Genomic DNA, 113,090 nt, shown 5'->3' on the forward strand with positions numbered 1-113,090 from the left:
TGCCCCGGGTTCCCGCCTGAGTGAGTGTCTCAGATGTCATGACACCCAAATGTCTCAGAAGTGAGGAGACAGCACAGAGGGGTAAGGGTACGACCTCGAGACCTACGGTACGACCTCGCGGAGGCCAACGCCGCAAGGTGTGACCTCGCGTAGGCCGGCACCGCCCTGGTCGCCCCAACCGCCCCGGGCCCTCCTCACCTCCGCTCCTTGAACACCAGCCGGCGCTGCGCCACATAGCTGGCCACGTAGATGGCCCCGTCGCCGAGAACCTTGGCGATCCCCAGCGGAATCCCGACCGCCGTGAGCGCCTTGAGCGCCAGGTAGCTGGCCGCCAGCAGGCTCACCGCCAGGACCGCGTAGCGCACCGCCGTGCGCACCACGGTCCCGCGCCGCGCCCGGAATACCCGGCGATTCATGAAGAAGTTCGCCGTCCCGGACACCAGCCGCGCCCCCACGACCGCCGCCAGCAGGCTGCCCGTCATCGCGAAGATGACCATGACACCCAGCCAGTCGATCCCGAAGCTCGCCAGCGACGCCCCCATGAACCGCAGCAGCGGAGCATAGATCCGCGCCGAGTCCTGCACCGGCCGGAAGTGGGAGGAGGTGTTGCCCGGCTCGTAGACCGTGGCGATCTCCACCTGCTCCACCGCCATCCCCAGCTCGTGAGCGCGCAGCAGCGCGGAGAGCTCGTACTCGTAGCGGTCCCCGGGAACCTCCTGCAGCCACGCCAGCTGCCCGGCCGGGTAGCCGCGCAGACCCGTCTGGGTGTCGCCCAGCCTCCAGCCGGTCGCACCCCGGAACAGCAGGGCAGTCACGTCGTTACCGATCCGGCTGCGCAGCGGAACCGGCCCGGTGAAGCGCCGCACCCCCAGGGTCATGTGCCCGGTCTCCCGCACCCGAGCGGCCACGGACTCAATGTCCGACGGCGTGTGCTGCCCGTCGGCGTCGGCGCACACCACGTCCGCCTCGGGCCAGGTGGCGGCCGCGTGAGCCAGGCCCGTGCGCAGCGCCTGACCCTTGCCCTGGTTGACCGGGGAACTGACGACCTCGGCGCCCCGGGCGCGGGCGGCGGAGAAGAAGGGCGCGTACTGCGGCCCCGAGCCGTCGTCGACGACCAGCACCGCGCAGTCCCGGCGCGCACCGCGCAGACGGGCCACGAGCACGGCCAGGCGCTCATCGGGCTTGTAGGCCGGGATGAGAACCACGAGCGCCACCGCCGTCCGGGGACGGCGCTCGCCCCCGGTCCGCGTCGTTGTCTCGTTGCCCACGAACCGGTTGCCCGCCGTCCGGTTGGCCGTGGTCCGGTTCGCGGGGACGATGACCCGCGGCAGGATGCGCGGTGAGGTCTGAAGGGCTGTGTCGGTGCCGTTCATCTCAGGCTCCGTTCGCGATGTAGAGGATGTCGGAGGTGTCGCGCTCGCCCCCGTTGGAGGGCTGGTTGATGATCGAGCCGTTGAAGTACATGGCTGACGAGCCGCCGCCGTCGATGTTGTAGGCGCAGGCGCACCCCAGGTCGGCCATGATCTGGGCGAGCTCGGTCATGGTCACGCCGCGCGAGTAGCCCTCGTTGCGGCCGTCGACGACGACGAGCTTGAGGTGGTTCGTTTCCACCCACCCCACGGCGGTACGCGGCTGCTTGCCCTGGATGGAGTGGTTGCCGACGTTGGTGTCCACCTCGACCTGGTCGATACCGGAGAGCACCTTGGAATCGTTGACCAGCGCCGGCCCGAAGGACAGCGTGTTCCACACGCCCTCGTCCAGGAGCGTCTGCGCCTTGGTGGTGGTCTCGTCGTAGACCTCCACGCGCCCGTCGCTGTAGAAGGCCATGCCGTCGCGCGTGCCGCTGTCGCGGTAGATGACGCCGTTGCGGATGAGGATGCCGTCGCTGCGGAAGCCGTAGTAGTCGCCGTTGATGGCCAGGACGGCGTCGTGCTCAGAGGCCATCGTGGTGGGCTTGGCGACGATGTTGGTGCCGTAGGAGTTATTGGCGAAGGCGCTGCGCAGGTCGGTGGCGTTGGTGAGCTTGACGTCGGCCACGTAGTAGGTGACGGTGTCGCTGCCCGAGCCGGTGGAGACCTGCTCAATCTGGATGCTCGTATTCGATGAGGAGTAGGAGTTGTCACCGACCGTCACGTTCGTGGCCGGGGTCGCCGAGGAGTTGGCCGCGTTCTGCGCCTTGGCCTCCAGCGCGGTGACGTCGCCGACCTCCACGTGTTCGATGACGAAGCGGTTGAGCGCCCAGGCGCTGGTGCCGGTGGCGGCCAGGCCCAGGACGGCGGCGCCGCCCAGGAGGAAGCGGCGGCGCGGGTGCTTGCTGGACTTCGTGGAGCGGTCGCGCCGGCCGGAGTCGTGGTTCTGGCCGGACTGGGGTGACTCGGGCGGGCTGAGGGTGTCGGAGTTGTGCATGACTCAACCGTGTCGGCCCCGTGTGTGCCAGGCGTAGGTTGACCTTGTGGGTCTTCTGTGAAGCCGCAGCGGGCGCAGGGGCCGCTTGAGCGCGGGGTTATCGCGATGGACACTCGAGCCGGTCCCGAGGCACAATGAGTGGGAGCCACCCGGCGGCTATCCGGGCGGCTCCCGAAGGGGCTCAGCCCCTCAGGAGCTGAATCAAGCTAATCAGGACTCCGACGGCGGTTGCGAGCGAGCCAACAATCTCGCACCACGTCGGGGTTCTGCGCTGTTCAGCATCCTTCCGTGCCGCATGCCGAAGACGGTCACGCATACCCCTTCACCTCCTTCCGGTGGATCGACACCCTGCTGAATCAAGCAGGAAGGTGCCAGGGCAGATCCGCCGTTGAAGGCCTCCCCACCATGCCACGGCCCTCCGACATCGAGCCGGCGGCTCAAGAACCGGTTTGAGCGGCGTCGGAGAATGGCGTCGCATCAGGTGCCAATACTTCAGGAGGGTGAGAGTCCTACGCGGAGACGGTCCCTGAAATCCTTCGACGGGGCCTGGCCTGGGCCTATGGTGAGGGTGGTCGCCGCTCCTGGCGTGACGTTCAACAGGGAGGTGTCAGTATGTTCTCTACCCGAAACATCAAAATTCTCCGGCTGATCGTGGGGGTGCTCGCGATCATCTCCGCGGTCATGAATTTCGCCCAGGGAAACCGGGCGGTCGCGATCATCTTCATCGGCATCGGAGTCATTTTTCTGGCCCAGGTGACGTCATCGTCATCTGATGGCGGTAGTCGCCGTCCTCCGTCGAACTCATGAGTGCCGTCGAGCTCGCGGCGTAGAGGGTGAGTGGCCGGCGTTGGCCCGCTCGGCCTGCGGCGACTCGTCGAGAGCGGTGCCCCTGTGCCAACCTCTACATACCTCCCGTAAGATTTGTATGACCTTACTAAAATTAGATGACGTCCCTTGGCAAATTAACTGAGGTGGCCCTAAGGTCCTAGGTGCTTCGTGTTCGCCCTCGCCTCACCGAAGGACTCTTATGCGCCGTCGTACCCTGCTCATGGCCCTCCCACTGACCGCCGTCCTCGCCAGCTGCGGAGTCGCCTCCCGCGCCGGCAAGGGCTCCAGCACCGGCGCCTCCGCGGGCGCCTCCGGCGGCGGCTTCGAGGTCACCGACGTCGTCGGCCGCAAGGTCACCTTCAGTGCCCAGCCCCAGAGGATCGTCCTGAGCGAGTCCCGCCACGTCTACTCCCTGGCCTTCCTCAACAAGACCAACCCCATCGACAAGGTGGTCGCCTGGGGCGAGGACCTCCAGAAGGCCGCCCCCGACTTCTACGAGAAGATCCTCTCCGTGGCCCCCAAGGCCGCCGACCTGCCGAAGATCGGCAACATCGCCAAGGACGGCCTGCCCATCGAGACCCTGGTGAGCCACAAGCCCGACGTCTTCATCATGACCCTGGACGCCTACAACTCCGCCAAGGAGAAGGGCTACCTCGAGAAGCTGGACGGCCAGAAGATCACCTACGTCGTCACCGACTTCCGCCGCGACCCGGTGAAGAACACCGTCCCCTCGGTCACCCTCATGGGCGCCGTCTTCGACAAGCGCAAGGAGGCCGAGACCTTCGTCAACTTCTACAAGAAGCAGGTCGATCCCATCGTGGCCAAGGCGAAGTCTCTGTCCTCCAAGCCCACCACCTTCCTGTGGCGCGGCCCGGGCGTCAACGACCCCGGCGCCACCTACTCCACCGCGAACCTCGGTGCGATCGTCACCGCCACCGGCGGCACCAACATCGCCGACAGCCTCCTGTCCGGGGAGGAGGGCGTGCTCACCCCCGAGCAGGTCATCGCCTCCAACCCCAAGAACATCATCGCCACCGGCGGCGAGTGGCAGCAGCAGAAGATCAAGGACACCGCCCAGACCAGCTACGTCCACCTCGGCTACAAGGCCGACGAGGCCTCCGCCAAGGCCAGCCTCGAGCAGCTGAAGAACCAGCCCGGCTACGACCAGATCCAGGCCTTCACCGACCGGCACGTCTACGGCATCTACCACCAGTTCTACGACGCCCCCTACAACTTCATCGCCTACCTCACCTTCGCCAAGTGGCAGAACCCCGAGGCCTTCTCCGACGTCGACCCCGCCAAGGTCTGGAAGGACTTCCACGAGCAGCACATGCCCTGGAAGGCCGAGGGCGTCTTCTTCGCCGCCATCTGATGGGAGCGCCCACGACCAAGGGACCTTCCGACGACGTCGCAGCGCACCAGTCCGATACCGGCCGGGTACCGGACGGTGCGGCGTTGACCACGAAGGCCGACGGGCCGGCCGATACACCCACGGACACGGCGGCGTCGGCCTACGCCTCCTACCGCCGTCGAACCGCGCGGCGAGTCGCGATGCTCACGGGGCTGGCCACCCTGCTCCTGGCCGTCTTCCTCGTGGCCCTCATGGTGGGGCCCCTGGGGTTCAGCCCGGCCCAGGTGCTCGGAGCCCTCTTCGACGCCGACTACGACCCCTGGGTCGCCAACATCGTCATCAACCTGCGCCTGCCGCCGGCGCTGCTCGCGGTCCTGGTCGGCGGGGCACTGTCCCTGGCCGGCGTCCAGATGCAGACGATCCTCGACAACCCGCTGGCCGAGCCCTTCACCCTGGGCATCTCGGCGGCCTCGGCCCTGGGGGCGGCGCTGGCCATCGTCACGGGTCTCGTGCTGCCGGTGGCCACCGGCGCCACCCTGCCGATCGTGGCGATGACGGCGGGACTGGCGGCCTCCCTCACCATTGCGATGGTCTCGAGGCTGCCGTCGGTGACCAAGGAGATGACGATCCTGCTGGGCATCGCCCTGGTCTTCAGTTGCCAGGCGCTCCTGGCGCTCGTGCAGTACCGGGCCTCCACCGAGAGCCTGCAGCAGATCGTCTTCTGGTCGATGGGTTCCCTCATGCGCGCCACCTGGCCGGCCGTGGCCACCGTCTCGGCGGCCCTGCTCGTGGCCACGCCCGTCTTCTGGGTCAACGGCTGGCGGTTGACCGCCATCACCCTGGGGGAGGCGCGCGCCGCAGCCATGGGCATCAACGTGGCGCGCCTGCGCGCGTGGACCCTGGTCGGCGTCTCGTTGCTGGCCGCCCTGTCCGTGGCCTTCGTGGGGATCATCGGATTCGTGGGACTCGTGGGGCCGCACATGGCCCGCGGCCTGGTGGGGGAGGACCAGCGCTTCCTCGTACCCGCCTCCATCCTGTGCGGCGCCACCCTGCTGACCGCGGCCCACACCGCCAGCCAGCTCATCGTGCCGGGTGTGGCCGTACCCGTCGGCATCCTGACCGCCCTGGTGGGTGTGCCGGTGTTCCTCACCATCATCTTCGGACGCCAGCGCTCGGCGGTCAGGAGCGGTTCATGAGCCTCATCCTGAACGACCTCACCTTCTCCTACGGCAGGCGGGCCGTCCTCCAGGGCGTCGACGCCACCTGGGAGACCGGCCAGACGGTCGGGCTGCTCGGCCCCAACGGCGCAGGCAAGTCCACTCTGGTCACCTGCGTGGCCCAGTTGCGCCGCCACCTGGGGGAGGTGAGCTTCGCCGGGCGCCGGGGCCACGACCTGCGCGGCACGATCGGCTACATGCCGCAGGGCCTGCCCGGCGACGCCGCCCTGACCGCCCTGGAGTCGGTGCTCACCGCCTCACGGCGCGGCATGACCTGGCACACGAGTCGGGCCGATATCGACCTGGCCTGGAGCGCCCTGGACGAGCTCGGGGTGGCCGAGCTGGCCGACCGCCCACTGGGCCAGCTCTCCGGCGGGCAGCGCCAGCTCGTCGCCCTGGCCCAGACGCTGGTGCGCGAGCCCGGACTCATCCTGCTCGACGAGCCCACCTCCGCACTCGACCTGCGCCGCCAGGTCTCGGTGCTCTCCCACGTGCGCCGGATCTGTCACCGGGACACCGGGCGCCTCGCCGTCGTCGCCCTGCACGACCTCAACCTGGCAGCCCGCTTCTGCGACCGCCTCGCCATCCTCGCCGGCGGGACGATCCGAGCCGAGGGGCCGCCCGCCGAGGTGCTCCAGCCCGACATCCTCGCCGAGGTCTACGGGCTGCGGGTGCGGATCGTGCCCGACGGCGACCACGTCATGGTCGCCCCCGAGGCCGAGCAGGGGGCTTGAGCGGGGGCCTGGCGCCGTCAGGCGCTCCGGCCTCGGATGAAGGGGATGATCCGGAGAACGATCCAGCCGAGCGCCAGCAAGGGCAACCAGTATTGGCGTCACTGTGCGGAACGATCCGGCCACGCCGTGCACCGCGTCACGCATGGGCGTACTGACGCCTCGGTCGGAACTCTCCGTACTCTCAGGGCATGACAGCTTCGCCGGCCGCTCCGTCCGACCACGGGCTGAGGATGACCTTCCCCGCCACGCTCCTCATCGCCCTGGCCGCGCTCGCGGCCGTCGCACCTCTGGCCACCGACGCCTACCTGCCGGCCTTCGCCCAGATGGCCGATGACCTGGGCGTCTCCGCCTCCAGCGTTCAGCTGACGATGACCACGTTCCTTGTGGGCATCGCGCTCGGCCAGCTGGGTATCGGGGTCCTGTCCGATCGCGTCGGCCGGCGTCCTCTGCTGCTGTGGGGCAGTGTGCTCGCCCTGGCCGCCAGCGTCGGCGCCGCCCTGGCCCCGAGCCTGCCCGTTCTCCTCATCGCCCGCTTCTTCCAGGGGCTCGGGGGCGCGGCCGGGATGGTCCTGGGCCGGGCAGTCATCTCCGACCGCTCCCGTGGGATCACCGCCGCCCGGGCCCTCAGCGTCGTCATGGCGATTCAGGGGATCGCCCCGGTGGTGGCGCCGATTCTCGGGGGCGTGCTCGTCGAGCCCATCGGGTGGCGCGGCATCCTGGGAGTCGTGGCCGCCTTCACCGGGCTGCTCGTGGTCATGGTCCTTCTCTGGGTGCCCGAGTCCCTGCCCGCCGAGCGGCGTCACAACGGCGGCCTGCGGATACTGCTCGACGGCACCCGTGAGCTGGCCCGCGACCATGTCCTCGTACGTCTGCTGTTCATTAATGCCCTGTCCTTCGGGCTGCTCATGGCCTACCTGTCCGCGGCTCCCTTCGTGCTTCGCAACGTGCTGGGCATGGGGACGGTTGCCTATACGGCGGTCTTCGGGCTGTGCGGGGCGACGGTGACGGTGACGATCGCGGTGGCGGCGTCGCTCGTGCGCCGCTTCTCCCAGGCCCGCCAGGTGCGGGTCGGGCTCATCGCGGGGCTGGTCGTCGACACGGTCTTCGCGGGGGTCTGCCTCACGTGGCTGCGCGAGCCGATGACCGGGCCGGAGCGGATGCCGCTGCTGGTGGCGGTCGTGGCCCTCTTCCTGGCACACGTGGCCTGCCTGGGACTGTCGATGGGCAACGCCCCGGCGCTCGCGCTCGACCGCACGGGTCGGTGGGCGGGAACCGGTTCCGCGCTGCTCGGTTTTCTGCAGTTCGTCGTCGGTGGGCTCGTCAGCCCGCTGGTGGGGCTGACCGGTGAGGCCAGCGGTGTGGCCTTCGGCGTCGTCATCGTGGCCGTCGGTGCCGTCGCCAACATCCTGGCGGTCTTCGGCCTGCGCGAGCGGGGCGAGAAGCAGCGCCTGGGCGCTCAGGTGACCGAGCGCCGACAGCAGCGCCTGGGCCAGTGACGGCTCCGGCCGGCAGCGCACTTAGGAGGCTGAGCGCAGCCGCGTCGTCGGAAGAGGTAGTTCGATGGCGCCGATGAGGTCCACGGACTTGGCGATGTTGGTGGCCGAGAGGTCCTCCATCGCCCTGGCGACGATGACGCGGTCCCGGTGAATCTCGCGGATCCTGACCCGGGTCCAGCTCGCCTCGCCCGTCTGCAGATCGTCCTCCTCAAGGAGCCAGTCCTCCGCCAGAAGCCGCAGGCCGATCGCATCCAGGACCGCCTCGGCCTCGTCGAGCTCCATGGCCTCGCCGCGCCGGACCCACAGCCGGTCATACGGGATGAACCGGCCGTCCGCACTCATCTCGATATAGCCCACATGCTCGCCGTCCTCGCGACGAAGGTGGTCGAAGACGTCCTCGGGATCGGGCAGGCCTTCCGGTGACGGGGCGCTCATGCATGCCAGGCTACCGGGCTGGTGAATGCCTCCCCATCAGCGCAGGCCTGTTGCTTCCGATGTGGCCTGATCTGCCTCAAGCCACGAGTGGCTGATAGCGCTGGCGGGCGGCTTCACCGGAGGTTCCGACCATATTTCCGATGGCTGCCCAGGACATCCCAGCGTCCCGAGCGCCTCTGATGGCATCAAGGACATGCCGTTCGGCCTGGGCCTGTTCAGCAACTGCGTCTCGCAAGGCCGCTAATGCGGCCACGTCGACCTCATCGGCTGCGACTGGCTCGTAGCTCTCGAATCGAGCTGCCAGCTCGTCGGCATGTGTCAGGATCTCGTCAACAGTACGGGGCATCGTCATCACCTCAGAAACTTCTCTCGGGCACGCATGGCGTGGACGATGACGATTGCTGTGATGCCTTGAATGTAGCCAATCTCGAGAACAAGGGCGGCCCGGTTGGCTCCCAGGAGCATGGTGAAACCATCTCCCATATCCCAGGCTCGGATGGGGTGGTGATAGGCGTGAAGGATGTCGGCCTCGCTCAGGCCGTGCTTCAGCGCCGATCTGGCAATGATCGGATCGTCCACAGATCCAAGGTAACTTGCGGCGCGCTGTTTGGTCGAGGGGTGTGGTCCCGGGGTGACGCTGGTGGATGCCGCAGATGCCTTGGCTGACATCGGCGTCGAGCGGGGCGCTCATACGTGCCAGGTTATCGGGCTGGTGAATGCTTCCCCATCGGTGCAGGCCTGTCGCTTCTGCGGACTGGTGTCACGATTGGCGACTATTCGGGGTGGTACGGCATCTGCCGGCAACCTCGCAGAGGTGACTTGGGGGCGTCTGTGCTGGTCAGGGCTGGTTGTGGAGAGGGGGAGTGTGGCGGGGCGAGGCTGGTGGGCTCTGAAAAGTCGCCAATCGTGACACGTCGGTGGTGCGTGGGGCTGGGTGGGCTGATCGAGAACGTACTGACGAGGACTGCGTTCTCCCACAGAACTCTCGGGTGGGGCCTCAGTCGTCTGTGGGAATGCGCAGTCCTCGGCGCGTATCGCAGTCCCCGTATGGGGCTGGGATGCGCCGCTCTGACGCGGCCGGAACCGTCCGTCACCCTGTCGCGGCCAGGGTGCTTCGCGAGGCAAGTGGCTCGCGCTGCGTCCGTGGCGGCAGTCCGTGTCGCAGGTCACTATCAGCCTCGGGAATGGACTGCGACCCACCAAGGTTGAGCCAGTCAGACTCAAGGTTGTATGCAGTCAAGTTGACAGAGCCTGACTCAATCACAATCCTGAGTGCATACGACTCAACCTGAAGGCGCCGGAACCTCCGGCCCTCACCTCGAACATCGACTGACAACACCTCAGCAACCACAAGGAGCACATCACATGGCACGCGCTGTCGGTATCGACCTGGGTACCACCAACTCTGCTATCGCCGTCCTCGAGGGTGGCGAGCCCACCATTATCCCGAACGCCGAGGGCGGTCGCACCACCCCCTCCGTCGTCGCCTTCTCCAAGTCCGGCGAGATCCTCGTCGGCGAGATCGCCAAGCGTCAGGCGGTCACCAACGTCGACCGCACCATCTCCTCGGTCAAGCGCCACATGGGCACCGACTGGTCCGTGGAGATCGACGACAAGAAGTACACCGCCCAGGAGATCAGCGCCCGCATCCTGGCCAAGCTCAAGGCCGACGCCGAGGCCTACCTGGGTGAGCCCGTCACCAACGCGGTCATCACCGTCCCGGCCTACTTCAACGACGCCGAGCGCCAGGCCACCAAGGAGGCCGGCACCATCGCGGGCCTGACCGTGGACCGTATCGTCAATGAGCCCACCGCCGCGGCCCTGGCCTACGGCCTGGACAAGGGCAAGGAGGACGAGCTCATCCTCGTCTTCGACCTCGGTGGCGGTACCTTCGACGTCTCCCTGCTCGAGGTCGGCAAGGACGACGACGGCTTCTCCACTATCCAGGTGCGCGCCACCAACGGTGACAACCGTCTGGGCGGTGACGACTGGGACGCCCGCATCGTCGACTGGCTGGTCAAGCAGGTCAAGAGCAAGGACGGCGTGGACCTGTCCAAGGACAAGATCGCCATGCAGCGTCTCAAGGACGCCGCCGAGCAGGCCAAGAAGGAGCTGTCCTCGGCGACCTCCACGAACATCAACCTGCAGTACCTCTCCATGAGCGAGTCCGGCCCCATTCACCTCGATGAGAAGCTCACCCGCTCCAACTTCCAGGAGATGACCGCGGACCTGCTCGAGCGCACCAAGATCCCCTTCCACAACGTCATCAAGGACGCCGGGGTCAAGGTCTCCGACATCGACCACGTGGTCCTCGTGGGCGGCTCCACCCGCATGCCCGCCGTCGCCGACGTGGTGCGCGAGCTGACCGGCAAGGACCCCAACAAGGGCGTCAACCCCGATGAGGTCGTCGCCGTCGGCGCGGCCCTCCAGGCCGGCGTCATCCAGGGCGACCGCAGCGACGTCCTGCTCATCGACGTCACGCCGCTGTCCCTGGGCATCGAGACCAAGGGCGGGGTCATGACCAAGCTCATCGAGCGCAACACGGCCATCCCGACCAAGCGCTCCGAGGTCTTCTCCACCGCCGAGGACAACCAGCCCTCCGTGCTCATCCAGGTCTACCAGGGCGAGCGCGAGTTCGCCCGGGACAACAAGCCGCTGGGCACCTTCGAGCTGACCGGAATCGCCCCGGCCCCCCGTGGCGTGCCCCAGATCGAGGTCTCCTTCGATATCGACGCCAACGGCATCGTCCACGTCTCAGCCAAGGACCGCGGCACCGGCAAGGAGCAGTCCATGACCATCTCCGGCGGCTCCGCCCTGCCCAAGGAGGACATCGACCGCATGGTCAAGGAGGCTGAGGCCCACGCCGAGGAGGACAAGAAGCGCCGCGAGGACGCCGAGACCCGCAACTCCGCCGAGCAGCAGGCCTACTCCATCGAGAAGCTCCTCAAGGACAACAAGGACAAGCTGCCCGAGGACGTCCACTCCGAGGTCTCCGAGGCCGTCGCCGACCTCAAGAAGGCCCTCGAGGGTGACGACATCGAGCCGGTCAAGACCGCTCAGGAGAAGCTGAACTCGGTGGCCCAGAAGGTCGGTGAGGCCCTCTACCAGGCCGACGCCGCCGCCCAGGCCGCGGGTGACGCCTCCGCCTCCTCGGCCGGCTCCACGTCCTCCGACGACGAGGACATCGTGGACGCCGAGATCGTCGACGACGAGGACTCCAAGTGACCTCGGCCGGCCCCACCCCCGAGAACGAGGGCGTCGACCCCGAGCTCCAGGCGGCCGTCGAGTCGGCCTTCGAGGAAGTGCCCGACGACGTCCGTGAAGGACTCGCCCAGGGCTCGCCCGAGGGCGCGGCCGGCCAGGCCGACGCCGCCTCCGATGAGGCGGCGGGGGAGGACCCCCTGGCCCAGGCGCAGGCCCAGGCCGCTCAGGCGGCCGACGACCTGGCCCGGGCCCGGGCGGACCTCTACAACCTCCAGCAGGAGTACCAGGGGTTCGTGCGCCGCTCCCGTGAGGGCGCGGCCTCCCACCGGGACGCTGGTGCCGCCGGCGTCGTTGAGGCCCTCATCCCGGTCCTCGACGAGATCGAGCTGGCCCGCCAGCACGGCGACCTGACCGGCACCTTCGAGACCACGGCCGGCAAGCTCGAGTCGATCCTGGCCGAGAAGTACTCCCTGGAGCGCTTCGGCGCCGTGGGTGAGGTCTTCGACCCCACGCTGCATGAGGCCCTCATGGCCACCGAGTCCAGCGAGGTCACCGAGCCCACCATCGCCGCGGTCCTCCAGCCCGGATACCGCCTGGGTGAGCGCGTCGTGCGCGCCGCCCGCGTCCAGGTCGCCAACCCGGCCTGATACCCACCGCACCACACACCCCGGCCCGACGGCGGACCCGAGCCAGCAGTTCTGGCGGGTCCGAGTCCGCCGTCGGGCCGGCTGGTGCACCAGGGCGCCCCAGGCCCAGGGCCGCGGAGCCGTCCACCCCCACAATCTTCAGCTTCAGTAAGGAAAACCCACGATCACCCGGATAAGGAGGCGGTGAGACGACCATGGCCAGTCAGGACTGGATGACGAAGGACTTCTATGCGGTCCTCGGCGTGAGTAAGGACGCCGACGCCGCCGCGATCAAGAAGGCCTATCGCACACTCGCAAAGAAGTACCACCCCGACCGCAACCCCGACGACGCCGCGGCGGCCGAGAAGTTCAAGGAGATCGGGGAGGCCTACGCGGTCCTGTCCGACGAGGCCGAGCGCAAGCAGTACGATGCGATCCGCTCGATGGCCGGAGGCGGCGCCCGCTTCCAGGCCGGTGGCCCGGGAGGGGCCGGTGGCGCCGGCTTCGAGGACATCTTCTCCTCCATGTTCGGCGGCCAGGGAGGCGGCGTCCGCTTCGAGACCGGCGGCGGCGCCGGCGAGCCCGACCTTGATGACCTGCTGCGCATGTTCGGCGGCACCCCTAGCCCCACCCGCTCCGGTGGCCGTTCCGGCCCCTTCGGATTCGGTGGCTTCGGTGGCTTCGGTTCCCAGCCCCAGCCGCAGAAGGGCTCTGACGTCCTGACCTCGGCGACGCTGGACCTGCGCGACGCCGTCGCCGGGACCACCGTGGAGCTGACCGCGGACGGGCGCACCATGAAGGTCCGCATCCCGGCCGGTGTGCGCGACGGCCAGAAGATCCGTCTGCGCGGCAAGGGCCGAGCCGGCCTGAACGGCGGCGAGAACGGCGACATGGTGGTGACCATCGCCATCAAGAAGCACCCCGTGTACTCGGTCGACCCGGTCGACGGAGCCAACCTGCGCATGGACCTGCCGGTCACGCTGCGCGAGGCCGCCCTGGGGGCCACGGTCGAGGTCCCGCTGCTCGACGGCGGCACCTCCAAGATCAAGATCAAGCCCGGCACCTCCTCGGGCACCGTCATGCGCCTGCGCGGCAAGGGCGCCACCACCCGGAAGAAGACCGGCGACCTGCTGGTGACCATCCAGGTGGCCGTGCCCAAGAAGCTCTCCAAGGCCGCCAAGCAGGCCCTCGAGGCCTTCGATGAGGCCATGGGTGACACCGACCCGCGGGCCACCCTCATGGAGGAGGCGGCGACATGAGCCGGCACCGGGCCGGGCAGGGCCTGGGGCACCTGGCCGACGACGCCGCCGAGCGCGCGGTCTACGTGGTCTCGGTGGCGGCCGAGCTCGCCGGGATGCACCCCCAGACCCTGCGCCAGTACGACCGGCTCGGACTGGTCAGCCCCGCCCGGACCCGCGGGCGGGGCCGGCGCTACTCCCACCGCGACGTCGAGCGCCTGCGTCGCATCCAGTCCCTGTCCCAGGAGGGCATCAACCTCGAGGGCATCCGCCGCATCCTCGCCCTGGAGGCCCGCGTGGAGGAGCTGGAGGCCGACAACGCCCGCATGCGCAGCCGCGAGGCCGTCGTCCAGCGGATCTTCGCGGCGGCGGCCGACGGCGAGGTCCAGGTCGTCGCCCCCGGGCGCCAGGGCCGTGGACCCGCCGCGCGCCACCCCGAGGCGGGGCGCGCACGCGCCGCCGGTACGGCGGGAGGCGCGAGCACTGCGCTCGTGCCCGTGCGTCGATGGTACTGACCGACACGGATTGGCACTGACTGGGACCGACGAGCGCCGGCGGGCAATGATGAGCGCCGGTGCGTCCTGGATGCAGACACTGAGACGCGGGCACTGATGCAGCACTGAGCCCATCGGCCGCTGCGGCGGAACAGGCGGCCGGCCCCCGCACCTCATTCTCCAGGCGGATGCCGCCGGTCTACAACCGCCCGTAAGGTTCCGCTCATGCGGATGACGACCTCCTTCACCGGATCACGGGGCGTGCGATACCCCGCCCCCGACGTGGCCCGTGGCTTCATGCTCCTGCTCATCGCGGTCGCCAATGTTCCGTCGTGGAACAAGATGCCGAACGGGGCCGAGCCTCCGGTCTCCTCCGTTGACGGCTGGTGGATGTTCGTCCGCACGCTGGTGGTGGACCACCGGGCCTACCCGCTGTTCGCGATGCTCTTCGGCTTCGGGCTCATGACCATGATTAACCGGCGCATCGCCTCCGGGACCCAGACCTACCTCGCCTCCCTTCCCGGTGCGCCGGAGGGCCGCGAGCCGATGCCGCACGAGGCGGCCTGGGCCCGCGAGATGGCCACCATTGACGCCTACCGCCTGGTACGTCGCCGCGGCTGGTGGATGCTGCTGATCGGATTCGTCCACGGCCTCGTCTTCCCCGGTGACATCATCGGCGCCTATGGGCTGGTCGCCGTCCTCCTGGCCAACCTGCTGGCCCGCAAGAACTACTCGGCGCTCTACCTCACCGGGGGCATCATCTCCGTGCTGGCCCTGGCGACGTATCTGGCCTCAGGGACCCTGTCGGGCGGCGACACCCTGACGGCCTCCGGGGAGCAGTCGGTCTCGCTGACAGTGGCGCTGCTCTGGGTCGTCACCAATGCCCTGCAGTGGGCCGTGGTGCTGGTCGTGCAGGTGCTCATCGCCCTCATCGTCCCGGCCGCGGTGATCGGTGCCCGCCTAGCTGACACCGACCTCCTCACCCATCCGGAGCGGTACCGGCGCCTGCTGATCTCCGTGGGCCTGGGCGGTTTGGTGCTGGGGGCGCTCGCGGCGTTCCACGGTGCGCTGACGCTCGCGACGACGGCGCAGCTCTGGCCGTGGGACTTCGCCATGACGGAGTTCTTCGGCCTGGCCGGCGCCTGCGGCTGGCTGGCGCTGCTGGCCCTGTATGCCGGTGGGCCCAGGCCGGATGGCCGGCTGACGGGCCTGCGCCGGCTGGCTTCCGCCGTCGGCCGCCGTTCCATGACCGTCTACCTGAGCCAGACGATCCTGTTCGGCATCATCTTCGGCGTCGTTCCACTCCTGGTGACGGGCAGGCGCCTGTGGATGGGGCAGGCCGCGGCCGCCCTCGTCGCCCTGGGCGTCTGGCTGGCGTGCGTGGTCCTGTGCGCCGTCCTGGAGCGCGGTGGTCATGCCGGACCCTTCGAGACCCTGCTGCGCACGGCCGTCGCCCGCAGCGAGCGCAGGAGGCCGACGCCGCCGCCCCCGCCCGCCGTCTGGCCCGGGATGCAGGCGGGACCGTGGCCGACGATGCAGATGGGGACCCACCCGGGAGCGCCGGTGCCGATGCAACCGGGCATGCCGCCAGTGGCTCAGCCGGGAGTCCAGCCGGAGGCACCGGTCCAACCGGGCATGCCGCCTGCGCCGCAGCCGGGACCGCAGCCGGCCCCCTGAGCCGGCCCGACCCGGGTCCGTCCGCCGGAAGAATGGCCGGGCGGCAGGCTCCACCTTTCGATGGACACGATCTCGGCGCTTAAGGCGGACGCCGCGGAACCCCTGGTTTTCATACGGTCGAGTCATGAACACGACGACTTCCTCCGCGACCTCATTCACTGGTTCCCGCGGCCTGCGCTACCCCGCCCCCGACGTCGCCCGCGGCTTCATGCTGCTGCTCATCGCCCTGGCCAATGTGGGGTTCTGGGTGGCGGGTCCCGAGGGCCGTGCGCCATCGACCGCCGACAGGACCTGGGCCTTCATACGTGCCCTGTTCATCGACCAGCGCGCCTACCCGCTGTTCGCACTGCTCTTCGGCTTCGGGCTGGCCACCATGGTCAACCGGCGCATGGCATCGGGCATCGACGCCTACTGCCAGCAGCTGACCGGCGGGCTCCGGGCGCCGTCGGCGGCTGAGCTCGACCAGGCCCGGGAGCAGGCCGCCATCGACGCCCGCCGCCTCGTGCGGCGCCGCGGCCTGTGGATGGTCCTGTTCGGGCTCATCCACGGCGCCTTCTTCCCCTCGGAGATCATCGGCACCTACGGCATCGTCGCCGTCGTCTTCGCCGGGTGGTTCGCCCACAAGCACCACAAGCGCCAGCTGGCGGTGTGCGCCCTCATTCTTCTGTTCCAGATCGTGACGGTGGTCCTGGCCATGCTCATGGGCCCCGGAGGTGAGGCGGCCGGTGTGGCGGGGCCCGCTGCCCCGGTGGCGGCACCCACCGGAGCAGGCGAGTCCGTGGCGTCAGCGCTGCCCTGGTTCGTGACCAACGTGAATGAGTGGTTCTTCACCGCCCTGGGAGCCGCCTTCACCACGATGATTCTTCCCGCCGCCTTCCTGGGGGCCCGCCTGGCCGACACCGACCTCATCTCCCACCCCGAGCGTCACCGCGGTCTGTTGACGGTGGCCGGGATCGGCGGCCTGGCCCTGGGGGCACTCGGCGCGCTTCATGAGCTCCTGGTCCCGCTCACCAGCGCTCAGTCCTGGGAGGCCGACTCCGCCCTGATCGCGGTCTTGGGCCTGGCCGGGGGCTGCGGCTGGCTCGCCGTTCTGGCCCTCTACGCCGGCGGGCCGACGTCGGACAACCGGTTGACCGGCCTCAGGTGGCTGCTGTCCAACGTGGGGCGCCGCTCCATGACCGCCTACCTGTCCCAGACAGTCATGTTCGCCGGCATCTTCGTCATCGCGCCGCGGCTGACCGGGAGGCCCCTGGAGCTGGGATTGGTGGCATCCGCCGCAGTGGCGGTGATGGTCTGGCTGACGACCGTGGTCCTGTGCGCGGTGCTTGAGCGGCTCGGCATGCCCGGTCCCTTCGAGGTCCTGCTGCGCACCGCCGTCGCCCGCAGCGAGCGCAGCCGCACGAACCCGTTCCCCCAGCAGATCCCCGCCCAGTGCGCGGCCCAGTTCCTCGGTCGGTCGACGAGCGCCCCGGTTACCGCGGGAGCCTGAGAGCGGGTCGGGTGCCCGATGCCATCGCAAGAGGGAAGAGCCCTGGTCCTCCGGGAGGAGGACCAGGGCTTGGTCCGCTCTCCGGGGAGGAGAGGATCAGCCCGTCATGATGGCTCCGCAGGGGGAGGTCGCTCTGGTGGCCGCCCCCTAGCGTGGAGGGCATGAAACTTACGACGTCATTCACCGGCACTCGGGGGGTGCGCTATCCGTCCCCGGATGTGGCCCGTGGCTTCATGCTCCTGCTCATCGCCCTGGCCAACATCCCCTTCTGGACCGATGTGACGCATGCTTCCGCCCCGTCTGATGCGGTCGACACGGCATGGCTGTGGGTGCGCTCCCTCCTGGTCGACTCGCGCGCCTACCCGCTGTTCGCGATGCTCTTCGGCTTCGGACTGGTCACCATAGTCAACCGGCGCATTGCCTCCGGTGCCGCGTCCTACCTCAGCTCCCTGCCCGGCGTGGAGGACGGCCGTGAGCCGACGTCACAGGAGGCGGCCTGGGCCCGTGAGCAGGCCACCGTCGATGCGCGTCGACTGGTGCGACGTCGGGGCCTGTGGATGATCCTCTTCGGCGCCGTGCACGCCGTGCTCTTCTCCGGTGACATCATCGGCCCCTACGGTCTGGTCGCCGTCATCTTCGCCGGCTGGATCGCCCGCAAGCACTGGAAACGGGCCGTGGCCTTCTGCACCATCGTCGTTGTTGCCGGCACCACCACCTTCCTCAACATGGGCAGCTTCCTGGCCTCCCAGGGCACGACCTCGGCGACTGACGCGCACCAGGGGGCCGGCGCCTCGACCGATACGGTCCTGTCCTACGTCTCCGACGGACTCCTGGCCTGGGGCGGAAGCCTGGTCTCGGCACTGTTCTTCTCCATGATCGTTCCGGCGATGTTCCTCGGTGCCCGGCTGGCCGACACCGATCTCATCACCCACCCCGAGCGCCACCGCCGGCTCCTGCTCGCCGTCGGCCTGGGCGGTCTGGGGCTCGGTGCCGCGGGCGGTATCGGGTTCGCCGTGTGGGCCGCGGGCGGCTCCCTGGTCGCCTGGACCATGCCCCTTCACGCGGCCACGGGCGTGGCCGGGGCCTGCGGCTGGTTGGCGCTGTTGGCCCTGTACGCCGGCGGGCCGAGGCCGGATGGCCGGTTGACGGGGCTGCGCCGGCTGGCCTCCAGTGTGGGGCGCCGCTCCATGACGGCCTACCTGAGCCAGACCTTCCTCTTCGCCATCATCTTCATGGTCCTGCCCGCCCTGACCGGGATCGAGCTCCACCTGGGCGAGGCCCGGGCCGCCGGGATCGCGCTGGCGGTCTGGCTGGTGACAGTCGGTCTGTGCGCAGCCCTGGAGCGCGGCGGTCACGCCGGCCCCTTCGAGACCCTGCTGCGCACCGCCGTGGCCCGCAGTGAGCGCCGACGCCGGTTGCCGGCCCCTCCTGCCCCTGCGACCCCGGCCTCACCGGTGGGCACCTCCAGCACCTACGACCTGGTGCGCTGAGACCCCGGAACACAGATAGGCGCCCAGGACGATGGGGAGGGCTTCCCCGCGGGCCGGCGGGTGCGTGCCAACACGGCCTTCAGGGATTCTGTATGGTGGGACGGCCCGATGACGGCCTTCAGGGCGCGTCATCGCACCATGCCCTGAGGACTGTGAGTCGCCTCGCAGAATGCGAGGGGTCACTTGAGCGTTTCACAGGGCATCGTTGACACGGTAGCCTGCCTGCGTCCCCAACTCTGAAGGAAGCGAACAGTCCTCATGACTCAGCCCCCCAACCCTGGTCAGCCCTTCTACCAGCAGCAGCCCTCGGCACCCTCGGCTCCGGCCCCGGGGCAGCCCTACCCGCCCCAGCAGCAGTTCCAGGGCGCTCCCGGCGCGCCTGCTGCTCCCGGCGCCCCCGGCCAGCCCTTCCCGCAGGCTCCGGCGGGGGACAGCTTCATGGGCAACCTCTTCGACACCGCCAAGCCCTTCGCCGAGAAGTTCGGCAAGGTGCTCTTCTACATCGCCGCCATCGCCCTGGTCGTGAGCTGGCTCTACTCGGCTTACAAGGCCGGCGACCTCACCGGTGGCCACGACATCCAGCTGGAGGGCGGGAACTTCAACTTCGGCAGGTTCCTGCTGAGCCTGCTCTTCGACGCCCCCTGGGTCGTCGCTGAGATCGGCCTCATCCGCCTCTTCATCGAGCTGGTCATCAACTCCGGCAAGAAGAACTAGTCGCCGCCCGGCGGGGTCTCGTCTCCGCCGCAGCCAGCTGCTCGACCCTGACGGTCGCCGGCCCGCGTGGCCGGCGACCGTCAGTCGTTGGGGTCGGCTGTGCTCGAGGCATCCTCGACCTGTCCCACCGGGAGCTCGAGGACGGCCGTCAGACCGCCGTCGGGGTTGGCGCTCAGGCGCAGCTCGCCGCCGTGCGCGGTGGCCACCGCCGTCACGATGGCCAGGCCCAGCCCGTGCCCGGAGCCCCGGGTCCGCCCCCGCCCCTCGCCGCGCACGAAGGGCTCGCGCAGGGACTCCACGCTCTCGGCCGCCACCACGGGGCCCTCGTTGCGGATCGTCAGGCGCACGCCGTCGTCCAGACGCGCCATGCCCACAGTGATGCGGCCACCCTCGACGTTGTAGCGGGCCGCGTTGCGCAGCAGGTTGGAGACGCTCTGACGCAGCAGCACCGGATCCCCGGGGACCCGGGCGGGCAGCAGATGGGTGGAGACGTGAAGCCCGCGTTCGGCGACCTCCGGAGCGATGAGGCCCAGGGCGTCACGGACCGTGGCCTCCATATCCACGTCCTCGTGGGCCAGCTTGCCGGACTGGGCGTCGGCCAGGTCCAGCAGGGCGTCGATCGTCTCCCGGTTGGCGCGGTTGGTCTCCAGGACCCTGGTCAGCACCCGGCGCAGGTCCTCGGCCGAGGCCTGCGGGTCGGACAGGGCGACGTCGATCATTGTCTGCGTGGTGGCCAGGGGAGTGCGCAGCTCGTGGGAGGCGTTGGCCGCGAACCGGCGGTGGACGGAGAAGGACCGCTCCAGGGAGGCCAGCATGTTGTCGAAGGTGTCCGCCAGGTCGTGGATCTCGTCGCGTGGGCCGGACAGGTCCAGTCGCTGGCTGAGGTCGCCCGAGGCGGCGCGCTTGGCGGCCGCATTCATTGAGGACAGCGGCTGCAGCATCCGCCCCGCCAGGATCCAGCCGACGGTCCCGGAGAGCACCACGAGCAGTGCCAGCGCACCGACGGCCGAGCGCATGATGGTGCTGAGCAGATCGAACAGGTTCGTGTCCACCTTGGCGGCCTCGCCGATCTGCGAGACCGGCACGGCGGCGGTCTCCCCGACCGGGTCGCCGATCTGGATGCTCAGCGTGACGTAGCGCGTGTAGAAGTAGACCAGGGCGATGAGGACCACGCCGGCGGCCGTTACCATCCCGGCGTAGGTCAGGGTCAGACGGGCCCGGATACTCAGGTGCCGGGCGCGACGCATGTGCTCCGTGCGGCCAGGCCGGGCGCCGTGGGGCCAGCTGTCGGCGCCGGGCCGCGCCGCGTCGTCGGCCCGGGTCCCCGCAGCCGCCTGCCCGCTCATGCGCTGAACCTGTAGCCCGCGCCGGGGACTGTCTGGATCACCCGTGGCTCACCGAGCTTGCGACGCAGGTGGGAGATCGTCACCCGCGTGGAGTTGGTGAAGGGGTCGGCGTTGGCGTCCCAGGCCTTCTCCAGGAGCGTCTCGGCGCTGAGGACCCCGCCCTCGGCCTCCATGAGGACCTGAAGGACCGCGAACTCCTTGGGGCTGAGGTGAATGAAGTGTCCGTCGCGGTAGACCTCCCGGCGGAAGGGATCCAGGCGCACCCCGTGGGCATCGAGGACCGGGGTGCGTGCCGGCTGGCTGCGTCGGCCCAGGGCCCGCAGCCGGGCCACCAGCTCGGGGAACTCGAAGGGCTTGGTGAGGTAGTCGTCGGCCCCCAGCTCGAAACCGCCCACGCGCGCATCCAGCGTCCGGGACGCAGTGAGCATGAGGACTCGCGTGCTGGGGTGGTCGCGCACCACCCGCCGGCAGACCTCGTCGCCGTGGACCACGGGCAGGTCCCGGTCCAGGACGATGATGTCGTAGTCGTTGACCGCCACCTGCTCCAGGGCGCTGGCCCCGTCGCCGACGACATCCACGGCCATCGCCTCACGCCGCAGCCCGGTGGCGATGGCCTCAGCCAGGTACTCCTCATCCTCCACGACGAGCACGCGCATCGCCCTGCCTCCTTCACTGTGGATTCTTTCGGCTGGTCCCTCAGCGAACCAGCCCCTGTGTTGCCACAACATAAGCGAATTTGTGAACCCCGTGGCAACACCGCTCCCGGTTGGCTGTTCCCCGAACGAACGGACGCCACCGCGCCCCGACCCACGTGAGCCGAAAGGACCCTCTCCCATGAAGCAGCCCCTCAACACCCGGATCCTCACCCGCGCCGCCACAGTGCTGACCTGCGCCGTGTGCGCCGTCGGCCTCATGACCGGATGCTCCCAGGGTTCGAAGGCGGACTCGGCCGCCTCCGCCTCCGCCACCAGCGGGGACGACTACCTGCTCAAGATGGCCAAGTGCATGCGCGACAAGGGCATCGATGTCTCCGACCCCGACGCCAACGGCAACGTGCAGTTCCCCGACAACGAGGCCGCCACCAAGGCAGCCCAGGAGTGCGAGCAGATCGTCGGCCCCGCCCCCGGCACCGAGGACCTCGCCAAGCCCGAGACGCAGCAGGACCTGGTCAAGGCCGCCGAGTGCCTGCGCAAGGAGGGCTACGACGTTCCCGACCCCGAGGCCGGCAAGGGCATCCAGATCAACGGCGACATCCCCCAGGACGTCATGAACAAGTGCTTCTCCCAGGTCGGGAGCAAGTGACACCGCGCCCTTGCCGGCGCCACCAGACCACAGGCTCGCGCGGCCAGGCCGCCGCGCAGACACACTCAGACAGGCAGACACATGGATCAGACCACCACCTCCACGCAGGCCGACGACGGCTCGACCGGCACCGCGGACAAGCCGGGCACGGCCCACCGCACCCGACGCCGGGCCTTCCTGGCCATGGGGGCCGCCGCGATCCTGGCGGCGGGCGCTGGTGCGGGCGCCTTCGCCTCCAGGTCGGGCCCCTTTGCGGCCAAGGCCAAGCCGACGACGTCGACCTTCAGCGGCGCCACCGACACCGTCACCAAGGGCGACCTCCAGGGACAGACCTCGGTGTCCGGGACCCTGCGCTACTCCGACTCGCGCAAGTTCAAGTCGGGCTTCGAGGGCGTTCTCATCCAGGTGCCGGCCTCCGGGGCCGTCCTGACCCAGGGCGACGTCCTCTACCGAACCGGCAACGAGACCGCCTACCTCATGCGCGGCAACCTGCCCGCCTGGCGCAGCTTCGAGGCCGGCATGGAGGACGGCGAGGACATCCGCCAGCTCGAGACGGCCCTGCGGGACCTGGGGTACTTCGACTACGAGCCCGACGACCACTTCAGCTGGGCCACCACCAGCGCCATCCTGAAGTGGCAGAAGGACCTCGACCTGCCCCGGACCGGGACCCTCCCACTGGGACGGATCGTCTTCACCCCCGGGGATCTGCGCGTGGGGACGGTCACCGCCCGCGTGGGGGACCGCGTCGCCGCCGACACCGAGCTCTTCGACGTCACCTCCACCACCCAGGTGGTCGATGCCAACATCAAGCTCTCCGACCAGAAGCTCGCCGTTGCCGGCACCGCCGTGACCATCAAGCTGCCCGACGCCAAGAAGACCGCTGGGAAGATCACCTCCGTGGGCACCCCCACCGAGAAGTCCTCCGGCTCCGGGTCCGGCGCCGGCTCCGGCTCGGGTGAGTCCAAGGAGCGGGTCATCCCCATCACCGTCACCCTCACCGACGCCTCGGCGACCACCAACTTCCAGGAGGTCTCCGTCACCGTCGACCTGCCCAGCGAGAAGCGCACGGGCGTCCTGTCGGTGCCGGTCGGGGCCCTGCTGGCCCTGAGCGCCGACCAGTACGGCGTCGAGATCGTCGAGGCCGGCGGCACCACCCGTAAGGTGCCGGTCACTATCGGGCTGTTCGCCGGTGGGCGCGTGGAGATCTCCGGCAAGGACATCTCCGAGGGACAGCGAGTGGTGGTGCCGCAGACATGAGTCGCATCCTTTCCCTGCGCGACGTGAAGCGCACCTACGGGGAGCCGCCCGTGGCCGCCTGCGCGGGCGTGAGCCTGGAGATCGACGACGGCGAGTTCGTCGCCATCGTCGGCCCCTCCGGCTCGGGCAAATCCACGCTCCTCAACCTCATCGGCACCCTGGACCGGCCCAGCTCCGGCACCGTCGAGATCGACGGCGTCGACGTCGGCTCCCTGTCCGACGCCAAGCTCTCGGCTTTGCGGGCCAGCCGCATCGGCTTCGTCTTCCAGCAGTTCCACCTGGCAGACGGCGTCAACGCGGTCGACAACGTCGCCGACGGCCTGCTCTACAGCGGGGTCCCCCGCTCCGAGCGGCGCCGGCGCGCCCGGGCCGCCCTGGAGCGCGTCGGCCTGGCCCACCGGCTCGACCACCGCCCCCACCAGATGAGCGGCGGCGAGCGCCAGCGGGTGGCCATCGCCCGGGCCGTCGTCGGCGAGCCCCCGCTGCTGCTGGCCGACGAGCCCACCGGGAACCTCGACTCCACCTCCGGGGCCTCGATCGTCGAGCTCCTTCACGAGCTCCACGCCCAAGGCACCACGATCATCGTCATCACCCACGACAACGAGCTGGCAGCCCAGCTCCCCAGGCAGATCGCCATCCGCGACGGCCGCATCGTGGGGGACTCAAGCCTGAAGGAGATCGTCCATGACGACGTCTACGCACCGGCGTGACCGGTCCGCGGCCGAGCGGGCCGGCCGCGCCCCGGCCCGGCGGATCCAGCGCTCGCGGCTGCGTCTGGCCGACGTGCTGCGCCTGGGAGGCACCGGCATCAAGGCCCGCCCCACCCGCGCCTTCCTGTCCGCACTGGGGATCGCCATCGGTATTGCCGCCATGATCTCGGTGGTGGGCATCTCGGCCTCCAGCCGCGCCCAGCTCTCCGCCCAGCTCGACTCGCTGGGGACCAACCTGCTGACGGCCACCGCCGGCCAGGACCTGTTCGGCAACTCCTCCTCTCTGCCGCAGGACAGCGTCGGCAAGGTCCGCCTCATCGACAACGTCCAGAGCGCCTCGAGCACTGGGCTGGTCAAGAACTCGCTGGTTTACCGCACTCCGCTCATCGACAAGAACGCCTCCGGCGGTATCACCACCCTGGCCGCGGACAAGTCGCTGCTCGACGTCGTGGCCGGACAGGTGGACAAGGGTGCCTGGCTCAATGAGGCCACCAGCAAGTATCCGGCCACGGTCCTGGGGCAGACGGCGGCCCAGCGCCTCGGCGTCGTCTCACCGGGAACCAAGGTGTGGATCGGCGGGAACTGGTTCACCGTGGTCGGCATCCTCAAGCCGGTGGTGCTGGCTCCCGAGCTCAACAATGCCGCCCTCATCGGTCAGGGCGTGGCCAGCGACCTGCTGGGGCACGATGCCAAGCCGACGACGGTCTACACGCGCAGCCAGGACGCCGCCGTCCCCACGGTGCGCAAGCTGCTGGCGCCGTCGATCTCGCCGCAGGCCCCCAATGAGGTCAAGGTCTCGCGCCCCTCGGACGCGCTGGAGGCCAAGAACGCGGCCGACAAGGCCTTCACCGGTCTGCTGCTGGGCGTGGGCTCGATCGCCCTGCTCGTCGGCGGCATCGGGGTGGCCAACACGATGATCATCTCGGTGCTCGAGCGCCGTCGGGAGATCGGACTGAGGCGGTCCCTGGGGGCGATGCGCGGACACATCCTCGTGCAGTTCATGACCGAGGCGCTGCTGCTGGCCTCCCTGGGCGGTGCCCTGGGGTGCATCATCGGGATCGGGGTGACCGCCGGGATGTCGGCCGCCAACGGCTGGCCCTTCTCCCTGCCGGTGATCGCCGTCGTCGGCGGTCTGGCAGTCACCATCGCCATCGGCGCCCTGGCCGGCGTGTACCCGGCCGTTCGGGCCTCCCGCACTCCTCCGACCGCCGCGCTCAACGCGCAGTAGGCGAGTGCCGCCGACCCGAGGGGAGGCGGATGAGACGTCCCGGTGGGAGACGGCTGGGCCCCGCGGTGGCGGCACCGGACTGTGGCGGCCGGTGCTTGAAAGAGATGGGGAGAGCCCAGCTGGCCGGGAACGCGTGAGGGCCCCGCACTGAACGGTGCGGGGCCCTCACTCCTGCGATCAGAAGACCGCGGTGCCTGTGGGTAGGCAGGCTCTCAGCCGGGTCACTCCGTGCCGAGCTTGCCGTCGACGGCGTCGCGGGCGGCGTCGATCTTGTCGTCGTACTTGCCGCCGGTCGCCTTCTTGGCAGCACCGGCTGCGGCGTCCAGCGCCTTGTCGCTGATCGCCTCGGCCTTGTCGGAGCTGAGAGTCTCACCGGCCTTCTTCGCCAGGTCATCAAGTCCCATCTGTGTCTCCTTCCGTCGGGTGGCCAGACGTCGGATGACGACGGCCTCGGCTGAATAGTGCCAGGTTTGCGCAGCCGCGTCATCTGAGGGCGGCTCGGCCCCTGGGTTGCGGCCGGGGACTCTTCCTTCCAGCCGGGGGCATTCGACGCCGTCGGGGACCGGAATCCTGTCACCGAACGCGCAGGACGCCCCCCTAGGGAAGTATCCGCACCCCTACGCGCGCAATGTCCCCGGCCGTTCTGCCAGGGCGTCAGCGGCGGCGGGCCTCACCACTGCCAGGTGGGGCGGACGGGGGAGCCTGCGGCGTCGGCCAGGAGGACGGCCTCGCGCACGCGGCGGGTCAGGAGGGACAGGACGAGCCGGTAGGAGTCCTCGACCATGGCGGTGGCCTCGTCCGCGCGGTAGTCCGAGCTGGTGAGGTCGATGCTCACCCAGTGCCGCTTGGACTGGTGGAAGCCCGGCTCCACCCACTCGAAGGCGGCCCGCACGGCGACGACGTCCTCGGGGTCGAGCTTGACGTTGGCCAGGAGGCGGCCGTCGGTGAGGGGGATGAGCAGCAGGAAGAGGCGGGGGCCCACGGAGGCGACAGGGATGTCCCACTCGGGCTTGTGCCCCGCCCAGGCGCCGGGCAGCGTGGCCGCCTTGGCCAGGAGCTCGTCGCGCCGGGCAGCCACGGTGGCCTCGTCGACGCGCGTGGAGGACCCGTCGGGGCGAGGGCTGCGGCGGAGCGGTGCGGTCATCGACGTCGAGCCTACGTCCTCCCCCGCGGCTGGGGACATCCTGCGCGGCGGGGTGCGGAAACTTCCGGCCGGGGACATCCTGCGCGTGCGGGGACGGGATTCCGGTCCCCGACGGCGTCCAATGCCCCCGGCTGGAAGGAAAAGTCCCCGGCCGCGTGGAGTGCCCCCTCCCGCGCAGCCCCCGGACATGAGAGAAAGTCCCCGGCTGCGTGGAGTGTCTCCGGCTGTAGGGAATGGTCCCCGACGGCGAGGACTGGCGGCGGGAGGGGCGCCGGGGACGCGTACTGGGCGGGTCAGTCCGACACGATCTCCAGGAGCTCTCCGACCGAGCACCCCAAGGCCTCGCAGATGGCGCAGAGTGTGGAGTAGCGAATGGCCTTGGCGCGGTCGTTCTTGAGCACGGAGAGGTTGACGGTGGTGACCCCGACCTTCTCGGAGAGCTCCACGAGCGTCATCCCTCGGGCGGCCAACAGCTCGTCGAGGTGGCAGACGACGTGACTCACACGAGCCCCTCGGTCTCTTCGCGCAGCACGGTGTTCTCCGCGGCCAGAGTGCGAGAGCGCTGGTAGACGCGGTGCAGGGCGAGCAGCAGGTGAATGGCGAGGATAAGAGCGACCAGTCCCTTCAGGGCCGAAAGGTCATCGCCGATGGGGATGAACCCGGTCAGCTCTCCGTCTGCTCGGGCACCGGTGAAGTACTCGTCCGAGACCGCCAGGCCTGAGATGTACAGCGCGACAGCGCTCAACTCCTGTCCCAGGAGGAGCCAGAACAGGTGACCGCCCCGGGTGAAGAGATCGTCGACGAATCCTGGTCGGTTCGGGCGGATCGCGGCGATGAACCGGATGAAGGCGATGGCGCAGGCCGTGATGAGGATGACGTGGATGGCGATGATCAGGCCGACGAGGAACCGTGCGCCGCCGGACATTCCGTGCACGGTCCCGTAGCTCACCGAGTAGCCGTTGGTCATCTCCACTGTCGTGTGCCCGAAGGACAGGTGCCGGTCCAGCGTGGGGTCACTGTCGGTGAACTCCATCCGCAGCCCGCGGCCGTCGATGAGGCCCCACAGGTTGGAGACGAGCGTGTGGATGGGGGAGAGGCAGAATAGGACCAGCAGGAACGAGGTGAAGGCCAGGCTGCCGGTGCCGACGCCGGCGTCGGCACCGGGGGCGGAGCCGGTGCTGTCCGGTGGGGTCTGGTCGGCAGCAGCCTCTCCATCGAGGTCGGTGTCGGGGGTGGTGTCCGAATCGGCTTCAGTGCTGGTCGTCATGATGACACTCCGTATCGATTATCGATGTATCGATAGTCGATATGGTGCGCTTGAGGTTCGCCCGTGTCAAGCATCCATCCGGGGTGAGGTTCTGTCATTCAGCCATTGCCGACGGCGTCAGGTGGAGGTTGTGCGTACCTCCGGGGAGGTGGTGTGCGGTGGGGGACATCGCACGCGATGGGAGACGTTGCGCGCGGTCGGGTGCGGAAACTTCCGGCCGGGGACATCCTGCGCGTGCGGGGACGGGATTGCTGTCCCCGACGGCGTCGAATGCCCCCGGCCGCAGGAGAGAGTCCCCGAACGCGCTCAGTGGATCGTGTCGAGGATCGTGTTGGTGATCTCCTTCGCGTCCTGCGAGTTGCTGGCCGACACGTTGATGGTCGCATAGGTGGTGCGGCCGCCCGTGGACGGGGAGGTCGGCACCATGATGATGCTCCCGGCGAAGACGCTGCCGCCCTGCTCCGTCAGATAGACCGCTGCTGCGGCCTCGCCATGGGGGGTCTGTTTCGTCGAGTACTCCTGGAGCCTCCCGCCTTGAGCGGTGAGCTGCGACTTGAGGTCGGATTCGGACGGCGGGGAATCCAAGGACTGCGTCTGCGAGAGCATGCCGACGTTGTTGTGGAACTGGAGGGCGTTCGCGTCCTTGGCCCGGTAGAAGAGGTCATATGTGCCCAGCGTGTGCTCGAAGTCGGCGCGGCTCATGTTCAGGCTCTGGGCGATCGCCTCCTTCTCCGCGGTGGAGAGTGTCTTGACGTCCACCCAGTCCTTCGGGACGGTGAAGGTGAGGCCGGTGCTGGCGCCGGTGACTTCCTGGCTGTCGCCGGGGGCGGGCTTCGCCGACGCGTCGTCCTGGCTGGATGGAGTGCTGCCGGCGGAGGTCTCCTTGTCCTCGTCGTCCTTCTCCTCGGTGTCGCTCGTCGCTGAGGCCGAGGTGCTGCCGGAGGCGGCCGAAGTGGAGGTGTCGGAACCTCGAGTGTCCTGAGAGCAGGCGGTCAGCACGGGGGCTGTGATCAGAGTGAGGACGGCCAGTGCGGTAGCAGCAGTGCGTAGGGGTTTCATGATGCTCCAGTGCCTGAGATCGGGTGTGGCAACCAGGACATCACGGTCCGGCGGGAATGCTCGATGGAGACGACTCCCCGTCGTGAGCCGGAGGGGCTTGCGGTGGCTGGCAGCGTGAGGCCCGTCGCTGCGTTCGCCGGTCAGTGGGCCGTCGTGAGGATGGTGGACACGATGGTGTCGACCTCCTCAGCGCTGCCGGCCGTCACGGCGATGCGCACGTAGGTGCCCGACGACGTCGGAACGGCGATGACCGCGCCGGCCGTCTGGGTGCCCTGAACCTGCGCGGTGGAGGTGTCGACGGCGGCCTGCCCGTAGGTGGACGGCTTGGTGGAGTAGCCCGTCGGAGTGCCTCCCTGTCGGGTGATGATCTCATCCAGGCTCGCCTGGGACGGGGGCGTGGAGGAGGTCTCGGTCTCCTTGGCGACCGCGACGCTGTTGAAGGACAGGCCGCCGCTCTGCGAGAACCGGCCGTAGAAGGCGTCGGTGCTGCTCAGGCGCTGGGTGAGGGTGGAGGGGTCCACCCCCTGGGCCCGGGCGAGCAGCGCCTTCTGGGCCTCGGGAAGAGCGTTGAGGTCCTCCCAGTCCTCGGGGATCGCGAAGGTGAGGCCGGATGTCGGTGCGGTGACCGCCTGGTGGCCCGCCGGGATGGAGGGGGTCGTGCTGCCGGAGGCGCTCGCGCCGCCCCCGCTCGACGACGTCGCCGAGGCCGCGGAGCCCGAGCTGGTCGCTGTTGCTGCGGCCGAGCCCGCCGACGAGGGGCTGGTCTGCGAGCAGCCCGCCAGAATGAGGATGGTGGCCAGGGCCAGGGTGGCGCGCGTGGTTCTCATGAGGTCTCCGGGGTGAGGACGGGGTCGTGATGTGACGATAGCGGCGTCGTGGAACAACGGTGTTTCAAGCGGTTGGTTGGCATGTTGCAGGTCGGCGCGATGACCGGCGGAATGTCTCCGGCAGAACCCCTAGGAGTTGCCCACGTCACTGCCGGTCTCAGAAGTTGAGTGGAATAGACTCAACTCTGCGAAGGTTGTGGTGACCAGAAGACGCAACACGTCACTACCTCGTGAAGGAGATCCGCATGGACACCAACTACACCACCAAGTCGCAGGAGGCGATCTCCGGGGCGATGCAGGCCGCCGCCGCGGCCGGCAACCCCCAGATCGAGCCCGCGCACCTGCTCGTAGAGCTCCTCTCCCAGCCCGACGGCGTCGCCGCCGGACTCCTGGCCGCGGTCTGCCCCGACGCGGCGGCCCGCCAGGCTGTCGGTGCCTCCGCGCGCCGCATCCTCACCCAGCTGCCCGCCTCCTCGGGCTCCTCCATGACCCAGCCTCAGCCCTCGCGCTCCCTGCTGGCCGCCCTCGAGGCCGCCTCGACGGTCGCCAAGGAGCTGTCTGACGAGTACATCTCCACCGAGCACCTGCTCATCGGCCTGGCCAAGGGCGACGCCTCCGGCTCCGCCCCCACCGTGGCCCGCATCCTGGCCGACGCCGGCGCCACCCCGGAGGCCCTCATCGAGGCCCTGCCCCAGGTCCGTGGCTCCTCCCGCGTCACTTCCGCCAATCCCGAGGGCACCTACAAGACCCTCGAGAAGTACGGCACCGACCTCACCGAGGCCGCCCGGGAGGGCCGCCTCGACCCGGTCATCGGCCGCGACGCCGAGATCCGCCGCGTCGTGCAGGTCCTGTCCCGGCGCACCAAGAACAACCCCGTCCTCATCGGGGAGCCGGGCGTGGGCAAGACCGCCGTCGTCGAGGGCCTGGCCCAGCGCATCGTCGCGGGCGACGTCCCCGAGTCCCTGCGCGGCAAGCGCCTCATCTCCCTGGACCTGTCCGGCATGGTGGCCGGCGCCAAGTACCGCGGTGAGTTCGAGGAGCGCCTCAAGGCCGTCCTCAAGGAGATCAAGGACTCCGACGGCGAGGTCATCACCTTCATCGACGAGCTGCACACCGTCGTCGGCGCCGGCGGCGGCTCCGAGGGCGCCATGGACGCCGGCAACATGCTCAAGCCCATGCTGGCCCGCGGCGAGCTGCGCATGGTGGGCGCCACCACCCTGGACGAGTACCGCGAGAACATCGAGAAGGACCCCGCCCTGGAGCGCCGCTTCCAGCAGGTCTTCGTCGGTGAGCCCAGCGTCGAGGACACCGTGGCCATCCTGCGCGGCATTGCCCCCAAGTACGAGGCCCACCACCAGGTGACCATCTCCGACGGCGCCCTCGTGGCGGCCGCGACCCTCTCCGACCGCTACATCACCGGTCGTCAGCTGCCCGACAAGGCCATCGACCTGGTCGATGAGGCCGCCTCCCGGCTGCGCATGGAGCTCGACTCCAGCCCCGTCGAGATCGACGAGCTGCGCCGTCGCGTGGACCGCATGCGCATGGAGGAGGCCTACCTGGATGAGTCCATCGAGGACGTCTCCAAGGCTGACCCGGCTGACGTCGACCGCCTCGAGCGCCTGCGCGCCGAGCTGGCTGACGCCTCCGAGGAGCTGGCCTCGCTCAACGCCCGCTGGGAGGCCGAGAAGGCCGGCCACAACAAGGTCGGTGAGCTGCGCGCCGCCCTGGACGAGATGCGCACCCGCGCCGACCTGGCCGAGCGTGAGGGCAACTTCGAGGAGGCCGGCCGCCTGCGCTACGGCGACATGCCCGCCCTGGAGCGCCAGATCCGCGAGGCCGAGGCCGCCGACGACGCCGCCGAGCAGACCGCCGGCGAGCCCATGATCGCCGAGAAGGTCGGCGCCCCCGAGATCGCCGAGGTCGTGGGCTCCTGGACCGGCATCCCCGTGGGCAAGCTCCTCCAGGGGGAGACCGAGAAGCTCCTGACCATGGAGGACGTCATCGGCGAGCGCCTCATCGGCCAGAAGGCCGCCGTGGCCGCCGTGGCCGACGCGGTGCGCCGCTCGCGGGCCGGCATCTCCGACCCCGACCGCCCCACCGGCTCCTTCCTCTTCCTGGGTCCCACGGGCGTGGGCAAGACCGAGCTGGCCAAGGCCCTGGCCGAGTTCCTCTTCGACGACGAGCGCGCCATTGTGCGCATCGACATGTCCGAGTACTCCGAGAAGCACTCCGTGGCGCGCCTCGTGGGCGCCCCTCCCGGGTACGTCGGCTACGAGGAGGGCGGCCAGCTCACCGAGGCCGTGCGGCGTCGGCCCTACTCCGTGGTCCTGCTCGACGAGGTCGAGAAGGCCCACCCCGAGGTCTTCGACATCCTCCTGCAGGTGCTCGACGACGGCCGCCTCACCGACGGCCAGGGGCGCACGGTCGACTTCCGCAACGTCATCCTCGTGCTCACCTCGAACCTGGGCAGCCAGTTCCTCACCGACCCACTCACCAGCCCCGAGGAGAAGCGCAACGGGGTCATGAGCGTGGTCCAGGCCTCCTTCAAGCCGGAGTTCCTCAACCGCCTCGACGACATCATCATCTTCGAGGCCCTCTCCAAGGAGGAGCTGGGTGAGATCGTCGAGATCCAGCTGGCGCGCATCGCCAAGCGCCTGACGGACCGGCGCCTGAGCCTGGAGGTCACCGACGCCGCCCGCAGCTGGCTGGCCGACGAGGGCTACGACCCCGCCTACGGGGCCCGGCCGCTGCGCCGCCTCGTGCAGCGCGAGATCGGCGACCGCCTGGCCCGCATGCTGCTGGCCGGGGAGGTCCTCGACGGGCAGACGGTCGTCGTCGACAAGGTTGACGGTTCCGAGGGGCTCGCGCTGCGGGCCGAGGGCGAGGCGCACCTGCCGTCGGCCTCCTCGGCGGCGTCGCCGGCCTGAACCCGGAACCCGACCGAGCCGGCTGCCTGAAGCGGAGGCTGTGACAGGCCAGTGCTGAGGGGGCGGGCCCACCTGAGTGGTGGGCCCGCCCCCTTCGTGCTGCCAGCGCATGCTGCCGGCGGCGTCGCGCGCCTCAGCCGGGCTGGTTGTCCTGGGTGGGCCAGGCGTTGTACACGCAGCCGCCGGCCAGGTCGTGGCTCTGCTGAGCCATGAGCGGGGCCTTGAGGCCGGCCCCGGCGCAGAACTCGTGCTCGTGGCCGAGGAAGTGGCCCACCTCGTGGTTGGTGACGTAGGTGCGGTAGGAGTCGACGTCGGGGTAGGTCACGGCGCCCCAGTTCCACCGGTCGGAGTTGATGACCACGTTGTCCCCGTTGCGGCAGCTCCACATGCCGCCGGTGTCCAGCGGTGAGCACAGGGCGTCGGCGCTGGGCGGCGTGGCGATGTTGAAGGTGAAGTCCGCGCTCGCGGGGTCGGCCACCGGCTGGAAGGAGGTGTTCTGCGCGGTGGGCCAGCCGCGCTCGTCATTGAGGATGCGCTCCACGATGGGGGCCGCCGTTGCGGCATCGACATGTGTGCCGCCCTCGACCCGCAGCACGTAGCGATAGACAGTGGCGGCCGCGGGCCGGGAGACGGGCACGGCCGGCGCGATGGTCCAGCTGCCGTTGCCGACGGCGCCGGAGTGCGCGAAGCCCTCAGAGTCCAGCTGCGGGGACGGCAGCGCCGAGGCCGACGGCGTCGATGAGGCGGAGGGGGTGGCCGAGGCTGACGGCGAGGCCGCGCGGCTGGCGGACGCCCGAGCGGAGGGCTGGGCGGCGGCCTTGGCCGGGGTTGAGGACTGCCTTGCGGAGGAGCTAAGCGGCAGGGCAAAACCGGGGTGGAGCCCCCAGACCCGCAGTCCGACGACGATCAGGGCCAGCGCCACGACGAAGGTCGTGCCGTACAGGAGCTGGTTGCGGGCGCGACGCCGACGTCGCTCCCGGCGGGCGATGGTGAGGGCTCGCCGGCTGGCGGGATCGGGCGCGTCCGACGAAGGGCGCTGCGGGGAGGGCCGGCCCTCAGGGCTGCGTCGATGACCGGCGGATGTTCGACGGCGTCCAGATGTCGACGACGAGGCGCGGCCGGGGCGGGAGGGGCGCCGCGGCGGCTGCGGGGTCGAGGGACGCATGCGACCATCGTAGGGGCGCCCGCCCAACCGACCCACCGGGAGGCACTCCTGCGCGCCCAAGGTCACATGCGGCGTCGGGGCAGGCTCAGACGATCTCGTAGCCGATGTCGGGGGCGAGCGTCTTCAGCAGGGCGTAGAGCGTGGCGTCGGCCAGCGGGGCGGTGTCCCGGGGCAGGGTCGGCAGGCTGTCGCGCGCGGGGGAGAACAGCACTGTCATCTCGCTCCCGGTCATCGTCGAGCGGGCGCGCAGACCGTCGATGTCGGGCAGCTGAATCCGGATGGCTCGCGCCCAGGCTCGGCACGTCGAGCGCAGGGCGCTGTCGAGGCTGACCGAGGCTCCGTTGCGCAGCGCCCAGGTGCTGGTGAGATCGAGCAGGCGCAGCGGACGAGTCGCCTCCCAGACCTGCAGAAGAGGCATATCGCTGCGCGTGTCGATGACGCGGGTATCGGCGAAGACCTCCGCGACGCATGTGAGCAGGTCGTCGGCGGTGTGCAGGACCCCGTGCTCCGGATGCTCCCCCGTCGGCAGCGGGTGCGGATCCCAGCGGCATCGCGGGTGCGGCCCCCAGGTCCGCAGCTCGCCCCACGGCAGGGGATGAGTGCTGTGTGCGAAGGCGACGCGGGCGAGCTCGGCGTGCTCCACCGTCACGATGTCCTCCGGGCGGGTGTGGAGCGTCGACGGCGGCTGCGGAGGATTCTTCGGTCGGGGACTCACCGGTGGTCCGCATCCGAGAGCTGCTGGACGACCGCCGCCGGGTCCCCGCCGGCGATCAGCCACTGCGAGGGTGTCGCCCCGTCGAGCAGCTCGGGATCCGACGTCGTCATCCGCGCCTCGATGGTGGCCGGCGTCAGCCCCTCGCGCAGGGCGGGCACCACCGTTGCCAGCCCCGGGATCGGGCGGCCCTCATGGAACTGCCACGTGGGGAACCTCAGCGACCGCCCCTCGCGGTAGGCGTAGAGGGTGCGTCCGGCCGCACGGGTGATCGTCGTCGTTGTCCGGCCGAGCAGGGTGGCGACCTGGCGGGTGCTCAGAGAGCGCGCCAGCGTGCAGGCCGCCTGGACGGCCTCATGCTGGGCGGTGAGCTGCTCGGCGTACGTGCGATCGGACAGGATGCGCTCCACTGTGCGGGCTGTGGACTTGCTGCGGCCGCGAGGGGTGGTTCGGGCCAGGAAGTCGGTCATGCCGGCGGACACCGGGCCGGCGCCGCCCTGCGACGTGCGGGCAGTGGCCTCGCGCATCGCGTCCGCGAGCTCCTCGTCGCTGAGGTCGAGCTGGTCGAGCAGGCCGGCAAGAACAGACATGGCACGAGTGTAATGCACTGAGTGTGCATGTGCATGCATAGACGATGCGCCTCGGTGGCCCCTGGTGGGGCTGGTGGTCTGTCGACAGGGAGGCTCGCGGCATGTATTTGAACCGGAAACAATAATCTCGCAAGTGTTATGCAACTGTGACCATCAGGGTACTGCGCCGCGAACCTGGATGAAATCACAAAAGAATCTGGGTGGCGACGGGAGGTTGCGGTGGCCAGCAATCCCAGCAGCCCCAACAGACCGCGCGGTCGGGGAACTCTGTGCTGGTAGGAGCCGGTTAATTGTGTGAAAACCGAGACCAAGTCGTCACTCACGTCACGGGGAGGGCACGTGGAGGTCACACTTGAGCGGATTATTCCGATGAGGGCCTTTCTGCCTTGCAATTCCCTTACTGGAAGGTGCCATGATGCCGCCATGAACACTGTCAGTACCCCGACTTCGCCCCAAGCTGCCCCGGCTAGGCGGCGCGGACCCGGGCGCCCCCGAGCGGGTAGCGAGGACAAGCGAGCACGCATCCTCAATGAAGCCGTGGTTCTCTTCGGAGAGCACGGGTATGCCGGCACCTCCCTGGCCGACATCGCCAACGCGGCAGACATTTCCAAGGCCGGACTCCTGCACCACTTCTCCTCCAAGGACGAGCTCTTCTGCAAGGTGCTGGAGCGCCGTGACCGCGAGGACGCCCTGAGCATTCTCGTGGAGTCCCCGGCCGTCGAGGGCGACGCCGCTGAGGCTCCCGTCGACACCATCGGCAACCTGGACACCCTCGACGTCGCGGGTGCCTCCGACCTGGACGGCAACCCCTGGGCCCTGCTGGAGCGCTACATCGAGCTGCTCGAGCGCAACGTCGCCCACCGGGACCTCACGGCGATCTACACCGCGACGGCGGTCTCGGTCCTCGATGCCGAGCACCCCGCGCACCGGTGGATGGCCAACCACCTCAACAGCGCCGTCGAGCGCTTCGAGTCCAGTTTCGAGGCCGGCAAGACCGCCGGGCTCGTGGACCCGAAGATGCCCTCGCGCCTCGTGGCGCGCAGCCTGGTCGCCCTCATCGATGGCCTCCAGCTGCAGTGGCTGTGCTCGACGACGCCCGGGACGGCCGCTGCGGAGTCACTGTCCACCGACCTGGTGGCGGAGATCCGCCTCTACGCCGACTGCCTGCGCAGCCAGTGGGAGGTCCAGGAGACCCCGGAGACCCCTCAGCGCCCCAAGGCCGCCTGACGGTCAGAGGCGCCGCGTCGCCCTGGGCTCGGCGCCTCCACGAATCCTCATCAGAATCCCTATCCATCCCATCCGGCTCGGGAACCTCGCGTTCCCGAGCCGGTCCTGTCCTCGGGCGCCGGTCGTGAGCGGGTGGCCCGCCTGATTCCGGACTGATTCAGCGGTCCGCCCACAGCAGCAGGTGCGGGGTGATCGAGGCCAGGTCCGGGACGACGACGAGGCCGGGGTCGGCCGGGAAGTGCTTGGTCGTCCCGATCTGCACGACGTGGATCCCGTTGCCCCGGGCCGAGGCCGCCCCCGTGGGGGAGTCCTCGACGACGACGCAGTCCTGGGGGCGCAGGTCGAGGCGCTCGACCGCCGTGGCGTAGGGCAGCGGATCGGGCTTGGCCCCGACGCCGTCGTCACCGGTGACCAGGACGGCGAAGACGTCGCCGAGCGCGGAGGCCACCTTCTCGACGATCCGGCGCGGTGAGGCCGAGACGATTCCCTGGGCCAGCCCCACCTCCGACAGCGCCGAGGTGATCCGCAGCGCCCCGGGCAGCAGGGGAGGGGCGGCGCTCACGGAGGCCTCGACGTCGTGCGCGATCGCTTCGAAGACCTCCTGCGTGGCCGGATCGTCCCAGGAGCGGGTGGCGCCGGTGGCGGCAATGAGCTCGCGGGCCTGACGGATCGAGGCCCCCGTCATCTGGGCGACGAGCTCTGGGCGCGGGTCGCCGCCCAGGGCCTGGCAGTGGTGGATGAATGCCTCGTCCCAGAAGGGCTGGGAGTCCATGAGGGTGCCGTCCATGTCCCACAGGACAGCGCGCACCGTGAAGTTGGGAGTGGGGGAGGTCGTCATGAGAAATAGCCTAACCGGAGGGTGGCGCGGCGCACAGGGGCCGGGCGCGCTGCCTCATGACCCGCCTGCCGGCGCTCAGGGTTATGCGCTGCGTCCTCGTCCTGGCAGACTGCCGTCAGGACGCCAGGTGGTGCACGTGCCGGAACCCAACGGGGTGTGCAGGTGGCGGCGCAGTCGGAGGGGCCGGGAGGAGAGCGGGTGGGCGACACCTACAGGACCACGATGGCGGACGTGGCCAAGGCGGCCGGCGTCTCGCGCACCACGGTGTCCTTCGTGCTCAACAACCGCGACGGGGCTCGTATCCCACCGCAGACCCGCGAGCGCGTCCAGCAGGTGGCTGCCGAGCTCGGCTACCGCCCGCACGGCGGGGCGCGGGCCCTGGCTTCGCGCCGGTCCTCCCTGATCGGCCTGGTCTCCGAGATCGTTACCAGTCCCTTTGCCGCCGCCACGATCCGCGGGATCCAGGACAGCGTCCGGGCCGCCGGCTACACCCTGTTCATCGTGCCGACCTCGACGGAGGCCACCGTGGATGGCGAGGCCTTCGAGACGCTGCTGAAGTCCCGGGTCGAGGGGATCATCTACGCCACCGGCTGGAACTGTCGGGTTCGCATGCCGGCGCAGGCCCGCGAGATCCCCACCGTCCTGGTCCACTGCATCGACCCGGTCTCCGGCCTTCCCTGCGTGCGCCCTGACGAGGAGCAGATGGGGCGCCTGGCCGCGCAGGCGCTCCTGGAGGGCCACCACCGCGACATCGGCGTCATCGAGCTCGACCCCAACGACGGTGAGGCCGCTCCGGGGCGGCGCGTCGGCTGCCGGACCTACCTGGAGCAGGCCGGCATTCCTTGGAGCACCGTGCACGTGGCTGTCGGCCACGGCACCGCCCGGGACGGGTATGCGGCTGCCTCCCGCCTCCTGACGGACCATCCCTGGCTGACCGGGCTGGTGTGCGGCAACGACTGCATGGCGATGGGGGCCTATGCCGCGATCCGTGAACAGGGGCTGAGGGTGCGTGAGGACGTGGCCGTCATCGGGATCGACGACCAAGAGCTCATCGCCGACCAGGTCCATCCGGCCCTGACGACGGTCGCGCTGCCCTTCGAGGAGATGGGACAGGTGGCCGTCTCCCACCTGCTGGCCCTCATGGAGGGCGAGGAGGTGCCCGCTGAGACGCTCCTGCCGGGCACGATCATCCGTCGCTCCTCGGCCTGACAGCGCATCGTGCCGTCTATGCGGCCGGGGACATTGTGCGCGTACGGGTGCGGAACCTTCCCGGCGGGGACATGCTGCGCCGTCGGGGACAGGATTCCGGTCCCCGACGGCGTCGAACGTCCCTGACCGCACCGAAATGTCCCCGACGGCGTCGAATGTCCCTGGTCGCAGGGGAAGGTCCCCGGCCGTGAGGGAGACGCTGCCGCTCAGGAGTGCCGACGGCGCAGGCGCAGCGTGTAGGCGCCGGTCGCGGCGGCGGCCGCCCCCAGGACGCCCAGGGTCAGGGAGGTGCCGGTGCGGGCCAGCGGGAAGCGGGCGGAGACGCTCTTACCGGCCGCAGCGGCGGTGGGGCTCGCCGATGCCGCAGCCGCCTTCGCCTGGCCGCGGGCCGGCCCTTGGACGGCGGGCTTGCCGGCCCCGGGGGAGTCGGGGCCCTCGGCCGGGGCGCCGGCGTCCTGGACGGAACCCAGGTGCCACAGGCTCAGGGAAGCCAGATGCGCCGTGCCGCCCTCGGCGTAGAGCGAGACCCCCGTGGCGTCCTGTTCGGGGTAGACGGTCTGGGTGATGACCGGAGTGCCGTCGGCCGCGAAGACCTCCACGGAGTGGGCGTCAACAATGATGCGCAGGTGGACCTGTCCCTTGCTGTCCGGTGACAACGGCGCGGTGGACCGGGCCGGGAACTTCGGGGAGAAGTCGGTGACCCCGGAGTGGGTGCGGTCCACGACGAGCTGCTTGGCCTTGGTGTCGTAGCCGATGAGCGTGTACTGCTCGCCGTTGTCGAGGACTTTGAGACCGGCGAAGGAGGAGGCGCCAGGGCTCAGGTCCACGCTGATGTCCAGGGAGGTGCCCTGAGCGGCCTGGCCGAGGGAGGTGTCGCCCGCCGGGATGTCGGTGTCCTTCCGGGTGAGCTCCTGGCCGGTGCGCAGGGACTCCAGGGCGGTGACGGGCTGAGCGGTCAGGCGCAGCTTGCCGTTCACCCGGGTCAGTCCCATCTCGCGCACCGTGGACATGGCGGTGCGCCAGGTGGTGGTGGGCAGGTCGCGCACGTAGGCCCAGTTGCTCATCCAGCCCACCTGGTAGCGCTTGCCGTTGGGGACGTTGTCCCAGGTGACGGCCGCGTAGTAGTCCTTGCCGTAGTCCAGGCGCGGGACGACGTCAGCCCCGGAGAAGGCCTTCGTGTCCGACTGGAGGATCTGGTCGACCATGAGGTGTCCCCAGTCCTCGGCGTTGCCGTTGTGGTCCTCGATGACGAGCCGGGCATTGCGGCCCTTGTAGGCCGTCACGTCCATGCTCGTCCACTCCAGGGTCCCGGAGTTGTTGCCGGTGGCGGAGGCGACGACCTTGCCGTCCACGACGAGGTTGACGGAGGTGTTGTCCGCGATGGGGGAGGCCTTCTTGTCCGAGGCGCGCACCTCGTCCAGGAGGATGTGTCCCCAGGGGCCGGTGGCCGTGTCGGTGACGACGATCTGGGCGGACTTACCCTTGAGATCGCTGACGTCCCAGCTCTGCCAGTTGAGCTCCTCCAGGTTGCGGCCAGTGGCCGAGCGCACCACCTTGCCGTCGACGACCAGCTCGACGACGCTCACCCCGGAGCCCCCGTCGGCGCCGCCCTCGGGGCGTGGGTTGTTGCCGCCGCCCATGAGGAGGTTGAGGTAGGGGGAGTCGATGGTGAAGGTCGGCGAGGTCGCGGTGCCGGTAGTGGCATCCGAGCCCTGCCCGGTGGCGGCGTCGAGATAGGTGTTGAGCAGCCCGGCGCTGGAGTGGTTGACCAGCGGCTGCTGGCCGGGGGTGGCGCCCTGAGGTGGCGTGGCCCCGAAGGCGTTGCCCTCCACGGTCCAGCCCTCCCAGGAGCCGTCGAAGCCGGCCAGGAGCCTGCCGCCGCCGTTGTCGCCGGTGGCCTGCGGGTTGTAGGGGTGCTTGCCGCCGGCGGTGCGCAGGTTGATGTAGGACGAGGAGACCGTGAACTCATCCGAGGTCAGCGTGCCGGTGTCGGCGTCGCCACTGCCGAAGGAGTCCACGTAGGCCTTGCCCTGGTGACCGGGCAGGTCCCCAGTGGCCGGGCCCGAGCCGAAGGCGGCGCCGTCGGCCTTCCAACCGGCGTAGCCGTTCTCGAAGTCGGCCAGGGTCGTGCCCTCATCGCCGGCGTAGTGGGGGATCTCGTCGGGGGTGAAGGTGGTGCCGTCCCAGCTGCCCACGAAGTACTGGGCGGAGTCGGCCACCGTGACCACAAGGACCCACTTGACCTCCTTGGAGCTGCCGTCGACCGGCAGCGGAAAGAAGTCCGGGCACTCCCACACCGCCGAGGTGATGCCCTCCCCACCGAAGCTGGACTGCTCGGTCCAGTGGATGAGGTCGGGGGAGGAGTAGAAGGAGACCCGGTGCTCGGTGGCGTGGGAGACCACCATGGTCCAGCGCCCGGAGGTCTGGTCCCAGAAGACCTTCGGGTCGCGGAACTCCTTGGAGCCGATGTCCAGGACCGGGTCCCCGTGGTTGTACAGGTTCCAGGTGCGGCCCTTGTCCGTGGAGTAGGCCAGGGACTGGGACTGGTTGCCGCCGACGTCGGCCCGCGTCCACACCGCGACCATGGCCGGGTTGTCCGGACTGCCCAGGCCGGAGGTGTTCTTGGTGTCGATGACCGCCGATCCGGAGAACACCCCGTACTGCGAGGTGTACGGGATCGCCACCCCCAGCTCCTGCCAGTGCACCAGGTCCTTGGAGACGGCATGGCCCCAGGACATGTTGCCCCAGTCCGAGCCCTCGGGGTTGTACTGGTAGAACATGTGGTACTCGCCGTCGTGGTAGACGAGTCCGTTGGGGTCGTTCATCCAGTTCTTCTGGGGGGTGTAGTGGCTCTGCGGGCGCCACCGCTCGCCGGACTGGTCGGCCTTCGGCGGCGCCGGTGCGGCTGGTGCGTTCGGTGCGGCGGAGGCCGGTCGGGCCTGGCCGGAGGCGGCTGCGGGCATGGAGGTCAGCGTAGAGGCGGCTGCCAGCAGGCAGAAGGCGGTCAGGGCGCTGAGTGCTCGGGTGGTCCGACTCATGTGTTGTCCTCCGGGAAGCAGGCTCGGCGTGAACGAGGGCGGGCGCCGTTGCGGGTCGGGGTGGTGCTCAGGGGCTGCCGCCCCGTTTCCCACGCCGATCCGATAACGCGCGTTAGCGCCGGTAATAAGTTACGCGGCCCCTCGACGTCGGGCAAGCACCCGGGGTCATTCCCGATCAGCATCGGGGACTTCTCAGGGTGCTCCCCGATAGTCGGTGGCGGGCCTCATCGTCCAGACTGTTGCCATGACGCAGCAGCAGTACCCCGGTCAGTTCAGCCAGTCCGCCCGCTCCGAGGGCGGGGGCTCCGCCTCCGGTCGGACGGGCGAGTTCTTCCGTTTCCGCGACTCCCTGCCCCGCCGTTCCCGCGAGCACCGCATTCTCGGTGGTGTCTGCGGGGGGCTGGCCGAGGCCTGGAACATGCCCGTGACCGCGGTGCGCGTCGGGGTGATCCTGGCCAGCTTCCTGCCCGGCCCCATGTTCCTGGTCTACGTCGGAGCCTGGTGCCTCATGCTCGACGAGCCCGCCCCCGCCCAGTACTGACTGTTCCCAGCCTGCCCGGGCGGGTCCGAGCCGACCGGCCCGGGCCGTGACAGTCCTCCGGAGACCTTGAGCGCTTCGGTAACACGACCCGTACCAGACTCACGACTACCGACATCGGCCGAGGACGTCGACGTCCTCGGCCTCGTAGAAAGAAAGGTGATGGCTGTCTCTTCGCTCTCCTCAATGCTTCTCTCCTGCCGTCTGTCCATCACTCGTTTTCTCCTGACGCATGCCCGTCCCTGCTGCCATCGGTTCCAGGCGGCGCCTCGGGTCCACGCGTGAGTGATGGGCTGCGCCCACCTCGCCGCCCCCGGTTCCACGGGTGACGTGGTGGGCGCAGTGCGTGGCGGCGCCCATCGGCCGGAGCCCGGAGCAGGCAGCGTTCCCGGCCGTGACACGGGGGCGGCGGCTTCGCGGGAAGGCGCCGTCGATGGGAGGATCGAGCCGTGACCGACACCGTGAATGACGCCGTAACCGACGCCGTGACTGCTCCAGCGACTGACATCGAGTTCCTCTCCGCCTACGACCAGGGCTTCGCCCGCGTCGCCGCCGTCACCCTGCCGGTGGTGCCCGTCGACCCGGCCGCCAACGCCGCCGCCATCATCGAGCAGGCCCGTACCCTGGCCGAGGACGGCGTCTGCCTGGCCGCCTTCCCCGAGCTGTGCCTGACGGGCTACGCCATTGACGACCTCCTGCTGTCCGACGTCCTGCTGTCCGACGTGCTCGCCGCCATCGAGACCCTGCGCGCCGCCAGCGCCGACCTCCTGACCGCTCTCGTCGTCGGCGCGCCCCTGCGCCTGGGCGACCGCCTCTACAACTGCGCCCTGGTCATCCAGGGCGGGCGGGTGCGCGGCGTCGCCCCCAAGTCCTACCTCCCCACCTACCGGGAGTTCTACGAGAAGCGGCACTTCGCCCCCGGCGACGCCCTGCCCGCCGGGGTGGAGAGCATCGAGCTGCCCGGTGTGCACGGCGGTTCCGGCAGCGGCGACGGCGTCGAGCCCTCAGCCCGGGTCCCCTTCGGGGCGAACCTCCTGTTCGAGGTCGAGGACGTCCCCGGCCTGACCTTCCACGTCGAGGTCTGCGAGGACATGTGGGTGCCCGTCCCGCCGTCGTCACTGGCGGCGCTGGCCGGGGCGACGGTCCTGGTCAACCTCTCCGGCTCGCCCATCACGGTGGGGCGGGCCGAGGACCGTGAGCTGCTGGCCCGCTCCTCCTCGGCCCGGGGACTGGCCGCCTACGTCTACGCCGCCGCCGGGCAGGGAGAGTCCTCCACGGACCTGGCCTGGGACGGCCAGACCCTCGTCTACGAGAACGGCGAGCTGCTCGGGACCACCGAGCGCTTCCCCGACGGTCCGCGCGCCACCGTCGTCGACGTCGACATCGAGGGCCTGCGCGCCGAGCGCCTGCGCCAGGGGACCTTCGCCGACAACGCCCGCACCTTGAGCTCCCCGGTCGCCGGCGCCCCGACCGCGGCCACCACCTTCACCGACCCGGCGGCCTTCCGGCGCATCCGGATCGGCGCCGCCGACCTGGCCGCCCCGCGCACGGACATCGGCCTGCGCCGCCGCGTGGACCGCTTCCCCTTCGTGCCCGACGACCCGGCCCGACTCGCCCAGGACTGCTACGAGGCCTACAACATCCAGGTGGCCGCCCTCGTCCAGCGCCTGGGGGCCATCGGCAACCCCAAGATCGTCATCGGCGTCAGCGGCGGCCTGGACTCCACCCACGCCCTCATCGTGGCCGCCCGCGCCATGGACCGCCTGGGTCGGCCCCGCTCCGACATCCACGCCATCACCATGCCCGGCTTCGCCACGAGCGCCGGCACGCGCCGCAACGCCGAGGACCTCGCCGTCGGCCTGGGCTGCACCTTCGAGGAGCTCGACATCCGGGCCACCGCCACCCAGATGCTCACCGAGATGGGCCATCCCTACGGCGAGTACGCCCGCACCGGGGTCCTGCCGGAGGGAGCGAGCGAGCGGGACCTCTACGACGTCACCTTCGAGAACGTCCAGGCGGGCCTGCGCACCGACTTCCTCTTCCGCATCGCCAACCACCGCGGCGGCATCGTCCTGGGAACCGGGGACCTCTCCGAGCTCGCCCTGGGCTGGTGCACCTTCGGGGTGGGCGACCAGATGGCTCACTACGGCGTCAACGCCGGCATCCCCAAGACCCTCATCCAGCACCTCATCCGCTGGGTGGTGGCCGAAGAGCTGTTCGATGACGCCGTCGGCCGCACGCTGCTGTCCATCCTGGACACCGAGATCAGCCCCGAGCTGGTGCCGGCCGAGGCCGGCGGCGCCATCCAGTCCACCCAGGCCAAGATCGGCCCCTACGCCCTGCAGGACTTCACCCTGTGGCACGTGCTGCGCCGCGGCTCGCGGCCCAGCCGCATCGCCTTCCTGGCGCACAAGGCGTGGGCGGACGCGCAGAGCGGGGACTGGCCCGAGGGGCTGCCGTCGTCGGAGAAGGTGGCCTACGACCTGCCCGAGATCCGGCGCTGGCTCGAGCTGTTCCACCGGCGCTTCTTCACCAACCAGTTCAAGCGCTCCACCCTGCCCAACGGGCCCAAGGTGGTGGCCGGCGGCTCGCTGTCCCCCCGGGGCGACTGGCGCATGCCCTCCGACGCCGCCGCGACCGCCTGGCTGGCCGAGCTCGAGCGCAACGTGCCGCGGGCGTGAGGCTCCCGTGAAGAACCGGGACTATTGTCCTATGATGTGAGGCACAACACAATGTGACTCCTGAGGTCCGCCTTGTTCGGGATTGATTTGAGCAAAGCGCATATTTACGGCGAAAAGTTACGGTGATGTTCTGGTAACGCGCGTTATCTTCGTTGGTTTTGTGCGCTTCTGTGTGAAAGTGGTGGGCGCCTGAGTGGTGGCGATCACGCTGATCCTTTTTATCGTCGCCCTGTCACACACGTTGCTGTTGCCCAGGCCATACACACCTTCGGCGGCAGCCCGGATGGGAAAGGTCCCCGCCCATGGTCTGCCTGGTCGTAGCCGCGCACGGACACTTGGCTGAAGGTCTTGTCGCCTCCTCAGCGATGATCGTCGGTCCCAGTGATGACGTCGTCGCCGTCACCTTCGAGCCCTCCGAGGGCCCCGATGACCTGCTGGCGAAGTACGCCGCCGCGGTCGAGGCCTCCTCCAGCCAGGAGTACCTCATCCTCGTCGACCTCTTCGGCGGCAGCCCTTATAACGCCGCCGCCCGGTTCGCGGCGGGGCGTGACGATGCCGACGTCGTCACCGGCGTCAACCTGCCCATGGTCATCGAGGTCCTGTCCCGACGTCTGACCGGCGCAGGTCTCGCCGAGCTCGTGGAGGCCGCCCGCACCTCCGCCGTCGACGGCGTCAAGGTCCTCTCCGAAGTCTTCACCCCTGCCCCCACCACCACTTCCGACGATGAAGGAGACGAGCTCTGATGGACGTCAAGCTCCTGCGTATTGATTCCCGCCTGGTTCACGGACAGGTCGCCAACAACTGGGCCGGATACCTGGGCGCCGAGGCCATCCTCGCCGTCTCCGACGGCGCCGCCAACGACGAGCTGCGCAAGACCCTCATGCTGCAGACCGGCGGCGGCAAGGTGAAGGTCCACGTGCTGGGAGTGGAGAAGGCCGCGCGCGTCTACAAGAACCCCAAGTACGAGACCCTCAAGGCCGTCATCGTCGTCGAGACCCCGGCCGACATCGTGCGCCTGCTCGACCTGGGCGTGGAGGCCAAGGAGGTCAACGTCGGCGGCATGACCTTCAAGCAGGGCACCAGCCAGGTCTCCCAGGCCGTCTACGCCAGCCCTGCCGACGTCGAGGCCTTCAAGGAGATCGACTCGCGCGGCATCAAGCAGTACATCCAGCAGGTGCCCTCCACCGCGAGCTCCGACCTCATGGGGGCCCTCAAGGAGAAGGGCCTGCTCTAAGGGCGCGGCCTTCGTCCCCACACCTCCCTCGCACACCTCCATCCCGTCACCCTTCGGTGGCGGGCTCAGCAGGAGTGTGCTGTCAACCCTCACATGAGAGAGACATACCGTGCATGACATCAATCTGATCCAGATCATTCTGGTCACGCTCGTGGCGTTCGTCGCGGGTATGGCCAGCGTCCTGGACGAGCGGCAGTTCCACCGCCCGCTCGTCGCCTGCACCCTGACCGGTATCGCCCTGGGCAACCCCGCCGTCGGCATCATGGTCGGTGGCTCCCTGGAGCTGCTCGCCCTGGGCTGGATGAACGTCGGTGCCGCCATGGCTCCCGACTCCGCCCTGGCGTCCACCGTCTCCACCATCATCGCCGTGGCCTCGGTCGGTGACGCCTCCTCCACCAAGAGCGCCATCGCGGCCGCCATCGGTGTGGCCGTCCCGCTGGCCGTCGCCGGCCAGGCCCTGACGATCTTCGTGCGAACGATCGCCATCTTCTTCGCCCATCAGGCCGACCGCTTCGCCGAGCAGGCCAACTACCGGGGCATTGCCATCATGCACTTCACGGCCCTGGGCCTGCAGGGTCTGCGTGTCGCCATCCCGACCGCAGTGGTTGCCGCACTGGCCTCGGGCGACACGGTCAAGCACGCCCTCGACGCCATTCCGAAGGTCATCACCGAGGGCCTGGGCATCGCCGGAGGCTTCATCGTCGTCGTCGGTTACGCCATGGTCATCAACATGATGAAGGCGCGCAAGCTCATGCCCTTCTTCTTCCTGGGCTTCATCTTCGCCACCTTCGCCACCACCGTGGGCGGCTCGGCCTCGGTCAGCGACCACAGCAAGGGCATCGACAAGTGGGTCATCGACCTCGCTCCCAACGGCGCCACCCTCGTGGCGCTGGGCATTCTGGGGGCCTGCCTGGCCGTCATCTACGTCCAGCTCAACCCCGAGTTCCACGACTCCGTGCGTCTGCCTGCCGCCGCCTCCCCCGCGGCCAGCGGCGGCTCCAGCAGCGACCTGGATGACGACCTCGACGACGAGCTCGACTGAGCTGGAAGAAGGAAGACTCTCATGACTACTGAAACCGCTCCGGCCACCTCGGAGAAGATGCTCACCACTCGTGACCTGCGCCGGATGTACTGGCGCTCCACCTTCCTGCTCGGCTCCTTCAACTTCGAGCGCATGCAGGCCATGGGCTTCTGCTACACGCTCATGCCCGCCATCCGGAAGTTCTACCGCGACGACAAGAGCGCCCAGGCCGCCGCTCTCAAGCGGCACCTGGAGTTCTACAACACCCATCCCTGGGTCTCCTCGGTCGTCTTCGGCGTCACCGCCGCCATGGAGGAGCAGAAGGCCAAGGGCGAGGAGATCTCGGAGGAGACCATCACCTCGGTCAAGGTCGGCCTCATGGGGCCGCTGGCCGGCGTCGGCGATCCCATCTTCTGGGGGACCGCTCGCCCCGTCCTGGCGGCGCTGGGCGCCTCCCTGGCCCTCAACGGCTCGATCGTGGGCCCGCTGCTGTTCTTCGTCGGCATCAACCTCCTGCGCGTGCTCACCCGCTGGTACGGCCTGAAGTTCGGCTACGAGCGCGGGACCGAGATGGTCACCGAGGTCGGCGGCGGGCAGCTCAAGAAGATCACCCAGATGGCCGCCATCATGGGTCTGTTCGTCATGGGCGCCCTGGTCTCCAAGTGGACCACCATCAAGTTCCCGACCGTGGTCTCCAAGGTCGCCGACCCCGACACCCAGATCGTCAAGGTGACGACCGTCCAGAGCATCCTCGACCAGCTGCTGCCCGGCCTGGCGGCGCTGGGCCTGACCTTCCTGTGCATGTGGCTGCTCAATAAGAAGGTCAACGCCCTGTGGATCATCCTGGGCATGTTCGCCTTCGGCATCCTGGGGCGCTGGACCGGCTTCCTGGGAGTCTGACGACGACATCCGCATCCCGTCTCTGAGCGGGGAGGGGGCGTAGGACTTGCTTCCAGCCCCCTCCCCGTTCCGTGTGTTCGGTAGAATGCGCGGGGCCGGCGCTAGCTCTCCCGGCGCGCCATCAGTGCTCCACCGGGGCCGTCCGACGCCTTCTCCCGCCCCGTCCGCCCCGCTCCGACGTCGTCCCCGTCCTCCTCCCCCTCAAGCAAGGAACCCGCGTGACCCGACTCCTCGTCACCGACCTGGACGCCACCATCGTCTTCGACCGCTCCGTCTCACCTGCCGACCGTGAGGCCATGGCCCGCTGGCGGGCCGCCGGCAACCTCCTGGCCGTGGACACCGGCAAGTCCTCCTTCGCCACCCGCGACGTCCTGGCGCCCCTGGGCGTCGACTTCGACTACGGCGTCGTCTTCACCGGGGCGGTCCTCATCGACGGCGGCTATCAGGTCCTCTCGGCCCGCTACCTGCCCGACGGCGTCGCCCGCGACGTGGCGACCCGCACCGTTGACCTGCCGGGGGTGACCACTTACGCCACCACCATCGAGACCGACTACATCCTGGCTGACAACAACGAGGAGATCTCCTCCATCCTCGCGGTCTTCGAGCACCTGAGCCTGGAGGAGATGGATGCCCACCGCTTCATCGGCGTGCCCCTGCGCGTCACCGACGACGCCCTGCGCGAGCGCCTCCACCACGACCTCACCCGGCGCTGGGAGGGCGTCCTGGACTGCCACCGCAACCAGGAGTTCCTCGACCTCGTGCCCGCCGGCGCCACCAAGGGCGCGGGCCTGCGCGCCCTCCTGGACGGGCCCCTGGCGGGACAGGATGTCGAAGTCTGGACCATCGGCGACTCCTGGAACGACCTGGACATGCACGCCGTCGCCGACCACGCCGTCGCCCTGCCCTGGTCCCCGCCGGAGGTGACGGCCGCGTGCGAGACCACCGTGGGCTCCATGGCCGAGCTCATCACCACGATCCTGGAAGGCGACCGGCATGAGTGAGAACAGCAAGACCGACGGCGCACGGACCCTGGGCGCCCGGGTGCGCGACTGGTTCAACGGCGGGGATCCCGACGGGCGCGCCAAGCTGCGCGCCTGGGCCACCGGGGAGGACGGCCGCTGGCGCGGCTACACCCACTCCATGGGCAGGTACGTCACCTGGCTCATGGTCATCGCCTGCGTCCTCTACCCCTTCACCCGGGGCATCGGCTCGATCCTGGCCCTGCTCGTGGCCATCTTCCTCATGGGCGGACGCGCCATGATCGAGCGGCAGGTGCGCCGCGACGTCTCCGACCTGGAGGAGGCCAAGCGCCAGTGGGGGCTCACCCGAAACCCCGAGTACCTGCGGTTCATGACCCTGCGCGCCGAGGGGCTGCTCGAGGACAACAAGATCCTCACCCCCGACTCGCGCAGCCTCCTGCAGGGCTACGCCCAGTGGGCCCACGAGCGCCTGGAGCGCGAGGACAAGAAGCAGGCCAAGAAGGCCCGCAAGGCCGAGAAGAAGGCTCGCCGGGAGGGAACGGGTCACGAGTCTGACGAGTCCGCTGACGCTGCGGCGAAGAATGAGGAGAATAAGGCTGCTGACGGCTCCTAGCGATTCTGGGCGGCTCGAGGGTCGCCCGCAGGCCGCTCTGAGGCGGCTGGAGACCGGCAGGACCGGAACGGAAAGGACTCCCATGCCACGCAGGCTCATCTCCACCGACCTGGACGGCACCATCGTCTTCAACGGGACGATCTCGCTGCGTGACCGCGAGGCCATGGCCCGGTGGCGGGCGGCCGGCAATCTCCTGGTCATCAACACCGGCCGGTCGGTCTCGGCGCTGGAGCACGTCGTGGTGCCCATGGGCCTGGAGTTCGACAACGCCATTCTCTACACGGGGGCCGCCATCGTGGATGAGGACATCCGGGTGCAGTGCTCCACGGCGCTGCCGGCCGGCGTCGTCGAGGACATCCTCGACTTCGTCGAAGGGGCACCGGGCGTCACCGTCTTCACCACCGGGCTGGACGAGGACCTGCTCATCTACGACACGATCGGCTCCGGCTCCGAGCTGCTGACCCTGTTCCGGCCGGCCACCCGGCGTGAGCTGGACGGGCGCGAGGTCATCGGGGTGCCGATGCGCTTCACCGACCCGGAGATGGCCGCACGCACCGAGACCTACCTGCACCGGCGCTGGGAGGGGCAGGCGGCGGGCTTCCGCAACCAGGACTTCATCGACGTTGTGCCCGCCTCGGCCTCCAAGGGGGAGGGCCTCAGGCGGCTGGTGGCGAGCCTGGTCGAGCCGCCCGCCGGGGAGACGGACGGCAGGACCGGGGAGGGTGCGTCCGGGACGGGAATGGCCGGGGAGGCGGCGGCCGGCGAGGCGCCGGTCGGCGGCTCGGCGGGGCTCGACGTCGCTCCGTGGACGGCGGAGCCGGTAGAGACCTGGTCCATCGGGGACTCCTGGAACGACATCTCCATGCACGCCGCCGCCGACCACTCCTACGCCCTGCCCTGGTCGCCGCCGGAGGTGGTGGCCCAGTGCGACGGCACGGTCTCCAGCCTCGCTGACCTCATCGACTCCCTCATGGGGCGACCGGCTTTCTAGTCCCCACACACTTCGACAGAAACTTCAGAATCGACGCGGCTCCGGGTCTTTTTTGAAGATTCGGTCGAAGTGTTGCGGCGTTGCGGCGTTGATGCGCCGGTGGGCTGGTGTCTCGCGGCGCGCGGTGGGCACGGGGCGGAAACGGGGAGCGCGGGCTATGCTCGCCGGCATGCGTTTGCTCGCCACGGATCTCGACGGCACCCTCGTCTTCCACCGCGCCGTCAGGCAGGCCGACGCCGAGGCCCTCGTGCGCTGGCGGGCCGCCGGCAATCTCCTCGTGCTGGCCACGGGGCGCTCGGTGCGGCTGGTGCAGCACGCCGTCGAGGTGGCCCGGGCCTCGACGTCCATCGGCCTGGACTACGACTACGCCGTGTGCGCCACGGGCACGACCGTCATCGACGCCGCCGGTCGGGTCCACCGTACCCGGACGCTTGAGGCCGACCAGGTGCGGGCGGTCGTGCGGGCGATCGGCGATGTCACCCAGGCCCCCGTCTCCGTGTTCGCCTCAACCCTCGAGCGCGACTACGTGCTGGACGACCCGATCGGCCTGTCCACCGACCAGCGCACGCCGCCGGACCGCTTCACCGCGGCGCCCCTGTCGCAGGTCGCGGGCCTGGGGGTGACCTCGATGCCGCTGCACATCCCCGATGTTCGGGCCGCCGCGGCGCTGGCCGGCGGCCTGGAGGAGACGGTGGACGGCATCAGCTGCACCCGCTCGACCGGCTTCGTGGACGTCACGGCCGCAGGCGAGTCCAAGGGGATGGGCCTGGGCCGGCTCGCCGAGCTGCTGGCCGACCAGGGCATGGAGGTCAGTGAGGTGGCCGCCGTGGGCGACTCCTGGAATGACATCTCGATGTTCGAGCAGGCCGACATCCCCTGCGCGATGGCCGGTGCCCCGGGCGAGGTCGTCGAGGCCGCCGGCGGGCGCACCACCCCGAGCGTGGCCGCCTTTATCGACGCCCTGCTGGCCTGAGGGCGCGTGGAGGCCGAGCCCGCGTGCCGCCGGCGCCTCCCGACTGCCTGCCTGAGCACCGACTGGTTCGGCGTGCCCACACTTCGACCGAATCTTCATAAACGACGCGGCTCCGGGTCGATTTTGAAGATTCGGTCGAAGTGATGGCGGTGGTTGGTGCCAGCGGCGGTGTTGCCAGCCCGCGGTGAGGAGACGGCCGTCGAGGGGCCGTGGGGCGGGCTTCTCAGGCCTGGGCGTAGCGGTAGACGTTGGTCTCCCGCAGCTCGAAGCCGGCGCGGCGGTAGAGGCGGTTGGCGGCCTCGCGCGTGGGGCGGGAGGTGAGGTCCACCGTGCGCGCGCCCAGCTTCCCGGCGTGCTCGACGGCGGCCTCCACGAGGGCCTGCCCGGCGCCCTGGCCGCGGGCCTCACCGTCGACGACGACGTCCTCCACCCAGGCGCGCAGACCCGTGGGGATCGTGAAGGTCGCCAGGGTGAGCATGCCCAGGATCGGTGCGCTCTGGCCGGCCTCGGTCTCAGGCCGGAAGACGAAGAGGAAAACCCCCTCCTGAGCGATGAGGGCCTCGCACTGCTCGGCGGTCAGCGCCGGGGCGCTGCGGGAGAGCTGCGGGATGAGGCGCTCCATGGCCTCGACGATCTCCGGGCTGGAGGTGGTGACGAGCTCAACGGTCATGAGGAGTTCTCCTGCTGGTTGAAAAGAGGCGGCGGGCCGAGACGGGTTGGTCCCGCGACGGCTTCCTGTCAGCCCTGGAGCCTACCGTCTGGGAGCGCTCCGAGCGGCGAGATGCCCCACCGACCGGAAGAATCTGGTGGAGAGTCTCGGCCGGTGAGGTGGAGCGCCTGGGTTTGTGGGGAGCCTGGGCTCATGGGGTGGCCGGCCGACGGGGTGGGGAACCGCGGCCGGTGAGGTGGAGCGACCGGCCGATGAGGCGCCCCGGCCGGTGGAATGCCTCGGTGGAGAGCCTAGGCTCGTGCGGGGGCCTCGGTCGACGGGCCACCTTGGCTTACGGAGCCGCGGCCCGAGGCCGCCCCGGCCGGCCGCCAGCGGGCCCGGTCAGGCCGAGCCGCTGATCTCCTTGACAGTGGGATCCATGATGGCGGCCTCGAGCAGAGCGGTGCCGCTGGTCAGGTCCCGCAGTCGCAGCACGTAGGGGTGGTCCACCGTGAACTCGACTGGCTTGGTCTGCTCCGCCGGCGCCGCCATCGCCGCTGCCTGGCCCTCGCTCAAAGCGGCTGCGACGGTGCCCTCCTCATCCAGGATGAGGCGTATCTGCTGGACCACCTGGGTCAGTGCCAGCTCGGGCGCGATCTTGTCCAGGCCCTCGGGCTTGAGCCCCTGCTCCTTGAGGAAGTCGAGGAGCTCCTTGGGCTCGGAGGTGAGGTCCAGCTTGGGCAGTGCCAGCTCCACCTCTCGGGGGCGCACCCTGTCCAGGGCCGTGGATGCCTCCGCCCATGTGCCGGCATCCATGGCGCTCGGCAGGGTTCCGGCGTCGGGCAGGACGACGTCGAGAGCGAGGTCGGAGTCCCCACCGTCCTGCCCGCCGGCGTAGGCCAGGCGCACTGCCGCCCAGCCCTTCCCGGTGGCGTGGGGGATGGAGCGCGTGTCGTGCATGAGGTCGGCCTTGACGGTCTTGCCCCCGGAGAGCGTGAAGTTCCTCTGCGAAGTGCTCCCGGCGTCGAAGGGGGATTCCCACTGGGCCGCGAAGAGCAGCGCGTTCTGCACCACCAGGCGGGTGTCCTGGGTGACATCGATGCCGCTTTCCGGGATGAGGCCGGCCGTGTTGCGCGAGGCCCAGGCATCGAGGTTCTCCTTCATGGAGCTCACGCCGACCTGCTCGATCTCAGTGGAGAACCAGCGCAGCACCGCATCGAGGTAGGTCTGCTTGACCTTGAACTTCTTGTCGTCGGAGATGAGGACGTGGTTGGCCAGGTGAACGAGCGGCTTGTCGGGGGCCTTGTCCGGGTCGAAGCCCTTGAGGTCACTGTCGTAGCGGTTCAGGGAGTTCTGAATGGCCGACCAGGCCCGGTCGCGGTCCTCACCCGAGAGCCCCAGGAGCGCGTCATAGCCCTGGGCCGCGGCGTCCGTGGCGCCGTCGGCCAGGATCGCCAGGACGAAGGCGAGACTGAGAGGGGAGGCCATCGCCGTCGCGGCCGAGTCTTCCTTGAGGTAGTGGGTCAGGAGCTTGCTCCCGAGCTGGTCGCAGGCGGTGGCGGCCTTGGTCACCTGGGAGGCGACGTCGGAGAGACTGACCTTCTCGTGGGCGACCTTGGAGGTCAGCTGCGTGCCCGACGCCAGGGAGCAGCCGCCCAGCAGCGCCACTGCTGCGGGAACCAGGGCGCCCAGTGCCAGCACCTGACGACGGGCCAAGCCGCAGTGGTCGGAGGCGGACAGGCTCATCAGAGGGTCACTCGGGGTCATGGCGTCAGGTTAGGGAGCCCGCCCGGCCCTGTCAGCGCCTTGGTGAACTCCCACCATGGGGAATCATCCCCGGGCCGGTGGCGGGTGGGCCCGCCGCAGCCTGCGCCAGCGACCACTCGATCGGCAGAAAACGGCCCCATCGCGCCGTGACCACGGTGACGCGTTCTCCCCGCGGGATCGGCCGCCTCGAAGGCCGCTCAAGAGTAGGCTTCCGACCAAGGTCCCACAACGCCCCGCAGGCCCCGCAGCTTCGACGCCGCGCGCCTGCGCCGCCCCAGGAAGGTCACTAGGAAGGTCACTCATGGTCGAGTCCGCAGCTCACGTCGAGCACGTCTTCGCCGCCGACGAGCTCTTCTTCTCCACCACGGACTCCCACGGGCGCATCCGCCGTGCCAACTCCACCTTCATGCGCCTGTCCGGCTACCCGCGCGGCGCCCTGGTGGGGCGGGCCCACAACGTGGTGCGGCACGCGGACATGCCCGCCGGCCTGTTCCGCTCCATCTGGGACGCCATCGAGGAGGGCCGGGCCGCCAGCGCCTACATCACCAACCGCTCCTCCGACGACGGCCACTACCGCGTCTTCGCCACGATCGTGCCCTCCGGCTCCGGCTACCTGTCGGTGCGCACCCTGCCGATGCTCACCGACCTGCGTGACGACATCGAGGCCGCCTACGCCCGGGTCCGCGACGTCGAGGAGGCCTCCGCCGCGGCCGGCTCCACCCGCCGGGAGGTGGCCGCCGCCGGGCAGGCCGCCCTCCAGGCCGAGCTGCAGGCCCTGGGCTACGCCGACGCCATCGACTTCACCCGCAGGGTGCTGGTCGCCGAGGTCGGTGAGCTGCTGGCCCACGGCGTCGGCATCCCCGACAGCCCACAGAGCGAGGGCCCCGTGGCCCGCATCCTGGGCGCCATGGGCCGGATCGAGGCCGAGACCGCCGGGCTGGTCGGCATCCTCCAGGAGGGGCAGCGGCTCGCCGACCTCCTGCGCGAGAGGGCCGGCGAGATCGAGGCCCTCTCGACCCGCCTGGGCACCCTGCGCGAGGCCATGCGCGCCGTCGGCACCGACGTCAAAGTCCTGGGCCACGGTGAGCAGGCCGACGACGTCGCCGCGCGCTGCCAGCAGGTCGACGCCCTGGTCCTGGAGTGCTCCGAGCAGCTCCACCCGCTGAGCAGCCAGATCGAGGCGCTGCGCGGCGACCTGGACTCGGTGAGCTTCCGCATCGCCCTGGCCCGCCTGCACAACCTGGCCGCCGGGCTCTTCGCCCTGCAGATCCTCCAGGGCCAGGACGAGGTCGACGCCAACGACGCCGTCGGCAGCCTCACCGAGCTGTGCTCGGCGCTGAGCGACGGCGCCGACAACCTCACCCAGCGCGTCGGCCTGCTCGACGCGCGCCGCGAGCTGGTGGGTGGTGAGCTGGATGTCGTGGCCGAGGACCTCGGCGTCATCCAGGGCCCGATCCTGGAGGTCCTCGAGGCGGCCGCGGCCGCCGGCGCGGGGCAGGCCGACTCCGTGACCACCGCCCGCACCCTGGCCGAGCAGGGCTTCGGCGAGGCCCGGGACCTGGCCGACCTGGCCGTGCGCCTGCGCGACCTCGAGGTCCCCTTCGAGGCCGAAGCCATCAACAGCGCCCTGGCCGACGTGCGCGACGCCCTGGCCGAGCTCGAGTAGCCGGCCGCTGCGCCCGCGAGAGCACGATGAGCCGTCCGCGGGATCGTAGGGTAGGTCGCGCGGTCGTACCCTCTACCCCTCGACCGCGCGGCGTAAGGTACGACCGCGGCGGGTCAGGAATTTTGCGACAGCACTGGGAGAGCCCCGTAGTCCCTGATTCGCGCCACGGCTTAGTCACGGACCAGTTCCACGAGCACCTCGGCGTGCTCGGTGTGCGGGAACATGTCGAACAGGCGCGAGCGCACCACCCGCATCGAGGGCAGGTGCGCCAGGTCCGCCGCCAGCGTGCGCGGGTTGCAGGAGGAGTAGAGCACCCGTCCCACGCCGGAGGCCTCGATCCTGCCGGCCAGCTGTTCCCCGATCCCGCGCCGGGGCGGGTTGACCACGAGCAGGTCCGGGCGCTGCACCCCGCCGGCGCGGTCCCCGGCGGCCGGGTCCAGGACGCGGGCGTCGCCGGCCTCGAAGCGCACCAGGGCCGGGTCCAGGCCCATGAGGTCGGCCGCCGCGCGCGCCCCGTCAATGGCCGGCGCCGACACCTCCACCCCCAGCACTCGGCGGCCGGGCGCCGCCAGGGCCAGGGCGAAGCCGCCGACGCCGCAGAACAGGTCCCACACCCGGGCCGGCTCGGCCTCCTGGGCCCAGTCGCGGGCGGTGGCGTAGAGCGCCTCGGCCACGGCCGTGTTGGTCTGGAAGAAGGAACGGGTGGGTAGGTAGAGGGGTAGCTCGATGCTCTCGGTGCGCCGGCCGGCCCGGCCGCCGAGCTCCGGGGACGGCAGGCTCAGGCGCATGAGGAGGCGGTCCTCCTCGGTCAGAACGATCTCCTCGGGCCCCTCGATGACGGCCTGGTGGACGCTCTGGATGTTGACGGCGGCCACCGCCAGCTGGGGCAGGCGCCGACGCAGGTCCGCCACGGCGGCGCGCAGCCGCTCCAGATAACGGCGGGAGCGCAGGACGAAGCGCACCATGAGGTCGTCGTCGGGGGAGGCGGTCACCAGGACGTACTTGAGCTCGCCGCGGCGCGCGGGTACGTCGTAGGGGCGTAGGCCCAGCTCGGTGATGAGGTCGGCCAGCACCGGCAGAGCCGCCTCAATGGCGGGCACGTGCAGCGGGCAGGTGCGCAGGTCGACGCCGCACCCGGCGCCGTCGAGGATCCCCAGGGTGGGGAGGGCGGCGGTCCCGGCCACCGCCATCTTCGCCTTGTTGCGGAAGCCGGTGGGGGCGCTCGCCGCCGGCGCCTGCCACAGCTCGGCCGGGACGTGCTCGGCCAGGAGGGCGGCGACACGGGACTGCTTGGCGGCCAGCTGGTCGGGCATCGGCAGGGACAGGTGGGGGCAGGAGCGGCAGGTGCCGGCGTCGTGGAGGGCGCAGGACGCCGCGTCTGCTGCGGTCACCGACATGTCCCCTCCCGGTGGTGCGCTCGTGGCCGGGCCGTGGGTGGGGCCGCGACAGGAGCGGCCGGGCCCCGGACGGCTGCGGGCGATGAGTGGAGCCGCTTGTCGGACTCGAACCGACGACCTGCTGTTTACAAGACAGCTGCTCTACCAACTGAGCTAAAGCGGCGCGCGGCCGGTCAGGCGGCCGCAGGTGCGTGGGACAGTCTGTCACAGACCGCCCCACGGCGGGAAACCGTGGGAGGCGGCGCTGTGCCCGTCGCCGCCCGGGCCGGCGGGTGCCGGGAGGGGGCCTGTGCTGGGCCGCCGCCCCGGGCAGGCGCGACGGGCCCCGGTCAGCCCTGCTGAGTCGGCTGCGGGCTGGGCTGCTGAGACGCCTGCTGGCTGGGCTGCGCCGTCGGGGTGGCGGCGGCGACGAGCTCGGTCAGGGAGGTCCGAGTCTGAAGCTTGTTCAGGTCGACCTTCTCGCCCTTGAAGAAGACGGTGGGGGTGCCCTCCAGCTTCCGGGCCTTGAAGGCCTCATCGCCGAGCGTGACCCACTTGCCGTACTTGTCGGAGTCGACGGCCGCCTTGAACCTGGCGGAGACCTCCTTGGGGACGTTCACCTTGGTGGCGGCGGCCACCAGGCCCTCCACCGTCATGTTGCTCTGGTTCTTGGTCTGCAAGAACTGGGAGAAGATCTCGAAGGCGGCGTTGTGGAAGCTCAGGGACTGGGCCGGGGCCTCATCGAGGACCACGCCCATCGCGTTCATGACGACGCTGGTCCACTCCTGCTCGAGGAGCTTGCAGGGGTGGAGGGCCAGGGTGATCTGCTTCTCGCTCAGGAGCTGGTTGATCTCCTGGGTGTGGAGGCCCTCGAACTGGGCGCAGTGAGAGCAGGAGTAGTCGAAGTAGATGTCCAGGACGGGGGCCGAGGCGGCGACGGTGTCGAGGGCGGGGCCCTCACCGTAGGTCCAGGAGGCATCGGAGAGGACCTGCTTGGGGATACCACTCTGGTTCGCCTTCGCGGTGGCCAGGCCCTCGCTCGGTGCGGGGAACTTCGACGACGCCTTGTTGTCCTTGGTGCCGTTCTTGGCCTCGATGCCGCGGTAGGCGAGGTAGCCGAGCCCACCGGTCACTCCCAGGCCTGCGACCCCGATGAAGCTGCGGCGGGCGATCTTGTTGCGGCGCTCGCGGCGGGCTGAGGCCTCGCGCAGCTCCTTGGCCTTGAGGCGCGCGGCCTCACGGCGCTGGGCCTTGGTCTGGCGGGGCTGGTTACTGGACACGCGGTGCTCCTTGTGATGCGGTGACGAGCGGACGACCAGGAAGACGAAAAGTCAACGAGTGATGGCTGTCGTGACGACATTCTGCCCGAGGATCCTGGAGGAAACCACGCCTGGTGTCTGCCGGTGGCGGATTGTGACGCATCGGTCGTCGTTGGCACGGCGCGTGCAGTCGGGGTCGGGCAGAATCGGGGGAATCAGACCGAGCGGTCCGGGAGTGACCGGGTGGAGGGGATTGTGACCATGATGGATGGGCCTATGGGCGGTCAGATGGAGGAGCAGATGGTCCTGCTCCAGAACATGTCGACCGACTGGGGCCGTTGGATGCAGTCCGTGGGTGCCCAGGAGGTCGTGGTGGAGGTCGAAGGGGTGGGGACGCGCGCCGCCGTGACGAGTCGCGTGCTCAGGCCCCGTGGCATTCTGCGCCGCGCCCAGTGGGCCGACAACGAGATGCCCGTTGAGCTGGTCCGTGAGGCCGTGCGCCTGCGGGCGCTCATGGCCCACCCCCGTGGCGGGACCTGGACCTGGGCGGCGCTGTCCATGAAGAGCAGCGAGGGCTACAAGCTCATCTCCGACTTCGACTACGACCGCGAGCCGGTCCTCGACCCGCCCTACACGGCGGAGGACTGCGCCAAGGAGCTGGAGATCTTCCCCCGTGACCCCGGTGCGATCCCCGACTGGATGAAGATCGGGGTCTGAAGGCAGAAGAACCGGCTCGGAGGGGTGCGGCGGGAGCAAAAGGTTCGCGGCTGCATCAAGACGTGCAAAAGCGAGAGGTAGGGGATGAGCTGATGTCAATCGTGTCTGGAGCTGACGACATTTCTGTTTTCTCGAAGTTTCAGGAACTTGTTCGTGGTTGGTTGCCTGAAATTGGTGCCACAAGAGTTGACATCGAGTACATTGCCGTGGCTCTTACTAGTACGTACGTCTGTTGGATAGAGGTAGATGGCGAATGGTCTCGCTCTCATCTTCCCAGTGAGATTAGTTTTGCCATGAATGATCTTCGTGCAGCGCAGGCCGATCCTCACCGGGGTGCGTGGTTGTGCTCGCATTTGTGGGTGGAGGCTGCTGAGGGGGTGCTGCATCAGGAGTCGGACTGGATGCGTGAGCCGCTAATATCAGGTGAGCCTATTCGTGATGGTAACTTTGCCTTTGAGTTGGATCAGTTTCCTCGGGATCCGGAGTGGATTCCGGAGTGGATGGCAACCAAGGCTGCCGCGTATCACAAGGAGGCTGAGAGGCGGGAACGCCGTCGCCAGCGCGACCGTGAGCGGCGGGCTAAGAAGAAGGCTGAGGCTGCCCAGGCTGAGGGCAATGGCGCTGATGAGCCGAGTTCCGGTAGGGTCGGCCGCTCTGGTGATGAGTGAGCGGGGGAATTGCGTGAGTGAGATGCGGGAGCCTGAGGCCGTGGCGTCCTCGGGTGGTTACTACACCATGTTGGAGTCGGCCCCGGAGGTCGACCCGGCAAGACGGTCTGTGGCGGGCTACGGTGCCTTCCCTGCGCCTGGGGATCCGGGTGCGCCGGCCCCTGGGGTGGTGCCTGCGCCGATGATGGCTCCAGTGCCTGTGAAGGCTCCTGCTCCGTCGGGTGCTGAGGCGTGGAGTGCAGGGCTGTTCGGGCTGTTGGCGCCTCTGCCGATCCTCGACGTGCTGCTCGCCATGGTGGCGATGATCGTGGTCGGCCTGTGGAACAAGAAGGACCTGCGTGAACCGGCCCGGACGAATCGCCGCCTGGCGGCGAGCTGGGGCCTGACGCTGCTGCTGGTGGAACTGGCTCTGGTGGTGATCCAGATCGCCGTGTTCACCATCGCGGACGATTTCTATGAATCGCTGCCTTTCATCCCGTGGGGCACCCCGATCATCATGGCGCTGGTCATGGTCGGGGTCCATGTGCTGGTGTGCACCGTCCAAATGATCCGGGCCTACCGCGGCAAGACCCTCCGCTTCGGAGGCTTCCCCTTCTTCCGCTGACCATGCCCTCGCCGGAGTCAGCAGTGAGCCCAGCGCCACCGCGGGCCCCGGAGGCGGAAGCCGCCGGGGCCCTATGGCGCCCGCCGCTTGAGGCGGCATCTCAGCTCGCGAAGGGGACCAGGCTCGGAATCGGCAGCGCTCCGGCGAATGTCAAGATGCAGAACAAGGCGCCAACACCCAACATGGCCATGACCAGGTTCCTTCGGACATTGTCGCTGGGGGCGAAGGAGTTGAGAAGATGTGCCCCACCGCGTCGCGTCGCCGCCCCCCACGGTGCCAGCCACAGGATGAGAAGGTACAAGGAGACCGCGGCGAAATAGAGGAAGTAGATGCGACTACTGGGGGGTAACGATCCGAGAATCAGTGCGTCGTCGTTCGCTGCACCCGCCGAGTAAGTGGTCGTGAGGAAGATGGCCGTGGTCCCCAGGGCCAGAAGAAAAGCGAAGCCAACAGAGATCGCCGAACGCACCAGGTACCATGGGGTCATGGCCCACATGCGGGAGTCGTCCGACGGCGAGGTGCCGCCCCGCTGAAGCCGGTTCCAACGCCGAGCGTCCTGGGCCCGGCCCACAGCGCCGGCCACCACTGTCAGAATCGCCCCGACAATCGCCATCAAGCCCGGCCTGACGATCCCGATGGAGGCCAGCATGAACCACATGGCCAGCATCGCCAGCGGACGACGTACCGGCTCCTGCGCCCACCGGGGCAGCTCCCCGGGACGTCTGGGAGCGTTGCCCCGGCTGATCTGCGCCCCCCGGGCGCCGGCTGCCATCGGTCCCGCCATCGCTCCCACCGATGGCGCAGCCGTCGGACCGGCGACGGCCTGGGAGTAACCGGGCTGATAGGCCGTCGGATGCTGACCCGAATAGGGGAACATCGGCACCTGTCCCGACGGCGCCGGCCGCGGGTACGCCCCCGAGGCGGCCGCAGGTGCAGGAGCGCCCACGCCGTACTGCATCAACTGCGCCCCCCGTGAGGGCATCGCCGAACTGTTCTGGTACCACTGGCGAGGTGGGATGGCCGGTGGGGGCTGGGTGGAAGCACCGGACGTGGCAGACGGCGCCGAGTACCCGTACCCTCCCTCCGCGCCGGAGGGCGCGGAGACGGGACTGCCGTAAGCGGCCGGGGAGGCCGAGGTCGCACTGCGAGCATCCCGAGGCGACCCCGGGGTCGAGCCGTAACCAGGGGTGAAGGTACTGGTGCTCCGCTCCAGCTCGCTGAACTCCGGCCCCTCGTCCTCGGGTCCCAGGAGCCGGTCGACCGCCTCCTGCCCGGTCCCGCCCTCGGCGATCTCATCGAGCACCTCCAGCAGGCCGTCCGGGGTCAGACGGTTCTCCGCCTCAGGGGCGAGCGCCGCCGTGAAGGCCCGCGCCAGCGCCGGGCACTCCTCCTCCAGGTTCCCCAGCTCCGGGGTGCCCCCGTAGACGCGCCGGAAGACCACCTGCCAGGCCCCCGAACCGAAGGGCGCCAGACCGGTGACGGTGAACAGGAGCACGCCCGCGCAGGCGTACCAGTCGACGTCGGCATTCGGCTCCCCGCCGTCGAGCATCTCCGGAGGGATGAACCCCGGCGTACCGGTGACCTGGCCGGTCTGCGTGAGGCGGACGTCGTCGGCCACCTGGGCGATGCCGAAGTCGATGAGAACCGGCCCCTGCGCGCCGAGCATGACGTTGGAGGGCTTGAGGTCGCGGTGGATGACGCCGGCGGCGTGCACCGCGCGCAGTGAGTCGACCAGTCCGTGGGCCAGGTCGGCTAGGTCGCGGGCGTCAGTGGTCAGGTCGTAGACGCCCTCGTGCTCCACCTCGTGCTGCAGGGTGGGGCCCTCGATGAGCTCGGTGATGACGAAGGTGATGCCCTGGGAGCCGTCCCCGGTCTCGATGTCCAGGATGCGCGCCACGCGCGTGTCCCTCACCCGGGCCAGGACACTGGCCTCCCGGTCCAGGCGTCGCCGAGCCGTGGGGTCCGCGGCGATCTGCGGGTGGAGGATCTTCATGGCCACGTGGCGCCCACCCTCATCGGTGGCCTCCCACACCACGCCCATACCGCCGGCGCCCAGGCGACGCAGAAGCCGGTATCCCCCCACTGAGGTGCCGGCGCGCAGTTTGCTCAGGGTGACCGGCTCGCCCGGGTGCGCGTCGAAGTTCTGCGTCATGGCCCCCACAGTACCGGCCCGGATTCGCTCGTGGGCGCCCCGAACCTGTGGGGCTCTTCGCCCGGCTGTGGGCCATGTCGCGGGAGTAAAGCCAGTGGTGGAGCCGGATTGCCGGTATCGGGTCGGGCGGTTTCCGACGGCGGGGATGGGGAGGTCTCCACCGTCCGCCATCGCCGTCGAGGGCCGGGCTGACTGATTGCTGAGAATCTCTGGTCAAAGCGGGAAACCTGTGTCAAGATGAGCCCGTCCGCGGTCGAACGGCTGATCGCGGCACGTGTCAATGCGGACACGCATCGGCACCTTTCACGACGGATCGTCCGGCACGTACCTGCCGGTGAAGGGATAGCACCACTCATGGCAACTGTGACTTTCGAGAACGCCACACGTATCTACCCGGGCAATGACCGCCCCAGCGTTGACGCTCTCAACCTCGAGATCGCCGATGGCGAGTTCCTCGTACTCGTTGGCCCCTCCGGCTGCGGTAAGTCCACCTCCCTGCGCATGCTCGCGGGCCTGGAGGACGTCAACGCCGGTCGCATCCTCATCGGTGACCGCGACGTCACCGACGTCCAGCCCAAGGACCGTGACATCGCCATGGTCTTCCAGAACTACGCGCTCTACCCGCACATGACCGTGCACGACAACATGGGCTTCGCCCTCAAGATCGCCGGCACCCCCAAGGCCGAGATCGACAAGCGCGTGCGCGAGGCCGCCAAGATCCTCGGCCTGACCGAGTACCTGGACCGCAAGCCCAAGGCCCTCTCCGGTGGTCAGCGTCAGCGTGTGGCCATGGGTCGCGCCATCGTGCGTAAGCCCAAGGTCTTCCTCATGGACGAGCCGCTGTCCAACCTGGACGCCAAGCTCCGTGTGCAGACCCGCACCCAGATCGCCTCGCTCCAGCGCTCGCTGGGCGTCACCACGGTCTACGTCACCCACGACCAGACCGAGGCCCTCACCATGGGTGACCGCATCGCGGTCCTCAAGGACGGCGTGCTCCAGCAGGTCGGCACCCCGCGCGAGATGTACGACCACCCCGCCAACGATTTCGTCGCCGGCTTCATCGGCTCGCCGGCCATGAACCTGGGGCAGTTCACGGTCAAGGGGGACGTCGCCACCGTCGGCGCCGCCAAGATCCAGCTGTCCAAGGCGACCCTGGACGCCATCACCCCCGAGGACGGCGGCAAGGTGACCATCGGGTTCCGCCCCGAGTCGCTCGACGTCGTCTCCGCCCAGGACGAGCACTCCATCCCGGTGCGCCTGTCCTTCGTGGAGGAGCTGGGCTCCGACGCCTACATCTACGGTGAGCTCGTCGGCGCCGAGGAGTCCGAGGCCAAGCTCGGCTCCGGTGAGGACTCCAGCCAGATCATCGTGCGCGTGCCTCCGCGTACCGCCCCCGAGCCGGGTGAGACCGTCTACGTGCGGATCCGCCCCGGTCAGGAGCACATCTTCTCCGCCTCCACCGGCAAGCGCCTGCCCGCCTGAGGATGCTGAGCACGACGGCGCCGTTCCCCTTCCTTGGGGGCGGCGCCGTCGCCGCGCTCACCGCGGGGGCCGGTGGCCCACGCGTCCGGCGGGGAGGTTCAGCGGCCGGCACTGTTAGAAGTGTGGTCGGCGGCTCATGTCTTGGAAAGCAAATTGGGTTCTGGCCTGAAAGAATGACCTCATGTCCCAGTCCATGAAGATCACGGCGGCGACCATTGATCCGGCGCTGCTCGACCTCCCCTGGGAGACGCCGCTGGAGGAGTGGCCCACCGAGGTCCTCGCTGCGCTGCCCCGTGGTCTGTCCCGCCACATCGTGCGCTTCGTCAACCTCTCCGAGCGCGTCATCGCGGTCAAGGAGATCGGCGAGGCCGTGGCCCACCGCGAGTACGAGCTCCTGCGCGACCTGCTGCGCCTGGGGGCGCCCTGCGTGCATCCGACGGCGGTTATCACCGGCCGCAGCAGCGTCACCGGTGAGGAGCTCAACTCGGTGCTCGTCACTGAGCACCTGTCCTACTCCCTGCCCTACCGGGCGCTGTTCAGCCAGTACATGCGGCCCGAGACCGCCACCCGACTCATCGACGCCCTCGCCGTGCTGCTGGTGCGTCTGCACCTGCTGGGTTTCTATTGGGGGGACGTGTCCCTGTCCAACACGCTCTTCCGCCGCGACGCCGGGGCCTTCGCCGCCTATCTGGTGGACGCCGAGACCGGGGAGCTCTACCCCGAGGGGCTCACGGACGGCAAGCGCCTCTACGACATCGACGTGGCCCGCACCAACATCATCGGCGAGCTCATGGACCTCCAGGCCGGCGCCCTGCTGGAGCCGACCGTGGACACCATTGAGGTGGGGGACCGGATCGTCAGCCGCTACACCGAGCTGTGGGACGTGCTCACCGCCAAGGAGTCCTTCTCCATGGATGAGCGCTGGCGCCTGCGCCGCCGGGTCGAGAAGCTCAACGAGATGGGCTACGACGTCGCCGAGCTCGCCATGAACACCGACTCCGACGGCAACCACATCACCATTCAGCCCAAGGTCGTCGACGCCGGCCACTACCACCGTCAGGTGATGCGACTGACCGGCCTGGACGTCCAGGAGCGTCAGGGCCAGCGCATGCTCAACGACCTGGAGGCCTACCGCGCCATCACCGGCCGCAGCGAGGACCCGATTGAGCTCGTGGCCCACTCCTGGCTGGCGGAGGTCTTCGAGCCCACCATTCACTCCGTCCCCGTCGAGATGCGCCGCAAGCTGGAGCCTGCGGAGATCTTCCACGAGATTCTCGAGCACCGCTGGTACATGTCTGAGGCCCAGGACCGCTACGTCACCACCCAGGAGGCGGTGGAGGACTATGTGGCCACGGTGCTGCCCCAGCACCGTGACGAGCGGGCCTACCTGGGGGTCGGCGACACCCAGGAGATGGAGGCGATCGTCGTCGACGACGATGCCGATGAGCCGATGCCCGAGGATGACGCCGAGTTCGCCGCCCGCGACGAGCAGACCCTGGCCGACTACGCCGCCAACCCCTTTGGCTTCACCGCCGGTATGAAGTTCAAGGGGGAGTAGGGCGCGCCCAGCAGGCCGGCTGGTGCGTCGTCGTTCGCGCCCGGTGACGCCCGGCCGGTTGATAGTCTGGCCTCAAATCAGCTGAGGCGATGAGAAGGGCCGTGACGGGGATATGAGCCAGGATGTGTCCGCATTCCAGGCCCTGCCCGGGGCCACGCCACAGAACAGCGCGTTCATTGACCTGTACTTCGACCCGTCCGTCAAGGGATATCCCAGAAGGTCGAGGGTGTCGCTCGTGATCAATGGTTACCAGTTGTGGCTGGGCTTCGGTCAGTCCGTCGCGTTGGCGGTTCCGGCCGGGCCGGTGTCGATTGTTGTGCAGCAGATCGACCATCTCCTCTTCAGCTCGACGGCACGGCTCGACTTTTCTGTGCATGTCGGTCAGAGGACGCCGGTGTTCTATCGGGCCTCCCATTTCGAGCGCAACCCGGGATCACTGACGTTCCAGAGGCTCGAGGGACTCTCTGCGTCCGAGCGGAACGACCTCACCTCCATGAAGATCATGTTCGCCGTCATTCTCGGTTCGGCGGCCGTGTTCGCCATCTTCATGGGTCTGGTGTTCTGGTTCCTCAACAGCCTGGGCGCGCCCTAGCCCGCGTCGCGTATCAAGCGAAGACTGAGGGAGAGTTGGGATGACTACGAACAATCAAGGTTTTCAGGCCCTGCCCGGGGCTACGCCGCAGAACAGTGCCTTCATCGACCTGTACTTCGACCCGTCCGTCTCACTGCCGGGCAAGAGCACCGTGTCCATCACGATCAACGGCTGGTCGATGCGCCTGTCTGCGGGCCAGTTCGTGAGGATCGCGGTGCCGCCGGGGCCGGTGAAAGTTGTCTCCTACCACTTCGCGGCCTTCCTCAGTCCCAAGCCGCGTCTTGAGTTCGTCGTGCAGCCCGGCCAGGTGGTTCCGGTGTTCTACCGCGCCTCGATCCTTCGTGGCGACCCAGGGGCGCTGAGCATAGGAAAGCACCGCGGCATGTCCCGAACCGAGAAGGGGTCGCTGATCTTCGTGCTGGTGGTGTTGTTGTCTATTCTCGTCACTGGCGCGACTTTCGTGGTGCCGTTGTTGTTCCTCTTGAACTCGGGGATGCCTGAGTAGTGCGCCGGCGCACCTGCTGCTTGCGGGTGCGGCCTACGGGCGGGGACATTGCGCGCGGCCGGGTGCATTCCGCCCTGGAGGGGGACACCTCACGCGTCCGGGGACAGGATTCCGGTCCCCGACGGCGTCGAAGGTCCCCGGCCGCAGAGAAATGTCCCCGGACGCGTGGAAGGCCCCCGGTGGGTGGTGCCAGATGTCCCCGGCGGTGGGCTCTCAGGCGCCGAGCTCCTCGGCGACCAGGGCCATCTCCTCGTCGGCGCGGCGGCGCAGCTCGCGGTGACGCGTCCAGGAGGCCAGCGAGACCTCGGTGATGGCGTCCACCAGCAGGAAGGCCCCCACGGCCGCCATCCCGCCCGGGATGCTGCCGGTCGAGCGACGACGGCGCACGGCTGCCCCCACGAGGGCCCCGCCCAGACCCGCCTCGAGCAGCGCGGCGCCCCGCACCGCCCACGGCTTGTCCGTCACCGTGCGCACATAGCCCTGCCAGAAGGCCGAGCCCGGGGTGGAGGGGTCGGCCAGCAGCAGGCCCACGCTGCGGCCCACCGCGTTGGACAGCCCGCGCGGCTCGTGCACGACGACGCCGGGAACCTCCACCGGCGCCAGGCGGCCGGTGAGGACCTCCAGCACCCAGTCGGGCAGGCCCAGGGCCTCAAGCATGGCCGCGAATCCGTCAATGCCGGGCTTGACGATGGCGGCGGCCGCGGCCTCCAGGTCCGCGCCCGGGACGGCGTCAACGATCCCCGACGCATCGGTCAGGTCCGCCAGCAGCTCATCCACCAGGGACCTCAGGGCCGGGCCGGGCTCCTTGACCCCGCCCCACACGTAGCGCGACGTCATGCCCCAGGAGAAGACGGCGTCGTCCTCCGGGTCCCCGGTGGGGATGGCGCGGATGGACATGTCCTCGGAGTCGGAGGTCAGCACCAGGGCCGGCAGGGACTCCTCGTCCCAGCCGAAGGTGCCCAGCTCCGTGCCCTCACCGGAGTACATGACGATGCGGCGGTCCAGGCTCGGCGTCGAGGCCACTGCCAGGGGCCGCTCCAGCAGGGTGGCCTGCAGCGGCACCATGTAGGCGCTCATCGGGGAGATCACCACGGTGCGGGCGCTGGCCGAGCCGTGGTGGGTGATCGAGGGCAGCTCGACGTCGTCGGGCAGGGCGTTGAAGGTCGCCGGCCCCACGGCGACGTCGGCCGTGAACTGCCGGGCCAGGGACTCCACGAGCTCACTGACGCTCGGGCCGGGCACAACGCCCCCGCGCGAGGGCGGCGTCACCGCGACCCGGCCCTCGACGTCGGTCATGAGGGTCAGGCTCAGCAGGTGGGTGGTGGCCGGGAACCACTCCAGGCGCACGACCACCCCGCGCTCGGCGAAGGCGTCGGCGACCGCCTCCGGCGTCGTGCCCGGCGCGATGAGCACGCCGTCGGTGCGGTTCCAGCGCTGCGAAGCGTCCTGGGCCATGGGGACCTCCTGTGGATCGGATGCGGCCCATTGTGTCAGCAACGGGGCCGTCTTGGAGAAGTGTAAACCGGGCGCTTCTCCTGCCGGGGCGGCCGGATCCGTCGGATCGGCAGGATCGGCAGGCTCCGTCGGGGTCGGGACGGCCCCGAGCGGCGGGGTCAGCTGCCGGCGCCGGCGGCCCGACGCCGCAGACGGTCGACCTCGTAGAGGCTGATACCCGTGGCCACGGCCGCGTTGAGGGACTCCACGCTGCGGCTGATCGGCACCGAGGCCAGCACGTCGCAGGTCTCGCGCACTAGGCGGGACAGGCCCGCGCCCTCCGCGCCGGTGACCAGCACCAGGGGTGAGTCGGCCAGGGTGAGGTCCTCGACGGCGGTGCTGCCCGAGCCGTCCAGGCCGACGACGAAGCAGCCCTCCTTCTTCAGCTGCTCCAGGGTGCGCACGAGGTTCGTCTCGCGGGCCACGCGCACCCGGGCGGCGGCACCGGCCGACACCTTCCACACGGTGGCGTTGACGCCCACCGAGCGGCGCTCGGGGATGATGACGCCGTCGGCCCCGAAGGCCCCGGCGCTGCGCAGGACCGCGCCGAGGTTGTGGGGGTCGGTCACCTGGTCCAGGGCCACGAGCAGCGGCGTGTGGCCCAGGGCGCGGGCCCGCTCCAGCAGGTCGAGGGCAGTGGTGTACTCGTAGGCGGGCACCTCGATGGCCACGCCCTGGTGGGTGGCGGAGTCGGTCAGGGCGTCCAGGTCCAGCTTGGTGGTCTCAAGCACCGGGGCGCCCAGCAGGGCGGCGCGGCGCACCACGGCGCCCAGACGGTCGTCGGACTGGGCGGAGACCGCCATGAAGACCCGGGTGATGGGCACCGAGGCGTAGGCGGCCTCGGCCACGGCGTTGCGCCCGCACAGGATCTCGTGGCCCTCGGGCACGTCGAAGCGGCGCTTGATCTTCTCCAGCTGCTTGGCGCGGGTGGGCTGGGCGGCCCGGGACTCGGCGCGGGCCTTCGCCCGGGCCTTGGGGTGGCCGACGCGGTTCTCCGCGCGCGGGGTGGGGCCCTTTCCCTCCAGGCCCTTGCGGCGCTGGCCGCCCGAGCCCTTCGTGGGGCCCTTCTTCGAGCCGGGGCGGCGCTTGGCGCCGGGGTACTGCTCGTTGCCGGGCATCCGGCCTCCTGTTCGTGACGGTACGAGTTGGTGCGAAAGAGTCGTGGGTGGTGGGCGGGCCGCTCAGGCCAGGTGCCAGCGGGCGCCTGAGGGGGAGTCCTCGACGACGACGCCGGCCCCGGTCAGCTTGTCGCGCAGGGCGTCGGCGCGCGCCCAGTCCTTGGCGGCGCGGGCCTGGGCCCGCTCCTCCAGGTCGTGGCGGATGAGCCGGTCGAGGGCCTCCATGGCGGCGCCGCCCTGGGAGGAGCCGGCGCCGTCGAGGACCCGGGTGCGCCAGGGCTCGGACAGCGGGTCCAGGCCCAGGACGTCGAGCTGGGAGCGCAGGTCCAGGGCGAGGCCGGTCACCGAGGCGCGCAGGGCGTCGTCGGCCCCCTGGCCGCCGCTCGGGGCGGCCTGGGTGAGGGCTACGTTGAGGGCCTTGAGGGTGGCGTGGATGACCGCCATGGCGCCGGCCAGGTTGAGGTCCTCATCCATGGCGGCGGTGAACTCGGCCGGCAGGGCCCGGGCGCGCACCTGCTCGGCGGGGGCGTCGACGGGGTTGGCGTCCTCGCCGTCGCAGAACTCGTAGGCCCGCAGGATCGCGCCGGACAGGCGCTCCCACAGGGCGGCGGCGTCGGCCAGGGTCTCCTCGGAGAACTCCACGGTGGAGCGGTGGTGGACGGTGCCCAGGGCCAGGCGCAGCACGGCGGCGTCGTAGCGCTTGAGCAGCTCGGCCACCACCAGGGAGTTGCCCAGCGACTTGCTCATCTTCTCGCCCTTGATGGTCACCCAGGCGTTGTGGACCCAGTGGCGCGCGAAGCCCCAGCCGGCTCCGTGGGACTGGGCCTGCTCGTTCTCGTGGTGGGGGAAACGCAGGTCGATGCCGCCGCCGTGGATGTCGAAGGTCTCGCCCAGGTAGCGGCGTGACATGGCCGAGCACTCCAGGTGCCAGCCGGGCCGGCCCCGACCCCAGGGGGCGTCCCAGGCGGCGTCGGCCGGCTCGGTGGGCTTGGCGGCCTTCCACAGGGCGAAGTCGCGCGGGTCGCGCTTGTCGGCCTCGACGTCGTCATCGAGCTGGGACTCGTCCTCGGTGGTGGCCAGGTCCTCCAGGCGCTGGTTGGTCAGGGACCCGTAGCCGGGCAGGGATCGCACGTCGTAGTAGACGTTGCCGGACTCTCCGACGTAGGCGTGGCCGGCGTCCAGCAGGCGCTGGACCAGGTCGATCATCTCGGGGATGTGGCCGGTGGCGCGCGGCTCGTAGGTGGGGGCGTCCACGCCCAGGGCGCGGTAGGCGGCGTCGAACTCCCGCTCGAAGCGCTGGGCCCAGGCCCACCACGGCACCGGCGGCTCGGCGGCGGCGGACTTGCTGAGGATCTTGTCGTCAATGTCGGTGACGTTGCGGATGAGGCGGACCTCCTGGCCGCAGCGCTCCAACCAGCGGCGCAGGACGTCGAAGGCGATGCCACTGCGCATGTGGCCGATATGGGGCGAGCCCTGGACGGTGGCACCACACAGGTAGATCGTCACCAGGCCGGGGGTGGCCGTGGGGGCCAGCGGCACGATCGCGCGGGCGGCGGAGTCGTACAGGCGCAGGGCCGGCTCGCCCGCTCGGGCGGCGGAGTCGGCGGGGCCCGCGGACTCAGGGGGCTCAGTGGGGGTGATGCTCACAGGCACAGGCTACCTGGCCGCCCGCCACCGGTGTCCACCGGGACCAGGACTTTTTCCCGAGGTGCCCGACGTCGCGTTCGTACCTTATGTCGTGCGTTCGAGGGGTAGAGGGTACGAACGCGCGCTCTACGGTACGAACGCGCGGACGGCGTCGGGGACCGGGTAGACCAGGGCGGTGGCGACGGCGAGCAGGCCCTCGGTGCGCCCCAGGAAACCCAGGTGGTCAGTGGTGGTGGCGCAGAAGGAGACCCGGGCGGAGGCGGCCTCAGACAGCGCCTGGGAGGCCTCGGCGGAGCGTGCGGCCACGCGCGGGCGCTCACCCACGAGCTGGACGGCGATGTTGCCGATCTCGAAGCCGGCCTCACGCACCCGGCGGGCGGCCTCGCTCAGGAGCGCCGTCCCGGAGGCCCCCTTCCACTGGGGCTCGGAGGTGCCGAAGTTCGAGCCCAGGTCGCCCAGTCCGGCGGCCGAGAACAGGGCGTCGCAGCAGGCGTGGGCGACGACGTCGCCGTCGGAGTGACCGGCCAGGCCCACCTCGCCGGGCCACTCCAGGCAGGCCAGCTGCATGGGGGTGCCCGAGTCGGGGGCGGCGAAGGCGTGTACGTCGGTGCCGATGCCGGTGCGCGGCAGGAACTGGGCGATCTGGTTCAGGTCGATCGTGGCCGGGCCGGCGGCGTGGCGGGCCCAGGACGGCGCCGGGGCCTGCGAGTCGGGGGTGGCGGGTGCGGCGTCGCCGGGGACGACGCCGGTGGAGGTGGCATCCATGGGCTGAGCAGCGTGGGATGACTGGTCTGACTGGTGTGCGGACATGAGGCCGTGTCTACCAGATGGGCCCCGGCCGCGTTCCGAGCGGGGCGGCCCGGTCGTCGTCGGAACGCCTCTGCGGTAGGCCACCGGGGTAGGTGCTGCACGCGGCGGGGCCGGCGTTGTCTGCTGGCGGGGCCTGGGGCTGAGTACTGCACGAAGGTCGGGATCTACTGGGGGAGGGTTGGGTGTACTGGATGGGGGTCGGGGGTTCGTGCAATATGGATAACCCTTGACCAGTGGATCCCGACCCTCGTGGAGTGGCGAGCCGCGACAGGATGAGGAGGTGGTGTGCTGGTGGAGAGTTGTCCCCGTAGTCCTCCGAGCCGAGCGCCGTTACGTTGCCGTCATGATTATCTGGCGTGGCTGGGGCATTCTCAGCGTCTTCATTACCTTACTGGTGGCGGGCATTGTGGGGTCGACCTTCCAAGCGTTTCTTGGCAGCGGCAACACGTCGGTCTTTTTCGGGTATGGACTCGGGCTCATCCTGGCTGGGGTGGCCAACTACTTCTTCGGGCGTCAGGTGAATGAGCTTGCTCCCGCCAAGAAGATCGAGGCGTTCAAGGAGCAGATGCGACATGAGATGTGGGACCGGGTGGCTCACGGGTCCTTTCAGGTGGGGCCGGGAGCACCTCCGCCGGCAAACCGCGACGAGGCGCATCAGCAGGTCGAGCACGTCGTCGAGCAGGCGAGTGCGAACGCTGCGAAGGGTCTCCGTAACATCCACTCCGTTTTCTTCATCCCGGTCCAGTGGATCGGAGCGGTTGAGGGCGTGCTGGGAGTGGTCCTGATCGTGCTGTCGGTCGTGATGTCATTCTCCGGCTGATCTCCGGCTGAGCAGCCCTCACGGGCGCGAGTCCGCAGATGGGAGGTCCGGCGTCGGCCGGGCTGCTGCGCTGCTGGTCATAGAAGCGGCGTAGTCGGCCGACCTGCTGCGAGCCGATGCGGCGTACTACGCGTGGGGAGCTGCTGACTTCTGGGGTGCGAGGACCGGGAGCGGTGTACTGCACGAAGGTCGGGATCTACTGGGGGAGGGGTGGGTGTACTGCATGGGGGCCGGGGGTTCGTGCAGTGTGGATAACCCTTGACCAGTGGATCCCGACCCTCGTGGAGTAGGGCACTGTTGCAGTGCTTCGGTCGCCCGGCTCCGGGGCCAGCGGTTCCCAACCTTCGTGGAGTGTGGATTTCCAGGTCGGGTGCGGGACCACAGGCGCGCAAACTCGAGTTCAATCCACAGGGCTGATCGCAGTGGGTGCCCGACGCCGTCGCAGTGCGCAATCTTGAAACATGACTCCGCGACCATCCTCCCCCAGCACTGCCACCGACCTGCGTCCGCGCCTGCTGCATACATCGCGCCGCTCCCGCCGCGGCTGTCTTCCCTCACGTGCCTGGATCCGTCTGGCACGTGGTCACTACTGGCTGCCGGATCGTGACGCTGAGCGCTGGCAGCACCGTTACACCCTGTCCTTGGCTCGGGCCGTGGTGGCCCAGCGCGCCCAGCTGTCCACGGCCTATCTATCGCACACCTCGGCAGCCCTGGCGCTTGAGCTCGACATGTTCTCCCAAGAACCCGATGTCTACCTTGCGGTGTCCAGCGCCCCGCACCAGGTCCATACCTTTCTGCCTCGTATCTGGGTTCCGGCCCGCGGTACGCCCGTGCTGATCTCTGAGGGCCCCTCGGAGTCCTCCGGCTGCCGGGACGTCAATCTGTGGCGACGCCGTCTCGGGCTGATGCCGGACGAGATCGAGTCCGTGGGAGAGACGGTGACAACGACGGCGGTACGCACGGCCTACGACTGCGCCTTCGACGAACCAGCGCACAACGCGCTCGCCATTGCCGACTCCGTGCTGCGCCGCAGTTGTCAGCCGGACCGGGAGCGGCCCGAGCTGTGCTCGGCGGCGATTGATCGAGTGAGGCGTGAGTGGGCGCGCGCGCTCAAGCGTGAGCCAAGACGCCGCGGGGTGGCGCAGGCTCGGGCGGTGTTGGGCCTGGCGACGCCGTTCTCCGAGTCGGCGCTTGAGAGCGCGGTGCGCTGGCTGGTTCTGGTCCTGGGGCTGCCCGTCCCACGGGTTCAGTACCCCATCGATACTTCCGAGGGGCGTTGGTGGGTGGATATGTGTTGGCCCGGGAAAAGGATCGCTCTGGAGGCTGACGGCAGGAAGAAGTATCAGGGAGCAGAAGACCTGTGGAAGGAGAAACGGCGCCAGGATGGGATCGAGTCGCAGGGGTGGACGGTGCTGCGCGTGTCCTATGGAGACATGATGCGTCCAGACCGGCTCGGCGCGAAGATTCTGACGAGGTTCCCGCCCGGGGAGGTCGCGCACCTGCAGCGTCGGCAGGAGCTGGAATGGGCGGGGATGCGCCTGGAGGCAGGCCTGCGTGAGGCATCGTTGCTGGGGCAGCGGCTTCCCCGAGGATCGACTGGGTTCGTTCCGTGAGGCAAGGGTGGCGCTGTCTGCTGGCGGGGTCTGGGGACTGTGTACTGCACGAAGGTCGGGATCTACTGTCAGCCCACGCGACCGACAGCCGGTGACGGGGACTGTGTACTGCACGAAGGTCGGGATCTATTGGGGGAGGGTTGGGTGTACTGGATGGGGGTCGGGGGTTCGTGCAGTGTGGATAACCCTCGACCAGTGGATCCCGACCCTCGTGGAGTAGGCACTGTTGCAGTGCTTCGGTCGCCCTTCGCCGGCTGAGCAGCCCTCACGGGCGTGAGTCCAACGAAGGGACTGGCCTGCGTTGAGCGGGCCGGTCCCGACGTCGTTTCAGGGCAGGCGCCAGTCCACGGGCGCGGCCCCCATCTCGGTAAGGATCGCGTTGGCGCGGCTGAAGGGGCGCGAGCCGAAGAACCCGCGCGATGCCGACAGCGGAGACGGGTGCGGTGAGGCGATGATGGGGGTCTGCCCCAGCATCGGGGTCAGTGACTGCGCCGGCCTCCCCCACAGGATCGCCACGAGCGGGCCGCCGCGCTCCACCAGGGCCTCGATCGCCCGCTGCGTCACCTTCTCCCAGCCCCATCCCTTGTGCGAGGCCGGCGCCCCCGGGCGAACGGTGAGCACCCGGTTGAGCAGCATGACGCCCTGCCGGCACCACGGCGTCAGGTCCCCCGACGTCGGCCTGGGCACGCCCAGGTCACTGACCAGCTCGCGGAAGATGTTCTCCAGGCTGCGCGGCGGCTTGACGCCGGGCGCCACCGAGAAGCTCAGCCCCATGGGATGACCCGGGGTGGGGTAGGGGTCCTGGCCGACGATGAGGACGCGCACGTCCTCCATCGGGTAGGTGAAGGCGCGCAGCACGTCGGTCCCCGCCGGGAGGTACCCGACGCCGGAGGCCACCTCCTGGCGCAGCCGCTCCCCGATCTCATGGACCGTGGGCTCCACGGGGGCCAGGGCGCGCGCCCAGGAGGGATCGATGATCTCGGACAGGGGCTTGGCGGATGTCACGCCGCGAGCCTAACGGCCCACCTGCGGCTCCGCAGGATTCTGCCGGGCCCGATGTCACCGCCTTGTGAGCCGGACGTGGTGAGCAATACCCGACGAATGACGCTCGGACCGGTATCTTGTGAGCGTGAGCAACTATGACTACCCCGAGGACGAGTTCGACGTCGGCGATGATGACGGCCCGGTTCCTGTGGGCGTGCACCGTGCCCAGGTGCCCAGGTGGCGCAGCTGGGTGCCGCTGCTGGCGATCATCATCATTGTCCCGGCGCTCGCCTGGGGCGCGGTGACGCTGTTCCTCAACGGCTCAGGAGGCTCCGGCTCGTCGGACGCGGTCTCCTCCTCTCAGCCCGCCCAGGGCGGACAGGCCGGTGGCAACAAGAACGCGGACAACAAGGGCGACAAGGGTGACAAGGGCGGCGCCGCCTCGGCCAAACCCAGTGCCTCGGCCAGCGCCTCCGGCAACGTGGACTTCAACACCGGGGTCTCGGTGGCCAACGGGACGAACACCGACGGCCTCGCCAAGGGGGCCAGCGAGAAGCTCACTAACGGCGGCTTCACCGCGGTGGAGGTCATCCCCGGGATCTACGAGAACGCGGAGCCGGCCCAGTCGACGGTCTACTTCAGCTCCCCGCAAGCCCGGCCCGCGGCCGAGGAGGTCGGCAAGCGCCTCGGGATCAGCAACGTGGTGGAGGGCACCGCGGAGAACACCCAGGGCGCCTCGATCGCCGTCATCCTTCGTGACGACTACAAGCCTCAGTAAAGGGGCATGAGGCCACTGGCGCTTCCCGGGCGTCGTCGGTTCCTGGCTCTCGCCGCGGCGGTCCCGCTCACCGCCGCCGCGGTCCTCTGGGGCGGCTCGCGCCTGGTGGGCCTGGGCCGCCGCGCCCCGACGCTGCTGAGCGGCGGGCTCGTCGTGGGCCGGGGAGGGGTCCTGTACCCCCTGGCCCCGGGTGACACCGTTGCCTACGTCTCGGGGACCCGCCTGCCTCGGGCCCCCGAACCGTGGGGCCTGACGACCTCGCAGCAGAGCGCCCTGGCCCGTCAGGCGCTCGCCCGCCGCCAGGCTGCCCGCCTTCCTCAAGGCCGGTGGGCGGACCTGGCCGACGGCGCCCTGACCGACCTGCTGGCCTTGACCGGACCGGCACTCATGCCCGGTCCGATGATCCCCGCCGGCCCTGCTGACCCGTCTGTCGAACCTTCCGCCGGGCCGACGCCGCTCCCGACTCCCACCTCCGCCGGGGGCACCGGGCGGGAGGGGCGCGACTCGCGCGAAACCCTGCCGCCTGGGGCCGAGGTCTTCCCCCCGGGTGCGGTCGTGGCGGCGCCCATGAGCATCTGGCGCTACGTCTGGCCCCGGGACGCCGCCTTCGCCGCGGCCGCCCTCAGTGCCGTGAACCTGGCCGATGAGGCGCTGGGCGTTCTGGGCAACCTGGCCTCCTGGCAGCGGGCCGACGGCGGCTTCGAGGCCCGCTACACCAGCAGCGGCCGCGTGCCGGACAACCGCCCCGCCCAGGCTGACGGCGCCGGATGGTTCCTGTGGGCCTCGGGCCGGCTCCTGGCCGACGGCGTTCCCGCCGCCGACCTGCGTGACCGCCTGGGCGCGCCCCTGGCGCGCGCCGCCTCCCGGCTCCTGGGGATCACGGACACGCCCTCCCACCTGCCGGCGGCCTCGCCCGACTACTGGGAGGTCGCCGAGACGGTCCTCACCCTGGGGACGGCCGCTCCGGTGCTCCTGGGACTGGAGGCGGCGACGGCGCTGGCCCGGGCCGGGCTCGACCTCGGCGGACCCGCCCAGGCCCTGGCCGAGCGGGTGACAGCGGTGCGCAGCGCCATGGAGCGCAACTTCGCCCCCGCCTGGGGTCGCCACCTGCGGCGTGACGACGTCGACGCCGCCATCGCCCTGGTCTTGCCTCCCTTCACCCGGCCGCTGGCCGGGGCCCGAACAGTGCGGCAGACGGCGGCCGCACGCATGCACCGCCCCACCGGGGGCCTCGCCCCGGGAGCGGGCTGGCGCGATGACGGTATCTCCTGGACACCGGAGACCGCCCTCATGGCCTGGTCGGCCCTGGCGCTTGGAATGGAGGAGGAAGGGACCCGGCTGCTGGCATGGCTCGAGGCGCACCGCACCGCTGCCGGCGCCCTGCCGGAGAAGGTCCTGGCCGACGGCTCCTCGGCGGGGCCCGCGCCCCTGGCCTGGACCTGCGCACTCATCCTGCTGGCCACCGCCTCACGGGCCGAGGCCCCGCCCTCCTGACTCAGGCAGCGGCCCCGAGCCCACGACCGGCTGCGGGATCTCCTGCTGCCCACCCGCGGGCCCGGCAGGATTCCCTGCTTCGCCGTCGGAGGATTCAGTGCCGATGAGAACTGAGCTCCTTGCACTCAAGGGCTGAGAGTGCCAGCATTGCGGTTAGCACTCGGGCACCTCGAGTGACAAAGCATCCTTGAATGCACCAAGTTCATCCAGGCTGGAACGTGAGGGCCGGCGTCGGGCGTGACGTGAACGCCCGGAACCGATCCGTCCGTCGCGGGCACGAACCGGCCGCCCCTACCACGCAGTGGAGGAAACTCAATGTCCAAGATCATCGCCTTCGACGAGGAGGCCCGCCGCGGCATGGAGCGCGGCCTCAACACCCTCGCCGACACCGTCAAGGTCACCCTGGGCCCCAAGGGCCGTAACGTCGTGCTCGACAAGAAGTGGGGCGCCCCCACGATCACCAACGACGGCGTGACCATCGCCAAGGAGATCGAGCTCGAGGAGCCCTACGAGAAGATCGGCGCCGAGCTCGTCAAGGAGGTCGCCAAGAAGACCGACGACGTCGCGGGCGACGGCACCACCACCGCCACCGTCCTGGCCCAGGCCCTGGTGCGCGAGGGCCTGCGCAACGTCGCCGCCGGCGCCAACCCGATCGCCGTTCGCCGCGGTATCGAGAAGGCCGTCGCGGCCGTCGTTGAGCGCCTGCTGGCTGACGCCAAGGAGGTCGAGACCCAGGAGGAGATCGCGGCCACCGCCTCCATCTCCGCCGCCGACGAGCAGATCGGTGCCTTCATCGCCGAGGCCCTGGAGAAGGTCGGCCACGAGGGTGTCGTCACCGTCGAGGAGTCCAACACCTTCGGCCTCGAGCTCGAGGTCACCGAGGGTATGCGCTTCGACAAGGGCTTCATCTCCCCCTACTTCGTCACCGACCCCGACCGCCAGGAGGCCGTCCTGGAGGACGCCTACGTCCTGCTGGTCGAGTCCAAGATCTCCAACGTCAAGGACCTGCTCCCGCTGCTGGAGAAGGTCATGCAGACCGGCAAGCCGCTGGCCATCATCGCCGAGGACGTCGAGGCCGAGGCCCTGGCCACCCTCGTCGTCAACCGCATCCGCGGGACCTTCAAGTCCGTGGCCGTCAAGGCCCCCGGCTTCGGTGACCGCCGCAAGGCGATGCTGCAGGACATGGCCATCCTCACCGGCGGTACGGTCATCTCCGAGACCGTCGGCCTCAAGCTCGAGAACGCCACCCTGGAGGACCTGGGCCAGGCCCGCAAGGTCGTCGTCACCAAGGACGACACCACCCTGGTCGAGGGCGCCGGCGACAAGGAGGCCATCGAGGCCCGCACCGCCCAGATCCGCCTGGAGATCGAGAACTCCGACTCCGACTACGACCGCGAGAAGCTCTCCGAGCGTCTGGCCAAGCTGGCCGGCGGCGTGGCCGTCCTCAAGTCCGGTGCCGCCACCGAGGTGGAGCTCAAGGAGCGCAAGCACCGCATTGAGGACGCCGTGCGCAACGCCAAGGCCGCCGTCGAGGAGGGCATCGTCGCCGGTGGTGGCGTCGCCCTGCTCCAGGCCGCCGAGGTCCTCGACACCCTCAAGCTCGAGGGCGACGAGGCCACCGGCGCCGCGATCGTCAAGGTCGCCGTGGAGGCCCCGCTCAAGCAGATCGCTGCCAACGCCGGCCTCGAGGGCGGCGTGGTCGTGGACCGCGTGCGCAACCTGCCCACCGGTGAGGGCCTCAACGCCGCCACCGGCGAGTACGTCAACCTGCTGGCCGCCGGCATCGCCGACCCGGTCAAGGTGACCCGCTCCGCCCTGCAGAACGCCGGTTCCATCGCCGGTCTGTTCCTGACCACCGAGGCCGTCGTGGCCGACAAGCCTGAGCCCCCGGCCGCCCCGGCCGACGGCGGCGCCGGCGACATGGGTGGCATGTACTGATCGACGCGACTGCCGACGAGCCAGTCATCACCCGGTAGCCCGGCCGCGACGTCGGCCGGTCCCGGAACCACGGCGGGCCGTCTCTCACACACGTGAGGGGCGGCCCGCCACCGTATCCGTACCTGTCCGTACTGAGCGGGTCGGCTGGGCCTGTGACGGCAGGACCGGGTGGCGCTCACGCTGAGGCCGGACGGCGCAGTCCTGAGCGAGCCTCGCCGTCGGCGCCTCCTACCAGGCGCCCAAGGGCGCCGAGCCGGCGGCCGGTGCGGGAGCCGGTGCGGGCGCGGGAGCCGGCGTTGAGCCGGCGAAACGGCCCTGGTTGGAGGTCTCGGCGTCGTCGTAGCACACGGCGGCGTTGTCCAGGGCCAGGCTGATCTGATCGAGGTTGGACTGCACCTGGATCTGGGTGAGGTGCCAGTCGGCCGCGCAGGCGGCCATGGAGTCCGACGCCGTCCCGGTCCAGCAGGTCTGGAGCAGGCCGATGTCTCCCCGCATGCCATCGACCTCGGTCTGGATCGTCGCGATGCGGGTACGGGTCCGGGCGGCGGTGTCAGCCACCGCGGCAGTATCGACGGAGTAGGTGGGCATGAGGGGCGTCCTTTCGTGAGAGGCGGCCCGAGGGCCGTGCGCGGTGTGCTGGTGGTGCACCGAGGTGCGCGCTGTGCCTCTCACGGTAGGGGCCCGGCCGGTGGCGTACCGGGCGAGGATCCGGCCCTGTGGAGTGGGCCTGCAGATCGTGGCCTGTGGCCCCGCAGACGGCGGGCCGTCCCTGAGGGAAGGGGAGGCCGGAGCCTCAGAGGTCCCCGGCGCCGTCGTCGATGATCTCCTCGGTGATGGGGGCGATCTCGCCGGTGCGGGCCTCGCGCAGCTCCTTGGCCTCCTGGGTCTTGGCCCGAAGCTTCTCGGTGAGCTTGTCCCGCTCGGCCTGGACCCGGGCGCGGCGGTCCTCGCCGTCGTCGGAGCGGTTGCGTGAGCACATGAGCAGGTCCAGGTCGGCGATGCACGACTCCATGGAGGCGGTGTGCGTCATCGCCTCCTCGCCGTCCTTGTCCTCGCGCCCCTCGCCGCGCTCAGCGGGCGCCTCGACGGGGCGGCGTGCCGAGGCCACGGCCGGGATCCCGCGGGCGGGGGTGCGCGGCGAGGAGGCGCTCGACGGGGAGGAGGATGATGCCGGAGCCGCCGGCGATCCTGAGGACGCCGTGGTGGCCGGGGCGGCGGGTGTCGTTGCGCCCGACGGAGGGACCGTGGCCCGCAGGGCCCTGAGCTCGGTGGGATTCAGACGCAGGGTGTCGCCGTCCTGGGCGGGGCCGGCCAGAGGGTCCTCGGCGGGCAGCGCCTGGAGGCCCAGCGGAGGGGTGCGAGGGGCGCGTTCGGCGGCCTCGCCCAGCTGCCCGGGAACGGGGTCGGTGGCGCCGGCAGGATCGCCCACGGGGGCGGCCGGTGCGGGACGCGCCGGTTCCTGAGCGGCCCCGACCTCCGGGGCCGCCGGAACGGCCTGCGCTCCCTGCTCATCGGTGAGCTTGTCGAGCTTCTCGTGGAGACGTCGCTGCTCGGCCGCCAGGTTCTCGCGGGCCGGGTGCTCCCAGCGCTGGCCCAGCGGGGAGTGGAAGAGATGATCGCGGTCCAGCAGGCGGGAGACGATCGTCAGGCGGCCGCGCAGGTATTCCTCCACGGGGATGTGGGAGTACTCCTCGCGCAGAAGCCGCACGTACTCGGTGTAGGTCTGGGGGTCCACGGCCAGGGTGCCCAGGTCGGCGTCGATGAGGGCCTGGGCGTCGATGTCGTCATCGGCGAGCATGTGTCGCTTGAGGTTGACGATGAGGCTGCACACCCGCTTGACCGTCTCCATCGGGACACCCAGGTGACGCAGGTCGGCCTCGGCGAAGGCGGCCGAGGCGGTCTCGTCCTCGCCGCCGTTGCCGCGGATGACCTCCTCGACGTCGGAGGAGAAGACGCAGCCGTGGTACCAGCAGGCGACCCGCATGATGTCCGGGTCGTGCGACTCCTCGGCCAGCTCATCGACCCGCGCGAGCATGTCGATGAGGTGGCGAAGATTGTGGAAGCGACGATCCGGTGTGGACCAGCGCTCAATGAGGAGCTCGCCGGCGGAGCCGATCGCCTCTGGGGGCTGCGTGGCGCCGATCGCCTTCACCGAGCGGGTGAAGGCGGGCAGAAGCCATTGCGGTGCTTCGATAACACCCATGGGTCAGTCTCCGTGTTGGAAATGGAACGCGTGCCATCGTAGGACTGTCCTCGCCGTGACGTCGACGTGACACAGTGTCTGGCGTGCCACTCTTATCGTGATCGAGGCCCGCCAGCGCTGCCTGAGGTGCGGCGGCGAGGCCTACCAGGCCGGTGCGGGCGGCAGCTCGATGTGGACGGTGGCGCCGCCGCCGGGGGTCTGGAGCATCTGGACGGTGCCCTTGTGAGCGGCCACGATCCCCAGCACGATCGCCAGTCCCAGGCCGGAGCCTCCGGTCTCCCGGTTGCGGGAGGTGTCCGAGCGGTAGAAGCGCTGGAAGACCTTCTCGGCCGCCTCCGGTGGCACGCCGTGGCCGTGGTCGCGGACCTCGACGACGACGACCGGCTGCGCCGTCGGGTTGGCACGCGGGGGCGCCATGCCGATGGCGATCTCCACCGGCGTCCCGGAGGGGGTGTGTCGCACCACGTTGCCCAGCAGGTTGGTGAGGATCTGGGAGAGGCGGTCGCGGTCACCGATGACCTGGAGCGAGGGGGCCTCCTTGCCGGCGGCCTCGTCGCGGGGGTCGAGGGGGATGAGGCCGCAGTCGCGCTCGGGGGCCAGCACCATCATGTCGCTGAGGGCCCCGGCGGCCAGGTCGGTGAGGTTGACCGGCTCCATCGACATCTCCCGGCCCTCGTCGATCCGGGCCAGCTGGAGGAGATCGTCGACGAGGCGCCCCATCCGGTTGGACTCGGTCTCGATGCGCCCCATGACCTCACCGGTCTTGTTCGCGGGTACCCCGCCCATCCGGTAGAGCTCGCCGTAGCCGCGGATGGCGGCCAGGGGGGTGCGCAGCTCGTGGGAGGCATCGGAGACGAAGCGCGTCATCCGCTCCTGGGCCACGACCTGGGCGGCGAAGGAGCTCTCGTTCTGGGTGAGCATCGTGTTGATCGCCCGCTGCAGCGAGCCCACCTCCGTGGTGCGCGGCTCGGTGACCAGAATGCGTGCGGACAGGTCGCCGTGGGCGATCCGGGCGGCCACACTCTCGATCTGGCGCAGGGAGCGGAACGAGCGGTGGACCAGGTAGGTGGCGAAGAGGGCGCCCACCGAGATGATCGAGACGTCGGCCAGGGCCACCACGAGGCGGGTGCGCTCGACGGTCTCCATGACGTCGCTCAGCGGGAGGGCCAGGGCCACGGCACCGGTGTACTCGCCGGTGTTCTGGTCCCGGATGAGCAGGGTAATCATCCGCCACTGGTGGCCGGGCTGATCGGAGTTGACCGTCGTGATCGGGAAGTCGTTCTTGTCCGCGTGGGCCAGGGCGCGCCGGTAGTCCAGGCCCTTGATCTGTGGCCGGCCGTACGTGGCGGCAGTGTCCGGCGAGATCCACTCCCCGTTGCGGGTGGGGTCGAGGTACTCGGCCTTGACGTAGTAGTTCGAGGGGAAGGTGGTGCTGCTGGTCCCGCCCTCGCGGATCTGGGCCAGTCCCTGGCTCCCGATGGCCACGGAGGTGGTGCGCAGCTGGCTGTCGATCTGGCCCATCATGTGGCTGTAGAGCAGCGAGGTCACCACGAAGGAGACGACGATGAGCCCGATGGCGAGCAGACCGGTGGTCATGAGGGTCAGGCGCGTGCGCAGCGGCATTGCCTGCCAGGGCCGCTGAATCGCGGTGATCGGGTGCCATCGGCCCCGTTTGATCGGGCGGTGCTGCTTACCGGACGACTTGGCCGGGCGCGTGCTCCCCCCACGCGCCGCCGCCATCACTCGGCCTTGGGTTCGCGGAGCATGTAGCCGACTCCGCGACGAGTCTGGATGAGCGGGGTGACGGGCTGGCCGTCGGCGCCCTGGATCTGGTCCACTTTGCGGCGCAGGTAGGAGATGTAGGACTCCACGATCGCGGCGTCGCCGTTCCAGTCGTACTCCCAGACGTGATCGAGGATCTGGGCCTTGGACACGACGCGCCCGGCATTGAGCATGAGGTAGCGCAGGAGCTTGAACTCGGTGGGGGACAGATCCACCTCGACCTCGGCGCGGTACACCTCGTGGGCGTCCTCGTCCAGGACCAGGTCGGCCACGCGCACGACGCCGTCGTCCTGGTTCTCAATGGCGTGGGTGCGGCGCAGGATGGCGCGGATGCGGGCGATGACCTCCTCCAGCCCGAAGGGCTTGGTGACGTAGTCGTCGCCGCCGACGGTCAGGCCCTGGACCTTGTCCGCCATGTCGTCGCGGGCGGTCAGGAAGAGGATCGGGGTGGTCACGTCACGCTCGCGCAGGCGCCGGGCCACGGTGAAGCCGTCCATGTCGGGCAGCATGACATCGAGGACCACCAGGTCGGGGGATGTTTTCTCCACCGTCTTCAGCGCGCCGTTGCCGTCGCCTGCGATCGAGACCTCGAAGCCTGCGAAGCGCAGGGACGAGGCCAGCAGGTCGCGGATGTTGGGTTCATCGTCGACGACAAGGAGGTGAGCTTCGGTGCGGGACTGCTGGGAACGCTCCATGAGTCTCACCATTCCTTCAGTTTCTGGTCGTTTCCTGAACGACTTCCGAACGGTCGCTGTTGATAGGTCAAGTGGTTCGTGTGACCTCGCACCAATTGTAGACCCAGAAAGTCTTGGAATTCCCACAAAACGGGGGAGCTGTGTGGTTGCTGCTTGAACCGGGGTGATTGCCTGCGACTCTCCGGTGAGTCGGGCTGTGACATGAAGCGGGGCGGCGACACCTGTCGCCGCCCCGCCGTCGGGTCAGAGGAAGGCGAGAGGGTCGAAGTCCTCCAGCGGGATGATGCACACGCGCGGTAGCGGGATGGTGAAGGCCTTGACGTCACTCTCCAGGTCGTAGATCGTCAGGCCCTCGCCCTCCAGGGCGGCCAGCTGGGCGTTGAGGAACTCGCGGAAGCACAGGATCCCCACCGTGGCGCCGGCCTGCAGGAGCCGCTCGATGTGGGGGATGTAGTCGCCGTCGTGGCTGCCCAGCAGGACGTGGGCGTCCTGACCGGACTCGACCCGCTCGGCCAGCGCCTCCAGGGTGCGCTGAATACCGATGTCGACGACCTTTTCGTCGTTGCTTCCGGACCCGGCCAGCGGCACGGGGCGGTAGTCCATGGCCAGCAGGGCCTGGATGAAGCTCATGGGCATATGGCCGCTGGTGGCGTTGAGGAAGAACAGGGCGCGGGCCTCGTCCCCCTCACCCTCGGCGGCGTCGGCGGAGGACAGTTCGTCGCAGTATGCGAGGACCCGGTCCCAGCGGGGCCGCTCCTCAGGTTCGGGACGCCGCCCCAGCACGCTCATGCCGAGAGTGGCGTCAATGTTCTCGCCATCGACGAGAAGATAAGTCGGTACGCTCATGGGGCTCATGCTACCGGTCACGGCGTCCAGTAGCCTCCGACGACGCCCAAAGACACCGCACCGATACCGGCCTCCTGATGCCCGTGACGCCGATGGGTGCGGTCTGCGCGGTCGGGGAGAAAGCTCGCCCGGTGGGGACGTTCGACGCCGTCGGGTGCGGTTTGCGCGGTCGGGGACAAAACCTTCCCGGCGGGGACAAAACCTTCCCAGCGGGGACGATCGACGCCGTCGGGTGCGGAAATCCTGTCCCCGCAGGCGTGGGATGTCCCTGGCCGGGACGGACTGTCCCCGGGCGCGCGGAATGTCCCCGGCCGGGGCCCGTGTCGGCCCGGGGCGGCCCGGGTCGGCCTGTGTCGGCGGGCGTCGGCCGACGTCGAGGCGCACGAAGCCGCCCGGCACTCATCGGGATGACGAGCACCGGGCGGCTTGCGGGGCTGAGGCGCCGGGGGTGCGGCGAGGTCAGCTCAGCTCAGATCAGTAGGAGGAGGTCTCCTCGCCGGCCGGCTGACCCTGGTTCTTCAGGGCCGCGAAGGCGGCGTTGATCGCCTCGTCGTCACCGTCGGTGATCTGGGCGGGGGCCTGCTGCTGGGCGCCGGGAAGGGCCGGGTTCTGCCCGGACTTCAGGGCCGCCAGACGGGCCTCGGCCTCCAGACTGGTGCCGGAGGCCTCGAGCTCGGCGAACTGGGACTCCAGGGAGGAGCCGGCCAGCTCCATCTGCCCGGCGGCCTGGGCCTCGACCCGACGCACCTGGTCCTCGTAGCGGGACAGCTCGCTGGTGGGGTCCAGGACGTTGATGGAGCGGATGGCGCCCTGCACCTTGACCTGGGCCTCGGCGGTCTTCTGACGGGCGATGAGCTGGTCGCGCTTGGAGCGCAGCTCGCCGAGCTTGACCTCCATCTGCTGCAGGCCGGTCTTGAGCTGCTCGACGACCTGACGCTGGGAGGCGATCATCGGCTCGGCGGCCTTGGCCTCGTTCTCCGCCGTGATCTGCTTGGTCAGCGCGATCTTGGCCAGTGAGTCCCACTTGTCCGCGCCGGCCGTGTCACCGCCGGAGCGCAGCTGGTCGGCCTTGCGGGAGGCGGCCAGGGCCTTGTTGCCCCAGTCCTTGGCCTCGGCGACGTCGGCGTCGTGGTCCTTCTCCGCCAGGCGCAGGTTGCCGATCGTCTGGGCGACGGCGTCACGGGCCTCGGCGATGGACGCCGTGTAGTCCCGCACCAGCTGGTTGAGCATCTTCTCCGGGTCCTCGGCGCGGTCCAGGAGCGCGTTGATGTTGGCGCGGGTGAGCTGGGCGATGCGCCCCAGGATCGACTGCTTCTCAGCCATGGTTGTTCGTCCTTCCGTCGAGCTGCGACGTCGGTGTGGGCAGATAGTGGGCAGGTATGGACCCGGCGCTCGCCGGGTGGTCGCCAGGTGGTGGCCGGTGGGCCAGGCGAATCAGGCGTCATGATCGCAGGTCCCGGCGCCCGGCGTCATGCGGGCGGGGGCCGCATCGCTCAGGGCATGACTGGCGGGCGAGTGAGGCAGGCGGTCGGGAGGACGCGGCTCAGAAGTCGCCGCCACCGTCGAAGAAGCCGCCGCCTCCACCCGAGAAGTCCCCGCCGCCGGAGAAGAAGCCGCCGCCTCCGCCCCAGTCGCTGTCGTGGTGGTGGGAGCTCCAGCCGCCGTAGTTGTGGCCGCCGCCCAGCAGCAGCCCGCCCAGCAGGAGAGAGCCCAGGTCGAGCCCGCCGCCTGAGCGGCCGTAATCGCGGGAGTAGGAGTAGCGCTCACCGGAGTTCGGGCTCCACGAGCTCGACGATCCGCGCACGTCGGCCTCGGCCAGGGCCTGGGCCTGGGCCACGAGCGGCTCGGCCGCCGCGACCTCCGCCAGGGCGGCCACCGGGTCAGTGGTCTGGACGGTGGTGGCGGCCGTGGCGTGACGGGCGGCCTCACTGAGCGCGGTGCGCGCCGAGGGGCCCACCGCCCCGCGATAGGTGGTGATGTAGGAGGTCACAGACTCCACCTGGGAGTTGAGGCGGGCCAGGCGCGAGCCCAGGGAGGCCCGGGCGCGCGAGTCGTTCTCCTCGCGCTCGCGGGCCGGGGCCAGGGCAGCGTCGATGGCGGCCTCGGCCCGGGCCAGATGGTCCAGGGCGGCCAGGGGATCGCCGCTCGGGTTGGCACCACTGGCCTGACGGCCCTCGGCGACGGCGGCCTCGGCGTCGGCCACGAGCGGGGCCAGGGTCGCCGCCGGCACCGCGCCCTCCAGGCGTTTGGCGTCCACCAGGTCCGAGGAGATCGAGGCGATGGCCGCCTCCAGGTCCTTGGCCGCGCTCTGGAGGCGCTCGCGGGCCCCGGTGACCTGGGCGGCCAGCTGTCCGGCCTGGGCGATGGAGCCCTGGGCGATGCGGACCTGCTCGACCGCCGTCGCCTCCTGGGAGGCCTCGACGCTGGCGCGGGCCTGGTCCAGGGCGGTGCGCCCGGCGGCCAGCAGGCGGCGGGCCTGCTCGGGGGCCTGGGCCACACTGGTCAGGGAGGATGCGGGATAGGCGGCGCTGAGCGTCACCAGGATCGTCTCGGCCATGACGATGGCCTGCTCGGTCTCATCGGCGCGCTGGGCGGTCTCGGCGATCGACGTCGGCAGGTTCGCCTCGATGCCGCGCCGCTTGTTGAAGGCCTCCTCCTGAGCGCGGATCTCACCGACCGCCTCCGAGCAGTGCTGGAGGATCTCGGTGTACATCTGGCGCTGCTGCGGCTCGGTCTCGGGGATGTCGTCGTCGAGGATCTTGCGCAGCTCGAAGCACCGCGACAGGTGCTTGCGGGCGCTGTCCAGGGCGGCGGTGAAGGCGTCCGTGGCGGACAGGCCGAACTGCGCCTGCGCGTAGGACAGCTCCTCGGCGGCGGCGCGCACCGTGTCATCGGCCTGGACCAGGGCGCTGCCGGCCTGGGTGCGCAGCTGCTCCACCGTCATCGCCGCGGGGCCCGCGGGCTGGTTGCCGGGGGCGCCGCCCTGATTCCTGCGCTTGCCGAACAGCATGTCGTCGTTCTCCTTGTTCTTCCTGCGCTTGTACACCGTCCAGGCGGCGGCCCCGCCGGCCGCGACCGCGCCCCCGCCCAGCAGGAGCGGAAGCGCCGAGGAGCCTGAGTCACCCGAGCTGCCCGAGCCCGATGAACCGGACATGTTGTCCGGGATGGCGGCCACGGCGTCGTCATAGTTGCCTGCGCTGAGCTGCTTCTTGATGGCCGAGTCGATCCGTTTGTAGTCGGACTCGGAGAACTTCGAGGAGTTGTCGTGCGCCTGCAGCTTGTAGCTCTTCGAGGCCGAGCCGTCGGAGGGGATGTTGATGACCAGGAGCATGTCGTCGCGTCCCAGCTTCGTGTCCTTGAAGGCCTGCGCGGCGATGGCGGAGGCCTTCTGACTGGAGTCGGAGACGGTCAGCACCCACAGGCCCACGCCGTGCTTGGAGGACATGGTGTCCACGGCCTGCTGGGCCTTGGAGGCATCCAGGATCCCGAGCTCATCGGTGACGTGCTCGGTCAGGGTGGTCGACGCCGCCGAGAGGGCCCGGGGCACGCCCGCCGAGGTCTGTGCGGAGGAGGCCAGGGCCAGGGATGCGGAGCCGGGCATCGTCGGAGCGGCCGCGGCGCCGGCAGAGAGCCCCAGCAGCCCCAGGGCGGCCGTCGTCGCGACGCCGGAAAGGGCCATCTGGTGCCAAGAACGGGGGAGTGGGGGCTGCTGGTTCTTCATCCGGGTCATCGTCCCCGCCGGGTGAGGGTGTGAGCAAGTCGTTTCGCCTCAGGCGGCACGCCTGCGCCTGTCACCGCGCGCAGGCAACCGAACCGGCGGCAGAATGTCGCCCATGACTGACACGCTCACGATCACCGTCATCGAGCCCGAGGAGCTCGCGCCCGTGGGGCGCCTGGGGGAGTGGCTCTTCGCCGAGGGCGCCTCGCTGCGCATGGTGCGCCCCTGGCGGGGCGAGCCCATCCCCTCACTGGACGAGATCGGCGACGGCCTCGTCGTGCTGGGCGGCTCCATGAGCGCCCACGATGAGGGCGAGCACCCCTGGCTGGCGGACCTGCGTGAGCTGCTGCGCGGCGTCGTCGCCGACGACGTCCCCGCCATCGCCATCTGCCTGGGTGCCCAGGTGGCCGCCGAGGCCCTCGGGGGCTCCACGGCCGTGCCGGCGCTGGGCAACGACGAGGTCGGCGTCGTCGAGCTGACCATCACGGCCGCCGGTGAGAGCGACCCGGTCTTCGGGGCCGTCGCCGCCGAGGCCATCCGCGCCGCCCACCGCGCCGGAATCTCCACCTCCGACGGCACCCGCCTGCCCGTCATCGTCTCCCACCACGACGCCGTCACCCACCTGCCTGAGGCCGCCACCCTGCTGGCCTCCTCCGACCGCTCCCCGGTCCACACCTGGCGGGCCGGGCGGCTCCTGGCCTTCCAGCACCACCCCGAGTCCGACCCGGCGCGCGTGGCCTACTGGCGCACCCGCGACGCCCTCAACGACCTGGCCGGCACCATGGACGCGGCCGCCCTCCAGGCCGCTCGCGACGCCCTGGAGGTGGCCGCCGGCCGGAGTGCCGCGCCGGGCGCCGCCGGAACCCACGGGGCCACGGCCGCCGACCTGCCCGAGGCGGCCGCGAGCGCCGGGGCCGCCGCCCGTGAGCAGGCCGAGCGGGTCGACCCCGCCATCCAGGCCTTCGGCCGCAGCCTGGCCCGCGTCCTCGTGCGCAACGTGCGCGCCCGCCGCCTGGCGCGCTGACCGGGCTGCCGGCCCTCACCGGCCCGGCCGGCTCGGTTCGTCCGGGTGCGCCTCGTTCGCCGTCGGGCAGGGTTCAGCTGTTCCCGGTGAGGTCCTCGGCGTCGATGATGGCGTAGGCGTAGCCCTGCTCGGCCAGGAAGCGCTGCCGGTGGGCGGCGTACTCCTGGTCGGCGGTGTCGCGGGCGACGACCGTGTAGAAGTGGGCCTGGCGGCCGTCCTCCTTGGGGCGCACGATCCGTCCGAGCCGCTGGGCCTCCTCCTGGCGCGAGCCGAAGGAGCCCGAGACCTGGATCGCCACGCTCGCCCCGGGCAGGTCGATGGAGAAGTTCGCGACCTTGGAGACCACGAGCGTGCGGATCTCCCCGCAGCGGAAGGCGTCGTAGAGGCGCTGGCGCTCGCGCACCGTCGTCGCCCCGGTGATGACGGGGGCGTCCAGGTGCTCGGCGATCTCGGTGAGCTGGTCCACGTACTGGCCGATGACCAGGGCCGACTCGCCTTCGTGGCGGGCCAGGAGGGCCTCGATGATCGGCAGCTTGCGCGGTGAGCAGGCGGCCAGGCGGTAGCGCTCGTCGGGCTCGGCGGTCGCGTAGGCCATGCGCTCACCGGCGTCGAGGGTCAGGCGCACCTCGGTGCAGATCGCCGGAGCGATCCAGCCCTGGTTCTCCAGGTCCTTCCAGGGGGCGTCGTAGCGCTTGGGGCCGATGAGGCTGAAGACCTCGTCCTCGCGGCCGTCCTCGCGCACGAGGGTCGCCGTCAGACCCAGGCGGCGGCGCGCCTGCAGGTCCGCGGTCATACGGAAGATCGGGGCTGGCAGGAGATGGACCTCGTCATAGACGATGAGCCCCCAGTCATGGGAGTCCAGCAGGTCCAGGTGCGGGTAGACGCCCTTGCGGCGAGTGGTGAGCACCTGGTAGGTGGCGATCGTGACGGGGCGGACCTCCTTGCGCGAGCCGGAGTACTCGCCGATCTCCTCCTCGGTCAGGGAGGTGAAGCGGATGAGCTCCTCCTTCCACTGACGCGCCGAGACCGCGTTGGTGACCAGGATGAGCGTCGTCGTCGAGCTCTTGGCCATGGAGGCTGCGCCCACGAGAGTCTTGCCGGCCCCGCAGGGCAGGACGACCACGCCCGAGCCCCCCGCCCAGAAGCTCTCCACCGCCTCGCTCTGGTAAGGGCGCAGCTGGAAGGTGTCGGGGGAGTCGCTCAGGGTGATGGGGTGGGCCTCGCCGTCGACGTAGCCGGCCAGGTCCTCGGCCGGCCAGCCCAGCTTGATGAGCACCTGCTTGAGGTGGCCGCGCTCGGAGGGGTGGACGACGACGTCGGCCTCCCCGAGCCGCGTCCCCAGCAGGCCCTTGGTGCGCTTGGAGCGCATGACCTCCTCCAGGACCGGCACGTCGGTGGCGTGCAGGACCAGGCCGTGGGCGGGGTCGGTGAGCAGCTGGAGGCGGCCGTAGCGGCTCATCGTCTCGGCGATCTCGGTGAGCAGTGCGTGCGGCACCGGGAAGCGCGAGTAGGTGATGAGGGTGTGGACGACCGTCTCCGCGTCCAGGCCCGCGGCGCGCGCGTTCCACAGGGCCAGCGGCGTGATCCGATAGGTGTGGATGTGCTCGGGGGCGCGCTCCAGCTCGGCGAAGGCGGCGATGGCGCGGCGGGCCTGCCCGGCCTGGGGGTGGGCGACCTCCAGGAGGACGGACTTGTCGGACTGGACGATGAGCGGGCCGTCGGGGGCCGAGGGCGCCGGGGACGCAGGATCGCTGGGCGTGGCGGACATGGGCGGGAGTATCCCAAGCCGGGGCAGCGCGCCGCCGTGACGGAGGAGACGTTCCTCTTCCAGCGGGAGGGGCTGCTTCGGGCGGAAGGGGCGGGCCGGCGTCATGCCTGGGCGCGAGTGCAGCTGACAGCGCTCAACCAACAGTGATGACACATCCATTCGCGTCATGCCCGGGCGCGCGGCGGACGGGCCGGATCCTGGGCTCGTGCGGCGGCGCGCGAGCCGTGGGGTGCGGGCCCGAGTCCCGGATGCGGGTTGGAAGGCTCTACAAGGTGCCAGAAACGGTGACATCTGTGGAGCCGTGTCCAAATCGGTGACAAAGGCGCGAGGCTCGCTGCGGCCTGCGAAAGAAAACCGCATGATCCTGCGGTTCGTGTTGCTGGCCTCAGGGGCGGTCAGGTCCCTTTGTATCCGATGTGGACACCGGCGCCCTTCATCCAGGCTCCCCGCTCTGTCCGTGACTGGGACGGGGGCGTATTTTGGTGCGGATGAGCCCTTCCGCCTCCACCCAGGACCTCGCCGTGCACCTGACGGCGCTGCCGGACCGCGAGGTCGCCGCCCTGCTGGTGGCGCGCCCGGACCTCGCCGCGCCGCCGTCCTCCTCCTTCCTGGCGCTGGCGACCCGCGCGGGGACCCCGGGCAGCATCGAGCAGGCCCTGGCCGGGCTGGATGCGCCGACGCTGGCCGTGGCTGAGGCGGTCGTGGCTCTCAACCGGCCCGAAGAGTCGCGCCGGGCGGGCGGGGCCGGGCCGACCGAGGTTGCCGAGGTGGTCGGGAACAGGCGGGTCGGCGGTGCCGGTGGGGATGGTGGCGAACCGGCCGGCGGTGAGCCTCTCGGCTGTCCCTCAGACCATCCGGCCACCCCGGCCGACAAGGCCGATCGGGCCGGCCTGGACAATGCGGCCAGTGTTGACCTGGCCGGGCTGGTCGCAGCCCACCTCCCGTTGTCTGCCGAGCAGGTCACCGAGGCATTGGAGCACCTGGGCCGGCTGGCGCTCGTCATCGAGGGCAGGCCCGTGGCCGCGCTCGAGGCGGCCTTCGGGCCACACCCCTTCGGCCTGGGGCCCTGGGCCGCTGAGCCCCTGAGCACTGAGCAGCTGCCACCCACCCTGGAGGAGCTGAGCGAGGACGCCGCCGGTGGAGGCGGCAAGCCGGTCATCTCGGCAGCCTCTGTGGAGATGCTCCAGGCCCTCACCTGGGGGCCGCCCGCCGGCACCCTGCGCGCGGGCGGCACCGCACCGGGTGCGGCCCCGCTCATCGAACGCGGCTGGCTGGAGCGCAGCAGCGATGCCCACGGGCGCACCCGCTTCATCCTGCCGCGCCAGGTCGCCCTCGCCCTGCGTGGCGGCCGCCTGACCCGTGAGCCCCTGACCACCCCCGAGGCCGGCGACCTGGAGGCGGTGGGCGCCGACGTCGTCGCCTCCGAGGCCTCCTTCCACGCCGAGGAGACTGTCCGGCTCGTGGCCGCCCTCCTGGAGGAGTGGGGCCGCGAGGGCGGGATGATTCGCCGCACCGGCGGAGTGAGCGCGCGCGCTCTGGCGCGCACCGCCGACGCCCTGGGCCTGGAGGCCGACGACGCCGCCCGCATCATCGAGATCGCCGCGAGCGCCGGGCTCCTGGGGCTCGACGAGGACGGCGCCGCCTGGGTGCCCTCCTCCCTGGCCGCCGGATGGCTCACCGACAGCCTCCCGCAGCGCTGGGCGCCGCTCGCCCTGGCCTGGTCGGGCAGCGCCCGCACCCCCTGGCTGACGGGCACCCGCGATGACGACGGCACCTTGCGCGCCGTCCTCAGCCCGGACTTGGAGGCCGGGTGGGCGGCGCGACTGCGCGCCCGGGTGCTCGCCCTCCTGGGTGACCTCCCGCCAGGCGCCAGTGCGACCCCCGCCTTCGTGCGGGCGGCCCTGACCTGGCAGAGCCCCCGGCGCACCATCCCCGGCGGGGCCATCTCCGCGGTCCTGGCCGAGGCCGAGACCCTCGGGGTCACCGGCGGCGGGGCGCTCACCGAGGCCGGCAGGATCCTTGCCCGACGTGCTGCGGCGAGCCTCGACGAGCAGGCCCCCGGACTCAGCGGCGGCCCCACCGACCCCGGAGACGCAGGCCGCGCCGAGGAGGCGGGCGGTGAGGCACACGCCGTGCCGCTGTCGGATGACCAGGCCCTCACCGCCCTGGAGGCGGCGCTCGCCGCAGACCTGCCGGCCGCCGTCGAGATGATTCTCGTCCAGTCCGACCTCACTGCCATCGTGCCGGGCCGCCCCGCCCCCGAGCTGGCCGCGCTGCTGGAACGTACGAGCGTCGTCGAGTCGCGCGGCGGGGCGCTCACGGTGCGCTTCACGCCCGAGTCGGTGCGCGGCGCGCTTGACGTCGGCTACCGGGCCGAGGAGATCACCCAGGAGATCGGCCGCTACAGTCCCACGCCCCTGCCGGACTCGCTGAGCGTGCTCATCCAGGACGCCGCCCGCCACCACGGGGCGGTGCGCGTGCGGGCCGTGTCCGCGCTGCTGCGGATCGGCGACGAGGCCACGGCCGCCGGGCTCCTGGCCGAGCCGCGCCTGCGGGACCTCGGCCTGGATCAGGTGGCTCCCGGGATCCTCGTGGCCACGGCCAGCGCCGGGCAGGTGCTGCGCGAGCTGCGTGCCACCGGGCTGGCGCCGGTGACCGAGGACGCCAGCGGCCACCTGGTGGTCGGGCCGGCCACCGCGCAGCAGGCCCGCCGGGCCCCTGAGCCGACGCGCCCCGGCAGCGAGCACTCGGTGCGACGACGTCGGCCCGGGAGGCGTGAGCTGACGACCCTCGTGGGGCGGCTGCGTGTGGGTCAGGAGGCGCTGCAGGCCGCGGGGGAGACGGCTGTGGCCACCGACCCGGTGCACGCCCTGGCGGTGCTGCGCCAGGCCCAGTCCTCGCGCTCGCGGCTGCGGCTGAGCCTGGCCGGCCCCGACGGCGCCGTGCAGGAGCGGCAGGTGCGGGTCATGGCCGTGGAGCCCGGGCGGGTGCGCCTGCGCGACGTCGTGCGTGAGACCGAGCTGACCGTGGCCGTCCACCGCATCGTCTCGGTCGAGGCGAGCTGACGGTTCACTCACTTACCAACAAAATCTTCATAATCGACGCGTATCTGTGTCGATTCTGAAGATTCGGTCGAAGTGTGGGAGGGCGGGCCGGTGTGCCCAGGCCAACCCGTGCGGGCCGGGGCAGTTCCAGGAGCCTCCCCTACACTGACCGAGTGACCGACACGATCGACCCTCACACCGACGCCTCAGGCGAGCCCGCAACCGGGACCGACTCGGGTTCTCCGGCGGGCGCCACCACCGGGATGCGTACCTCCACGGCGACCCTGGAGCGCCCGGCCCCGGCACCGAGTGCGGCCTCGCCCTCTCCGACGCCGGCCCCCGTGCCGCGCGCCGGCGCCCTGCCGACCCCCGCTGAGCAGGCCCTGGCCGCCAAGGACAAGACCCTCACCTCCCCGGCGGCCATTGAGCTGGCCCGCCGCGCGCTGGAGGAGGTCACCGACCCCATCACCGTCGGCGAGTACGTGGCCGCCGCGCCCGACGCCGAGCGCCTCGTCACCCACCTGTTCGACTGCACCCTGAGCGGCTACCGCGGCTGGCGCTGGGCGGTCACCCTCAGTCGCGTCCCGCGCGGCCGCACCGCCACCGTCTGCGAGGTGGAGCTCCTCCCCGGTGAGGAGGCCCTCCTCGCGCCCGCCTGGGTCCCGTGGGCCGAGCGTCTCGAACCCGGCGACATCACCCGCTCCGACCGCCTGCCCCGCAAGGAGACCGACGAGCGCCTCGAACCCGGGTGGGAGGCCACCGGTGAGGACGCCGACGCCGTCGCCCTGGACGAGCTCGACCTGGGCCGTCCCCGAGTCCTGAGCGCTCAGGGCGTCGCCAGCGCCGCCGAGCGCTGGTACGGCGGCGACCACGGCCCCGAGGCCGAGGGTGTCCGCAAGGCCCACGCCACCTGCTCCACCTGCGGCTTCTTCGTGCCGATGGCCGGCGCCCTGCGCGCCATCTTCGGTGTCTGCGCCAACGAGTGGGCCACCGACGACGGCAGCGTCGTCTCCCTGGACCACGGCTGCGGCGCCCACTCCGAGACCGATCTGCCCGACCAGGGTCCGGAGTGGCCCATCAACCCCTCGCGGGTCGACGACCACCTCATGGTGCCGCTGAGCACCAACGGGCTCGACCTGCGTGAGGGCCGCAGTATCGCCGAGCTCGCCGCCGAGCAGGGCGACGACGTCGACGCCGAGCCGGGCGGTGCCTCCGCCGAGGACGTGGCAGACGCATCCGGTCGGGGAGCCGGTGCGGAGTCGTCTGCTCAGGATGCCGACGCCCCCGCCGACGTTGCGAAGACCACCACCGACTCCGACGCCCAGGAGGCTCAAGCCGAGGATGGCGCCGCCGGCACGGATGCCACCGCGCCCGCGGCCGAGGAGCAGGCGGAGGAGCCCGGGATGAAGACCACCAAGAAGTCCGCCGCGTCCGAGCAGAAGCCCGCCGCGAAGCGCTCCCGCCGCGCGGCCACCTCGACGCACCGCCGTCGCACGGCCGTCTCTCCCGAGGAAGCCTCTGAGGAACGCAGCAGCCGCCTGGTGGGGCTCGACCTGGGAGACCTGGAGAGGGCGACCGCCGCGGCGTCGGCCTCCTCAGCCCCCGATGCTGCGAGTGCCGCCAAGCCGCTCGAGGCAACCGCGGATCGGCCCTCACCCGCACCCGCCGGAGCCGAGTCCAGTGACACGCCCAGCGAGCGGGCCGCCTCGGCCCGCGCCGCCGTCGCCGATCTGTCCCTGGCCCTGGGGATCGACATGCCCCAGGACGACGCGGCCACCGACGACACCGAGAGCGCCGAGACCGACGCCCCCGCGGAGCAGACGCCGCGGACCCTCGCCGAGCTCGAGGCCATCCTGCCCAACCGCTCCTGATACCGCCTCAGCCGCAGTCCGTCAGCATGTGTCAGCGAGGCGCTTGGCGGTCGCCAGCACCTCGTCGAGCATCGCCTCGGTGAGGCGACCGGTGAAGGTGTTCTGCTGGCTGGGGTGGTAGCTGCCGAGCAGCGTCACCGGCCTGCCATCTGGCCTGGTCAGCTCCGCCGTCGCCCCGTGGCCGAAGCGCGGCTGGGGGCGGGGGAGGACCCAACCGGCCTCCCGGGTGACCCGCAGCACCGCGCCCCATCCGATCCCGCCCAACGCCAGCAGCACCCTGATCTCAGGCATGAGGGCGATCTCGCGCGCGAGCCACGGTGCACAGGTGGCCCGCTCGACGGTCGTCGGCTTGTTGTCGGGCGGGGCGCAACGCACGGCGGCACCCATACGCGCCCCGGTGAGTCGCTGCCCGTCACCGGCCGCCGTCGAGGTGGGGGACGTCGCCAGGCCCGCCCTGTGGAAGGCCGCCCACAGCCAGTCCCCGGAGCGGTCCCCCGTGAACATGCGGCCGGTGCGGTTCGCCCCATTGGCCGCGGGTGCCAGCCCGACGACGTAGATGCGGGCATCCGCCGACCCGACACTCGCCACCGGTCGCCCCCAGTACGGCTCATGGGCGAAGGAGGCGCGACGGCCGGTCCGGGCCACCTCCTCACGCCAGGCCACGAGTCGGTCGCAGGCACGGCACACCGTGACCCGGGCGTCGAGCGCGGACAGATCCGACGATGCACCGGCCAGGCGCGCCACGTCGGCGGCCGATCGGGCCACGGGGGTGGCGGCAGTAGCGGGGTCATCGGGCCATCCGGTCCCGGGAGGGACCGGGGAGTCGAAGAACGCTCCGGTGACGGGGTGCGGATCTGCCATGCCCTCATTGTGAGCGTGTCGAGCGCACCGTGGGCTGGATTCCGTTACCGGTGAGGAGTCGGCCCACTCATCGCCAGGTGGCCCCGGAGGTGCCGACGGCGAGCCGCATCCCCTTGGGGTCGCGCACGAATCCGGCCTGACTCAGGAGGTCGCTCACGGCCGGCGCCAGCGTGGTGACCCCGTTGAGGGTCTCCACCACCGTGCGGCGCCTGATCGCCGCCCCCTGGCGCGCGAACGTCGCCTGCCTGTCGGCCGCCAGCGCGGTTAGGGCGCGCACCAGATCCTCGCGCTCGGACGTGTAGGAGATGAGGACCTTGAGGTTCTCCGAGGCGTAGAGCACCGGGGCACCACCCAGCACGACGACGCTCGCCCCCTGGCGCCGGACCGGCGGGCCACCCGTCTCCCCACCGCCGCCCCCGGCCGACTCGCCGAGGCCAGCAGGTAGCACCGGCTCGGGCCATCGCACCCCGCGCCCGATGAGACAGGCCGGGTCCTTGAGATCGAGGACGACCGGTGTCTCCGCCGCGCCGTCGGGGCCGTGGGTGAGGGACCGCAGCCGCTCGACGCTTTCCCGTTCGGCGAACTGCGCCGGCCCCAAGCCTTCAATGAAACTGCCACGCAGAATCACCCCGGTCTCCTCCATGCGCCGCAGCACCGGCATGAGGGGCCCGAGCCCTCCCGTCCCGCCGAAGGCCAGGGCGAGGTCGCGGCAGACGACCCCGTAGCGGTCCAGAAGTGACTCCACCTCCGCGATCGCCCGCTCCTCATCGCCGACCGGAGCGCACGACAGCCTCATCCAGGAGGTGGAGGCCACCACGGAGGACAGCCGCCCGGCCGCCGTTGCCTCCCCGGTGCGCGGCATCTCCATCATGAGGCGACGTCCCCGGCGGCTGCGCACCCGCCGTGAGGACGGGGCAGTGCGCGGCCCTGCCGCGGGCGCCAGCGCCCGGCGCACGGGCTCGAAGGAGCGGCCCGTGGCGGCCCCCTCACGAACCAGCCTCCAGAGCTCCTCCCCGGTGACTCCCGTCTCCCTGCCCGTCGGCGCCTCCGGCTCACCCGGGGCGGTCGCCTCCCCGGCGACCGGCGCCAGGGCGGAGTCGGTGGGGAAGAAGGCGATCTCGCCCGGCGCGGGGACGTCGTCGGCCCCGGGCCTCACCCGGGCCGCACCGGATCGGGACGCCGCATCGCTGACGGGCCTCGCCTGCCAGACGACCTCCCCGGCGGCGATGAGCTCATCGAGCATGGCCGGCCGGTAGTCGATCACGCGCGCGGGCAGCACCACCGACTCCCACAGGCCGGCCGGCAGCCACACGCCCTCCAGCGCCGCCAGGGCCTCCGCCAGGGCGTCGACGCCGCCGCCCGGCTCATCCAGGCCCGCCCTCTCCAGTACGAGACGCTGGAGAGCCGCAGGTGGCACCGGTGCGACGGCGGCCCGCGCCCGGTCCAGGGAGCGGCGGCGCACCCGGGCGAGGATCGCCGACTCCATCCATCCCGCCGCACCCAGGTCCACCAGGGAACCGTCCCCGGCCAGCTCGGCCAGGGCTCCCTCCCCTACTGCCGTCCCCAGCCCGAAGGCCTGCGCCACGCGCTGCGGCGTCACGGTCGTGTGGGTGCGTGCGTAGCGCAGAAGCAGGTCGTTCAGCGGCGAGCGGGCCGCTGCCTTCCGCTCGACCGCGACACCGGCTGTGGCCCGCTCCAGCGCCCAGTCGGGGACCTCCGCTCCCAGGGCCCGCCGCAGAGCCGGGGCGTCCTCGACCCGGGCCCACAGCTCTCGCCCGCCGACCCTCACCGCGGCGGCTCGGCGCGTCCCGTCCAGCTCGGCGAGCGCCCGACTGACCTCGCGCTCGACTGCGTGCGTGTCCGCGCGTTCGACGTCGTCGTCTGTCCCGTCCGCGCCGTCGGCCCCGTCGCCGTCGCCTCGTGCGTCCCCCTGATTCTGTCCGCCGACCTCGGTGCACCGCTCAGCCAGCTCGGCCGCGCTCAACGGGCCCAGCTCACGCAGAAGATCAGCGATCGCCTCGGCGTCGGCGCGTACCCGCCTGCCGGGGGCCAGGTGCTGGAGCTCGGCCTCCACCTGGGCCAGGACCTCGTCGTCGAGCAGGTCCGCGATGCCGCCGTCGCCCAGCAGGGCGTCGAGCGCCTTGGGGTCCAGGCAGAGCAGCTGGGCCCGGCGCTCGGCATGGGGCAGGTCCTCCTGGTAGATCAGGGTGCTCGCGTACCCGAACAGCAGCGGGTGGGCGAAGGGCGACGGCTCACTGGTGATGGCCTCGACGACGCGCACCCGGCCGGAGGCGAGACGCTCCATGAGGTCGGTGAGCGCGGGCAGGTCGTAGTACTGCTGGAGGCACTCGCGCGCCGCCTCCACGCTGACGGGGAAGTCCCGGAACTGGCGGGAGGCCTCGAGCAGCTGTCCGGCTTTGACCCGCTGCAGCCACAACGGCGTGCGGCGCCCCGGGCGGGCGGCGGGCATGAGCAGGGCGCGGGCTGCGCACTCGCGGAACCGGGCCGCGAACAGCGCCGTCGTCTCGATCCGGCTGCGCACCAGGGAGGAGATCTCCGCGGCGTCGAAGGTGATGAGCCTGGCCCCCGGGAGGTCGCCTTCAACTGGTGGGATCTGCAGGACGATGCCGTCGTCGGCCACGATGGTCTGCGGGCGCACCCCCAGCAGCTGGTGCACCCGCTCCCGGATTGCCATCGCCCAGGGCTCGTGGACGCACCGACCCAGTGTGCTGTGGACGATGATCCGCCAGCTGCCGGACTCGTCCTCATAGCGCTCCAGGACCAGGGTCTCATCGGTCGGCAGGGCGCTGGTGGCTCGGTACTGCTCGCGCAGCAGCGCCAGCAGGTTGCTGCGGGCATGAGCGTCCAGCCCCGCCTCCGTGAGCCGCCGCCGCAGTGCCCGCTCGCCCTCCGACTCCCCGGCTCCCGCCTCCGACGGCAAGGAGTTCTGCGCCTCACGCAGGAAGACGCCCTTGGCGAGCCCGGTGGCCGCAGGCCTGCCCAGCCCCTCGCCCTTCCAGAACGGCAGGCGGGCACTGCGCCCCTCAGCCGGGTCGACGACGACACGGTCCCCCGTGATCTGGCGGATCCGCCAGCTCGACGTCCCCAGCGTGATGATGTCGCCAGGGCTGGACTCGTGCACCATCTCCTCGTCGAGCTCCCCGACCCGCCGCCGCCCGGCATCCTGCGCCCCCTCGGGCAGGACGACGGGGAACATGCCCCGGTCCGGGATCGTTCCCGAGGAGGCCACCGCCAGCCGCTGCGTGCTGGGCCGGGCACTGAGTTCACCGGTGGCGCGGTCCCACACGATCCGCGGCGAGAAGTCCGTCAGATCCGCCGAGGCGAAACCGCCGGCCAGCAGCTCCAGGACCGAGTCGAAGGCCGGGCGCGGCAGCGAGGAGTAGGGGGCCGCCCGCCTGACGGTGGCGAACCAGGCCTCGGCCGTCAGTCCCTCCGCCACACTCACCGCGGCGACCGTCTGCTGGGCCAGCACGTCCAGTGCGTTGGACACCAGCTCGGTGCGCTCGATCGCCCCGGCACGCATCCCCTCGGCGGCGACGACGGCGTCCACCAGGTGAGTGCGCTCCACGGGGTAGATGATGCCGCGCGGCCGCCCGCCCACCCGGTGGTCGGCGCGCCCCACCCGCTGCAGGCCCGCTGCGACCGACGGGGGCGGCGCCACCTGGAGCACGAGGTCGACCGAGCCGATGTCGATGCCGAGCTCGAGGGAGGCCGTGGCCACCACGCACCTGAGCTCCCCCGCGGCCAGCTCCCGCTCCACGCCCAGACGCTGTTCCTTGGAGACCGACCCGTGGTGGGCCTTGGCGATCACCGGGGCGCCCGCCGCCAGGGGCTCGGTGTGCGAACCGGTTCCCATCTCCCAGGACTCCCGGTGAACCGGTACCTGCGGCGCTGGCGCCACCGCCCCGAGACGCGCGGCGTAGGCCTCGTTGAGGTGCGCGGTGAGCCGCTCGCAGGCGCCCCGGGAGTTGACGAAGACCAGCGTCGTGCGGTGGGCCAGGACCTGGTCGAGGATCGCGTTCTCAAGGTGCGGCCAGATCGAGGCCGACACCCGGGCGGGCACCCCCGCACCGGGCTCGTCAGCCCGCCCCGTCGCCATGGCTCGACCCAGCGCCTTATTGGAGCGCCAGGCCTGCGAGGACCCTGCCCGCCCGATCCCGGAGGGCCGGGAGCCGCGTCCGCCACCCGCGCTCGCGGGGGCTGCCAGGGCCCGCTCCATCCGGGTGCGCCGGTCCGAGGTCGCCGGAATGCGGGCCATGTTCTCCACCGGCACGGACACTGTGACCTCCGGTGTCGCCCGGCCGTCGTCGGAGATGATCGTCACCGGGTGCGGCCCGCCGAGGAAGCGGGCGACCTCCTCCGGCGGCGAGACGGTGGCGGACAGGCCGATGCGCTGCGCCGGCCGCCCCAGGAGGTCATCGAGCCGCTCCAGGGACACGGCCAGGTGCGTGCCGCGCTTGGAACCGGCGAAGGAGTGGATCTCGTCGACGATGACCGTCTCCACCGTCCGCAGCGTCTCCCGCACGGCGCTGGTGAGCATGAGGTAGAGCGACTCCGGCGTCGTAATGAGGATGCTGGGCGGGTGGCTGCGCAGCCGACGACGCTCCCGCGCGGGCGTGTCCCCCGAGCGCACCCCCACCGATATCGGGCGGGTAGGGCCGACGGCGCGGATTCCCGCCAGGGGCCGGCGCAGGTTGCGCTCCACGTCCGCTCCCAGCGCCTTGAGCGGGGAGATGTAGAGGACCCGCACGCCGTCGGCCCCGCCCTGCGCGCCCCCTGGCGCCGCCGCGTTCCCCTGCTCCTCCGCGGCCGGCTCCTGTCCCAGGCGGTCGATGGCGGACAGGAAGGACGCGAGCGTCTTACCCGAGCCGGTGGGGGCGATGACCAGGGCGTTCTCACCCCGGCCGATCGTGGCCCAGGCCCTCTCCTGCACCGGGGTGGGACCGGTGGGGAAGGCGTCGAGGAACCAGATGCGGGTGGCCGAGGAGAATCCCTCCCAGCCCGGCTCGCGCGGACCTGCCGCGGCGGCCGGGTCCCCTGCTGCCTCGGTCACGGCCATCACCTCCTCCCGTCCGGTCTCACCGACCATCCTTCCACGAGGCTGTGACAGTAATTCCGGGGTCTAAGCGATGGGGCGAGCGCCGGCGGCAACGATGACGGCAGCGCTCAGTTTCGCTCAGCGCGTGATGATCTGGAAGAATGCCGCCGTGAGCACACGTACCCCGACGAAGGCCTCATCTTCGTCCTCGCCCAGTCAGGTCTCTCGACTGGATCAGTTCTTCCACATCACTGAACGCGGTTCGAGCATCTCCCGAGAAATCCGTGGCGGCATCGTCACCTTCTTCTCGATGAGCTACATCCTCGTCCTCAACCCCGCGATCCTGTCCAAGGCGAGTCCCCCGGGAACCGAGGCCCAGCTCGCCGCCGGCACCGCCTTCGTCGCCGCGGTCATGACGATCCTCATGGGCGTCGTCGCCAACTACCCGATGGCCCTGGCCGCGGGCCTGGGGATCAACGCGATGGTCGCCTACACCCTCGTGGGCACCCAGGGCATGACCTACGCCGACGCCATGGGCCTCATCGTCATCGAGGGCATCATCATCCTCGTCCTGGTGCTCACCGGCTTCCGGGAGGCCGTCTTCAAGGCCGTCCCCGACCAGCTCAAGACCGCGATCTCGGTGGGCATCGGCCTGTTCATCGCGCTCATCGGCCTGGTGGACGCCAAGATGGTGCGCCGCGGCGGCACCCCCCTGGAGCTGGGCCTGGGTGGCTCCCTCCAGGGCTGGCCGGTCCTCGTCTTCCTCTTCGGGCTCTTCCTCATGGTGGTGCTCCACGTGCGCAAGGTCCGCGGCGCCATCCTCATCGGCATCGCCTCGGCCACGGTCCTGGCCATCATCATCGACGCCGTCACCCACCTGGGCCCCTACAACGACGAGACGATGCCCGGTCCCGACAACCTCACCGGCTGGTCCCTGTCGGAGCCGCGCCTGGACGGCTTCCCGGTGGACCTGCCGAGCCTGTCGACGCTGGGCCACTTCAGCCTGCTGGGCAGTGTGCACAAGGTCGGGATCGTCTCGGTGATCCTCCTGGTCTTCTCTCTGCTGCTGGCCGACTTCTTCGACACGATGGGCACGATGGTCGCCATCGGCGCCGAGGGTGACCTGCTCGACGAGCACGGCAACCCGCCCAAGACGCGCGAGATCCTCGTCGTCGACTCCCTGGCCGCCATCGCCGGTGGTGTCGGGGGCGTCTCCTCCAACACCTCCTACGTGGAGTCCGCCGCGGGTGTGGGGGAGGGGGCCCGCACGGGCCTGGCCTCGGTGGTCACCGGCTGCATGTTCGCCCTGTCCATGTTCTTCGCACCGCTGGTCAAGATGGTCCCCTACGAGGCGGCCACCCCGGCGCTGGTGGTGGTCGGTTTCCTCATGATGATGCAGGTGACCGACATCGACTGGAAGTCCCCGGAGATCGCCCTGCCGGCCTTCCTGACCATCATCATGATGCCCTTCTCCTACTCGATCACCAACGGGATCGGGGCCGGCTTCGTGGCCTACCTGGTCATCGAGGTGGCGCAGGGGCGGGCGCGGAGGATCCATCCGCTCATGTGGGTGGCCTGCGCGATGTTCGTCGTCTACTTCACCCTCGCCCCCATCAAGGCGATCCTCGGCGTGTCCTGACGAGGGCCGGCGGCCTCCGACGGAAGCGCCGGAGGCCGTCCCTCATTGGGTGATGACGGTGTCAGTGTCCATATCTGCAGCAAAGGCTGCGAACGGCCTCGTTCCTTCGGAGGAAAACCGCATGATTCCGCGGTTCCTGCTGGTGAGGTGAGCGTCGTTGAGTTCCCTTTGCTGCAGCTATGGACACTCCTGTTTCTGCGGGCGACTTTCCGCTCCTCTCAACCCGCGCCTCACGCCCCCGGCCAAGGGGGCGTTTCACGTGTTTCGGAGGTCGACGAGGGGCGGAGTCGGCGGTTCTGCTTGCTGACTGAAGCGGGCCGCGCGCAGCGGTTGGGTGTTCACCATTGGTTGAGGATGGTGGGGTAGGTGTCGGGGGTGCCGAAGGTGAAGATGGCGCCGTTGCCCACGGGAGCGGTTGCGGTGGCCAGGTGGGCGGCGCGCTGGTAGTGGGGTGAGTCGGAGGCGAAGAACATCTTCCATCCGTCGCTGTAGTTGAACGGGGCTGGGCCGTCGCGGTCGAGGTTCCTGATGGGGTGATTGCTTCGTGTCAATCCTCCAATGATGTTGGGGCCGAATAATTCCGCGGTTGTGTGCATGAGGGCATCAGCGAGGTCCTCACTGGCATCCAAAGCATTCCCGAGTGCAGAGCCGATCATGAGTTCCACGCTGGCATGGCCAAGATTGGGCATGTTGAAAGTCAGCATGAGTTTGTTGCCCTGACCGATCTGTCCACAGAACGCAGGAGTGAGACCGAATTCAGGGAACCTGGAAACGGTTTGTGACTGATAGATGCGATGCTGGAGGAGTTCTAAGTCGACTGGTGGAGCCTGCTCAGATTCCTGGTGGCTGTTTGAGGTGGGGAGCCACAGGGCGAGAGATGGGTGCAGATATCTGATTCGCTGTATCCACTCCCAGACTCGGCGACCTTCTGAGATTGGATCACCAAGAGCTTGCCGCTTCATGGTGAGACGCCACCTCATGATTGATGGCTGTAAGTGACCTGGTGATGGACGATGAGTGGGGTAGTTGCGGTAATCAGGAGGACTGTCGACAAGGCGGATTCTCGATGGGAAGAAGCCGTCTGTCTGCAAGTTGCTGAGGTGCTTGAATGCGGCGTGTTCCGCGATGTGCCAGTGGATGGGGGTTGTGGCTCCCGCATTGTGGACGGCTTCAAGTCTCCTCAGTGCCGAGTCAACGAGTCCACCATTTCCATAAACTGAGGCCGTCCAGTTCGTCTCTATGAACTTGAGTAGCCCCTCACCTTTGGCGTCGACGAGAATACCATCCCGGTATCCATCGAAGGACACGTCCCCAACGTGGTAACAGTATTCTGCAGGAACATTGGTGACCTGCTCTTTGTAATACAGATTACGTGCGAGTGTGGCTTCTAGGTCGTTATTGGTTCCGTGGGCATCAATATTCTTGCGCATGAATTATGTGGACTGCTTTCAGTTGCGCCGATGGTCTGCGAGGCAATGAATGGCCTGCAAGATTCTTTCTGTTTGTTCGGGAGAGTGGATGCGCATCTTGAGGTATGTTTGATTGAGGATGAGAGCCAGCGAGGCATGATGTGGAAGTGTCCAAGTGCAACACTGGCCGGCTTCGTTGTTGAAGGTATTGGGCTTTCCGTACAGGTTTGATATGGCGTTCAGATAGTCGCTGTAGATTCTATTGACGACAGGAGTTGTGATTGATAATAGTTCATCGGGAACGCGGGGGGTGAGTTCCACGTCGACACCAGATATTATGGTTGGATTCAATGAATCGAATCGGACGGTCCCGTTGTCGGTGCTCCCGTAAGGGAAGGGGGTGCCGAATACCTCATCTTGCCCCAGCATGACCACCCAGTCGCATTGACTACAAAGAGTGAGGGCTTTCTCCCTGCTGATGGGCCAGAGTTGTTCGGCCCAGACCTTCACCAAAGCGGCTAAGTCGTCGGCGGAGTAGACGGAGGCTTCGAGATCCATAAAACTTCTGTTGCTGCTCGTGACGGAGAGGTTGTCCATACAGGCCTCCTATCGGCTATCAGCTAAGTATCGCGTCCACGGTTGCTTCTGGTGATCGGACGTACACCTCGATGAAAGTACTTCCCGGTGAAAGAAAGACGGAGGATCCGTTCTGGAGAATCCAGTCCACATACAGTCCAGTTTCCTCGTATTTTTCCTTAGGGTTTCCGTAAAGTGATGAGAATGCACTCAGGTACTCCCTGTAGATTGAGCCTGTTATCGCTGCTGTTATCTCCCCAAATCTAAGCTGGGCACGTGTGGTGACCATGACGTCAACACCTGAAGTAAGGCTTTGGTCGCCATAGTTAATGAGGATATGACCGTCGGGCTCTCCGTTGCTGACTGGAGTGCAGAAAGAGGAGTAGCAGCCGGGAGAGGCAGTCCATCCGCACTGGTCCCGTAATGTGAAAGCCTCCTGCATGGTCAAAGGCCAAGGGGCCTCCGTCCACGCTTTGATGATAGCTGCCATCTGATCTGGATGGTAAGCATAAAACGTAGTGCCAACCGATTTACTGTAGTCTCGAATTGCTATCGCACTGTTCACCGTAGTCTCCTCAGTGTGGCATTATGACATGGTGCTGTCACCTCACAGAGGTGTTGCACTAAAACCAATCAGTGTGAGTTGGTCATGAGGGTTGGGGTCATATGCGTGTGTTCGGTGATGATTAGGGGATGTCGGGGCCGTACTCGTTCTCGTAGTATTTCCATAACGCTTCACTTTCTGTTTCGACGGGAGAGCAGATTTTGATCTTAATAAAAGTCGCGACAGAGTAGAGGGTTATCGACACATTACTATGCAGCGTCCATGTAGAATATGGCCCGGTGCTGTAGGTGTCGTCTTCGGGCGTGCCATATAGCGCCGATAGTGCGCTTCGATAGTTTGTGTATATGGACTGTGTGATGGAGGATATCTGCGACGACTTTAGCTCGATAGGGGCTCTGGTGGTCATTCTGGAGTTGATGCTGCCTACTAGGTTGCCGTTCTTAATATCTTTCGTGATAGCTCCGTCCAACTCCCCATTGCTCACCTGGGTGCTGAATAAGGTGCCGTCGCCAGGGGCGGGGATCCAACCGTACTGGTCGCGGAGTGTGAAGGCCTCAGCGAGGGTGATGGGCCAGGCGTGCTCGGCCCAGGTTTTCACGATGGTGACCATCTGCTCGGTGGTGTATGCGTAGAAAGGAGTGCCGGCATGCCGGCTGTAGTCCTGAATACTCGGTGGGGTGTTCATGATTCTCCTGCCATGTGGGCGAGTGTTCTGGGCAAGCTTTTACATCTCTCCTCCTTCATCGAAGTAGCGTTGCTGTGCTTCGGCAAGGTCTGTCGTAGCAGGGGATTCGATGGTGGTGGACAGAAATCGTCTGGTGGCTGCGATGGCCATGTTTGCTCGAGAGGGCAGATACCACTGCGTGATTGCCACGTCCTGGTCGGACTCTGAGTCCCCGGCTCCGTATAACGAGTTGAATGCACTGATGTAAGAGGCGTAGGCATTCTGAATCCTCACTTGTATCTCGGGTGGAGTATCTTGTGGGAGTCGAGAACTCAATCTGAATCTAACTTCTGCGGCTAAGTTTTTGTTTTCGACATCTATGCCAATGAAGCCGTCTTCGTCGCCGCTGCTGACTGGGGTAGTGAAGATGGTTTCGTCGTCGGGGGCTGGTTTCCATCCGAACTGGTCTCGCAGGGCGAAGGCCTCGTTGAGGTGCATGGGCCACCTGTGCTCGGCGATGGCTCGGATGATCGCCACCCCCTGCTCCACTGGGTAGATTCGGAATGTGGGGTCGTTGTTGGTCTGGTGGGTGTTCATGACCTTGTACCTGTTGAAAGAGAAGTGTCTGGATGGCCTTGGAACTGGCGGTCAACGTTAGGTCGGGCGTCTGTTCTGTTTGGGAACGTAACTGGGCTGTGGCCTGCAGAGGTTTCATGTTCACCATTGGTTGAGGATGGTGGGGTAGGTGTCGGGGGTGCCGAAGGTGAAGATGGCGCCGTTGCTTACGGGGGCGATGTTGGTGGCCAGTTGGGTGGCGCGTTGGTAGTGGGGTGAGTCGGAGGCGAAGAACATCTTCCAGCCCGGAACGTAGAAAAAGGGGTAGGGCTTATCTCTGTTGAGGTTCTTGATGGGGTGGTCGCTTCTCGACAGGCCTCCAATGATGTTGGGGCTGAATATACTTGCGGTGGTGTGCATGAGGGTGTCGGCCAGTTCCTCGCTGGCGTCCAGCGCAGACCCGAGCGCCTCTCCGGTCATCAGGCCGATGCCGGCGTTGCCGGGGGTGGGCATGTTGAAGCTCAGATCGAGCTTGTTGCCCTGTCCGATCTGTCCTGAGAAGGCTGGGGCGAGGCTGAAGTCTGGGTAGCGCGAGGTGGTTTGAGCGTCGTGGATGTACTGGAGGAGGTAGTCCTGGGTGATGGGTGGGGACTGTTCTGCTTCTTCACGGCTTTCGGCGGTGGGGCGCCACAGGTCCAGGGAGGGGTGCAGGGGCCTGACCCGCTGGATCCACTCCCACACCCGACGTCCCTCCGATACCGGGTCACCAAGAGCCTGCCGTTTGAAACTGAGGTCCCACCTCATGGTTATTGCTCCTTTAGTGGAAGTGCTGGGGGTACTCGATGTAGGGGTCGTGCTCTGCGTGGTTGACCCACTGGTCGATGACCTGTTGAGGTGTGATGCCGGGGGTGAGGATGGTGTGTCCGTCGAAGACGCTGGTAGTGAACCACAGCACCAGATTCGGGTCGGGGTTCAGTGAGCGAACCCAGGCAGCGATATCGGCAGCCTCCTCACAATCTAATGCGCCATCAGCGGAGATAAGCTTATTGTCGCGAAAATGACTGACGGTGACTGCCATGTCCTCAGGGTTGATGATGATGTCGACGTCAGTATCGCGCTCATACTCTCTCCATCTCAGGACCCTACTCCCAGGCCATCTTTTGTTGGACTCGAGAAGGAAATTATTTGCGTCTATTATCATACCCGTTGCGCTAAGTTCTGGAAATAAGAAGCTAACACTCATGGTTTCCTCTGCGTCAAGGTGTCGTGGAATTACGTAAACAGTCAAGGTGATGTTGGGGTCGAGGGATTTTCCTGCTCTGTTTCCTAGGTGTGTCACAGTTTCGGGAGTGTTGGTCGCCGAAGCTTATTCATAGGACTAGTCGAGGCTGGCATCTGTGCATAAGCCCCGTATTCACATACACCCCTTGAGTAATCCTCAAGGAGTAAGGGTGTCCAACCCTGCTGGTGGACTATATTTGCTCGGTCCGGGTTCTCACGGTAGTGATCATCTGCTCGGTGGTGTATGCGTAGAAAGGAGTATCGGCATACCGGCTGTAGTCCAGAATGCTTGGTGGGGTGTTCATGATTCTCCTGCCATGTGGGCGGGTGCTTTGGGGAAGGTCGTCATATCTCTCCGCCTTCATCGAAGTAGCGCTGCTCCGCCTCGGTCAGGTCTGTCATAGCGGGAGAGTCGATGGATGCGTACAGAAGGCCGCTGGTGGCGGCGATGACCACACTTGCTCGTGAGGGTAGGAGCCACTGCGTTGACGCAACCTCTGGGTCGGGGTCGGAGTCCCCTGCTCCGTACAGTGCGTTGAGTGTTTCGACGTAAGAGTCATAGACGCTCTGGGTCATGGCCTGTATTTCGGGTGGAGTCTCCTCGGGAAGTCGGGTGCTCATGCTGAAGTTAATTTTGGATGCTAGGGTGCTATTGGTGGTATCGAGACCGATGAAGCCATCCTCTTCACCGTTGCTGACTGGGGTCGTGAAGAATCGGCCGTTGTCAGGGGCTGGTTTCCATCCGAACTGGTCTCGCAGGGCGAAGGCCTCGTTGAGGTGCATGGGCCACCTGTGCTCGGCGATGGCTCGGATGATTGCCACCCCCTGCTCCACTGGGTAGATTCGGAATGTGGGGTCGTTGTTGGTCTTAGAGGCGTTCATGACCTCGTACCTGTTGGAGGTGATGTGTCTGGATGGCCTTAGACTGGCGACTAAGGCCAGGCCGGGTGTCTGTTCTGTTTGGGAGCGTTACCAGCTGGCCGTACCTCGGGGCCTCGCATGCTGGTTGGGTATCACCACTGCTCGAGGATGGTGGGGTAGGTGTCGGGGGTGCCGAAGGTGAAGATGGCGCCGTTGCCCACAGGGGCGATGTTGGTGGCCAGCTGGGTGGCGCGCTGGTAGTGGGGCGAGTCTGAGGCGAAGAACATCTTCCAACCTGGGATGTAATTGTAGGGCTCTGGGGTGGGGTTGAGTGGGTGGTCCTTACGGGTCAGGGCTCCGATGGTGTTGGGGGTGAAGATGGTGGCGGTGGTGTACATGAGGGTGTCGGCGAACGCCTCGCTGGTATCCAGGGCGGCCCCGAGAGCCTCGCCGATCATCAGGCTCACACCGGCGCTGCCTGGGGTGGGGGTGTTGAAACTCAGTTCGAGCTTGTTGCCCTGGCCGATCCGTCCGGAGAAGGCTGGGGCCAGGCCGAAGTCGGGATCGTCGGAGATGGCTTGTACGCCGTGGATTAAGTGGAGGAGGTAGTCCTGGGTGATGGGTGGTGCCTGTTCGGCTTCCTGGGGGCTGTCGGCGGTGGGGCGCCACAGGTCCAGGGAGGGGTGCAGGGGCCTGACCCGCTGGATCCACTCCCACACCCGACGCCCCTCCGATACCGGGTCACCAAGAGCTCGCCGCCTCATGTGTAGGCTCCATTCCATGGTCGTGGTTCCTTTCCTTGCGGTGCTGGTTGTCTGAGATATTAGTTGGGTGGTGTGTGGAAGAGCTCGATCTCGGCAGGGAACTCGCCTGACTTCTGTCGATTGAAGAGCTCGTCGAAGGTTTCTTTTTCTGCAATGTGCCATTGGATGGGGGTGTCGGTGCCGGTGGCTCGCACGGCCTTGACCTGGTCCTTTCCCATCTGAAGCAGGCCTTTCTTGACACGTTTCACCTCTCCTGTTTCTGGGTCGGTCTTATAGGTGCTTTTTGGTTCGTTCGACCAGTCTCCTTTGATGGGGTTGGCGTAGCCGGGGCCTTTGGCGTCGATGAGGGCGAAGCCGTCGTAGCCGTCGAACTCGACGCCGTTGACGATATAGGACTGTTCGATGGGGACTCTGGTGATCTGCTCCTCGTAGGCTTGGGATCGCGGTGAGCCGTAGTTCTTCCCTTCTCCCCACAGGCCAGGTCCCCCGTCGGAGCGTCCGGGTCTGGGGGTGCGCAGCCCGGGGTAGTGGATGCCGGCGCGGGGGTTGAGGCCCCTGTGGGCCTGGGCGCGGGCGAAGCGTTTGACGGGTTTGGCGGCCTGTGCGGTTTTCGCGGCATAGCCGGCGCCGCGCAGGGCTTTGCCTCCGGGGATGATGGCCATGGCGGCCAGGCCGGCGTCGGCAGCAATCTCGAGGTCGTTGTGGGTGTCCAGATAGTGGCCGGTGGCGCCCCAGGGGTCCCGCATGAACTGAGAGGCGGGACGGGCAGCGTCCAGGGCAGTGGCGATGCCGAGCCCGACATTGACGGCCATGCCGAGGGTGCCCCCGGACAGGAGGACGGCGGCGAGCCCGATGAGGACCAGGGCGGCTTTCTCGGTGGGGCTCATGGACTCCCAGACCGCTGCGAGCGTGTCCAGGATGCCGGCGAACCAGAAGGTGGGTAGCCCGTTCAGGCGCTGGTTGAGCTCGGTCACCGCAGGTGGCACGACGGTGTTGATGATCCAGGCTCCGGCCAGGGCTGCCGCCGCGGCCAGGGCCGAGGTGGCCCAGCGGTGGGGACCGGCGTCGAGCGCTCGTCGTGCGGCCAGATCGCGGGCGATGCGATGCTCGGCCCAGGCCTGCAAGAACAGGCGGGGGCTGCGGGATGTGGCCGCCTGAGCCAGGGCGAGCCTGAGCCGGTGGGCCTTGGCCCTGGCGGCGGCTGCCGCCTCGACGACGTCGGCACCCCACCTGCCCGCCACCCCACCAGGCGGGCCCTGGGGCGCGCCCGGCCCGCCACCCGGCCCGGCGAGCGTGCGCGCGTAGCCGCCCAGGCGCATCACCCGGGCATCCAGGAGGAGCGCGACGACGAGCATCACCAGAAGCAGCCAGCCCCGGCCCTGACCAGAACCAGCCATGCTGCTCGTGGTCCCGACGATCGGCCAGGGAGCCTCACCCTTGGTAGCGCCCCAAGCCTTAACGACACGCTCGCCCGTGAACCAGTTGGTGCTCGCGGTCGTGGAGTTCGTCGCCATGTGGTCGACGATCGCCACCCACAGCACACCCAGGGGCAGCCCCAGGGCCATGCAGCGCAGGGCGACCCCGAAGGCGGGGTGATGGTGCCTCGCGCGCCACCACAGGTGCCGCGCCAAGCCGATGCTCACGGCCACCAGGCCGGTGACAATGGCGTGCCCCGCATAGGTCACCGGGCCGGGGAACGCGTCGGCGAACGGCCAAAGGCTGAAGGTATGAGCGTGTATGCACTCGATGATTCCCTCTGGGTCCTCGGGACATACCGCCTTGGACAGCTGCAACCCCGGGGTGTTTCCGAGGACGTACGTCAGGCGCCGGGCGACCTCCTCGACCGCCATGAAGCCCGCCCCGCAGGCGACCCCCAGGACGAGCCAGTCCTGAATGAGCAGCCGGCGCACCCGCCCCGGGGCGATGACCGTCACCAGACAGATGGGGGCGAGCTTGGCCAGCTCCTCGACGACGCCGGCGATCACGACCTGCGAGGCCGCATGGTCCACCGGCACTCTCGCCGCGGCGGCGACCTGGAAGGAGAGCCACCCAACGGCCCCGGCCCACGGCATGGACAGGGCGAAGATGCCCGAGGTCATGCCCCAGGAGACGGTCTTGCCCCGCGCCAGCCAGAAGCAGACCGCCACGATCCAGAAGCAGCCGATCCAGGCGCCCAGCACCGTCCTGGCCAGTGGGGATACGGCCAGTGTCACCGCCACGATCAGCAGGCTCACCCAGGTCAGCACCATCCGGACCCGCGTCAGGACGCGGAAGGCCCGAAACTGCAGAAAGAGGCCGCCCAGGCGCTCCCACCACTCCAGGCGCACCGGCGCCCCGTCCAGGTTCAACGAGGACGCGGCCGAACGGTCAGTGGAAGGCGATGCCGGCGCGGCCGGAAACGCCTGGGGTGCGGCGACCGGCGCGGGTCCCGAGGGCTGCACTGGCCCCGTCGTCGTCGGCATCGCGGGCCCTGTTCCTGCCGTCGGCTGCCCAGGTCTCGTCGTCGCCTGCGGGGGCGTCAGCCCGTACTGCCCCGACGACGTCGGGGCAGCCGCAGGAGCAGGAGGTACGGCACCGGCCGGAACACCTTCCGACGGCGCCACCCGACCGTAGCCGGGCGCCGCCGTCGGCCCGGACGAGTGGCCGCTATGGGCGCCACCGGAGCCCGGTATGATCCCGTATGACGCACCCGGCGCTCCGCCATGGCCGCCAGGACCCTGTGCCCCAGGCACTGGGACGGCAGATCGGCCGGCCTCCTCGACGGGGACGCCCCCGTCGGGCGGCGCCGGCGCCGCATGCCGTCCTCGTCGTGTCCGCTCCGGAGCCGCGTGCCTACCCCGAGGCTGCCGCTCCTGCTCAGGCTCCTGGCCGTATGAGCCCGGCACATATCCCTGGCCGTCATCGTTCAACGCCCACCCCTCTCTCATGCGCCGTTCAGTAGCGTGACCAGTTTGTTACCAATCGGCCGGGAGAGTGGCGGCTTTCCCGTCATCCCATGTCATTCGTCGTCATCAGGGGTAGCGCCGACCACGGGGAAT

The 113,090-nt window shown here is 69.5% G+C and carries 95 protein-coding genes and 1 tRNA gene; 47 read left to right on the top strand and 49 right to left on the bottom strand.

Annotated features, from left to right (window positions below):
• Window positions 1-194: 194 nt before the first annotated feature.
• Both AB7V09_RS09105 and AB7V09_RS09110 read right to left on the bottom strand, forming a co-directional pair.
• Window positions 195-1,373, bottom strand: coding sequence for a glycosyltransferase (locus AB7V09_RS09105; protein ID WP_419143564.1), 1,179 nt, complete (start codon window positions 1,371-1,373; stop codon window positions 195-197).
• A gap of 1 nt (window position 1,374) precedes the next feature.
• Window positions 1,375-2,406, bottom strand: coding sequence for a phosphodiester glycosidase family protein (locus AB7V09_RS09110; RefSeq protein ID WP_419143565.1), 1,032 nt, complete (start codon window positions 2,404-2,406; stop codon window positions 1,375-1,377).
• Window positions 2,407-3,018: 612 nt separating this feature from the next.
• Here AB7V09_RS09110 and AB7V09_RS09115 point away from each other — a divergent pair.
• The 5 genes from AB7V09_RS09115 (at window position 3,019) to AB7V09_RS09135 (ending at window position 8,032) form a co-directional block, all read left to right on the top strand.
• Complete coding sequence (locus tag AB7V09_RS09115; protein WP_009407662.1) at window positions 3,019-3,213, top strand: hypothetical protein; 195 nt, start codon at window positions 3,019-3,021, stop codon at window positions 3,211-3,213.
• 220 nt (window positions 3,214-3,433) lie between these two features.
• Window positions 3,434-4,606 (top strand): ABC transporter substrate-binding protein, encoded by a 1,173-nt coding sequence (locus AB7V09_RS09120; protein WP_419143566.1) that lies wholly within the window; start codon window positions 3,434-3,436, stop codon window positions 4,604-4,606.
• Window positions 4,606-5,781 carry a FecCD family ABC transporter permease gene (locus AB7V09_RS09125; protein WP_419143567.1) on the top strand — a complete coding sequence of 392 codons (1,176 nt, stop codon included), beginning with the start codon at window positions 4,606-4,608 and terminating at the stop codon, window positions 5,779-5,781. Before AB7V09_RS09120 ends, AB7V09_RS09125 begins: the two co-directional genes overlap by 1 nt.
• A complete protein-coding gene (locus AB7V09_RS09130) occupies window positions 5,778-6,536 on the top strand; it encodes an ABC transporter ATP-binding protein (RefSeq protein ID WP_419143568.1) in 759 nt (252 codons plus the stop codon). The genes AB7V09_RS09125 and AB7V09_RS09130 overlap by 4 nt, the downstream gene beginning before the upstream one ends.
• Window positions 6,537-6,724: 188 nt before the next feature.
• The gene (locus AB7V09_RS09135) at window positions 6,725-8,032 is read left to right on the top strand and encodes a multidrug effflux MFS transporter (RefSeq protein ID WP_419143569.1); all 1,308 of its coding nucleotides are present in this window, start codon (window positions 6,725-6,727) and stop codon (window positions 8,030-8,032) included.
• A 21-nt stretch (window positions 8,033-8,053) separates the two neighbouring features.
• On the opposite strand, the gene AB7V09_RS09140 is transcribed toward AB7V09_RS09135, so the two are convergent.
• From AB7V09_RS09140 to AB7V09_RS09150, 3 genes are all read right to left on the bottom strand, one after another.
• Window positions 8,054-8,467, bottom strand: a complete 414-nt coding sequence (locus AB7V09_RS09140; protein WP_419143570.1) for a serine/threonine protein phosphatase — start codon at window positions 8,465-8,467, stop codon at window positions 8,054-8,056.
• A gap of 76 nt (window positions 8,468-8,543) precedes the next feature.
• Entirely contained in the window at window positions 8,544-8,813 is a 270-nt protein-coding gene (locus tag AB7V09_RS09145; protein ID WP_254654164.1) for a hypothetical protein, read from the bottom strand.
• Window positions 8,814-8,818: 5 nt separating this feature from the next.
• Window positions 8,819-9,046 (bottom strand): hypothetical protein, encoded by a 228-nt coding sequence (locus AB7V09_RS09150; protein WP_009407640.1) that lies wholly within the window; start codon window positions 9,044-9,046, stop codon window positions 8,819-8,821.
• Window positions 9,047-9,832: 786 nt separating this feature from the next.
• On the opposite strand from AB7V09_RS09150, the gene dnaK reads away from it, so the two are divergent.
• The 8 genes from dnaK (at window position 9,833) to AB7V09_RS09190 (ending at window position 19,399) form a co-directional block, all read left to right on the top strand.
• Window positions 9,833-11,692: a molecular chaperone DnaK gene (dnaK, locus tag AB7V09_RS09155; RefSeq protein WP_009407705.1), complete on the top strand. Its 1,860-nt coding sequence runs from the start codon at window positions 9,833-9,835 to the stop codon at window positions 11,690-11,692.
• Window positions 11,689-12,318, top strand: coding sequence for a nucleotide exchange factor GrpE (locus tag AB7V09_RS09160; RefSeq protein WP_009407629.1), 630 nt, complete (start codon window positions 11,689-11,691; stop codon window positions 12,316-12,318). The genes dnaK and AB7V09_RS09160 overlap by 4 nt, the downstream gene beginning before the upstream one ends.
• 194 nt (window positions 12,319-12,512) lie before the next feature.
• Window positions 12,513-13,556, top strand: a complete 1,044-nt coding sequence (locus AB7V09_RS09165; RefSeq protein ID WP_279012662.1) for a DnaJ C-terminal domain-containing protein — start codon at window positions 12,513-12,515, stop codon at window positions 13,554-13,556.
• Entirely contained in the window at window positions 13,553-14,050 is a 498-nt protein-coding gene (locus AB7V09_RS09170) for a heat shock protein transcriptional repressor HspR (protein WP_201444221.1), read from the top strand. The genes AB7V09_RS09165 and AB7V09_RS09170 overlap by 4 nt, the downstream gene beginning before the upstream one ends.
• Window positions 14,051-14,254: 204 nt before the next feature.
• Window positions 14,255-15,706 (top strand): DUF418 domain-containing protein, encoded by a 1,452-nt coding sequence (locus tag AB7V09_RS09175; RefSeq protein ID WP_419143571.1) that lies wholly within the window; start codon window positions 14,255-14,257, stop codon window positions 15,704-15,706.
• Between the two features lie 124 nt (window positions 15,707-15,830).
• Complete coding sequence (locus tag AB7V09_RS09180; protein ID WP_419143572.1) at window positions 15,831-17,195, top strand: DUF418 domain-containing protein; 1,365 nt, start codon at window positions 15,831-15,833, stop codon at window positions 17,193-17,195.
• Between the two features lie 161 nt (window positions 17,196-17,356).
• Window positions 17,357-18,685 (top strand): DUF418 domain-containing protein, encoded by a 1,329-nt coding sequence (locus AB7V09_RS09185; protein ID WP_419143573.1) that lies wholly within the window; start codon window positions 17,357-17,359, stop codon window positions 18,683-18,685.
• A 258-nt stretch (window positions 18,686-18,943) separates the two neighbouring features.
• On the top strand, window positions 18,944-19,399 hold the full coding sequence (locus AB7V09_RS09190) for a hypothetical protein (RefSeq protein WP_009407644.1): 456 nt from the start codon (window positions 18,944-18,946) through the stop codon (window positions 19,397-19,399).
• An 80-nt stretch (window positions 19,400-19,479) separates the two neighbouring features.
• Here AB7V09_RS09190 and AB7V09_RS09195 read toward each other — a convergent pair whose 3' ends face one another.
• Both AB7V09_RS09195 and AB7V09_RS09200 read right to left on the bottom strand, forming a co-directional pair.
• Window positions 19,480-20,745 (bottom strand): sensor histidine kinase, encoded by a 1,266-nt coding sequence (locus tag AB7V09_RS09195; RefSeq protein WP_419143574.1) that lies wholly within the window; start codon window positions 20,743-20,745, stop codon window positions 19,480-19,482.
• Window positions 20,742-21,401: a response regulator transcription factor gene (locus tag AB7V09_RS09200; RefSeq protein ID WP_075373865.1), complete on the bottom strand. Its 660-nt coding sequence runs from the start codon at window positions 21,399-21,401 to the stop codon at window positions 20,742-20,744. The genes AB7V09_RS09195 and AB7V09_RS09200 overlap by 4 nt, the downstream gene beginning before the upstream one ends.
• A 178-nt stretch (window positions 21,402-21,579) precedes the next feature.
• On the opposite strand from AB7V09_RS09200, the gene AB7V09_RS09205 reads away from it, so the two are divergent.
• From AB7V09_RS09205 to AB7V09_RS09220, 4 genes are all read left to right on the top strand, one after another.
• Window positions 21,580-22,047, top strand: a complete 468-nt coding sequence (locus tag AB7V09_RS09205) for a hypothetical protein (RefSeq protein ID WP_009407646.1) — start codon at window positions 21,580-21,582, stop codon at window positions 22,045-22,047.
• Window positions 22,048-22,128: 81 nt separating this feature from the next.
• The gene (locus AB7V09_RS09210) at window positions 22,129-23,304 is read left to right on the top strand and encodes a peptidoglycan-binding protein (RefSeq protein WP_314134455.1); all 1,176 of its coding nucleotides are present in this window, start codon (window positions 22,129-22,131) and stop codon (window positions 23,302-23,304) included.
• On the top strand, window positions 23,301-24,014 hold the full coding sequence (locus AB7V09_RS09215) for an ABC transporter ATP-binding protein (protein WP_009407635.1): 714 nt from the start codon (window positions 23,301-23,303) through the stop codon (window positions 24,012-24,014). Before AB7V09_RS09210 ends, AB7V09_RS09215 begins: the two co-directional genes overlap by 4 nt.
• The gene (locus AB7V09_RS09220) at window positions 23,989-25,242 is read left to right on the top strand and encodes an ABC transporter permease (RefSeq protein ID WP_419143575.1); all 1,254 of its coding nucleotides are present in this window, start codon (window positions 23,989-23,991) and stop codon (window positions 25,240-25,242) included. The genes AB7V09_RS09215 and AB7V09_RS09220 overlap by 26 nt, the downstream gene beginning before the upstream one ends.
• Before the next feature lie 221 nt (window positions 25,243-25,463).
• Here the strand turns inward: AB7V09_RS09220 and AB7V09_RS09225 are convergent, their stop codons facing one another.
• The 6 genes from AB7V09_RS09225 to AB7V09_RS09250 all read right to left on the bottom strand — a co-directional run bounded on the left by AB7V09_RS09225 (window position 25,464) and on the right by AB7V09_RS09250 (window position 29,539).
• The gene (locus tag AB7V09_RS09225; protein ID WP_419143576.1) at window positions 25,464-25,646 is read right to left on the bottom strand and encodes an Rv0909 family putative TA system antitoxin; all 183 of its coding nucleotides are present in this window, start codon (window positions 25,644-25,646) and stop codon (window positions 25,464-25,466) included.
• A gap of 266 nt (window positions 25,647-25,912) precedes the next feature.
• Entirely contained in the window at window positions 25,913-26,386 is a 474-nt protein-coding gene (locus AB7V09_RS09230; RefSeq protein WP_314920224.1) for an MmcQ/YjbR family DNA-binding protein, read from the bottom strand.
• Between the two features lie 293 nt (window positions 26,387-26,679).
• Window positions 26,680-26,889 (bottom strand): helix-turn-helix domain-containing protein, encoded by a 210-nt coding sequence (locus AB7V09_RS09235; protein ID WP_419143577.1) that lies wholly within the window; start codon window positions 26,887-26,889, stop codon window positions 26,680-26,682.
• Window positions 26,886-27,653 (bottom strand): hypothetical protein, encoded by a 768-nt coding sequence (locus AB7V09_RS09240; RefSeq protein WP_419143578.1) that lies wholly within the window; start codon window positions 27,651-27,653, stop codon window positions 26,886-26,888. Before AB7V09_RS09240 ends, AB7V09_RS09235 begins: the two co-directional genes overlap by 4 nt.
• Window positions 27,654-27,959: 306 nt before the next feature.
• A complete protein-coding gene (locus tag AB7V09_RS09245) occupies window positions 27,960-28,712 on the bottom strand; it encodes a hypothetical protein (RefSeq protein ID WP_419143579.1) in 753 nt (250 codons plus the stop codon).
• 140 nt (window positions 28,713-28,852) lie between these two features.
• Window positions 28,853-29,539, bottom strand: coding sequence for a hypothetical protein (locus tag AB7V09_RS09250; protein ID WP_419143580.1), 687 nt, complete (start codon window positions 29,537-29,539; stop codon window positions 28,853-28,855).
• Between the two features lie 245 nt (window positions 29,540-29,784).
• On the opposite strand from AB7V09_RS09250, the gene clpB reads away from it, so the two are divergent.
• Window positions 29,785-32,466, top strand: coding sequence for an ATP-dependent chaperone ClpB (gene clpB, locus AB7V09_RS09255; protein WP_419143581.1), 2,682 nt, complete (start codon window positions 29,785-29,787; stop codon window positions 32,464-32,466).
• A 133-nt stretch (window positions 32,467-32,599) separates the two neighbouring features.
• Here the strand turns inward: clpB and AB7V09_RS09260 are convergent, their stop codons facing one another.
• From AB7V09_RS09260 to AB7V09_RS09270, 3 genes are all read right to left on the bottom strand, one after another.
• On the bottom strand, window positions 32,600-33,631 hold the full coding sequence (locus tag AB7V09_RS09260; RefSeq protein WP_419143582.1) for a DUF3152 domain-containing protein: 1,032 nt from the start codon (window positions 33,629-33,631) through the stop codon (window positions 32,600-32,602).
• An 85-nt stretch (window positions 33,632-33,716) separates the two neighbouring features.
• Window positions 33,717-34,346, bottom strand: coding sequence for an RES family NAD+ phosphorylase (locus tag AB7V09_RS09265; RefSeq protein WP_419143583.1), 630 nt, complete (start codon window positions 34,344-34,346; stop codon window positions 33,717-33,719).
• Complete coding sequence (locus AB7V09_RS09270) at window positions 34,343-34,933, bottom strand: hypothetical protein (protein WP_419143584.1); 591 nt, start codon at window positions 34,931-34,933, stop codon at window positions 34,343-34,345. Before AB7V09_RS09270 ends, AB7V09_RS09265 begins: the two co-directional genes overlap by 4 nt.
• A gap of 423 nt (window positions 34,934-35,356) precedes the next feature.
• On the opposite strand from AB7V09_RS09270, the gene AB7V09_RS09275 reads away from it, so the two are divergent.
• Window positions 35,357-36,160 carry a TetR/AcrR family transcriptional regulator gene (locus tag AB7V09_RS09275; protein WP_236592831.1) on the top strand — a complete coding sequence of 268 codons (804 nt, stop codon included), beginning with the start codon at window positions 35,357-35,359 and terminating at the stop codon, window positions 36,158-36,160.
• 157 nt (window positions 36,161-36,317) lie between these two features.
• Here the strand turns inward: AB7V09_RS09275 and AB7V09_RS09280 are convergent, their stop codons facing one another.
• Window positions 36,318-36,998 (bottom strand): HAD family hydrolase, encoded by a 681-nt coding sequence (locus AB7V09_RS09280; protein WP_003788899.1) that lies wholly within the window; start codon window positions 36,996-36,998, stop codon window positions 36,318-36,320.
• 198 nt (window positions 36,999-37,196) lie between these two features.
• On the opposite strand from AB7V09_RS09280, the gene AB7V09_RS09285 reads away from it, so the two are divergent.
• On the top strand, window positions 37,197-38,207 hold the full coding sequence (locus AB7V09_RS09285; protein ID WP_009407695.1) for a LacI family DNA-binding transcriptional regulator: 1,011 nt from the start codon (window positions 37,197-37,199) through the stop codon (window positions 38,205-38,207).
• A gap of 206 nt (window positions 38,208-38,413) precedes the next feature.
• On the opposite strand, the gene AB7V09_RS09290 is transcribed toward AB7V09_RS09285, so the two are convergent.
• On the bottom strand, window positions 38,414-41,245 hold the full coding sequence (locus tag AB7V09_RS09290) for a GH32 C-terminal domain-containing protein (RefSeq protein ID WP_419143585.1): 2,832 nt from the start codon (window positions 41,243-41,245) through the stop codon (window positions 38,414-38,416).
• A gap of 244 nt (window positions 41,246-41,489) precedes the next feature.
• Here AB7V09_RS09290 and AB7V09_RS09295 point away from each other — a divergent pair, with 244 nt between their 5' ends.
• The 10 genes from AB7V09_RS09295 to AB7V09_RS09340 all read left to right on the top strand — a co-directional run bounded on the left by AB7V09_RS09295 (window position 41,490) and on the right by AB7V09_RS09340 (window position 51,176).
• Window positions 41,490-41,786 carry a PspC domain-containing protein gene (locus AB7V09_RS09295; RefSeq protein WP_075414517.1) on the top strand — a complete coding sequence of 99 codons (297 nt, stop codon included), beginning with the start codon at window positions 41,490-41,492 and terminating at the stop codon, window positions 41,784-41,786.
• Between the two features lie 446 nt (window positions 41,787-42,232).
• Window positions 42,233-44,464 carry an NAD(+) synthase gene (locus AB7V09_RS09300; RefSeq protein ID WP_419143586.1) on the top strand — a complete coding sequence of 744 codons (2,232 nt, stop codon included), beginning with the start codon at window positions 42,233-42,235 and terminating at the stop codon, window positions 44,462-44,464.
• A 302-nt stretch (window positions 44,465-44,766) separates the two neighbouring features.
• A complete protein-coding gene (locus AB7V09_RS09305; RefSeq protein WP_009407652.1) occupies window positions 44,767-45,207 on the top strand; it encodes a PTS sugar transporter subunit IIA in 441 nt (146 codons plus the stop codon).
• Window positions 45,207-45,698, top strand: a complete 492-nt coding sequence (locus tag AB7V09_RS09310) for a PTS system mannose/fructose/N-acetylgalactosamine-transporter subunit IIB (RefSeq protein ID WP_419143587.1) — start codon at window positions 45,207-45,209, stop codon at window positions 45,696-45,698. Before AB7V09_RS09305 ends, AB7V09_RS09310 begins: the two co-directional genes overlap by 1 nt.
• Before the next feature lie 109 nt (window positions 45,699-45,807).
• Window positions 45,808-46,740 carry a PTS mannose/fructose/sorbose transporter subunit IIC gene (locus AB7V09_RS09315; RefSeq protein ID WP_003788909.1) on the top strand — a complete coding sequence of 311 codons (933 nt, stop codon included), beginning with the start codon at window positions 45,808-45,810 and terminating at the stop codon, window positions 46,738-46,740.
• A 21-nt stretch (window positions 46,741-46,761) separates the two neighbouring features.
• Window positions 46,762-47,619, top strand: a complete 858-nt coding sequence (locus tag AB7V09_RS09320; RefSeq protein WP_009407764.1) for a PTS system mannose/fructose/sorbose family transporter subunit IID — start codon at window positions 46,762-46,764, stop codon at window positions 47,617-47,619.
• 218 nt (window positions 47,620-47,837) lie between these two features.
• Complete coding sequence (locus tag AB7V09_RS09325; RefSeq protein WP_009407804.1) at window positions 47,838-48,620, top strand: HAD family hydrolase; 783 nt, start codon at window positions 47,838-47,840, stop codon at window positions 48,618-48,620.
• On the top strand, window positions 48,613-49,212 hold the full coding sequence (locus AB7V09_RS09330; RefSeq protein WP_009407466.1) for a hypothetical protein: 600 nt from the start codon (window positions 48,613-48,615) through the stop codon (window positions 49,210-49,212). Before AB7V09_RS09325 ends, AB7V09_RS09330 begins: the two co-directional genes overlap by 8 nt.
• Before the next feature lie 82 nt (window positions 49,213-49,294).
• On the top strand, window positions 49,295-50,203 hold the full coding sequence (locus AB7V09_RS09335) for an HAD hydrolase family protein (RefSeq protein ID WP_419143588.1): 909 nt from the start codon (window positions 49,295-49,297) through the stop codon (window positions 50,201-50,203).
• A 169-nt stretch (window positions 50,204-50,372) separates the two neighbouring features.
• Window positions 50,373-51,176 (top strand): HAD family hydrolase, encoded by an 804-nt coding sequence (locus tag AB7V09_RS09340; protein ID WP_256699515.1) that lies wholly within the window; start codon window positions 50,373-50,375, stop codon window positions 51,174-51,176.
• A 223-nt stretch (window positions 51,177-51,399) separates the two neighbouring features.
• Here AB7V09_RS09340 and AB7V09_RS09345 read toward each other — a convergent pair whose 3' ends face one another.
• A complete protein-coding gene (locus AB7V09_RS09345; RefSeq protein WP_075414425.1) occupies window positions 51,400-51,846 on the bottom strand; it encodes a GNAT family N-acetyltransferase in 447 nt (148 codons plus the stop codon).
• A 381-nt stretch (window positions 51,847-52,227) separates the two neighbouring features.
• Window positions 52,228-53,571 (bottom strand): serpin family protein, encoded by a 1,344-nt coding sequence (locus tag AB7V09_RS09350; RefSeq protein WP_075414424.1) that lies wholly within the window; start codon window positions 53,569-53,571, stop codon window positions 52,228-52,230.
• Window positions 53,572-53,893: 322 nt separating this feature from the next.
• Here AB7V09_RS09350 and AB7V09_RS09355 point away from each other — a divergent pair, with 322 nt between their 5' ends.
• Window positions 53,894-55,258, top strand: a complete 1,365-nt coding sequence (locus AB7V09_RS09355; protein ID WP_075414423.1) for a PAS domain-containing protein — start codon at window positions 53,894-53,896, stop codon at window positions 55,256-55,258.
• Window positions 55,259-55,428: 170 nt separating this feature from the next.
• Here the strand turns inward: AB7V09_RS09355 and AB7V09_RS09360 are convergent, their stop codons facing one another.
• The 3 genes from AB7V09_RS09360 to AB7V09_RS09370 all read right to left on the bottom strand — a co-directional run bounded on the left by AB7V09_RS09360 (window position 55,429) and on the right by AB7V09_RS09370 (window position 57,914).
• Window positions 55,429-56,655 (bottom strand): methyltransferase domain-containing protein, encoded by a 1,227-nt coding sequence (locus AB7V09_RS09360; RefSeq protein WP_075414422.1) that lies wholly within the window; start codon window positions 56,653-56,655, stop codon window positions 55,429-55,431.
• A gap of 87 nt (window positions 56,656-56,742) precedes the next feature.
• Window positions 56,743-56,818: transfer RNA gene (locus tag AB7V09_RS09365), tRNA-Thr, on the bottom strand.
• A gap of 166 nt (window positions 56,819-56,984) precedes the next feature.
• Window positions 56,985-57,914 (bottom strand): DsbA family protein, encoded by a 930-nt coding sequence (locus tag AB7V09_RS09370; protein WP_075414421.1) that lies wholly within the window; start codon window positions 57,912-57,914, stop codon window positions 56,985-56,987.
• Window positions 57,915-58,169: 255 nt separating this feature from the next.
• Here AB7V09_RS09370 and AB7V09_RS09375 point away from each other — a divergent pair, with 255 nt between their 5' ends.
• The 3 genes from AB7V09_RS09375 to AB7V09_RS09385 all read left to right on the top strand — a co-directional run bounded on the left by AB7V09_RS09375 (window position 58,170) and on the right by AB7V09_RS09385 (window position 59,882).
• Entirely contained in the window at window positions 58,170-58,610 is a 441-nt protein-coding gene (locus AB7V09_RS09375; protein ID WP_081385301.1) for a hypothetical protein, read from the top strand.
• A gap of 92 nt (window positions 58,611-58,702) precedes the next feature.
• Window positions 58,703-59,278: a hypothetical protein gene (locus tag AB7V09_RS09380; protein ID WP_075414420.1), complete on the top strand. Its 576-nt coding sequence runs from the start codon at window positions 58,703-58,705 to the stop codon at window positions 59,276-59,278.
• Window positions 59,279-59,477: 199 nt separating this feature from the next.
• Window positions 59,478-59,882: a hypothetical protein gene (locus AB7V09_RS09385; RefSeq protein WP_419143589.1), complete on the top strand. Its 405-nt coding sequence runs from the start codon at window positions 59,478-59,480 to the stop codon at window positions 59,880-59,882.
• A 100-nt stretch (window positions 59,883-59,982) separates the two neighbouring features.
• On the opposite strand, the gene AB7V09_RS09390 is transcribed toward AB7V09_RS09385, so the two are convergent.
• A complete protein-coding gene (locus AB7V09_RS09390; RefSeq protein WP_419143590.1) occupies window positions 59,983-62,034 on the bottom strand; it encodes a serine/threonine protein kinase in 2,052 nt (683 codons plus the stop codon).
• A gap of 354 nt (window positions 62,035-62,388) precedes the next feature.
• On the opposite strand from AB7V09_RS09390, the gene AB7V09_RS09395 reads away from it, so the two are divergent.
• The 4 genes from AB7V09_RS09395 to AB7V09_RS09410 all read left to right on the top strand — a co-directional run bounded on the left by AB7V09_RS09395 (window position 62,389) and on the right by AB7V09_RS09410 (window position 66,171).
• Window positions 62,389-63,516, top strand: coding sequence for an ABC transporter ATP-binding protein (locus tag AB7V09_RS09395; protein ID WP_003788927.1), 1,128 nt, complete (start codon window positions 62,389-62,391; stop codon window positions 63,514-63,516).
• A 181-nt stretch (window positions 63,517-63,697) separates the two neighbouring features.
• Window positions 63,698-65,074 carry a DUF4032 domain-containing protein gene (locus AB7V09_RS09400; protein ID WP_419143591.1) on the top strand — a complete coding sequence of 459 codons (1,377 nt, stop codon included), beginning with the start codon at window positions 63,698-63,700 and terminating at the stop codon, window positions 65,072-65,074.
• 112 nt (window positions 65,075-65,186) lie between these two features.
• Window positions 65,187-65,666: a hypothetical protein gene (locus tag AB7V09_RS09405; RefSeq protein WP_279014098.1), complete on the top strand. Its 480-nt coding sequence runs from the start codon at window positions 65,187-65,189 to the stop codon at window positions 65,664-65,666.
• Window positions 65,667-65,706: 40 nt separating this feature from the next.
• Window positions 65,707-66,171: a hypothetical protein gene (locus AB7V09_RS09410; protein ID WP_075414416.1), complete on the top strand. Its 465-nt coding sequence runs from the start codon at window positions 65,707-65,709 to the stop codon at window positions 66,169-66,171.
• Window positions 66,172-66,384: 213 nt separating this feature from the next.
• On the opposite strand, the gene AB7V09_RS09415 is transcribed toward AB7V09_RS09410, so the two are convergent.
• The 4 genes from AB7V09_RS09415 to ispF form a co-directional block, all read right to left on the bottom strand.
• On the bottom strand, window positions 66,385-67,626 hold the full coding sequence (locus tag AB7V09_RS09415; RefSeq protein ID WP_075414415.1) for a hypothetical protein: 1,242 nt from the start codon (window positions 67,624-67,626) through the stop codon (window positions 66,385-66,387).
• Between the two features lie 158 nt (window positions 67,627-67,784).
• Entirely contained in the window at window positions 67,785-68,783 is a 999-nt protein-coding gene (gene rlmB, locus AB7V09_RS09420; protein ID WP_075414414.1) for a 23S rRNA (guanosine(2251)-2'-O)-methyltransferase RlmB, read from the bottom strand.
• A 63-nt stretch (window positions 68,784-68,846) separates the two neighbouring features.
• Window positions 68,847-70,430 (bottom strand): cysteine--tRNA ligase, encoded by a 1,584-nt coding sequence (gene cysS / locus AB7V09_RS09425; RefSeq protein ID WP_419143592.1) that lies wholly within the window; start codon window positions 70,428-70,430, stop codon window positions 68,847-68,849.
• 126 nt (window positions 70,431-70,556) lie between these two features.
• Window positions 70,557-71,195 (bottom strand): 2-C-methyl-D-erythritol 2,4-cyclodiphosphate synthase, encoded by a 639-nt coding sequence (gene ispF, locus AB7V09_RS09430; RefSeq protein WP_256699534.1) that lies wholly within the window; start codon window positions 71,193-71,195, stop codon window positions 70,557-70,559.
• Window positions 71,196-71,583: 388 nt separating this feature from the next.
• On the opposite strand from ispF, the gene AB7V09_RS09435 reads away from it, so the two are divergent.
• Window positions 71,584-72,060, top strand: a complete 477-nt coding sequence (locus tag AB7V09_RS09435; protein WP_075414512.1) for a hypothetical protein — start codon at window positions 71,584-71,586, stop codon at window positions 72,058-72,060.
• A 461-nt stretch (window positions 72,061-72,521) separates the two neighbouring features.
• Complete coding sequence (locus AB7V09_RS09440; protein WP_143225316.1) at window positions 72,522-73,673, top strand: hypothetical protein; 1,152 nt, start codon at window positions 72,522-72,524, stop codon at window positions 73,671-73,673.
• 327 nt (window positions 73,674-74,000) lie between these two features.
• Here AB7V09_RS09440 and AB7V09_RS09445 read toward each other — a convergent pair whose 3' ends face one another.
• Complete coding sequence (locus AB7V09_RS09445) at window positions 74,001-74,678, bottom strand: uracil-DNA glycosylase (RefSeq protein ID WP_070513412.1); 678 nt, start codon at window positions 74,676-74,678, stop codon at window positions 74,001-74,003.
• A gap of 118 nt (window positions 74,679-74,796) precedes the next feature.
• On the opposite strand from AB7V09_RS09445, the gene AB7V09_RS09450 reads away from it, so the two are divergent.
• The 3 genes from AB7V09_RS09450 (at window position 74,797) to groL (ending at window position 78,867) form a co-directional block, all read left to right on the top strand.
• Window positions 74,797-75,435 carry a LytR C-terminal domain-containing protein gene (locus tag AB7V09_RS09450; protein WP_081386007.1) on the top strand — a complete coding sequence of 213 codons (639 nt, stop codon included), beginning with the start codon at window positions 74,797-74,799 and terminating at the stop codon, window positions 75,433-75,435.
• A 6-nt stretch (window positions 75,436-75,441) separates the two neighbouring features.
• Window positions 75,442-76,929: a glycoside hydrolase family 15 gene (locus AB7V09_RS09455; protein ID WP_419143593.1), complete on the top strand. Its 1,488-nt coding sequence runs from the start codon at window positions 75,442-75,444 to the stop codon at window positions 76,927-76,929.
• Window positions 76,930-77,244: 315 nt separating this feature from the next.
• A complete protein-coding gene (gene groL, locus AB7V09_RS09460) occupies window positions 77,245-78,867 on the top strand; it encodes a chaperonin GroEL (RefSeq protein WP_003788944.1) in 1,623 nt (540 codons plus the stop codon).
• Between the two features lie 228 nt (window positions 78,868-79,095).
• Here groL and AB7V09_RS09465 read toward each other — a convergent pair whose 3' ends face one another.
• The 7 genes from AB7V09_RS09465 to AB7V09_RS09495 form a co-directional block, all read right to left on the bottom strand.
• Window positions 79,096-79,455: a WXG100 family type VII secretion target gene (locus tag AB7V09_RS09465; protein WP_419143594.1), complete on the bottom strand. Its 360-nt coding sequence runs from the start codon at window positions 79,453-79,455 to the stop codon at window positions 79,096-79,098.
• Between the two features lie 205 nt (window positions 79,456-79,660).
• A complete protein-coding gene (locus AB7V09_RS09470) occupies window positions 79,661-81,070 on the bottom strand; it encodes a hypothetical protein (RefSeq protein WP_419143595.1) in 1,410 nt (469 codons plus the stop codon).
• A gap of 141 nt (window positions 81,071-81,211) precedes the next feature.
• Window positions 81,212-82,810 carry a sensor histidine kinase gene (locus AB7V09_RS09475; protein WP_009407667.1) on the bottom strand — a complete coding sequence of 533 codons (1,599 nt, stop codon included), beginning with the start codon at window positions 82,808-82,810 and terminating at the stop codon, window positions 81,212-81,214.
• Complete coding sequence (locus AB7V09_RS09480) at window positions 82,810-83,547, bottom strand: response regulator transcription factor (protein ID WP_009407606.1); 738 nt, start codon at window positions 83,545-83,547, stop codon at window positions 82,810-82,812. The genes AB7V09_RS09475 and AB7V09_RS09480 overlap by 1 nt, the downstream gene beginning before the upstream one ends.
• Window positions 83,548-83,790: 243 nt before the next feature.
• Entirely contained in the window at window positions 83,791-84,393 is a 603-nt protein-coding gene (locus tag AB7V09_RS09485) for an NYN domain-containing protein (protein WP_043538398.1), read from the bottom strand.
• Window positions 84,394-84,867: 474 nt separating this feature from the next.
• Entirely contained in the window at window positions 84,868-85,716 is an 849-nt protein-coding gene (locus tag AB7V09_RS09490; protein ID WP_075375619.1) for a PspA/IM30 family protein, read from the bottom strand.
• Between the two features lie 220 nt (window positions 85,717-85,936).
• Window positions 85,937-88,114: a TPM domain-containing protein gene (locus tag AB7V09_RS09495; RefSeq protein ID WP_419143596.1), complete on the bottom strand. Its 2,178-nt coding sequence runs from the start codon at window positions 88,112-88,114 to the stop codon at window positions 85,937-85,939.
• A 112-nt stretch (window positions 88,115-88,226) separates the two neighbouring features.
• On the opposite strand from AB7V09_RS09495, the gene AB7V09_RS09500 reads away from it, so the two are divergent.
• A complete protein-coding gene (locus tag AB7V09_RS09500; RefSeq protein WP_419143597.1) occupies window positions 88,227-89,135 on the top strand; it encodes a type 1 glutamine amidotransferase in 909 nt (302 codons plus the stop codon).
• 73 nt (window positions 89,136-89,208) lie between these two features.
• On the opposite strand, the gene AB7V09_RS09505 is transcribed toward AB7V09_RS09500, so the two are convergent.
• Entirely contained in the window at window positions 89,209-90,903 is a 1,695-nt protein-coding gene (locus AB7V09_RS09505; protein ID WP_419143598.1) for a DNA repair helicase XPB, read from the bottom strand.
• Window positions 90,904-91,391: 488 nt separating this feature from the next.
• On the opposite strand from AB7V09_RS09505, the gene AB7V09_RS09510 reads away from it, so the two are divergent.
• Both AB7V09_RS09510 and AB7V09_RS09515 read left to right on the top strand, forming a co-directional pair.
• Window positions 91,392-93,968 carry a helicase-associated domain-containing protein gene (locus tag AB7V09_RS09510; protein ID WP_419143599.1) on the top strand — a complete coding sequence of 859 codons (2,577 nt, stop codon included), beginning with the start codon at window positions 91,392-91,394 and terminating at the stop codon, window positions 93,966-93,968.
• A 152-nt stretch (window positions 93,969-94,120) separates the two neighbouring features.
• Window positions 94,121-95,818: a DUF3027 domain-containing protein gene (locus AB7V09_RS09515; protein WP_419143600.1), complete on the top strand. Its 1,698-nt coding sequence runs from the start codon at window positions 94,121-94,123 to the stop codon at window positions 95,816-95,818.
• Window positions 95,819-95,839: 21 nt separating this feature from the next.
• Here the strand turns inward: AB7V09_RS09515 and AB7V09_RS09520 are convergent, their stop codons facing one another.
• Together AB7V09_RS09520 and AB7V09_RS09525 are read right to left on the bottom strand one after the other, a co-directional pair.
• Window positions 95,840-96,679 carry a uracil-DNA glycosylase gene (locus AB7V09_RS09520; RefSeq protein ID WP_279014527.1) on the bottom strand — a complete coding sequence of 280 codons (840 nt, stop codon included), beginning with the start codon at window positions 96,677-96,679 and terminating at the stop codon, window positions 95,840-95,842.
• 67 nt (window positions 96,680-96,746) lie between these two features.
• The gene (locus tag AB7V09_RS09525; protein WP_419143601.1) at window positions 96,747-101,759 is read right to left on the bottom strand and encodes a DEAD/DEAH box helicase; all 5,013 of its coding nucleotides are present in this window, start codon (window positions 101,757-101,759) and stop codon (window positions 96,747-96,749) included.
• A 94-nt stretch (window positions 101,760-101,853) separates the two neighbouring features.
• On the opposite strand from AB7V09_RS09525, the gene AB7V09_RS09530 reads away from it, so the two are divergent.
• Window positions 101,854-103,377, top strand: coding sequence for an NCS2 family permease (locus tag AB7V09_RS09530; protein WP_419143602.1), 1,524 nt, complete (start codon window positions 101,854-101,856; stop codon window positions 103,375-103,377).
• A 338-nt stretch (window positions 103,378-103,715) separates the two neighbouring features.
• Here the strand turns inward: AB7V09_RS09530 and AB7V09_RS09535 are convergent, their stop codons facing one another.
• From AB7V09_RS09535 to AB7V09_RS09580, 10 genes are all read right to left on the bottom strand, one after another.
• Entirely contained in the window at window positions 103,716-104,807 is a 1,092-nt protein-coding gene (locus AB7V09_RS09535; RefSeq protein ID WP_419143603.1) for a Tox-REase-5 domain-containing protein, read from the bottom strand.
• Between the two features lie 18 nt (window positions 104,808-104,825).
• Window positions 104,826-105,383, bottom strand: a complete 558-nt coding sequence (locus AB7V09_RS09540) for a DUF6301 family protein (RefSeq protein ID WP_419143604.1) — start codon at window positions 105,381-105,383, stop codon at window positions 104,826-104,828.
• 19 nt (window positions 105,384-105,402) lie between these two features.
• On the bottom strand, window positions 105,403-105,852 hold the full coding sequence (locus AB7V09_RS09545) for a DUF6301 family protein (RefSeq protein ID WP_139019051.1): 450 nt from the start codon (window positions 105,850-105,852) through the stop codon (window positions 105,403-105,405).
• Between the two features lie 196 nt (window positions 105,853-106,048).
• Complete coding sequence (locus tag AB7V09_RS09550) at window positions 106,049-106,612, bottom strand: DUF6301 family protein (RefSeq protein WP_009407616.1); 564 nt, start codon at window positions 106,610-106,612, stop codon at window positions 106,049-106,051.
• 39 nt (window positions 106,613-106,651) lie between these two features.
• On the bottom strand, window positions 106,652-107,188 hold the full coding sequence (locus AB7V09_RS09555; RefSeq protein WP_009407796.1) for a DUF6301 family protein: 537 nt from the start codon (window positions 107,186-107,188) through the stop codon (window positions 106,652-106,654).
• 120 nt (window positions 107,189-107,308) lie between these two features.
• Window positions 107,309-107,950, bottom strand: coding sequence for a hypothetical protein (locus tag AB7V09_RS09560; RefSeq protein WP_009407601.1), 642 nt, complete (start codon window positions 107,948-107,950; stop codon window positions 107,309-107,311).
• A gap of 13 nt (window positions 107,951-107,963) precedes the next feature.
• Entirely contained in the window at window positions 107,964-108,224 is a 261-nt protein-coding gene (locus tag AB7V09_RS09565; RefSeq protein ID WP_254654158.1) for a hypothetical protein, read from the bottom strand.
• 548 nt (window positions 108,225-108,772) lie between these two features.
• The gene (locus tag AB7V09_RS09570; RefSeq protein WP_009407737.1) at window positions 108,773-109,309 is read right to left on the bottom strand and encodes a DUF6301 family protein; all 537 of its coding nucleotides are present in this window, start codon (window positions 109,307-109,309) and stop codon (window positions 108,773-108,775) included.
• Window positions 109,310-109,440: 131 nt separating this feature from the next.
• A complete protein-coding gene (locus AB7V09_RS09575; protein ID WP_081385299.1) occupies window positions 109,441-110,052 on the bottom strand; it encodes a hypothetical protein in 612 nt (203 codons plus the stop codon).
• A gap of 59 nt (window positions 110,053-110,111) precedes the next feature.
• Entirely contained in the window at window positions 110,112-112,514 is a 2,403-nt protein-coding gene (locus AB7V09_RS09580) for a PrsW family glutamic-type intramembrane protease (RefSeq protein ID WP_419143605.1), read from the bottom strand.
• Window positions 112,515-113,090: the final 576 nt, after the last annotated feature.

This window comes from Actinomyces sp. SKVG-SVH-4(1) (assembly GCF_048514265.1).
GTDB classification, from domain to species: domain Bacteria; phylum Actinomycetota; class Actinomycetes; order Actinomycetales; family Actinomycetaceae; genus Actinomyces; species Actinomyces oris.

What these genes read in the sequence shown, in the direction of transcription:
- AB7V09_RS09105 (WP_419143564.1), bottom strand. Translation starts at nt 1,373, where the DNA reads ATGAACGGCACCGACACAGCCCTTCAGACCTCACCGCGCATCCTGCCG.
- AB7V09_RS09110 (WP_419143565.1), bottom strand. Translation starts at nt 2,406, where the DNA reads ATGCACAACTCCGACACCCTCAGCCCGCCCGAGTCACCCCAGTCCGGC.
- AB7V09_RS09115 (WP_009407662.1), top strand. Translation starts at nt 3,019, where the DNA reads ATGTTCTCTACCCGAAACATCAAAATTCTCCGGCTGATCGTGGGGGTG.
- AB7V09_RS09120 (WP_419143566.1), top strand. Translation starts at nt 3,434, where the DNA reads ATGCGCCGTCGTACCCTGCTCATGGCCCTCCCACTGACCGCCGTCCTC.
- AB7V09_RS09125 (WP_419143567.1), top strand. Translation starts at nt 4,606, where the DNA reads ATGGGAGCGCCCACGACCAAGGGACCTTCCGACGACGTCGCAGCGCAC.
- AB7V09_RS09130 (WP_419143568.1), top strand. Translation starts at nt 5,778, where the DNA reads ATGAGCCTCATCCTGAACGACCTCACCTTCTCCTACGGCAGGCGGGCC.
- AB7V09_RS09135 (WP_419143569.1), top strand. Translation starts at nt 6,725, where the DNA reads ATGACAGCTTCGCCGGCCGCTCCGTCCGACCACGGGCTGAGGATGACC.
- AB7V09_RS09140 (WP_419143570.1), bottom strand. Translation starts at nt 8,467, where the DNA reads ATGAGCGCCCCGTCACCGGAAGGCCTGCCCGATCCCGAGGACGTCTTC.
- AB7V09_RS09145 (WP_254654164.1), bottom strand. Translation starts at nt 8,813, where the DNA reads ATGCCCCGTACTGTTGACGAGATCCTGACACATGCCGACGAGCTGGCA.
- dnaK (WP_009407705.1), top strand. Translation starts at nt 9,833, where the DNA reads ATGGCACGCGCTGTCGGTATCGACCTGGGTACCACCAACTCTGCTATC.
- AB7V09_RS09165 (WP_279012662.1), top strand. Translation starts at nt 12,513, where the DNA reads ATGGCCAGTCAGGACTGGATGACGAAGGACTTCTATGCGGTCCTCGGC.
- AB7V09_RS09170 (WP_201444221.1), top strand. Translation starts at nt 13,553, where the DNA reads ATGAGCCGGCACCGGGCCGGGCAGGGCCTGGGGCACCTGGCCGACGAC.
- AB7V09_RS09175 (WP_419143571.1), top strand. Translation starts at nt 14,255, where the DNA reads ATGCGGATGACGACCTCCTTCACCGGATCACGGGGCGTGCGATACCCC.
- AB7V09_RS09180 (WP_419143572.1), top strand. Translation starts at nt 15,831, where the DNA reads ATGAACACGACGACTTCCTCCGCGACCTCATTCACTGGTTCCCGCGGC.
- AB7V09_RS09185 (WP_419143573.1), top strand. Translation starts at nt 17,357, where the DNA reads ATGAAACTTACGACGTCATTCACCGGCACTCGGGGGGTGCGCTATCCG.
- AB7V09_RS09190 (WP_009407644.1), top strand. Translation starts at nt 18,944, where the DNA reads ATGACTCAGCCCCCCAACCCTGGTCAGCCCTTCTACCAGCAGCAGCCC.
- AB7V09_RS09195 (WP_419143574.1), bottom strand. Translation starts at nt 20,745, where the DNA reads ATGAGCGGGCAGGCGGCTGCGGGGACCCGGGCCGACGACGCGGCGCGG.
- AB7V09_RS09200 (WP_075373865.1), bottom strand. Translation starts at nt 21,401, where the DNA reads ATGCGCGTGCTCGTCGTGGAGGATGAGGAGTACCTGGCTGAGGCCATC.
- AB7V09_RS09205 (WP_009407646.1), top strand. Translation starts at nt 21,580, where the DNA reads ATGAAGCAGCCCCTCAACACCCGGATCCTCACCCGCGCCGCCACAGTG.
- AB7V09_RS09210 (WP_314134455.1), top strand. Translation starts at nt 22,129, where the DNA reads ATGGATCAGACCACCACCTCCACGCAGGCCGACGACGGCTCGACCGGC.
- AB7V09_RS09215 (WP_009407635.1), top strand. Translation starts at nt 23,301, where the DNA reads ATGAGTCGCATCCTTTCCCTGCGCGACGTGAAGCGCACCTACGGGGAG.
- AB7V09_RS09220 (WP_419143575.1), top strand. Translation starts at nt 23,989, where the DNA reads ATGACGACGTCTACGCACCGGCGTGACCGGTCCGCGGCCGAGCGGGCC.
- AB7V09_RS09225 (WP_419143576.1), bottom strand. Translation starts at nt 25,646, where the DNA reads ATGGGACTTGATGACCTGGCGAAGAAGGCCGGTGAGACTCTCAGCTCC.
- AB7V09_RS09230 (WP_314920224.1), bottom strand. Translation starts at nt 26,386, where the DNA reads ATGACCGCACCGCTCCGCCGCAGCCCTCGCCCCGACGGGTCCTCCACG.
- AB7V09_RS09240 (WP_419143578.1), bottom strand. Translation starts at nt 27,653, where the DNA reads ATGACGACCAGCACTGAAGCCGATTCGGACACCACCCCCGACACCGAC.
- AB7V09_RS09245 (WP_419143579.1), bottom strand. Translation starts at nt 28,712, where the DNA reads ATGAAACCCCTACGCACTGCTGCTACCGCACTGGCCGTCCTCACTCTG.
- AB7V09_RS09250 (WP_419143580.1), bottom strand. Translation starts at nt 29,539, where the DNA reads ATGAGAACCACGCGCGCCACCCTGGCCCTGGCCACCATCCTCATTCTG.
- clpB (WP_419143581.1), top strand. Translation starts at nt 29,785, where the DNA reads ATGGACACCAACTACACCACCAAGTCGCAGGAGGCGATCTCCGGGGCG.
- AB7V09_RS09260 (WP_419143582.1), bottom strand. Translation starts at nt 33,631, where the DNA reads ATGCGTCCCTCGACCCCGCAGCCGCCGCGGCGCCCCTCCCGCCCCGGC.
- AB7V09_RS09270 (WP_419143584.1), bottom strand. Translation starts at nt 34,933, where the DNA reads ATGTCTGTTCTTGCCGGCCTGCTCGACCAGCTCGACCTCAGCGACGAG.
- AB7V09_RS09275 (WP_236592831.1), top strand. Translation starts at nt 35,357, where the DNA reads ATGAACACTGTCAGTACCCCGACTTCGCCCCAAGCTGCCCCGGCTAGG.
- AB7V09_RS09280 (WP_003788899.1), bottom strand. Translation starts at nt 36,998, where the DNA reads ATGACGACCTCCCCCACTCCCAACTTCACGGTGCGCGCTGTCCTGTGG.
- AB7V09_RS09290 (WP_419143585.1), bottom strand. Translation starts at nt 41,245, where the DNA reads ATGAGTCGGACCACCCGAGCACTCAGCGCCCTGACCGCCTTCTGCCTG.
- AB7V09_RS09295 (WP_075414517.1), top strand. Translation starts at nt 41,490, where the DNA reads ATGACGCAGCAGCAGTACCCCGGTCAGTTCAGCCAGTCCGCCCGCTCC.
- AB7V09_RS09305 (WP_009407652.1), top strand. Translation starts at nt 44,767, where the DNA reads ATGGTCTGCCTGGTCGTAGCCGCGCACGGACACTTGGCTGAAGGTCTT.
- AB7V09_RS09310 (WP_419143587.1), top strand. Translation starts at nt 45,207, where the DNA reads ATGGACGTCAAGCTCCTGCGTATTGATTCCCGCCTGGTTCACGGACAG.
- AB7V09_RS09320 (WP_009407764.1), top strand. Translation starts at nt 46,762, where the DNA reads ATGACTACTGAAACCGCTCCGGCCACCTCGGAGAAGATGCTCACCACT.
- AB7V09_RS09330 (WP_009407466.1), top strand. Translation starts at nt 48,613, where the DNA reads ATGAGTGAGAACAGCAAGACCGACGGCGCACGGACCCTGGGCGCCCGG.
- AB7V09_RS09335 (WP_419143588.1), top strand. Translation starts at nt 49,295, where the DNA reads ATGCCACGCAGGCTCATCTCCACCGACCTGGACGGCACCATCGTCTTC.
- AB7V09_RS09340 (WP_256699515.1), top strand. Translation starts at nt 50,373, where the DNA reads ATGCGTTTGCTCGCCACGGATCTCGACGGCACCCTCGTCTTCCACCGC.
- AB7V09_RS09345 (WP_075414425.1), bottom strand. Translation starts at nt 51,846, where the DNA reads ATGACCGTTGAGCTCGTCACCACCTCCAGCCCGGAGATCGTCGAGGCC.
- AB7V09_RS09350 (WP_075414424.1), bottom strand. Translation starts at nt 53,571, where the DNA reads ATGAGCCTGTCCGCCTCCGACCACTGCGGCTTGGCCCGTCGTCAGGTG.
- AB7V09_RS09355 (WP_075414423.1), top strand. Translation starts at nt 53,894, where the DNA reads ATGGTCGAGTCCGCAGCTCACGTCGAGCACGTCTTCGCCGCCGACGAG.
- AB7V09_RS09360 (WP_075414422.1), bottom strand. Translation starts at nt 56,655, where the DNA reads ATGTCGGTGACCGCAGCAGACGCGGCGTCCTGCGCCCTCCACGACGCC.
- AB7V09_RS09375 (WP_081385301.1), top strand. Translation starts at nt 58,170, where the DNA reads ATGGGCGGTCAGATGGAGGAGCAGATGGTCCTGCTCCAGAACATGTCG.
- AB7V09_RS09380 (WP_075414420.1), top strand. Translation starts at nt 58,703, where the DNA reads ATGTCAATCGTGTCTGGAGCTGACGACATTTCTGTTTTCTCGAAGTTT.
- AB7V09_RS09390 (WP_419143590.1), bottom strand. Translation starts at nt 62,034, where the DNA reads ATGACGCAGAACTTCGACGCGCACCCGGGCGAGCCGGTCACCCTGAGC.
- AB7V09_RS09395 (WP_003788927.1), top strand. Translation starts at nt 62,389, where the DNA reads ATGGCAACTGTGACTTTCGAGAACGCCACACGTATCTACCCGGGCAAT.
- AB7V09_RS09400 (WP_419143591.1), top strand. Translation starts at nt 63,698, where the DNA reads ATGTCCCAGTCCATGAAGATCACGGCGGCGACCATTGATCCGGCGCTG.
- AB7V09_RS09405 (WP_279014098.1), top strand. Translation starts at nt 65,187, where the DNA reads ATGAGCCAGGATGTGTCCGCATTCCAGGCCCTGCCCGGGGCCACGCCA.
- AB7V09_RS09410 (WP_075414416.1), top strand. Translation starts at nt 65,707, where the DNA reads ATGACTACGAACAATCAAGGTTTTCAGGCCCTGCCCGGGGCTACGCCG.
- AB7V09_RS09415 (WP_075414415.1), bottom strand. Translation starts at nt 67,626, where the DNA reads ATGGCCCAGGACGCTTCGCAGCGCTGGAACCGCACCGACGGCGTGCTC.
- rlmB (WP_075414414.1), bottom strand. Translation starts at nt 68,783, where the DNA reads ATGCCCGGCAACGAGCAGTACCCCGGCGCCAAGCGCCGCCCCGGCTCG.
- ispF (WP_256699534.1), bottom strand. Translation starts at nt 71,195, where the DNA reads ATGGATGCCACCTCCACCGGCGTCGTCCCCGGCGACGCCGCACCCGCC.
- AB7V09_RS09435 (WP_075414512.1), top strand. Translation starts at nt 71,584, where the DNA reads ATGATTATCTGGCGTGGCTGGGGCATTCTCAGCGTCTTCATTACCTTA.
- AB7V09_RS09440 (WP_143225316.1), top strand. Translation starts at nt 72,522, where the DNA reads ATGACTCCGCGACCATCCTCCCCCAGCACTGCCACCGACCTGCGTCCG.
- AB7V09_RS09455 (WP_419143593.1), top strand. Translation starts at nt 75,442, where the DNA reads ATGAGGCCACTGGCGCTTCCCGGGCGTCGTCGGTTCCTGGCTCTCGCC.
- groL (WP_003788944.1), top strand. Translation starts at nt 77,245, where the DNA reads ATGTCCAAGATCATCGCCTTCGACGAGGAGGCCCGCCGCGGCATGGAG.
- AB7V09_RS09465 (WP_419143594.1), bottom strand. Translation starts at nt 79,455, where the DNA reads ATGCCCACCTACTCCGTCGATACTGCCGCGGTGGCTGACACCGCCGCC.
- AB7V09_RS09470 (WP_419143595.1), bottom strand. Translation starts at nt 81,070, where the DNA reads ATGGGTGTTATCGAAGCACCGCAATGGCTTCTGCCCGCCTTCACCCGC.
- AB7V09_RS09475 (WP_009407667.1), bottom strand. Translation starts at nt 82,810, where the DNA reads ATGGCGGCGGCGCGTGGGGGGAGCACGCGCCCGGCCAAGTCGTCCGGT.
- AB7V09_RS09480 (WP_009407606.1), bottom strand. Translation starts at nt 83,547, where the DNA reads ATGGAGCGTTCCCAGCAGTCCCGCACCGAAGCTCACCTCCTTGTCGTC.
- AB7V09_RS09485 (WP_043538398.1), bottom strand. Translation starts at nt 84,393, where the DNA reads ATGAGCGTACCGACTTATCTTCTCGTCGATGGCGAGAACATTGACGCC.
- AB7V09_RS09490 (WP_075375619.1), bottom strand. Translation starts at nt 85,716, where the DNA reads ATGGCTGAGAAGCAGTCGATCCTGGGGCGCATCGCCCAGCTCACCCGC.
- AB7V09_RS09495 (WP_419143596.1), bottom strand. Translation starts at nt 88,114, where the DNA reads ATGAAGAACCAGCAGCCCCCACTCCCCCGTTCTTGGCACCAGATGGCC.
- AB7V09_RS09500 (WP_419143597.1), top strand. Translation starts at nt 88,227, where the DNA reads ATGACTGACACGCTCACGATCACCGTCATCGAGCCCGAGGAGCTCGCG.
- AB7V09_RS09505 (WP_419143598.1), bottom strand. Translation starts at nt 90,903, where the DNA reads ATGTCCGCCACGCCCAGCGATCCTGCGTCCCCGGCGCCCTCGGCCCCC.
- AB7V09_RS09510 (WP_419143599.1), top strand. Translation starts at nt 91,392, where the DNA reads ATGAGCCCTTCCGCCTCCACCCAGGACCTCGCCGTGCACCTGACGGCG.
- AB7V09_RS09520 (WP_279014527.1), bottom strand. Translation starts at nt 96,679, where the DNA reads ATGGCAGATCCGCACCCCGTCACCGGAGCGTTCTTCGACTCCCCGGTC.
- AB7V09_RS09525 (WP_419143601.1), bottom strand. Translation starts at nt 101,759, where the DNA reads ATGGCCGTGACCGAGGCAGCAGGGGACCCGGCCGCCGCGGCAGGTCCG.
- AB7V09_RS09530 (WP_419143602.1), top strand. Translation starts at nt 101,854, where the DNA reads ATGACGGCAGCGCTCAGTTTCGCTCAGCGCGTGATGATCTGGAAGAAT.
- AB7V09_RS09535 (WP_419143603.1), bottom strand. Translation starts at nt 104,807, where the DNA reads ATGCGCAAGAATATTGATGCCCACGGAACCAATAACGACCTAGAAGCC.
- AB7V09_RS09540 (WP_419143604.1), bottom strand. Translation starts at nt 105,383, where the DNA reads ATGGACAACCTCTCCGTCACGAGCAGCAACAGAAGTTTTATGGATCTC.
- AB7V09_RS09545 (WP_139019051.1), bottom strand. Translation starts at nt 105,852, where the DNA reads ATGGCAGCTATCATCAAAGCGTGGACGGAGGCCCCTTGGCCTTTGACC.
- AB7V09_RS09550 (WP_009407616.1), bottom strand. Translation starts at nt 106,612, where the DNA reads ATGAACACCCCACCGAGTATTCAGGACTACAGCCGGCATGCCGGCACT.
- AB7V09_RS09555 (WP_009407796.1), bottom strand. Translation starts at nt 107,188, where the DNA reads ATGAACACCCACCAGACCAACAACGACCCCACATTCCGAATCTACCCA.
- AB7V09_RS09560 (WP_009407601.1), bottom strand. Translation starts at nt 107,950, where the DNA reads ATGAGGTGGGACCTCAGTTTCAAACGGCAGGCTCTTGGTGACCCGGTA.
- AB7V09_RS09565 (WP_254654158.1), bottom strand. Translation starts at nt 108,224, where the DNA reads ATGGCAGTCACCGTCAGTCATTTTCGCGACAATAAGCTTATCTCCGCT.
- AB7V09_RS09570 (WP_009407737.1), bottom strand. Translation starts at nt 109,309, where the DNA reads ATGAACGCCTCTAAGACCAACAACGACCCCACATTCCGAATCTACCCA.
- AB7V09_RS09575 (WP_081385299.1), bottom strand. Translation starts at nt 110,052, where the DNA reads ATGAGGCGGCGAGCTCTTGGTGACCCGGTATCGGAGGGGCGTCGGGTG.
- AB7V09_RS09580 (WP_419143605.1), bottom strand. Translation starts at nt 112,514, where the DNA reads ATGCCGACGACGACGGGGCCAGTGCAGCCCTCGGGACCCGCGCCGGTC.